The following is a 115,343-nucleotide window of genomic DNA, read 5'->3' as shown; positions in this document are numbered from 1 at the left end:
GTTGCGGTCGTGCGAATTGCTGCTGAGTCTGAACCACAGCCAGGCTCTGTAATTGCCATGGCAGCCCACACCCCATCAAATCGTTTTAGCTGCTCATCATTTGCCACGGCTGCGATTGCAGAATTTCCTAAGCCTTGGCGGGGCATAGAGAGTAATAAGCCTGTATCGCCATAGCACATTTCAACAACACTCAGTGCTGTTGACATATTTACGCCATTTTTATTGCCTGTTTGTGTATCGCCACGTTTATTCACTGCGGCACCAGCGTTCAGTCCATCACCACCTTGGTTCATCCCATCGACCAAAGATGACAACATGTCGAGCTCTTTCGGATAGGCATGTTCTGCTTTATCGTATTTACGTGAAATTGGGCGTAGCACATTTAAAGCAACTTCATGTGCTTGATCAATGAGCATTTTAAATTTTTTAGGATTTTGTAAATTCATAACGGTGTCCTTGTCTTATCTTTTATGCATGTAGGCCAGATTGCATGATGGCTACGGCACGTAAATCACGATACCAACGCTCTACAGGATGCTCTTTGGTAAAACCATGACCCCCTAAAATTTGCACACTATCCGTACCTATTTTCATTGATTTTTCGGCACACAGTAGACGCGCTAAATATGCTTCACGATGGAAAGGCTGCCCTGATTCTGCAAGGCTAGCTGCATTCAGTAACAGCATGCGCATAGCATCAATTTCAATGGCCATATCGGCAATCATAAAAGCGACACTTTGACGATGAGAAATAGGCTCACCAAAAGCCAAGCGGTCATTGGCATATTCAATGCAGTACTCTTTAGCTGCTGTGCATGTACCAATAGCAAGTGCACACCACATTAAATTGCCTAAATCTAAAAAGGCCGTGTAATTAAAGTCATTGTCAGACAGACGCTCAGCAGGACTATTTTCAAAATATAAGGTTACTGTCTCTGCAGGTTTTAGGCCCATTGCAGGTGATTTTTTCATTTGAATTGATGGGTGGCGGGGCACAACAAAAACTTCGGGTTGGCCATTTAACATTGCACTCACAAGCAAAATATCAGCAGATTGCCCTAAGAGAACGGCAGTTTTTTCACCGCTAATACTGTATTGGCCATTCTGATCGGTTGCTTGAGTTTTAAGTTGGAATGGATTAAAGGCGGGGGTATTTTCTTGAACAGCAAAAGTGGCTTTAAGTTCAGAGTCTTCACTAAAAGCGGTGAGATATTTAGCCTGAACTTCAGCAGATCCCCATTGAGTCAGTGCATTTATGACGCTAAAGCTGGAGAGGAGTCCAGCACATAAACTAAAGTCGCCATGTGCGAGGTGCTCTGCAATCAGTAGGTTGGTCACAATATTTTTTTCAGTCGCAACACCACCAAGGCTTTCAGGTAAAGCATAAAAATTTAACCCTAGGTCTGTACTGTGTTGCCAAAGCTGTTGTGGAAAGAGTTCATCATGATTGACTTGTTGAGCGAGTGGGCGTAAGACCTCGCTGGCAAACTGTCTCATAGCATCACTGAGCATTTGTTGTTCTTCACTCAAGCTTAAATCAAACAGCGATTTTTCTTGATTGGGAAGGCGTTGTTTATTGATCTTAGCTTGGGGTTTAAATATTTTTTGTGTTTGGTTGAGGGTTTTGAATCCAGCTTTTGAACCTTGATAGAGTGACTTTTCAAGAAACTTTCGAAGTTTAAGCTGATCTAATACTTCGCTTCCTGCAATTTTTGTAATAAGCGATAACCCAAATCCTTGAGCCTTATTTACCATGTTGGTCATACTGATTATTCCTAAGCGCAAATTTTATGCTTATTTTTATGCTGACATTTGCGTTTTAAAAAAACTATGTCAGTTTTGACATTGTTTATTGACTAAGATAAACGGTCAGTATGGGCTTGAATTGATATTTAATAGATTGATTTTTATTTATTTAAAAATTATTTAGAAAACTTCATTTACTGATAAATTGGCTTGAATGACATTGCATCATTCAAGCCTGAATCATTATTGATACTTTTGGATCATGTTACGTACATTAGTTTTTGCTTCAATAACCGTCATAAAAGTATATGCACCGATAAATTTACGACTGATAAACATAAATTCTTTCGGTGGAATACTGAAGTAACGTGATGCCATAGATTTAGAAGCTCGTTGCATAACACGACTATGCAATTGGCTTTTTTTCCAATCGTAGCGTAAATGCTCATCCATTACACCAGCTGGCAAATCAGGATTGTTTAAGGGACTACTAAATGCTTCTGTTGCCAGCAAAAACACTTTGGCCATATCTGGTTTAATACTCAGAGGCATTGCATCAAAAAACTCATATCCAGTCATCGCTTCAACCATTTCAGCGGCATCATGATGATAACCAGCTTCAATTAAATTACGCGCAACTTTTAATAGATTGGAATCAAATTGGCGGATAGCACCAAAATCAAGTAACACAATTTTATCTTGTACTTGTGCGCCATCACCTAAGCGAACCAAATAGTTACCAAAATTTGGGTCAGTTTGCATTTCACCCCATTCGAATATTTCACGAACGGCAATTTCAAGGGATGCTTCACCTAATGCATTACGACGCTCTTGTGGGAGTGACAGCATGACAGGGCTGTTGATAGGCACGCCACGCTCAAAAGTCATACATAAGACTTGATGTGTGCAGTAGTCATCGACAATCTGAGGAACAATGTAGCGCGGATCGTGATTTAAACGACTTGCAAAACGACGTGTAGTGTCCGCTTCAATTTTATAATTCACTTCACGATGCATCATTTCACGGACTTCTTCGAACCATTGATCGAATTCGCGTGTTTGAGGCACCATACGAGTGAGTTTCAGCATATTTTTAAATAAGTTCATATCTGAATCAATTGCATCTGCAACACCAGGATATTGAACTTTTAACACCAATTCCAAACCATCGGATTTACGGGTTGCACGATGAACTTGTGCCAAAGACGCAGTACCTAATGGTTCATGATCAATGGTCAGATCATTTAATTTTGAACCTAGCTGTGCTTCAAGCTGAGTTTTAATTGCTGGCCATGCCAAAGCCACAGTTTGGTTATTAAGCGTATTTAGAGCTTGAGTAATTTCTTCAGGTAAAAAATGCTCGCCATATAAAGCCATCATTTGGCCAATTTTAACAATAGAGCCTTTAAGTTTGCCAATTTCTGCGACCAGATACTCAGCTTGTTCTTTCATGGCTTTTTTGCGTTTACGTTCTTTTTCTTCTTCACTTGAGAACATTGTGCTTGCACTTGAGGCAGCCCAGCGCGTACCAGCCAGTAAAGAGGCTTTCGCAATCGATAAGCGTCGATCCATGGAGGAGGTTTTCAATTGTTTAAGCTTATCGTTCTGATCTGACATTTAAACTTAATCCTGTTCAACAGTTCGCAGAAAAATTCATTGTAGCGAATCTTACATGGTCTGCACGTATTAAAAAAGTTCAACATGCTGAATTTACAGTGTAGTTATGCAACTGAAAATTCTAAAAATAAGAGAATAAAAGACTTTAGAGCCTAAATTTAATTTTGACATCAAATTTTTGTTGCAGCTCAGTGCGGTGCAATTCGATGTGTTGTTTTATCAGTTGCTGTATAGAAGGCTCCATAAAGCCTTTGGCATAACCTTTTATGAGAATAATACTCGGTAAACTAAAGAATAATGATTTTGCATCTTCAAGATTAGCATTTTCAAAGATACCTAAGTCGTTTAAGAGTTGTTGAAAAAATACTTTTTCAGCATTAACGCGAGGTGTATGTGCGTCATTCCAGTAATTTTGACGCATTGCCATAAGATTGTTGTGCTTGTAGCTCATGTTTCATCTATTGTGGTGACCATAATCTATATAATGAAGTTAAATTTTTAATTTTCAATCATTCTTTATTGAAAGCATTTTAAATATAAATCTAAGATGATATAAAGGCAGAATAATTTTATAACTATTTATTTTTGTATGGGGACGGAGTCATGAAAAAGCGCTTAACACAAGGTTTGTTAATTGCATGTGCTGGTTGGTCCGTGAATGCATTCGCATTAGGTTATACCGGCGATTTTGAGGCATGTATGAGAAAGGCTCAAAGTCAATCCAATCTTATTAATACCTGTCAAATTAAAGAATATAAAGCGCAAAATAAAAGAATGAAAAAGCTTTTAAAAATAACATTAAAAACAACTGCAGATAGCGAGCAAGCGTTGGTAACGCAGTCTCAAGAGGTATGGTTACAGCGTCGCGATAACGCATGTAATATTAAAAATAAAAAAGCGAAAGAGTTTTTGATTTCAAATTCAAGTTGTGCGGTTCAAATGACAATGTCACATGCTGATATGATGGAAGTACGATTGCACAATAAAAATATGAAATGATTTTCCCAAAAAAACCATGAAAACTAAGGTATCATAGGGCGTTTTAAAAATATGACCTTGGAGACGCCTTAAGTGGATCGACCGACTATTAGCCCTGAACATTTGCAGGAAGCTGCTGAAAATTTATCCACCATTCGAGATTACATTCGTTTTGGTGTAACAGCATTACGTCAATACGATGCACATTTAGGTCAAGGTACAGAAGACTATTTTGCTGAAAGTTCTGCACTGGTTTTGCAAACACTGTCATTAGACTGGAATGCGGATGCTGAAATTTTAGATGCGAAAGTTTTGCCAAGCGAAGCCGCTGAGTTTTTAGCTTTACTTGAACGTCGTATTAATGAAAAAGTGCCAACTTCATACTTGTTAAATTTGGCATATTTCTATGGCAAGCCATTCTATGTTGATGAGCGTGTACTTATTCCACGTTCACCTATTGCTGAGCTTATTGAAAACCGTTTTGCGCCATATTGCTTAGGTGAAAATGCTCAAATGGGCGCAGCTGTTAATAATTTACCTGAAAATCCAAATCCAAAAACGCCACAGCGCATTTTAGATATGTGTACGGGTTCTGGCTGTATTGCTATTGCTTTAGCTTATGCTTATCCAGATGCAGAAGTAGATGCTACGGATATTTCTAAAGAAGCTTTAGAAGTAGCATCAATTAATGCAGAGCATCACAACAAGCAATACCAAGTGGCTTTGCTTGAATCTGATTTATTTGCAAAAATTCCTGCAGAAAATCAATATGATTTAATCGTATCAAATCCACCTTATGTGGATGCTGAAGATATGGCTGACTTGCCAGATGAATTCCATCATGAGCCAGAACTTGCATTAGCTGCTGGCCAAGATGGTTTAGACTTGGTACGCAAAATGTTGGCACAGGCAGCAGATTACCTCACGGAAGATGGCTTGATCGTAATTGAAGTAGGTAACTCTGAATGGGCAATGCGCCAAAACTTCAACACAGTTGATTTCTACTGGTTGCAGTTCCAAAAAGGCGGTACGGGTATCTTTGCTTTAACTGCACAGCAATGCCGTACATTCCGAGATTTATTTATTCAATCTATTCAAGCATAAGGAGTCGTTTGACATGGCAGGTAATAGTATAGGGCAACTGTTCCGTGTAACGACTTGTGGTGAATCTCATGGCGTTGGTCTTATGGCCATCGTTGATGGTGTACCACCGGGTATTGAATTAACTGAAGCTGATTTGCAGAAAGATTTAGACCGCCGTAAACCAGGGACATCTAAATTTGCAACACAGCGTAAAGAGCCAGATGAAGTTGAAATTATTTCAGGGGTTTTTGAGGGTAAAACCACTGGCACTTCAATAGGCTTGCTTATTCGCAATACTGATCAAAAATCGAAGGATTATGGCAATATTGCGCAAACTTTCCGCCCAGGTCATGCAGACTATACCTATACTCAAAAGTATGGTTTCCGTGACTACCGCGGCGGTGGCCGTTCAAGTGCACGCGAAACAGCAATGCGAGTTGCTGCTGGTGCAATTGCTAAAAAGTTCTTGCTTGAAAAGTTTGGCATTGAAATTCGTGGCCATGTAACACAAATTGGAACTGAAAAAGCTGAAAAATTGGATTGGAATGAAGTTCCAAATAATCCATTTTTCTGCGGTGACGCTGATGCAGTACCTCGTTTCGAAGCTTTAGTGACATCACTGCGCGAGCAAGGGACTAGCTGTGGCGCAAAGCTTGAGATCATTGCGACTCAAGTGCCAGTGGGCTGGGGTGAACCTGTATTTGACCGCTTAGATGCTGATATTGCCCATGCCATGATGTCTATTAATGCTGTAAAAGGCGTTGAAATTGGCGATGGTTTTGCTGTTGCTGAGCAGTTTGGGCATGAAACACGTGATGAATTAACCACTGAAGGTTTCTTAGCGAACCATGCAGGTGGTATTTTAGGTGGTATTTCAAGTGGTCAAGATATTCGTGTCTCTATTGCTTTAAAACCAACAGCGTCAATTACTACGCCAGGTAAAACCATTACGATCAATCGTGAAGATACAGATGTTCTAACCAAAGGTCGTCATGACCCATGCGTAGGTGTACGTGCAACACCGATTGCAGAAGCTATGCTTGCAATTGTACTTATGGATCATTTCATGCGTAATCGTGCACAGAATGCTGATGTAGTCGCACCATTTGAACCTATTTAAATATGCGCTTCTAAAAAACCAGACTTCGGTCTGGTTTTTTTAATTTAAATATAGATTAAAAATCAATTCACGATATATTGCTACTCAGTCGTATCAATAAAAATACTAAAAATCATTGTCTAATATAATTATATGCAGGCCCATAATGAATACATTTCGTCGTGCAGAATCGAACGATATTCAGAATTTAGTTGTTTTAATTAATCAAGCCTATCGTGAAAATCTTGGGCGGAGTTGGACCAATGAACAGCATATTATTCAAGGTCAGCGTATACAGTCACAACAGTTGGAAAGTTTATTAACTGATCCACATTTTGAACTATGGGTATGTGAAAAATCTTCAGATGATCTTTCGAAACAACACAATGTGCTTTTAGGTTGTATTGGCTTAACACATGATCAAGACGATGTTAGACAGTTAGAAATAGGAACATTTGCGGTGCAACCAGACTATCAAAATCAGGGTTTAGGCCGTCAATTTTTAACGTTTATAGAGCAACATATCCATCAGAGGTATAGTGAAGTTCACACTATAAATATGTATGTATTAAATGTTCGTCACTCTTTGATTGCATTTTATGAACGAGCAGGCTATCAGCAGAGTGGAAATACAGAAGTTTATCCTACGGATCTTGATGTGGGTATTCCTGCTGTAGAGGTTCATTTAATTCATTTACAAAAAAATCTCTCAGAATAAACCAGGTCTGTTTGATTCAATTTTAAAGATGAAATGATGGTATATAAAAATAACAGTGAGCAAAAAAAAGCGTATCCGAAGATACGCAAATGTCTGATTAAAAGACACAAAGTGGAGAGTTTTAAGCCGCTATTGGTTATTAGTAAGCACGACGGAATAAACGGAATGCATCAGATTGTTTATTTGGGCTAAGCATATCGCGTGTGATATCACCTTGGTTGGTACTAATCACTACTTGGATATTCTTGGCTTGATTGATTTGACTAAACAAATTACTCGGAACTTCGGCATTATTTGTAGACTCATAAATGCCTGAATTATTAATATTACGTGTAGTTGTTGCGCCAATGGTGCTAAATGAGCGCGTTTTACCATCTACAATAAAAGTAAATTCTTTTAAATCATACTGCTGTCGATCATATAAATGGAATGAAACATTGTATTGACCTTGATTTTTATTCCAATCAATATCTAGTTCAGGACAAACTTCATTGCTATTACAAGTTAATTGCCCACGAGTATTTACACGAGTAATGTCATTTTTAGAGTTATCAACATTGCTATCACCTTTAATCAGGGAAGCAGGGTTGTTATCTTTAGATTTGCTAGTTGGAATTGCAATACACCCAGAGAGTAAAGCTGTTACAAGTGCTAATCCTAGTAAATTTTTCATTTTGAGTTCCAAAACAATGTAATTTTTATAGAGCGATTATTTGAATCTATAAAAATAATCACATATTTTTTATAAAAAGTAAAATAAATCACACTTTTCAATAATAATTGTATTAATCAAATAACTAAATTGATGATTTATTAAATTTTATTAAATTATATCGTCGTAAATATGTTGATTTTTATGGCACTTTGGAGAGAATTGTGTTCAACATTGCCATATCAAAGCAGTATTTTTTGAGAGTTATTATATTATTTAAACTCTAAGTTTCTTATTTTATTGGATAAATTTATTTTTTCTTGATCTATTTTATATGCATTAGTGGTTTTTGAGAGCTGAGCCGGTGTTTTTTGTCCTAAAAAATATTGGATACGTTCACTATTTGCACCTGAAGGATGAGGGAATCCATCTAAAATTTGCCCTTCATTTAAATAGCCTAAGCTAGAAAGGTAATGTAAAACCTGCGCAACACTTAAACCCATGGGTATATATACAGCACTAGAGGAAAGTTGTTGAATCTCAGGGATCAAAAAACTATGAATATGTTGCTGTAAAAATTCATTTCTTAGCATATTAGGCGTAGAACCATTATAGTTTTGCCCTTTATTTAAAATGCAGTGTCTAAGTGCAGAAGTGCTATGTAGCAAGTGTTGATTTTGTTCAAATAGTTGCTGTGAAGTTTCAATCCCAAGTTTATGTTGTAGCCCTACATAATCTAGCATTTGTACAATATTGCGGCGCATTGGGCCACGAAATGCGCTTTCTGCTTTTATCTTTTGCAACAACGTTGCAGGGGGAATATTGCTTTCTAAACCTGTTTTTGCGACCTCAATTGCATGTTGCCACTGGGCTTTACCTGGGCAAATCCCTACAAAGATCACTTGAGCCATTGAATTGATTGCTTCAAATGGGGCGTAATAGCTACTTAAATGACCTGATTGCCCAATTTTGAGATGATCTTGTAGATAAAGTTGCTCCAATGTATGGCTTCGAATGGTGCTGGCAAAATCAGAAAATTGTTCGTTTGAGATCATCGAGTATAAAAGTATATTAGGTTGAGTCGTTAATTTATCGATTATTTGATTAAATAATCAAGGGCTTAGCATATTAAACTGGCCTTCTATACAAATAGTGAACAAATTATGTGCTTTTAATACTTTTCGTTGGTACATAAATTGCTCATATTAAGATTACAAATTGCTGTAGGAGAGAAACGTAATACAGACGTTCGCCGAAGGAGCAAGGCCTCAGGAAACTCTCAGGCAAAAGGACTGCAGCAATTCAATATCTGGAGAGAAGCGAACAATAAAAAAGCGCTCACCGAAGGAGGAAGGTTTGTATGGCATGTGGCTGTATAAGCTGAAGCTCTCAGGTCGTCATCATCATGACGGAAGACAGATGAGGCACCCAATTTAAAGTGTAGAACATACATTTTAAGGAGGCGTTATGTGTCATATTGCAGTCGTTGGAGCAGGTATTACTGGGGTAACAACAGCCTATGAGTTAGCCTTACTTGGCTATCATGTTACAGTGATAGATAAGCACTTATATCCAGCTATGGAAACTTCTTTTGCGAATGGAGGACAGCTTTCAGCTTGCAATGCAGAGGTTTGGAATCAAAAAGCTACAGTGCTTAAAGGCATAAAATGGATGTCACAAAAGTCTGCACCATTATTGCTTAATCCAAGTTTTAGTATTCATAAATATGCATGGCTGATGGAGTTTTTGGGGAATATTAAACACTATAAAGAAAATACCCAAGAGACGGTAAGGTTGGCACTTTTGGCTCGGCAACGTTTGTTTGAAATTGCAGAAAAAGAAAACATTGATTTCAACTTGGAAAAGCGAGGGATTCTACATTTTTATCATAATCAAGCAGATTATGATGTGGCGATTGGTGTGAATGACATGCTATGCCAAGGTGGTTTAGAACGCTATGCCGTAAGTAATGATGAAATCAAGCAGATTGAGCCAGCCTTAACTGGGGATTATTATGCGGGTTTTTATTGCCCAGGCGATGCCACAGGAGATATTCATAAATTTACCACTGGGCTGGCTGAGGTTACCCGTAAGCATGGTGTGAACTATAAATTTGGTTATGAAGTCACATCTATTCAGCATCATCAAAGTGGTGTGAGTTTAGCTTTAAAGGCGAGTGACGAAAATATGGAAGGCTCAGATGCTGAGCCAACGACATTAGAGTTTGATGCCTTGGTGGTATGTGGTGGTGTTGGAAGCTATCAATTGGCAGAAATGTTGGGTGACCGCGTAAACGTTTATCCAGTAAAGGGTTATTCCATTACCGTTGAACTGAGGGACGAAGCCAGCCAGAAACATGCACCTTGGGTAAGTTTACTTGATGAAAGTGCAAAAATTGTGACTTCTCGATTGGGCGCAGATCGCTTAAGAGTAGCGGGCACAGCAGAATTTAATGGTTATAATCGAGATATACGTTCTGATCGAATTCAGCCTCTGGTCGATTGGGTAAATCGTAATTTTGAACTCTCGACAGAGTTTTCTGTGCCATGGGCGGGGTTAAGACCGATGATGCCCAATATGATGCCAATCGTAAATCGAGGCAAGCGTGAAAGGGTGTTTTATAACACTGGGCATGGGCATTTGGGTTGGACGCTTTCAGCGGCAACGGCAGCCATGATTAGTCAGCAAGTGGCACATAGTCATCCTATTTAAATGCGCGATGAGACCTTTTAATTGAAATGAAGGGGATATAGAGGGATCTTGATTGCAAAACCATCTATATTTTTATAGCGATGGTAATGTGATGAGATCACTTTATATCCTTAATTTTTTCTAGGTGCAGAAGTTGCCTTTACATTAATCATAGAGGCGATAAATCCCTACGAATCGTTCACATCCTTGTTGTTTGCTCTGCACGGAAAGGATTGCTTTGCTGTAGCTGAACTGATATTTACAATCATGTTCATTGTCTAAAATATCGTTTTTTTGATCTGGTGTAGTATAGGCTAGAAAGGGGATGATTTGTGTTTCAGCACGATTATTGGGATTACGATAAGACAAGCCTTCAATTTTAATACGATCTTTACTGAGTTGATGAACTTTAAGCTGGGTGAATGGTTGTGCGAATGTCCCGTGTTCAAACTTTAAATAATGCTGTGTTAGGCTTTGATTGAGTGAAACAAAAATATTGAGATCATCAGCGCGTAGCTCAAATTGTTGCTTATAACAATCGATACTTTTACATTGTTGTAATCGATTTTGCCAAATGTACTGCGTATCTTGAATGATACTTAAAGGCGCATCAGTGACTAAACTGGCCGTTAGATATAAATTGTCAAGTTTTTCACGTTGTGTGCTAAATGCTTCAGAGCACACTTTTTTGAGCGATGTTGTAGCTGGTATGCATTGAATTGCTTCAGCAAATGCCATAGGCGTGCAAAAATAGCCAAGGATGATGGCTAATCTAAAGTTTTTGATGATTTTTTTATCAGTTTTCAACAGCATGATCGCTTATACTTTCATTACGTTGCGCTTGACCTAACTATAGCGAAATAGAAAGCGTGAATACAAGATTCCAATCGTTTATTTCTAAGGAAACATAAGGTGGTTGCACAAATTCGTATCGGTCAGGGCCTAGATGTACATGCCTTTGAAGAAGGTAGCTTTGTTACATTGGCAGGCGTTCAAATTCCACATACACATGGTTTAAAGGCACACTCAGATGGTGATGTTGTGCTTCATGCCTTGTGTGATGCATTGTTAGGTGCATTGGCACTTGGAGATATTGGTCAGCATTTTCCAGACACAGATCCAAACTTTAAAGGTGCGGATAGTCGTGTATTACTGAAACATGTCTATCAATTGATATTAGATCGTGGTTATGTACTGAATAATGCGGATATTACGGTCGCTTGCGAACGCCCAAAATTAGCCAAGCATAATTTGACTATGCGTCAAAGCATTGCAGATGTATTAAATGTAGATGTAACACAAATCAGCGTAAAGGCAACGACCACTGAACAGTTAGGTTTCACTGGTCGTCAAGAAGGGATTTTATCAACCGCAACGGTGTTAATTTCTCACGCAAAATGATCTGGATGGATCATTGAATATTGTAACTCTTGGGTTGATTTTCGACCTTGGAGTTGCACAGTTACAGCATGAATGAGTCCTGTCCACGTTGCATTGGGTTCCCAAATTTGATGCAAATATTCTTGCGCAGTTGGCATATCAATATTCATATAAAATTGGCGATATAAATACATCAGGCAACTGGCGCTAAAATTATCTGTGCAATGTACCCACACCATTTGTTCTTGTACCAAATGATCAATCATATCCAGTACCAATAAACATTGTGCGTCAGAAGGCGTATCTAGTGAAATTGGAATTTGAATGTAGTTGAGTCCCAGATCTAAACACAAATGATCTTCTTGTGGTAGATGGTTTGGCGCATCACTCAGTGCAAGGTTGATTACAGTGGTTACACCATATTCTTTAATGTGTTTGAGTTCTGCTTCTGAAGGTTGTCCTGAGCTAAATAAATGTTCATGAACAAACTGGAAGTGATCAATTTGAGTCAAACTATTTTCAATATCATTCATACGCTGTATTTAAAGTTCTAATCCCTTTTTACTATAGAGTAAAAACGCCATCTTGACGATGGCGTTTTGGATGACTTAGCGGTTTGGGAGCAACTCTTTAAGGGCTGCATCCATTTCCAATAAGACTTTTTCGGTAGTATCCCAATCAATACAACCATCTGTAACGGATTTACCGTACTCAAGATCGCATAAATTAGTTGGAATATCTTGGCGACCACCTTTTAAATGACTTTCAACCATAATACCTACGATTGATTTATTACCGTCTTGAATTTGTTCAGTAATATTTTTAAGTACTAAAGGCTGTAAGTACGGGTCTTTATTTGAGTTGGCATGGCTGGCATCAATCATGATTTTGCCACTTACTTTCGCTTTAGCTAAAGCAGCTTCTGCTTCCGCAACTGAACCTGCATCATAGTTTGGTTTACCATTACCACCACGCAATACTACATGTGCATAAGGGTTACCTTTGGTATTGATGACAGACACTTGACCATCTTCATTTAAGCCAAGGAAACTATGACCATGTTTTACGGATTGCATTGCATTGGTTGCCACAGTGAGGCCACCATCTGTACCGTTTTTAAAGCCTACAGGTGATGAAAGGCCAGATGACATTTCACGGTGAGTTTGGCTCTCAGTGGTACGTGCACCAATTGCAGACCAAGAAATTAAGTCTTGGTAATATTGTGGTGAGTTTGGATCGAGAGCTTCTGTAGCACAAGGTAAACCTTTTTCATTTAATTCGAGAAGTAATTGACGGCCTAAGCGTAAACCTTTCTCAATATTAAATGAGTCATTCATATCTGGATCGTTGATTAAGCCTTTCCAACCGACTGTTGTACGTGGTTTTTCAAAATACACGCGCATCACGATATAAAGCGTATCTTTAACTTTTTCACTTAATACTTTAAGGCGATCTGCATATTCATGTGCCGCTTTAGTATCGTGAATAGAGCAAGGGCCAATCACCACAAATAAGCGTTTGTCTTGACCATCTAAAATATTACGAACAGTTTCACGGCCTTGTAACACGGTCTGATATGCTGTTTCAGTCAGTGGCAGTTCTGATTTTAATTGTGCTGGTGTTACGAGAGTCTGAATGCTTTTTACATTCACGTCATCGATATCGTTTTGGGTAATAGAATTTGACTGTAAAGTATTCATTGCCGTCACTGGTTGTTCATACAAAAAGGTTGTTTCATGAACTGAATATAACATGAATGTACAGCTTCATTGTTATAAAAAAGATCAATAGGTTGGTTAAAAAAAAGTGATGAATCGTATGAGAAATTTAAACATTCACAGTTTTAATTTCTGCATGCGATGTACTTTGAATCATCATCGCTGTTTCAGGTTTTGCTACAGGTTTCGCTTTAACTGGATTGATCATAAAATTTACACCCAGTGCAAACAGGGTAATGCCCAAGATCTTACGAATCAGTTTTTCTGGTAAACGTGAACTAATAAGCGTACCTACTATAATCGCTGGGATTGAGCCACACAGTAACCAACCTAATAGATGGAAATCGACGTTACCTGATGTCATGTGTCCCATACCTGCAACAAAAGTCAGTAAAACTGCATGAACAACGTCTGAGCCAATAATGCGAATCATGGGTAAATTTGGAAACATGAGCACTAAGGCCATAATACCAAATGCACCAGCACCTACAGATGAAAGTGTAACGAAGATACCGAGCACAATCCCCATAATGACAATATAAAGACGCTTATTTTTGGCTTGAAAATTGACATTTTCTAAATCGGAGGTCATATCGTCTTGGGTATTGGCCTGACGGAATTTATTAAAGAAACGTTCAATATGGCCACGAAACATAATAGATAGGCCAGTCAAAGTCAGCATAAAGCCAAGTACTGTTGTGAGTACAGCTTTATAGCTACTTGATTGACTTAAGTAGGTGTCGAGTACCCAGTGTGTTGCAAAAGATGCTGGAATACTACCAACAGCAAGCCAAATGACGATTGGCCATACAATATTAAGTTTTTTGGCATGTACTAAAGAGCCACAAAATTTTGAAATTGCGGCATAAAGTAAGTCTGTACCAATGGCAATGTGAGGTTCTATTCGAAATAGGCTGATTAAAATTGGAGTCATCAGTGAGCCACCGCCTACGCCAGTAATACCGACACAGAAACCAACTAAAACACCAGCCATAATAAATTCTAAAGGACCAAACATGTTTATATGCCATAATCAAAAAACGTGCTTATCTTATGACTTTTAAATATAAGCTGTTGTCTTGATTACTGATTTGCTTATGCAAAAAAAAGATAAAGCTACACGTGTAAAGCAAAAGGTCATTGGTAAAGCATTTATTTTGGAACTGAGTGAGACCGATGTCTTATTTTGAACCAAGAAGCCAGAGCCATATACAGCATATTTATGAGGAGAAGCATGCGGATGATGTGCGTGGATTGATACTGTGCTTGAAGCCACTGTTGCTGCTGTTGCGTTGTAGCATGGATGTGCCGCGCCGTAGCGGTGTGGTCAGTAACTAAACTCATCGCTTGAATAAAGACTTCTTTCTTTGAGCCTTTAGACAGCTGAAATGTTGTGCTGAGATAAATAAATTGCACGGATTGTATGTTGAGTTGCTGATGATGTGCTGCCGATTCACATAGTTGTTTGATTTCTGGTATTTGCCATGTACAACGTGCAAGGTATTTTTTATAGCCTTGTTGCAACACGATATTTTGTGTTTTCCCCAGATTGATGTGATTTTCAGGCTTTTTAAGCGCGAGATGTTCAATTTTTGTAGGCAACCACACGCTTGGTATGATTAAAAACGTGATTGCTTGAAGCAAAGCAGAAGCAATGATGAAGAGCGCAAAATACTTGAGTGTAAGTTGCCAGATATGGCGTGCAGGCTGAATCAGCTCCTGATGTAACCATGTAGTTATTTTAGACAAAAGATTTCCTTTGTGCTCAATTAGATGGCGTATTGCGCTATGCAACTTCATTTATAAAGAAATGTTTATGTTAGAATCAAGCACAATAATGATTTAGATAGACAAAGGATTAAATCTTGCAAAATCGGAAACTTAAAATTGGCATCGTTGTTGGGGAAGTGTCTGGCGATACCTTGGGCGCTAAACTGATCCGCCGTTTTCGTGAGCAAGGGATTGATGCAGAGTTTGAAGGCATTGGTGGTCCGCAAATGATTGCAGAAGGCTTTAAAAGCTATTATCCGATGGATATTTTATCGGTGATGGGGATTGTTGAAGTTTTAAAAGATATTAAAAAGTTATTTGCAGTTCGCGACGGTTTAGTCGAAACATGGAGTAAAAATCCTGTTGATGTTTTTATTGGCATTGACGCACCAGATTTTAATTTACGTTTATCTAAAAGTTTAAAGCAAAAGCAGCTACCGATTAAAACTGTGCAGTACGTTAGCCCTTCAGTGTGGGCATGGCGACAAGGGCGTGTGCATGGTATTAAAGCCAGCATTGATTTGGTGCTGTGCTTATTTCCATTTGAAAAAGCATTTTATAAAAAATGGGATGTGCCAGCCGCATTTGTGGGACATCCACTTGCTAGCCAATTGCCTTTACAAAACCCGATTGCCGAAGCTAAGGCAGAGTTGGGCTTAGCGCAAAATCAAAAGCATATTGCACTTTTGCCTGGGAGTCGTCGTGGTGAAATTGAGCGCTTAGGACCGTTGGTACTTGATGCTGCACAAATTTTAATGCACAAACACCCAGATTATGAGTTTTTAATTCCAGCGATTAATGATGCACGTAAACAGCAAATTGAAGCCTTACTAGAAAAATATCCAGCGCCTCTTAAAGCAAAAATTCATTTGTTGGAAAATACAGATACTGAATCTAAAATTGGTCGTCAGGTGATGAATGCATCAAATATTGTCGCTTTAGCCTCGGGGACAGCGACCTTAGAAGCAATGCTGCTACACCGACCAATGGTCACTTTTTATCAGTTAAATACTCTCACGTATTGGATCGCCAAGCTATTGGTTAAAATACCGTATTATTCACTGCCGAATATTATTGCGGGTAAAAAAGTCATTCAGGAATTGATTCAAAAAGATGCAACAGCAGCAAAACTAGCAACTGAAATTGAACGCTTGATGGATATAGAAACAGCACAAATTCAAGCAATGCAACATATTACGATGCATAAACAGCTTTTGTCTGATAACAGTGAAGACCCTGTTGCTGCAATTTTATCGATGTTAGAAACTGCTTGATTAAGAGTGAGAAACTATACAAATTAGGATAGTCAGAAACATAAGAGTTTATAATGTACCAATTACATCCGAGTCTTAGGCTACAAAAATTATTTAAAGATCAGCCTTATCAAGGCTGTTGTCCTATTGATGCTAAATATTTGTTTATAGGTTTAGATGCAAACTATTCAGCGGATATTGAGAAACAGGATGTATTCCCATTTCTTCTTCAATATCACCAGAATGGAGTCGAGTTTTGGCGAAAATATAATATGCATCATCCATTCTTGCATAAAAATTATAAAGGTGATGGGAAAAAGTATCATCAATCATTTGCCAAAATTGGATTAACATGTGAACTTGCAAATGAAATTTCATTTATTGAATTGTTGCATGTACCGACTGTTGGTAGAAATATGCTAACAATTGATGATTTGAATGAGCAACATTTAGATTATATTAACTGTGCAATATTTTCGAATAAGAAAAAAGCAGTTTTTATTTCTAACTCAGTATTTATGTTAATGAGAAAAAGTAAAAAATTTAATTGGTTAAGTGATCCTAAATCAATCCATAGTCATCATTTGCAAGTCTTTTATGATGAAAATACTGTGGTTTATAAGCATTTACATTTTTCTAATTATGGGAAATTTCAAGCACGAAAAGAAATCGAAGCTAAAGAAATTTATAATATTATTCAGTCAACTAGTTCATTATAACCTTGTGTGCTTTACTCTATACTGACTTGGCGTGAGTTCATAAGAGCGTTTAAAACTTTGGCTAAAAGCAGTTTCGGATGAATAGCCGACACGATGTGCAATTTGTTGAATCGATAAATCCCCATGGCGTAAATGTTGTGATGCCAAGCGGAGTCGATGTTGCTGTAAATAAGCCAAAGGTGTTTCGCCAATAATTTGAGTGAATAAATTGGCAAATTTAGAACGTGACATACAGCATTGCTCAGCCAAACTTTCTACTGTCCAAGCAAATTCAGGTTGCCCATGTATGGCAGCTAAAGCATTAGAAAGTTCAACATGTGTGAGGGCATTTAACCAATTTTGTGAATCACTTAACTGTGCAATATGATCACGTACACATTCAATAAATAAAATACTCACCAAATGATCGAGAATTTTGTCACGACCAGGTCGAATTTGATTGGCCTCAACGGCAAGAAATTGTAAGCCAATCTGCAACCATTCTGGGGCTGTGCTGCTTAAAATATGATGAATATGTAAATAGTGGGGCAGTGCATTAAATAAAGGCTTGGCCATAATACTGTCTACACGACCACGAATGGCTAAAATTAAACTTTCTTCATGTTTAGGGTGTTGTTCAGATTCAAGGTGAATGGTCTTTTGGTGCTTTTCATCAAAAAGTGGATGAATATCGGTAGCATCTTGAAATACTGCATTTTTGGATGCGGTACATAAGTGAGGAATACCTGATGGGACTAAAAGTAAGTCACCTGATTCGAGCATAATTTGCTTGTCTGCAATATGTAATACACATTGGCCGTGCATCATAATATAGGCCACCATTGCGCCATGCTCTTGATGCTGGAAGGCCCAATTATTTTGGGCTTTCAAATAGATATATTCAGAATGATTTAAATGTATATCATCGAAAATTTTACTTAAAGCGTCCATGTGCTTTGTTTTTCTTTCCTATTTCTTTTTGCTTTATCATCCAAACATAACAGAAAGAGTGTCTGTAGGTCATTATTTATCAAATTAAGCCAAAGACTTTGGCATAGGTTTTTTGGACGCTCAAGACTTTTGTTACGGCCTTATTTCTACAAAGATAAAGACAGTAAAAGAAATAAGGAAATTTGCCAGATGAATGCCCCTCTACAACTCACGTCAGAGAACACAATACTTCGTACAGGACGTCAACTCGACAAAAAAAGATTTGGTTGGTTACTTAGCCCAGGTTTACCTGTCATTGGGATGGGGATTGTGGCAGGTTATCATTTTGGTCCTAAAGCAACAAAAAAAGTGTTTGCACTGGGAGGACCTTTATTACTGCATGTGATTATTCCAACGATTGATGCTTTGGTTGGCTCAGATGATAACAATCCAAGTGATGAAGACATTAAGCAGTTGGTGCAAGACCCATATTATGACCGTATTGTAAAAGTATTTATTCCATTACAAATGGCTGCCAATGTATTTGCTGGCTATGTGGTTACACGTAAAAATGTTTCTTTGTTGGATCAAGTTCTACTTGGTATTTCGATGGGAGCAATAAATGGTGTAGCTGTAAATACAGCACATGAACTTTGCCACCGTCCTAATAAAAAAGATCATTACTGGTCACATGCAACATTGATGCCTTTGTCGTATAACCACTTTCGTATTGAACATCCGTATGGGCACCATAAACGTGCCGCGACGCCTGAAGATCCTGCTTCATCTAAAATGGGTGAAACCTTTTATGAATTTTGGCCACGAACTGTTTTTGGTGGCATAAAGTCGGCTGTTGAAATTGAAAGAAATCGTTTAAAACGTAAAGGCTTATCTTTCTTTAGTAAAGAAAATGAGTTATTTCATGGCTGGGCAATGAGTGCTGGCTTTCATGGCACAATGTTATCTTTATTTGGTAAAAAAGTTGCGCCGTATTTGGCTACACAAGCATTTTATGGTGTTAGCCTATTTGAAGTGATTAACTATATTGAACATTATGGTTTGAAACGCACACAAAAAGAAGACGGCTCTTATGCTCGAACTATGCCTGAACATAGTTGGAATAATAATAATATTGTGACGAATTTATTTTTGTACCAATTGCAACGTCATTCAGATCATCATGCTTATCCAACACGACCGTTCCAAGCCTTACGTCATTTTGATGAAGCGCCTGAGCTACCAAGTGGTTATGCAACTATGCTTATACCCGCATTGATTCCTTCTTTGTGGTTTAAGATGATGGATAAACGTGTCTATGATCATTATGAAGGGGATTTGACCAAGGCCAATATTCACCCAAAACGCCGTGATCGAATCTTTAAAAAGTTTGGCTTAAGCCTATCCTAAATAATTAATACGCTCTTAAAACTTCGCTAAAACCCATACACAAGTATGGGTTTTATGTTTTTTGAATAGGTTTAGATTCGGATCAGTCATTGTATGGAAGATGTATCGGCATATAATAAGGGCCTGTTTAAAGCATCAGAATATCTATGACTCCAGCAAGTAAATTACTAAAAGCACAAAAAATTGAATTTTCTATTCATGAATATGAACATGATCCAGATGCGAAAAGCTTTGGTTTAGAAGCTGCAGAAAAGCTCGGTTTACAGGTAGAAGAAGTGTTTAAAACCCTAATGGTTACCGATGAAAAAAACTATTTTGTAGCTGTGTTACCTGTGAATCATCAGCTGAACTTAAAAAAAGTGGCTTCGGCTTTTGGCTGTAAAAAGCTTAAAATGGCGGACCCTAAAGATGCTGAACGGCTCACGGGCTATTTGGTCGGGGGAATTAGTCCGGTTGGGCAAAAGAAAAGACTAAAAACAGTGATTGATGCGAGTGCTGAAACATTAGCTAAAATTTATGTGAGTGGCGGGAAGCGTGGCTTAGATATTGGTCTAAAACCGCAAGATTTAGCCAAAGTATTGGGTGCAACGTTTGTTGATGTTTTGGATCAATAATAAACAGTTTTATTCTTATATTGATTTTATGCAGAGCACAATATGAACAATATTGTGCTTTTTTTACGAGGTTCATTTTTATTGTTATAAAAATATAATTATTACAAATAGATAGATTTTATTTATTTTTTCTTATGGGGAGGGATTACGCTTAGAAAAATGATAAAAACAATCGTAAATGAGAATATTATCATTTAGTCCCATGCCAATATTTTTAATACTTTTCAGCAGAAATATTCATATTAAAAAATAAATAACTAAAAAACAGTTTATTACAGCAAAAAATCGAATTTGTTAGCAAAAAATCACAAAAGTGCAAATGTTAACAATAATGATTATCATTAATATGTTTTTGAGCGTTGGCCAGCGCAGTCACAAAATTTGTGCATTAAAAGAAACATAAATATATGAAAGGCTCAAATTGAGTTTTAAAACAGAGGATATGGTCAGATGAAAGCGCTTGCTAGTCGCTTGGCGATGCAGCATCTTGTCAATGCATACTCACAAGAAACGGGTAAATCAATTTTACTCGAGAAGTATCAACAAAATTCATCTCAACTGACGTTTAGCCAAGGCTTGACGTTATTGGTATTGCCATTAGATGCAATACAGTCTCAGCTGTTGGTGCCACTCTCCTATGTGAGTACGGTAGGACGTCATCGTATAGCTACGTTGCCCAAAGTAAGGAGTAAGGGGCAATTTCAAAATATGAGCTGTGTGGCTATGGTGGCCTTACTTTTAGAAGAGCTTGTAATGACATCACGTGCAGGTGATGCGCAAGAAGAAGTGCAACCCTGTCAAACAACACGTTTAGATCCTGCATCATTGTTGGAGCGTTGGATTGAAAGTCGAGATGCGCTCACGCAGTTTTTAACCCTGCGTCAGCATGAATTTGACGATTTTATTCAGCTCGAACAAAGTTTTATAGAAACTGAGCAAGCCTTAATTTTAGGCCATAGCATGCATCCTGCACCCAAAAGTAGAGTGGGTTTTGTGCATGAAGACTGGACAAATTTCTCACCAGAAGCCAAGTCACAGACCCCAATGCATTATTGGTTGGTCGCACCAGACTATATTGCAGAAGGGAATGCTCTCAATACGTCTATTTCGAGTGAATTGAAACAGCATTTATACAAACATTTAAGTAATACAGATTATGCATGCTTAGAAAAATATCCACATTATAAATTATTGCCATTACATCCTTGGCAAGCACGTTATTTGCAGTGTAAGCCGTGGTTTAAGCAATTAAAGTCGCAAGATCAAATCGTCGATTTAGGTGAGCGTGCTTGGGCATTTTCACCGACAACTTCAGTACGAACTTTGGCAAGTTTTGATGCGCCTTGGATGTTGAAGCCATCGTTATCTGTCATGATTACCAACTCGATCCGCGTGAATTTAGCCAAAGAATGCTACCGGGGCGAAATGACACATCAACTATGGCACAGTACTTTAGGGCAGAAAATATTAGCGCAATGCCCAACTTTAAAAGCATTGAATGATCCAGCTTGGATTGCACTAAAACAGCAAGATGAAATCATCAATGAAACGATCTGCATTTTTAGAGATCAGCCCTTTGATAAGACGCAACAAGTAAGCTGTATTGCATCCTTATGTCAGGATCATCCAAGCCAAGCACAAAATCGTTTTGACACGTTATTTGCCTATTTGCATCAGCAAAATCCAGCACAAGATCGAGGCCAAATTGCGCTGTATTGGTTCCAAAAGTTCCTCGATATTTCTTTAAAGCCGTTGATGCATGTGTATCACCAATATGGCATGGCATTTGAGTCACATCAGCAAAATGTGTTACTTGAACTGGAACATGGCTTACCTAAATATTTGTGGCTTCGCGACAATCAAGGTTTTTATTACATTCAAGAGCGGGCAACGGAAGTACTATCGCTATTTCCAGATTTAGCCGATAAGGCCCACGCTGTAGGCTCGCAAGAATTTGTAGATGAACGTTTTAGTTATTATTTCTTTGGTAATACCTTATTTGGTTTGATTAATGCCATTGGTGCAACGGGGTGGATTAAGGAACAACAGCTATTAGATGAATTACAGCAGCGATTATTGGTTTTATTTGCGCAATATCCTGAAAGTAGCCTATTACATGCTTTGCTCTACCAAGAGACTCTACCGTATAAAGCGAATCTTTTAACGCGATTACATGAGCTTGATGAGCTCATTGCACCTGTAGAACAACAGTCTGTGTATGTTCAATTGAGTAATCCTTTGCAACTTAAACAAAAGGATGCGCGCTATGCTTGATTTTATAGGAATTGGATTAGGGCCCTTTAATTTAAGTTTGGCCAGCTTATTACAAGATAAAACCAATTTGAAATATCGCTTTTTTGAACAAAAAGCGCAGTTTGATTGGCATGCGGGGATGCAGTTACCAGATACCGTTTTGCAAGTGCCATTTATGGCCGATTTGGTGTCGATGGTTGATCCGACCAGTCCTTATAGTTTTTTAAATTATTTAAAAGCACAACAACGTTTATATAAGTTTTATTTTCTTGAACGTTCGCAAATTCCACGACGTGAATATAACCATTATTGCCAATGGGTCGCAGATCAGCTCAGCAATATTCAATATCAATCGATTGTCAAAGCTATTTATGCCAAAGAGCATGGTTTTGAAGTTGTGGTCGAGCAAGATGGTGTATTACAACATTTTCTATGCCGTCATTTGGTGATTGGTTCAGGGAATGTCCCTCATTTACCTGTGTGCTTGCAGAACTTGCAACAACAGTATCCTGAACAATGTTTACACTCAGCTTCTTACCTCAGCCAGAGTGGTCAGCAGCGTAGTGGTAATGTGGTGGTGTTGGGTTCAGGCCAATCTGCTGCCGAAGTCTTTATGGACTTGTTTGATCAGCAGCATGCGCAAGAGCGTCAGCCAAGATCTACTCGTCAAGCATTGCCTTATAAGTTGCACTGGCTTACACGGTCTAATGGGTTTTTCCCAATGGAATATGCACCGCTCGGCTTGGAGCACTTTAGTCCAGATTATACCGAGCATTTTTATCAACTCAGTGCAGCGCAAAAAGCGGATCAATTGAAACAACAAGCATTGTTGTATAAGGGTATTAGTGCACAAACGATTCGTGAAATTTACCAAAAACTGTATCACCGCAGTATTGGTACACGAGAGCAAATGACGTACTTACATGCGCAATCACATTTAAAGTATGCAGAGTATGTGCAAGGCAAAATTCAATTGCATTTCCAACATACCGTCACAGAGCAACAGTTTGTTTTACAGGCTGATTGTGTTGTAGCAGCAACAGGATATGTCAGTCCAGAATTTGAATTTTTAAGATACCTAAAACCCTTAATTCATACCGATGAACAAGGGCGTTGGAAAGTGCATCGTGACTACCGGTTGTCACATGATGCTCTAGGCGAAATTTACGTACAAAACCAAGAGTTGCATACACATGGTGTGGGTACACCCGACTTAGGTTTAGGTGCATGTCGCGCGGCCCATATTGCCAACCAATTAGTAGGATATGAGCTGTATGAAATGAGCGACCAAGCTCAGTGTTTTCAGCACTTTCGGCCTGAAAAAAACCCAGAGTTAAGTCTGGTCTCTACAGCACATCAAACGGTGCCGATGCAGGAGCAATTTTGCATTCAAAAGTTGAACGATCAGACACAAAGCTTTGAATTAAAAGGGCTAAAAACACAGAAAAATAATGTATTTGAGTATATATCATGAAATTTGCAAAGTTACAGATTGGTCAAAAAGAGTGGCGCCGTGCAGGCCAGCAATTAATAGAAATGGCGATTGCTGAATTTTTATATGAAGAAATGATGAGCGTCACGAAAATAGCACCAAGGACCTACCATTTGGTGTTAAACGGACAGGTTTATCAGTTTAAAGGTGAGCAATATTTGCTTGGGCATTGGCAGATTGAAACAGGTTCAGTTCGCGAGTTTTCAATCAATCAACCAGATGATCCTGATTTAAATACTGAGCCAGCATGGAATTTACATGCATTTATACAGGCTTTTGCCATTCAAGCGAATGTAAAGCCGTTTACTCAAGCCTATTTAATGAAAGAGATGAACAATACGTGGTTGGCAGAAGCGCATGTGATGCTTGAGCACCGTCTGCCAAGTACAGCGGTACTCACAGAGCCTCACTATAAAATTGAAGGTATGCTACGCGGTCACCCTTGGTTAATTATGAGTAAGGGGCGTATGGGCTTTGGTTATGATGACTATGTGACCAGTGCCCCCGAGCTTTCACCACAAGTTAAAGTGCTGTGGTTGGCGGTTCACCGTGATTTAGCACAGTTTCGTGCAACAGCAGAATGGCAAGCCAGTCGTTTATATGAATATGAGTTGAGTGCATCTGAACGAAATCATTTTGAAGAGATCTTATTTCAGCGTGGTTTATCGACAGTAGATTATTTCCTCATTCCAGTACATGCATGGCAATGGCACCAATGGTTGGTGGCGACTTATGCTCATGAAATCGTGTCACAGCGCATAATTGAGTTGGATATTGGGCAAGACCAATATGTTCCGATGCAATCCATTCGAACTTTATGCAATATCAGTCAGCCTCAACGTCACTACGTCAAACTCCCTGTCAGTATTTTAAATACGGCGGTTTATCGTGGCTTACCATCGAAACGTAATTTAGCTGCGCCAGCACTCACGGAATGGTTAAAGCAAATTCAGCACCAAGATCCTGATTTAAAAGCTTCTGGTGTAGAGTTCTTGGGTGAAATTGCCACATTGACCATACAGCAGCCTTGCTATGATCAAATTGAAGGTGCGCCATATCAATTTAAAGAGTTATTTGGTTGTTTGTGGCGCGAAAGTGTAGACCCATGCATTGGCGTAGGTCAGTCTGCGCTGTCTCAAGCTGCGCTTTTGCATCGTGATGCCAATGGTGAATCTATTTTAAAAGTGTTAATTGATGCTTCGGGTTTAAGTCCATTGCAATGGTTAAAGCGCTTTGCTGAAGTCAGTGTTCATCCGTTGCTAATTTGTCTTTATAAATATGGTTTGGCTTTTTCACCACATGGTGAAAATACCATGCTGATTCACCGTCAGGGTGTACCTGAAAAAATGGTACTCAAAGACTTTATTGATGATGTGAATCTGGTAGATGAAGATTTTGCCGAGCTGGCCAATTTACCTGCTGAAGCACAAATATTACTGCGCCATAGTGCCTTAGAACTCAGTCATTTTATCTTCACAGGGCTGTTTATGGTGCATTACCGTTATATCTGTAATGTATTTTTGCAAGATTTTCCTTCGCACAGCGAACTTGAGTTTTGGCAAACCATATCTGATGTGATTGCTGCATTTCATCAGGCGCACCCTGAATGGGCTGAACGTATTGAAAAATTTGCAATGTTTAGACCTGAATACGACAAAATTTGCCTCAATCGCGTGCGTTTATTTACCACCAGTTATAACGATGAGGCAGAACGCCCAGTTCCAGTTTTTCTAGACCCAATTGCAAATCCTGTAAGCCCACAAACATTAGCGCAGTGGGCAACACAGATTACATCGAATAAAGCTCAACCATCTGTGTCTGCAAAGCAACAGCCAGCTATTTCATAACATTTAAGACATTTTTTAGGACGAAAATAATGACTACTTTATCGCGTCAACTGCCTGATTTTTATGAATATAATGAGAATGAGACGCAATTCTATTTGCGACAAATGCGATATCCAGAAGATATGGCTTTGGTACATAAATGGATGCATGAGCCGCATGTCATTCCACAGTGGCAACTGAACAAATCTGAACTTGAGCTACAGGTCTATTATGAAAAAGCCTTGGCGGATGATCATCACCGAATATTGATTGTTGGTGTGAATGGGCAGGATGTGGGCTATACCGAAATTTATGAAGGTAAGCGCGACCGCTTAGGGCGCTATTACGACGGGGATGACACAGATTTAGGCTGGCATTTGTTATTTGGTGAAAAGTCTGCATTTGGTCAGGGATATTTAAGACCCGTGATGCGAATGTTGGGTTTTTATATCTTTGAACATGCACCATCCACAAAAATTGTGGGTGAGCCAGACCATACGGTGAAACCTTATGCAGTTGTAGTAGAAGAGCTTTGTTATGAGGCGCAGCGATTAATTCCAATGCCTGAAAAAACCGCCATGCTGTATTACTGCTTCAAAGATAAGTTCTATCAAAAATTTGGCGGTTATTTGACTGTATCTCAGCAAGCTCAAAAGAAGATACAGCCTGTAGCGCAGACTGAGGCCATGTTATGAGCTATGCCTCCACACATATCCAAATTATGGACATGCGCTTTTCAGCGCATGTTTCTACCGAAGAGTTTGAGCTATGGCTGAGTCAGGTAGAGCGCTTTTTTCTAAAGCAACAACATTTTGTTTTGGTCATGCAAACTGAGCCTGTGACTGAGTTTCCAGAGCAATATAGACAGCTACAAGCCACATGGTACAAGCGCTATAAGCAAGATTTTTTCCAATACTGTTTGGGATTGGTACGCATTGCACAAGATCCAGCAGATCAGCAACGTTTAAATGCACCGTCTTTACATGCAGCATGGCGTGTACCGTATTACGTCACTTTAGACCGTACAGATGCGTTGCAATGGGCTGTTCAGAGGTGGCTATGTTAAATGCAAAACAACAAGCAACAGGTCAGGGGCTTACAGCATTGAGCTTGGGTATTGTGATTGTGTTGTATTTGGCTCATGCGCTACCCCTGTATTTTTATAATGTGGCGTTGCCTGCAATCTTGAGGCACCAAGGTGTCGATTTACGTTGGATTGGCATGCTGTCTTTGCTGTATCTGCCGTGGGCCTTTAAGTTTTTTTGGGCGCCATATATAGATCGCTTTTATATTCAAAAATTAGGCAAACGAAAAACATGGTTGTTTGTGACCCAAATTGCCTTAGTTTTGGGTGTATTGGCCTTGGCCATGACGCAATTTTCCTATGGTTTAGGGGTATTTGTCATCGTTGGGCTATGGATCTCCAGCTTTGCTGCTACGCAAGACATTGCCATTGATGGTTATACCGTAGAAAGCTTTAAAGATACCGATTACCGTTTTGGCAGTATGGCACAAAGTATTGGTGTTGCATTGGGGAGCATGATTGGTGGGGCTGCTACGCTTTGGCTGTATCAATACTATGGCTGGCAATATGCATTGACCAGTTTGGCTGTGTTGACGGCACTGACCATGCTAGCGATATTTTTTATACAAGAAAAATCTACAATATCGACAACTGCAGAAGCATTCGTTGACACCCGTCCTAGTTTAAAACGTGCTTTTAAACGCCCAGAAATATTGTGGGCTTTGGCCTTAATCTTGTGTTATCGCGTGGTAGAAGCACCAGCAATGGCCATGCTTAATCCGATGCTCATCGACCAACAATGGTCACTCTCACAAATTGGCGTATTGATGTCTGTGATTGGGGCGGGTGTGGGCTTGTTGGCGGCTGTCAGTGTTGCCTTCCTACTAAAAAAAATCCCCTCAACCCAATTACTCATTTGGGCTGCATGGTGTCGTACGGCGCTTTATGCCGTTATGGGCTTTGCCATTGTTTTAGGTTGGTTCCAGCAGTGGCATTTATTCTTGGCGCTTTGCGTTGTGCTGATGCTGGCCATTCGTTATATCGCCATGACAGCGCTGTATGCCTACTTCATGCAAAGCGCATCTAAAGCCCAAGCAGGCACAGATTTCACCATTTTAGTGTGCTTCGAATTGCTGGTGTATTTCATTGGCGGAGCTTTTTCAGGCTTTTTGGCCAAAGCACTTGGTTATGGTCATTTCTATTTGGTTTTGGCTATTGGATCTGTGCTTAGCGTGTTACTGAGCCAACTCATAATTTCACAAATAAAAAAACACAAACTTCGTCAAAAAAATACTGTGTCACACAGTGAGGAAAACCCATGAAACGCTTTTTTGTTCCAATGCAATTGACCTGCTTGAGTCTTGCTGTATGTACACAGCTATATGCTGCCGACATCAACAGTACGGAAAATACCACAACTGAGCCCTCAACCACTAAAATGGAAACCATCGTGGTAACTGCAACACGTTCAGCCAAAAATATTGCTGATATTGCAGGAACGGTTTATAGCATTCCACGTCAAGAAATTGAAAAACAATCGAATGCGGGTAAAAGCACCTCAGACATCTTGGGCGTATTAATTCCATCTTTAACAGCAGGTTCAGGTACAACATCTAACTATGGCATGACCATGCGTGGCCGTGTCGTGCAATATATGATTGATGGCGTACCACAAACGGGTTATCGAGATTTATCACGTCAGTTAAACAGCATTAGCCCTGCCATGATTGAGCGTATTGAAGTGGTTTCAGGAGCCAGCAGTATTTATGGTTCAGGCGCAACTGGCGGTATTATTAATATTATTACGCGCCGTGGTGGTGATGAACCCTTAAGTTTTGAAACCAAATTAGGTGTGACTTCAGGCAATAATATTAAATCTGATGCCATGGCTTATGAAGTTTCACAAGTGATGAATTTTAATCAGGGCGATGTGAAAGGGACTTTAGGTGCAAGCTATGCCAAGCGTGGTGAATTTCAAGACAGTCATGGTAAGCGAATTGGCCCTGAAGTTGCACAGACCGATCGCCAAGACACAGATACGCTAGATTTAAATGGTCGCGTGTCTTGGAAAATTGCTGATGGGCAAAATTTAAGTTTTGGTGCAAATTATTTTCATGATGAACAAGACAGTGAATATGGGCCAGATTATGGGTCAAATTTAGCCGTTTTATTACAAGGGCAAACACCTTCCTTGCATGCTGTTAAAGGCTTACAGTTGGATGAACAACCTCTAACAGAGCGTTATGGCTTTAATACGCAATACGAAAATCAAGACTTTTTGGGCCACCATCTGAATGTAGAAGCATATTACCGCAATGAAGTTGCACGCTTTTATCCGTCTGTAAATGGTTTTGATCATCCTTCACTCAAAACCTTTTTGGTGAGTCAGTCGGAAAGTGAAATGGAGGTATTGGGGGCACGTGTTGCCTTACAAAAAGACTTTGATGTCGCAAATAAAACATTAGGCCTTACTTATGGTGTGGACTATGAAAATGAAAAAGACAGTGCAACCTTCCGCCGTTATGACCTCAATACCTTTATGCAAAGTAATGGCCTAAACTTTAAAGCACAGGGCAAATATGGTTTTGGGCCAGATGTTGAAACCAGTAAAATTGGTGCTTTCGTACAAGCTCAAATGGATGTAACAGACCGAATTGGTGTGCAAGCAGGCGTGCGTCAAGAATATGTAGAAAGTAAAGTTGCAGCTTCTACGCCGTATTCTGAACAAGTGGTCGCCAATGATGTGCCAGGCTATCAGGCCAAAACCCTCAATGGCGGTAAAATTGACCACGATGCAACCTTATTTAATTTGGGTGCGGTCTATCATTTAACAGACGAGCAACAGCTGTTTGCTAATTTTTCACAAGGGGCTAATTTACCCGATGTACAGCGTATGCTCCGTGATGTGCCTGCTGGTTTTGAGGTAAGCAACAAAAGTATTCAGCCAATTAAAGTCAATAGTTATGAAGTGGGATGGCGTAAACAGTCTGCAACAGGGCTAAATGCAGGGCTGTCGGCTTTTTATAATGACTCTAATAAATCGATTAAATTTGGACAGCCAAATTTTACCATTGATGTCGTTGATACGGATGAGCGCGTTTATGGCCTAGAAGGCAATATGAGTTATCAGTTACAGCCTGATTGGACAGTAGGGGGAACTCTGGCTTATACACGTGGCCAGTTTAAAAATACCACAGGTGCTTGGCAAGAGCTGGACGCTATCCGTGTAGCTCCTTTAAAAGGGACAGTTTTTTCTGAATGGCAATTTGATCATGACATGAGCTTACGTGTGCAAGCACTTGCAGTAGGGGGTACAGATAAAGCGAAAAAAGATGCTGAAAAATATGGTTCACGTGCACCAGCAGAAATTAAAGGTTTTAGCACGATGGATGTGATTTTTAATACCAAAGCTGGGCCAGGTAACTTAGGCTTAGGTGTATATAACGTATGGAACAATGACTATAAATCTGTATATAGTCAGTCTGTATCTACGGTATATGGCCCAATTTCGAGCTTGCCTGCACAAGGGCGAACCTATGGTTTGAGTTATAGTTTGAAATATTAAAACTCACACAATCTTTCCGCTTTATGCAGTGCATCGTAAAAAGGTAGCGCAAGCTGCCTTTTTTGCTTTATAAACATGTCAGCCGTATGAGTTATAAAACAATGAAGCAAAATAATAAGATTTTTATTGCCGCAAGCCTTGCCAATGGCGCAAGTTTTTCCATGATTTTACCCTTACTTGCACCACTGGTTCGTAAGTTACAGCTGTCGGAGCTTCAAGCGGGTGCCATGGTGTCTATAGGTGCGCTCCTCATGGCGTGTGCTGCAATTTATATCAGTAAAAATCAAACAAAGTTTTCAATTTATCAATTGCTGAGCATTGGTTTTATTGGCATGGCAGTCACGTGGGGACTGTTTAGTGGTGTGCTCATGTATGGGCTTACGGCGCAAATATCCGTAATGTTGCTATTTACCTTACTCATGTTGGCGCGCGCCAGTACAGGGGTATTTATGGCAATGCCACAAATTGCGCTACAAACCCATGTTATGACCAGTTATGAAGAAGAACAGCTACGCTCAAAAACTATGTCAAAATTTGGTGCGCTCAATAGCGTAGGTGTGGTATTTGGGCCATTTTTGACCACATTACTGTTGGCATGGGGCATGATGACACCACTTTGGGCTGCTATTGCGATTTTGAGCATTATTAGTGTGGTGATTGTTGTGTTATTTGACCAGCAAAAGCCAAAGGATGCCAGTTCAGAAAACTCAATCAGCCTTGAATCTACAAGTACTTTGGCTCAACAGAGCAAGAGTTTAGATTCAGATGAAGTACTGACAGAGGGGAAAAACTTTAGTTTAAAGCGCTCAATGGCATGGCTGGTACTCGGGTTTAGTTTGTACTTGGCTATCGTTACGGTTAATTTAACCGCTGGCTTTTATATTCAAGACCACTTTAAAACCAGTGTTTTACAAGGTGCGACATATTTTTCTCAATGCTCGTTACTGGTGGGAATTTCGCTGGTGGTGATGCAAGTGCTGATTTCTAAAAAGCTCAAATGGTCTGTATATACCTTACTTTGGGTGGGCTTGGTTGCAATGAGTATCGCACTTTGGATATCTGTCAGCACAGAACATTTGAGAGTATTCCAACTGGCCTATGTGCTTTATGGTGTGTCGGTAGCGTGTTTAATCCCTGCTTTTACTACAGGTGCTGCGCAAACTGCACCTAAACATCAGCAGGCTAAAGTGGCTAGTTGGTGTACGGCTACACAAGCTTTAAGTTTTGTAATCGGGCCAATTCTAAGCACTGGCTTATACCAATGGCATACGTCTTATCCGTATTATTTTTTAATGCTCACGATGTTTGCACTCATGGTGTTTTTTGCATTCAAGCAAATCAGCCCCGAAAAAACAGCTGAATTGGCCCGTTAAATTGACTAGTTAAATTTATCAATTTTTATGCTGGAACTTAAGTCTGCATAGTTACATCAATATTTATGTTTTAAGCCAATCACGATCAAGTAGCAAGCTATTGAGATTTGTCTGATTGGCTGATTCATGTTAAGTGAAGATTTGTTTTAGCCTATTTTTTTCGCGTTGATTCGTTATTTATACTGCTGAATATTGATCTCTTTTTATGTGCTTAAGCTGGAAAAACTGTAGAAGATAGAATTATTTTGACTGTACGGCTCCGATGTTATTTTGTGCTTATTCTCCATTTATCGCTTGTTGAGATTACATAAGCACATTAGAGCGCTAAAGAAAAAACAACAAAAAATAGTAAGCTTTAAATATTTTGGATCAAAAAATAATCAAATTTGTTTCCATATTTATATTTTAGCCTTTCTTGGTGCGAGCTCAGCTAGCATAGGTAGGTGCATTAATTTATAAATTAGGGGAATAAATGTTTAAATTTCATGGAAAAAATATTTTTGCTGCCATTTTTGATATGGATGGAACAATGTTTGATACTGAGCGGCTTCGGTTTCAAACATTGAAACAGGCATCTCAAGAACTGCATGGCGAGGCATTTTCAGATGCTTATTTAATGGCTTGTTTAGGGCTGAGTGCCAAAAGTGCAGAAGAATTGGCTCATCAAGAATATGGGGAATCAATTCCTTATGCAGACATTCGTCAAAGAGCTGATCAATTGGAATTGGAGTATGTTCGTACGAACGGTGTACCCATTAAATTAGGGTTGGTTCAAGTTTTAGAACGCTTACGTAAATCTGGCCTACGTATGGCGGTAGCCACATCTAGTCGCCGTGCAATTGCAGAAGAATATTTGATTAATGCAGGCGTATATAAATTTTTTGATGTGTTGGTTTGTGGAGATGAAGTACAGCAAGGTAAGCCACATCCAGAAATATTTTTGAAGGCGGCTGAGCAGTTAAATGTCGAAGCAAATGCAAGTCTAATGTTTGAAGACTCTGCCAATGGTATTCGTTCAGCGCGTCATGCAAACGGCATTACCATCTTATTAAAAGACATTAAGACACCGAATGCTGAAATGATGCGTAATGCAGATTTTTATTATGATGATATGTATGCGTTTTTTGATGATTTAGACCAATATGTCGATCATTTGTTGATGCCAGAATTACAAACGGCTTTCCCGCAAACCATTAATTTATTAAGCGTAGGCATCCATGGATTTGGGGCGATTGGTGGGGGCTATCTTGCGCAAGTTTTTTCACATTGGGATGGCTATACGCGGCCAAAGCGTATTTATGCGACCACACGTAATCCACTGTATCAATCTGCGGTAAATGCCTTTGGTGCATATAGTATTCGTTATGGTGAAATGTCTTATGATGAGCGAATTGATAATATACAAGTGATTGATGCTGGCAATCTTGAGCAGATGCAAGAGATGTATACGGAATCGACTATGGTGGCAGTATGTTTGCCTGAATCTGCCTTAGCTCAAGAAGCCAAAACCATTGCACAGGGGCTTATGGCGCGTCATGTTGCATTTGAACAACAAGAGCTTCCGCTGACGTTTTTAATTATTTTAAATAAAATTGGTGCGAAAGCGCTGTTCATGCAACTGGTTCATCGGGCGTTGCTAGACATTACCGATGCAGAGATTGCAAATAAGATTATGTGCCAGCATTATTTCTGCGATACGGTGGTGAATCGTATGGTGTCTAAGCTAAGTGATCAAAACCTATATCGCCAGCTTAAAATTAAACATGGCATTTTTCAGCAACAGCAAGTGGACGCTGAGGACGACGCACAACAGCATTGGGATGATGCGACGCAATTAACGCTCGAGCAAGAACAGCAAGCGACGACTTATATAGATCACTTACGCCGTAATTTACAACCCAGCCATGCATTGCAAAATATGGATTTGATTCTATTTCATGCAGAACTCAATATGCCTTTATATGTCGAAAATAACAGTCCTTTGCTACGTAAAATGCGTCAAATGATTTTAGTGGACGACATACAAGACATTCAGCGCATTAAAAATCGTTTATGGAATGGTGTGCATGCGATGACTGCATGGTATGGCAGTGTATTGGGCTATGAAACCATTGGACTTGCGATGGCAGATGAGCGAGTCAGTTTGTTTTGCCAGTCACTGCTTAAAGAAGTGACAGCGGGTCTAAATAGCAGTATGCCAAATTATCATCATGATTTAGCAGAACTGGCTCAGGCATTTTTAAGGTCTTGCCAAAATGCATTTAAAGACCCATGTGCGCGTGTGGCACGAGATCCTTTACGTAAGCTCAGTGCGCAAGAGCGTGTACTCGGTTCATTGCAAACGAATCTTGAGTATGGTTTGCCCACAAGTGCTTTAGAACAAGGTGTTGTATTGGGTGCGATGTATGCCGTACAACAACTGCAATATTCCCAAGAAGATGTGCGGCTATTTTTACAAAAGCAGTTTGCTTTGATCGAGGCAGATCCAAAGCTGGTACAGCAAAGCTTTCATGCGATTGATAGCGTTTTACAGAACCAATTAGCGCAACATGATTTTTAGATTGATCATCTAAATTTACGGCTTTAGGCAAATAGAGTAAAAATGCAGACGATTTATGAACGATTGAGTGTGAGCTGAGAAATATTCAGCTTAAGATGAATATTGCTAATCCAATTGAGTGTGTTTAAGCATGGTTTTCATGCCTAAACATGGTTAAAGTAAGTCACCAATTTTTATTGTGAATTGTCTGTGTTTCTCCAGCCGAATATGCCTGTCATTGCGACGCTACAACAAGATTATCCTGAATGGCATTTAGGGCGCACAGAGTTTTCATTATGGTATCTTGAAATACATGCCCCAGCGCTTTTGGCGTATTTATCACAATTACGTCAGCAATTTGCCGATATATTATTACAACCCAATACGCGCCAATTTCATATTACGCTATATATTTGTGGGTTTTGGAACGCTCAGCACAGTGCGAGTGATAATTTTAGCGTACAACAATTACAAGAACATCAGCACCAATTACAACAATTGAAATTACAGAAATTTCGACTCAAAACTAGCCATATCAACAGCTTTGAAAGCGCATTATTTGTAGAAATTGAAGATCCAGATCAGGTCCTAACACAAATCCGGCAGGCGCTGAATCTCTGCTCTAATGAAATCGCACCTTTAGATTATTGTCCACATATTACTTTAGGTCTGTATGGGCATCAGTTAAATAGCAATGAAGTTTTAGCGCGAGTAGCAGAAGTGCCAAAGCAAAGCTTTGAATTTGAGGTGGATGCCTTAACATTTGGTACCTATCATGCCCAGCAATTACAAGCTGAGTTAATGGCTCAACACTATTTTCACTTAGGTTCTCTATGATTCAATTGATATTGGGTGGTGCACGATCGGGTAAAAGCCGTCTAGCTGAACGTACTGCACAGCAAGCAAATAAAAGTGTGACTTATATAGCGACTGCGCAAGCATGGGATGATGAAATGGCTGAGCGTATTGCACATCATCAAGCACAGCGACCTTCAACTTGGCGGGTAGTTGAAGAGCCTTTGCAGTTGGCGGCCTGTTTGCAAACATTAGATCAAGCTGGACAAGTTATTTTGGTCGATTGTTTGACTTTATGGATGAGTAATTTGCTCATGCAAGATGAGCAAACGCAATGCCAAGTAGTCGAATGTCAAAAGTTATTAGATGTGCTACCGACCTTAAAATCGGACATTATTTTGGTGAGTAATGAAACCGGACTTGGTGTTGTGCCGATGGGGCAAATCAGCCGTAAGTTTGTTGATGAAACAGGGCGTTTGCACCAGCAATTGGGCCAAATTGCAGATAAAGTTGTATTTTGTGTGGCAGGTTTTCCCATGATTTTAAAAGGAGATAAAGAATGAGTTGGTGGTTAAGTGCATGTAAAGTGCCTAGTGAAAATGCAAAACAACAAGCAGAAGCAAGGCAGCTTCAATTAACCAAACCTACAGGTTCTTTATCTGAATTAGAACGCACGGCAGTGTTATTGGCAACGCTTCAAGATACAGCACAACCATCTATAGAACGACCATGGATTTGTATATTTGCAGGTGATCATGGCGTGATGGAAGAAAATATTTCAGCCTATCCACAAGCCGTTACTCGCCAAATGCTACAAAACTTCACATCTGGTGGCGCCTGCATTAGCGTGATTGCTAAAGAATACAATGCCAATTTACAGGTGATTGATTGTGGTTCTGTGGGTGAGGCTTACGACTATGCAGGAGTAGAGCGCCACTGCATTATGCAAGGCACGGCAAATTTTGCACATCAAGCTGCCATGACAGAAGAGCAGTGCGAACAGGCCATGCAATTGGGCTATCTGAGTGCCGAAAAAGCCTTTGCTACGCAGGCGTCTATTTATGTCGCGGGTGAGATGGGTATTGGGAATACGTGTTCTGCATCTGCTGTGGCGTGTTTTTTATTAAATGAATCTGCAGAAAAACTCACAGGTGTAGGCACAGGAATTCGTGCAGAGCAATTGGCGCATAAAAAACACGTGATCGATCAAGCTTTGGCATTACATCAAGAATATGTACAACAGGATGCATTTAAAGCTTTGGCTGCAGTGGGTGGCTTAGAAATTGTTGCGATGACAGGTGCATATATTCGTTGTGCACAATTAGGTCTGCCTATTGTCGTTGATGGCTTTATTAGTACAGTTTCGGCATTGGTTGCAGTACGTTTAAATCCACAAGTGCGTGAATGGATGCTATTTGGCCATCAATCTGCCGAATATGGCCACCGCCGTTTATTAGAGGAATTACAAGCTGAACCGTTATTAAAACTGAATTTACGTTTGGGTGAAGGCAGTGGTGCAGGTGCAGCACTTGGCCTAATTAAGCTGGCGTGCAGTTTGCATAATAACATGGCCACATTTGCAGAAGCTGCTGTCATCGGTGATAAGGTCTAATGTCAAGTCAGTCTGACATTGCAACTGATGTGCTGCATTTAGATGTGATGCGTCATGGTGAAACTGAGTTGAGCCACACTTTACGTGGCTCAACCGATGATGCGTTGACTGAAAATGGCTGGCAGCAGATGCAGCAAACACTACGCAATGCGATTGAGACGGGGCAAAGTTGGGATGTTGTTTTCAGCTCACCGCTACAGCGTTGTCAGCGTTTTGCACAGTCTGTTGCAAGGCAACTCAATTTAGATGTGCATTGCTTAGCACAATTGCAAGAAATGCATTTTGGCGACTGGGAAGGGCAAAGCACGCAGTTTTTATATGAAACTGTGCCTGATCAGCTGGAAAAATTTTGGTTGCAACCGACTGAATTTAGCCCGCCCAATGCAGAAACTTTGGCACAATTTGATGCACGTGTGACTCAAGCAATCGTGCAGATGATGGCTTATATGCAAGAAAACAAGCTCAAAAAGGCCTTGGTGATTAGCCATGGTGGCATCATTAAACTACTCAAATGTAAAGCGCTCAAGCTACCGATGAATGATTTATTGAAGATGACTGCAGACTTAGCACAGCTCAATCATTTTTGTGGTACACGTGCTACAGATTTGATGTATCTGCACATCGAGGAGTAGCCCTTATGATGCCATTTTGGATTGCACTCCAATTTCTGACCACATTTCCCGTACAGCTGAAAGCCATGCCAAGCAAACAGCAAAATGGGCAGTCGGTATTATTTTATCCGCTAATTGGATTCATCATTGGGGTAATTCTCTGTGCTGTAGCCCTATTATTACAGGTTATTCCTGCCATATTATCGGCAAGTCTTATTTTAGTATTGTGGATCTGGCTAACAGGTGGCTTACATTTAGACGGATTGGCCGATACTGCCGATGCATGGGTGGGTGGCTTTGGTGATGCAGAACGTACACTGAAAATTATGAAAGACCCTGCATGCGGGCCGATTGGTGTACTCAGCTTAATCATTATTTGCCTATTAAAATGGTCTGCGCTGTACTTATTAATCCAAAAGCAACTATATAGTGCTTTGCTACTATTTCCAGTTTTAGGCCGTTTGGCGCCGATGTTTTTGTTTTTAAGCACAGACTATGTACGCGAAAAAGGCTTGGGTAGCTCAATGGCTTCATATATCCCTAAAAAGCTAGCCATTACTATTATGGTCTTGCTTGTGCTGTCATCCTTATATTTTTCAGTTTTAGGTCTTGTTGCTGTTTTAGTCACAGCTTTTAGTTTGCTTTATTTGCGTCGTAAATTTAAGCAACGTATTGGTGGCATTACGGGGGATACTGTAGGCGCGAGCATTGAAATCTGTGAATGTGTCAGTCTATTGGCTTTCGTGTTGGGGAGCTATTATCTACTGGCATAACGTTTAAAGCTAAGTAGGGCAAATTTATTCTGCATATATTAAAAAAGCCTCTGATGAACAGAGGCTTTTTTTTGACACAAAACTTAAGCTTGATTAGAAGTTATAGCCAATATTTAGACCATAACCTACAGCATGGTTATTGCTAAAACGGCCAGCTTCAGTATGTGCACCTGTGACCGCATCTGCATCACCTAACCAGAAGTATTTAACACCTGCACCAATAAAGTAATTTTTTGCAGGGTTATAACGTACCCCTGTACCTACAGACCAGTAACCTTCAGTTGGTCCAAGAGTAGTTACAGGATTACCTGCGCCAGAATCCCAACCTACAGAAAGGTTTGCACCCCATTTATCGTTAAACTTACGGCCTACACCTGCATTCACAGAAATTTGATCGTCTTTATAGTCAATAAGATTGTAGCCATTTGGTTTACCAACCAGCGGGCCTGTGGCTTGGCTCACTTGACCTAATTTAAAAGGACGTACAACAAAATTAGACCAGTTCACCCAGCGAATATTTGCAAAGGCAATGGTGTTGGCCATAATCCCTGTTTGCAAGTCTAAGTTAACTGACTGTGGTGTAGAAAAGGTAAAAGTATCAATAGGGTTAGTACTTAAATTGAGTAAACCGGCTGTCTCGTAAGGTTTTAATGCAATACGTGCATAATTAATTTGCTCTTTCGCATCAATTTTATGTTCGACTTCAGAGCGATAGGTTAAAGATGCTTTTAAGGCAATTTCAGGAATTTGATAAGCAACACCTGCTAGCCAGCCCCATGAATAGTCATTTCCTGTTTCTAAGTTATAGCCATCTAAAACAGAAAATAATGAGCCACGTAATTTCACATCACCATTTACAGACTGGTAAACAGGGCCAGCATAGAGGTTCCAGTTTTCATTAGGCTGATAGCCCATAAGCAAAGATAGACTTTGTGTTTTAACGGTAACTTCTGTACCACCAGAAATACCTAATGGTGCAACATTCGCGCCAGAGACAAACGCATTTTCGCCTTCATATTTGGCATCTGCACCATAAGGTTGGTCGTACAACAAACCTAAAGAAATATGATCTGTAGCTTGAACTTTTAAGGCTGCAGTTGGGAAATAATAATCACCCGCCATATCATTGGCAGCCTTCCCATTTTTGTCCTGCCCCGAAACAGAAGGATCAAGCACGGAAATACCAGCTTCAAAGTAATTACCTGGCTGTAAAAAGGCAGAAATAGATTGACCAGAACGGTCTAAACCACCTGCAAAAGCCATAGGGCTAACACATGCACTGAGTAAAATGGCAGATTGAAGCGTTGTAAGTTTCATAGCAGACAGGTCAGGGAGATGACGATGTAGAAAAAAATTGATGGAAAAATAACATAATATTAAAAAAAGTACAGATGTATATAAAATAATAATTAATCAAAATGTGAATAAAAATAAAACTTTTATGTTTATATTTATTTGTTTTATATGTGTTTTTATAAAAACACAGCAGTCCTTCTGTAATAGGCTGTTTGTTCTAAAAATACACATGTATACAAAATAGCTGAATTTCAACCTTATAATGACAAGATGTATTGCCATGCACAATCATGCTATAAAATAACGGTATGCATACCAACAGCATGCATACACGTATAAGACTTAAGTTGCTAAAGGTTCAAATTCATGAAATGGGAAGAAATTGGTAATCAACCTTGTTCCATCGCTAGGGCATTATCAGTTCTGGGCGACCGCTGGACTTTACTGATTATTCGCAATTCATTTTTGGGCATGCATCGATTTGATGATTTTCAAGAAAATCTAGGTTTAACTCGCCATGTACTTTCTGACCGTTTAAAGCGTTTGGTTGAGCATCAAATTTTAGTAAAAACGCCGTATATGGATCGGCAGGAGCGTTTTGAATATCGACTTACTGAAAAAGGCTTAGAGCTTTATCCACTCTTAATGGCCATGAATACGTGGGCTGATAAATGGATGGATGAAGGGTTAGGCTCACCGGTTCAGTACGTCCATAAGCGTTGTGGGCAGGTTTTTAAACCGATGATGGTCTGTTCAGAATGTGGTGAGCTACTACATGCGAAACAGGTCAAAGCAGTATTTACGGAAGCATATTATACAAAGCTGAATCAGCTCAATCAGGTTGTATAAAAGCGCCAATTGGCGCTTTTGGGAAAGGTAAAATTAACGGTACGAGACTATAGGCAATTTGCAGGTTTGGGTACACCCGCTAAACGGCTAAGATGTCGTGCCACTAAGCCAGTATTAAACTTTTCTTGCAAGATTGCATTATTAATGTCTGGACTCACGGTTTTCATCAGAAATTTGATGAGTGGGCGTGTTGCAGGAGAATGCCCAAATTGTTGGTAAAATTGACGCACAGCTTGCAAAACTTCAAAGTGCCAAGCCGTCAATTCTAAATCTAAAGATTTAGCCAGCTCTTGTGCAACCTGTTCATTCCAAATGCTGTAATCGACTAAATGGCCATCTTGGTCCAAGGCTAAATTCATTTTAAATAACCACTTATTTTAAGGTTACCACACGGGTATATTGAAGGCATAGTGTTGCAAATTGAGCGTAGTTCAATACAGCTAAATGCTCCAAAGCGCTATCAGCTGGTATTAATGCTTTCTCGGTGTCTAAAATCGCACATGAAAAATTTGCTAGCGTGGGCTGTGCCACATGCATGACAGCATCACCCATTAGTACCACACGATCTGTTGATGTTGCCATTTGTTGCAATTTTTCTAATACGGAGAGCGTATTCGCGTAGCTGGATTGAACTAAAAATAATGTAGATGTATTCATTGCATTATTCCTTACCAATACAAAACATGGTCAAATTGCTGAATGAGCGTTGCATTGAGTTCAACAAACTCAAGCTCTTGTTCTGTTGTTTGTACCCAACGTTGGCTTTGGTTTTTAGTTTCAACTAAAACTGGTGTTAAGTCATAAAATTCAAAGCTTTCCACCATATTGGATGCAACTTTAAATGCATGCTTTATTTGATTAAATTCTATATCTGAAGCCAGTAAACTTAAGGCAGCATCTTGTAATAGTACTTTGACTTCACAGCCAAAAGTAGCCAAAACCATCGTTGCAGAAAGGCTTTCATGCACCTGCAAACTACTTAAGTTGGCTTGGGTTAATATAACGAGTACTTTTTTCACACGATAAACCTTTTATATACAGCAAATTAAGCCAGTAACATTCATTAAAATTGAATTAAACGCTCTGAAGACTGAACTGCATCTGCGAGTTCACCTAATCCAATCAATTCAAAGCCTTCAGCAAGATTGTAATGCTGAATATGATGACGCTTGGCATTTTCTTCATCACTAATGCCACGTGCAAGTGCTGCACTTACACACACAGGTAAGCGAATTTCGAGCTTTTGCCATTCTTTAGTTAAATTACGTTGGTCATCGGGCACCCATTGCAATGTATTAGCAACAGCGACACCATCTTGATAGAAAAAAACTCGAAAAGCTTCATTTTTCAAATGTAATGCTTGTGCTAAACCTAAAGCATGCCATGCATGTATAGATGTAGGAGAGGAGGTAATTAGTAATAAGGTACTCATACTTTCACTGCAAAAATTAGTTGCAACAGCAACTGAATTTAGACGTTAGAAGAAAAAGGCATTATACAATAATTTCAGGTGCCATAATTTTAATGATCTCGTTATAGGCTAGATTAAATTATCCTGTCTTTTAAGAATGATTATTTTAAATGTTAAGAGATCAACCCAATGATTGGATAATCACTCAAAACACATTACAGACAATTTACTATTGATGCTCCTTAAATCGATTCTCGTATACAACTTTAGTCAATTGTTTTTAGTTGCTCCTAATAGTCAACTTGCTTAATGCTCAATTAAGTAGCTAATAAAATAACGGGTGAAAAAAATAAAATTCTTCATCAAAAATGATGGTTTAGTATGACCTAAGAAATTTGTGCCGAGCTTGATCATGAAAAATTAAACTATTTTATTATTGCTTAAAGGAACCGCAGCTTGAGCATTTCTCAAATGTATTGTGTAGAAGTACAAGGAGCTATTTAAAGTCATGAATCAACTCAATATAAAGATATATTTGACCAGTGTTAAACCATGGAAAAGAACATAAAATCTTCGCTATAAACTGCTGTAGTTTCTAATCAATCTTTAAGGTGTTTTAGTTTGGCTTGCTTATCTTGAAGCAGTTTTTTTAATAAAATATTGTATTTAGAGTAGAGGTAGTGTGCCAATTTATTCAACTGATAGTTAGATGGATTTTATATGAGTAATTACTTAAGAAACCTGAATTATTGTTAAAAATACTTAATAAATAATAGTTTAGATATAATTTTTTGTTGTATTAATATTTGGTTGTGTTAGTTTTTTGTTGAACATAATAAGATGAAACTTCGATGATTTACTCAACCCCCAAGTTAGTAGTTGAAAAATATATAACTTTGTAGCTGAATTTGACGGACTAGATACCAAAAGTCGATTTATGCAACTTTCCATTTTTTTTAAAGCACTTCATGAAGGCGTAGAGTCAGGTTTTCAGGCACATAGATCATTAGAATTTCAAGGTATATTTAACAACATTGAAAAAAGTATTTTTGCAAATGCAGCACCTGAATTTTTTGATAAGAAAAATTTTTTAGAGTGGGTTGTAAGAGAAATAAAAACTGAACCTTAGAAGAAGCAAAAAATTATGTCGTAGTGGCCAAGTGCTATTTTTTGTATTGAATAGGGTTCATTCAAAAGTCAAAAAATGATCATGAGTTGGTACTTAAATGACCAATGAAAGTCCTTTCTCCCTTTGGAATGAAGAGTAAGCTCCGCAAAAGGATGAGGAGGTTTTAAGTATAAAAAACCTCTCCCTTTCGAATCAGTACTTCCAATTTTTTAAAGGAGAGGGAACTTACATCATGAATGTTCATAGTTCAAAAAATGATTTATTAAAGAAGTCTAATGTATTTAAAATAGATAAAGCATACATAGAATTAGAAATTTGGATTACTGATATGGCATGAGTAAAATTTAAAATACTAGTTTAGAGTACGCCATGCACTCCTTAATAGAACTACAATCAATGCAATGAGCATATATAAAAGATATTCCCCAACCCCAGATGCTTGATCAAGTCTGTAATGATAGGCAATAAAGAGTAGAATGATAATTCCAATGATATGAAGCATTGTGATTTATAAAATTTTAATAAGTATCAAAAATATAATAAGTATTGGGTTGAGAAAATGCAAAAATTTGTGGTCATGATCACAGATAAATTTTAAGCATAGTTGAATTTTATTCAAAAGAGACTGAGTTAAAGTTTCTTTCTTAGTGGTATAAGTGAATGATTAAAATAAAAAATGTATGAGAAAGATTGATTGATTTAGTAAAAATTAGACTGCTTTTTTAGGTGTGTTTTTATAATTCTGGCTATATTCAACATACAGTTGGTATTCATAACAACAACAAATGACTTTTTTTTAAACAGTAATATATAACTATAATTTTCTTGAATATTCGCCAGCTCAAGAGAAATTGTGAGCTGGCTTATTTGGTTTAGATATCTGTGGATCTGTTACACAGAGCATCAAAATAATTCAAATAAAACATAGCTTACTGATTCAGAAGTGGAGTTGATAAAGAATGATTTTAGTCACGGGTGGTTTAGGCTTTATAGGCTCACATATTGCTTTAAGTCTTTTAGCGCAAGGACAAGAAGTCATTATTGTTGATAATTTATCGAATGCGAATTTACAAATTTTAGAGCGCTTGGAATTTATTTCTGGCATGTATGTGCCCTTTGTTAAAATTGATATCCGCAATACACCTGCCTTAAATAAAGTGTTTGAGCAGTATTCCGTGAGTGCTGTAGTTCATGCTGCTGGGTTTAAGTCACTCGAAGAATCTGTGCTTAAACCTCTGGAATACTATAACGATAATGTAAGCTGTATTATGAGTTTAATGCGTGCTATGCAACGCACAGGTGTGCGTACTTTAGTACATTTATCAAGCTTAGCTGTATATGGTAAATCGTCTGCGCAATTAAAAGAGGATATGGATTTTCACTATGCGTATCCAAATCCCTATATTAAATCGCAGCAAATGGTTGAAGAAATTATACGTGATACCGCTCGTACAGACAGTGAATGGAAAATTGCGATATTGCGCTTATCGAATATTGCAGGTGCCTTAGAGCAAGGTATTTTAGGTGAGTTTGTAATGCCTTTACCTAAAAATATTGTGCCTTTAGCGATGCAAGCTGGTGCCATGCAACGTGATTTTATTGAGCTACGTAAGCATGCTAACACAGATGATAAAACCAATGAGCGAAGTTTTTTACATGTTTTAGATGCCTGCCATGCGATTAGTAAAAGCTTGGAATGGCTGAGCCAACAGCAACAGGTATGTGAAGCCTTTAATATTGCGGGTGAGTTAATATCTATCCAAAAACTATTAGATGAAATTGCAGAAGTGACACAAACCACCATTCAAACAGTGGAGTCGAGTTACTATCCAAATGAAGAGTTAGACCGTTTAGGTGCAGATATAAGTAAAGCAGAAGCAGTATTAGGCTGGAAACCCGTGCGAAATTTGCAGCAAATGCTTAAAGATGAGTGGAATTTTTATCAGCAAATTCTACGTGGGCAATAACGTTAATTCCCCTACGTTCAAAACATGAAATGAATATGGTGATGTGACATATATTTTTACGATCAAGAGGATTGTAAAAAGCGTGATAATTGATATTGATTCTTATTTACAATTGTTTGGGGATTTCATACACTCAAATCAGCCATAGCAAAGTATTGTTTAATTAGCTAAAGCCAAGGTCTTAAACAAGGAAATAGGGTTGTAACATGCAAACACGTATTGAACATGACACGATGGGTGAGGTTGAAGTACCAAGCGAAGCAATGTGGGGAGCGCAAACACAGCGTAGCCTACAAAATTTTAAAATTGGTGCAGAACGCTTACCTCGACCAATGATTCGTGCGATGGGATTGGTAAAAAAAGCAGCGGCATTAACCAATGCAGAGTTGAATCAAATTCCACAGGACTTGGCACAATATATTGTGGGTGCAGCTGAAGAAGTGATGGCTGGGCAGTGGGATTCACAATTCCCTTTAGTAGTTTGGCAAACAGGTTCTGGCACGCAAAGTAATATGAACTGCAATGAAGTTATTGCGAATATTGCGAATCAAAAGCTGGGGAATCCATTAGGTTCACAAAAGCCAGTTCATCCAAACGATCATGTGAATCGTGCACAATCAACAAATGACTCATTCCCAACCGCCATTCATGTAGCAGCAAGTTTACAAATCAATGAACTCCTTATTCCTGCAGTCACTCAATTACGCAACACCTTGCAGGCAAAATCTGAAGAATTTGCAGATATTGTAAAAATTGGCCGTACACATTTACAAGACGCGACACCACTGACATTGGGTCAAGAGTTTAGTGGCTATGTGTCACAGTTAGACCATGGATTAAAACGTTTACATCAAGCTCTAGAAGGTTTGTACGAATTACCATTAGGTGGCACAGCTGTAGGTACAGGCTTAAATGCGCATCCAGATTATGCCGTGAAAGCTGCAGAGCAATTGGCAAGTTTAACGGGTTTGGCATTTGTGACTGCGCCAAATAAATTTGAGGCATTAGCAGGGCGAGATGCTGCCGTTTTTGCATCAGGTGCCTTAAAAACATTAGCAGCCAGTTTAAATAAAATTGCCAATGATGTTCGTTGGTTAGCAAGTGGCCCTCGCTGTGGTTTTGGTGAGTTGAGAATTCCTGAAAATGAACCTGGTTCAAGCATTATGCCAGGTAAAGTAAACCCAACTCAAAGTGAGGCAATGACTATGGTTGTTGCACAAGTAATGGGGAATGACACCACAATAAATATTGCAGGTGCTTCAGGTAACTTTGAATTAAACGTGTTTATGCCTGTTATTGCATTTAATTTATTACAATCTATTCAGTTGTTGGGTGATGCTTGTAATAGCTTTAATGACCATTGTGCAGTAGGGATTGAGCCAAACCGAGAAAAAATTGATCATTTCTTACATGATTCACTTATGTTAGTCACGGCTTTAAACCCAGTTATTGGTTATGAAAATGCAGCTAAAGTGGCTAAAGCGGCTTATAAAGAAGGTAAAACTTTAAAGCAAGTTGCAGTTGAGTTAGGACTTGTGACTGAACAGCAGTTTGATGAAGTTGTACGACCAGAACAAATGGTTTCACCTAATACTCAATAAGTGCAGAAGGCTTTTAGCCTGTATAAGAAAATCCACGTATAACCACTGATAATTGATCGTTTAGGTCTTTTATTGGTGGTTTTTTTATGCGATGAGTTTTTGATTTAATCACCATCAGCAATTGATCCAGAAAAGGCTGGCAATTGCTTTACAGTTAAATGGATACACTGTTTAATCTGCTGAAATGTTTATTTAAAATTTGATGTAAAAATGCCTAAACAAACTCGATTTCTCTGCATAGGTGGATTTCTGAATGGAACTCAAGTAAAAGACCAAGGTGAAAGCTTTACTTGTGTAGAAAATGGTAAGTCAATTACTTACTTTAAAAAAGAAATTTTTAACCAAGATGCATGGGATCATGACTACTATGTGTGTGAAACCACAACAGATACGCAAGCGCGTAACTGGGTTTTTGATATTCAATAATTCTATATTTGTTAAATTTTAGATACTAAAAAGCCCCTATGGTTAAGGGGCTAGTCGTATCACTCGCGTGATACTCATATAAGGCTCATCTCATACTGCGTATATTAAAGCATATATTTCAAAAAATTACAGCTTATAAAACTACTTTGCTGTGTTGCTCACTCATAACATGCTATATATACTGATATCGCATATTTAATGCATGACATTAATTGAATATAAGATAATATAAAATGAAAGAATATAAAGTTGTTATTTATCAGGAAGGTATGCTGGGCTCTTTGCTTTTAGGCTCTTCAAAGGTTGATCCTGTAAAGTTTACAAATTTTTTAAACCAAAATGCACAACAAGGTTGGGCTGTCATTACTATGGAAAAAGACATCCGTCGCATGTTGCTGTTTTGGAAACGTGAGGCTTATGTTGTCATACTGGAGCGTGAGCGATGAAATATGGTGTTTTTAGTGCATTAATCATTTCTGTCTTGTGGGGCATTTTGGCCATTGCTCAACTGTGGTTTTCGCCATTAAGTTCTGAAATATTTACTAAAGTAACCATTTCAGCGGGTATTTTAGTCGCGATTATTGTACTGAGCACTATTGTGATCCGTGAATTTCTTACAGATCAAAAGCTAAGAAAAGATGGATTTATAGATTAATTTGGTTTGTGCATCTGCTCTACAAAGTCCATTTAAATAATTAAATGGACTTTTTTTGAGTCTTTATATTGTGTATTTCATTTCGACATGAAGGCTCAGGTTTTGCGTTGATGCCTTACGAAGCTATTAATAATTGCTTAGCGATCACAGGCCAAAGGTTTTGATGCGACTTTTTAAACATCAGCATGTGACCAATCATTTTATGATTATAGCTGGCTGGTTTAAGCTCAATCATATCGGTATGGGCATTTGGGTAGAGGCGGAGTAAGTCTCTTACATTGGCTTCCGTGGCAATTTCATCATCAGATGACCAAAGTACTGTAATTGGAGTATGTACTTTTGAGTGAAAGTCTTCATGAATGGTTTTGCCGACAGCATTAAGAATATAACCAGGCTTTGAACAGAATTGTGCCCATTCACGCGCAACATCTTTGGGTAAGTTTTCACCCATGCCAATTGCATTGGTTGGGCCATAGCCTAAGGTTAAACGAGCAAGTGGAAAAATACCTTTAAACATTATTGGTGCAAGTATTTTTGTGCGTCCTTTTAAGCCTTTGATATGACCACTTGAGCCAGACACCGCAACAACTTTGGCCACTTTATGATGGTTGGCATTAACTCCCATAAGCTGACCACCCGCACTATGGCCGAGTAAATAGACCTGTTGAGCATGGGTTTTATTTAACAGCACATCTATCGCGGCAGGAATATCTAATTCACCCCATTGAACAATACTGGCTGTTGAGTCCTTGAGTTGACCGTGTAGTGATTCGCCAATGCCTCTAAAATCGAATACCATGACATCAAAACCTTGTTCGCTCAACCATGTCGCAAAGCTATGATAAAACTGTTTGGTAATACCTGTAGCTGGGCAGATTAAAACTGGTAAATTTTGCTTTTCTTTGTTGGTATGTGCATAAAAACGTGCAGCCAATTGATAGCCATCTTTACATACAATAGGAAGTGCTTCAAATTCAGACATGATGAAGGTATTTATAAAAAAACAAGTCATGATTTAATTTACACGAGTTCTAAAAAGAAACTTGCTAAAAGAGTGACTTTAAAGTCAGTTGGAAGACCATAAAGTAAAATAAGGAAAATTAAATGGATCATTTATTAATATCAGTTTCAGTGCAATGCGCCATTGTATTTAGTGGGCTGTTTTTATGGGTAGGCATGCTTACTGGTGTATGGAAGTATTGGCAAATCCGTCATTCGATACAGGCTAGAGCGCACTATTATGTAGATATCGCGCATCGTAGTAGTTTGTTATATGCACCTGCGTCGCTTATTTTGGCTGTGTTGGCCTATTTTTCGCAGTTCCCTGAGTGGGTGAATTTGCTATGCGTTTGGGTTAATTTAGTTTTTTTTAGTTTCTCTATTTTAAGTTATATCTTACACGGGGTTTTACAGGACACCACAAATCAATTTAAAACGCCTCATCGTTTAGGCTCAAAATGGACTGTGCCGACTTGGTGCATGAGTTTGGCTATGTTATTGCTGGTGATAGGGGAATTGGGGGCAACTTTATTATTAATTTTAGGTACGCTTATGCGCTTTCTCAGCTGAACTTATGTGTTTAAAGGGGATGGTGGGAATGAAATATTTTAGGGAAAGATATTGTTTTTATTATTTGTATATTTTGATTGAAGATGGATGACGGAGTCATCCACCTTTCAATCTTTGAAATATTGAGAAGAAGTATTACGACGGTATTTTTGGTCTACAACAGCCCAAACAAAAAAAGCACACGAGACGATAATTGCATACATGAAATATTCTGGCTTTAAGTTGCCATGAATCATCCCTTGTATTAATAACGTCAACATGAGGGCAAAAGTTGTGCTGACAAACGTCACCATGTTCTTATTTGCCTTTAGAGCGTTAATGAAGAATTGCTTGTTGAAATGTATAGATAACATCTCCATCCCTCCTTTTTTGTTGTTGGTACTAAAACCTTAATGTTTTAGTCTGGATTTCAATTACAGTTTTACTGTGATTTTGAGTGTATTTCAAGCACTAATGTCATTATTTTGTCATATTGACATGTTAAGTCATGAAATTTGTGTATGTGGTGGAATTGTTTAAATATCCAACAGTGTTTAGCACATGCATTTAAAAAAATAAGTACTTTAACGAAGTTGAATATTTCCAAAGACCTGCAGTTTTGCATGGTTTAAAACAGTGCAAAATAGCGGGGTTATAGCTTAATAAAGCAAAATATGGACCAGTTTTGTAGGTCGTAGATTGAATGGATTAAGAGATCGCTTAAACTTGAAATAATATTCAAAATGAAGAAAGTCAGGCAGTGTATCAAAGTTAAAAATAAATAAGTACGTGTTTTTGTTCGGCTTATGTTGTACTAAAGTGTCGTTATTCGTGGTGTTTCGTTATCAATAAGTTTGGTTTGATGCATTAGTCAGTTGGTGCATCACAGCATGAAGCATAGAAATGATGCTAGATAAGCCTGAGTCAAAGATAACATTGCAGAAGTGTATGGGAAGACGAATAAAAGCATATTTGGATAAAATATGACATTTATAGGTCATTGTTAAAATCTAATTTTGGGTAAAAATTTGATTTTATTCCATTAAAGTAAGAAAGCTTAGTTTTTTACTTTATCAATCACAAATGCAATGATAAGAACAATGACTGATGGGATTAGCCATGCAAGATTCTGTTCATTTAAAGGTAGATTTTGTAGAAAAGCAGGTAGTTGTTCTGAGAAGCCAGCAACTTTAATACCATCAACAATACCAAATAAGAATGCTACGCCAGTTACAGGAGCAATAATTCGAGAAGGATTGTTGAAAAATTTACCACAGAAACTTAATAAAATAACGGCAATTGCAGGTGGGTAAATTGCACTTAATACTGGTACAGACACCGCAATTAACTTAGTTAAACCTAAGTTTGAAATGACTAATGAAAAGCCAATCAAAATTAATACAAATACTTTATATGGAATTTTAGTTAATTCTGAAAAGTATTCAGCACATGCACAAGTTAGGCCAATAGCAGTTACCATACATGCAATAAAGATCATTGCAGAAAGGAAATAAGCACCCATATCACCAAAAGCGTGTTGAACGTATGCATGCAGGATCACTGCACCATTTGTTGCATTTGGAGCGATATCATGGCTACTCATGCCTAATTTAAATAAGCTAATGTAGACGAGTGTTAGACCAATACCTGAGATAATGCTAGCAATAACGGCATATTTGGTAATCAGTTTGCTATCCGACACACCGCGTGATGTGATGGCTTTAACAATTACAATACCAAAAACTAAAGCACCTAAAGTGTCCATGGTTAAATAACCATTCACAATCCCTTCAGATACAGGGCTTGCTACATAGTTACCTACCGCAGGCGGGATGATGCCAGCTGGAATAAAGAATGCAGAAACACCTAAAACCACTAAACCTAAAATTTTAAGCGGTGAAAGGAAATAGCCCACAGTGTCCAAAATTTTATTTGGATACAAAGAAACAATGGTCACTAAAGCAAAATAAATGATGCTATAAATCATCAAAGTATTTGAAGAGTTGCCAAAGTAAGCGGAGAAACCAATTTCATAAGAAACAGTTGCAGTACGTGGTGTTGCAAATAAAGGCCCTACTGCTAAGTAACAAACAACAGTCAGTAAAATACTGGCTGCTTTACCTAGGGGAGAACTTAAAATTTGAATCGAACCATTTACACGAGATAAAGCAATAATAGTGATTACAGGTAGGCCAACGGCTGTGATTAAAAAACCAAAAGCGGCTAACCATACATGTTCACCGGCTTGCTGTGCCACAATCGGTGGAAAGATAATGTTACCAGCGCCAATAAATAGGGCAAAGGTCATAAAACCTAAGGCAACAATATCTCTAGTACGGAGATTTGTCATAAGTAAAAGGGAGATGGGCTAGCCAATAGAAGTCGGTAATTTTAAAGCAGGTAAAATTTGATTTGCAAAATATTTTATTTTATTGATGAATATTTTTTATAATATCCAATATTAATATATTGAAAGATCAAATGTTGTTTAATTTATCCGTTTGATTGCGTGAAATATATTTAAAAATAAGAGAAATTAAGCAGACTTGAATATTGTTTAAAAAAAATTAATGCCCTATGTATTTTTTGTTTATAAAACAGGCAATTTTAGCGTTACTTACTATGGATTGACAGTTCAAAACCATGTATTAAAAACAAAATGCTGTAAAAAGGTCTATACTCTATTGTATCGAATTTGAGGATGATGTAATGAAAGCTTCCAGTATCACGATTAAAACCGAGCAGGATTTAGAAAAATTACGTATTTCAGGACGTTTAGCTGCGCAAGTTTTAGCAATGATTGGGGAGCATGTGAAGCCAGGCGTAACAACAGAGTATTTAGATGACCTGTGTAACGATTTCATTGTGAATACTTTAAAGGTTATTCCTGCCAATGTTGGCTATTATGGCTATACCAAAACAACCTGTATTTCTCCAAATGAAATGGTGTGTCATGGTATTCCATCTGCTGAAACGATCTTAAAAGACGGCGATATTATTAATATTGATGTTGCGATTATTAAAGATGGCTATTTTGGTGACACCAGCCGAATGTACTATGTAGGTCAAATTAAACCTGAAGCAAAACGCTTGGTCGAAACGACATACGAAGCGATGGTTGCGGGTATTCATGCTGTTAAAGCTGGTGCAACATTGGGCGACGTAGGTTATGCCATTCAATCTGTTGCACACCGTGAAGGTTATTCTGTTGTGCGTGAGTATTGCGGTCATGGTATTGGTAAGGTTTACCATGAGCAACCAAGTGTGTTGCATTATGGTCAGCAAGGCCAAGGTGTAGTGCTTAAAACAGGCATGGTGTTTACGATTGAACCTATGATTAATGCCGGTAAAGCCAGAACCAAAGAGCTTAAAGATGGCTGGGGTGTGGTGACGGCAGATAAATCATTGTCTGCACAGTGGGAACACATGGTTGCAGTAACTGATGATGGATTTGAATTGTTGTCTCCATGGCCTGAAGGTTATGGAACATATCCAGAAATCTAAGTATCTCATAGGCTTAACAATAGTGGCAGTTATGTATAAATTTTAGACTTTAGTCTAAAATTTATACTGAAATACTACTTTAATAGATATTAGCGATAAATTTTTTTAAAAAATTAATTTAAAAACAAAGAGATCAGTTTCGTTCCAAGTCTTTTTTAGTGTTAAAAAGGATTTATTGTTGTGTGTATTTTGGTCTATTATTGTTTTAAGAAATTAGCTGTAGTTTCTGATTTCAAGCTTACCCTACACATAGGGTAAGCTTTTTTTTGTGCTGAACTTTATCAATGCTTGCTACAAAGTAAATAAAGTACCCGAGTAATTTATTCATATATAGCGATGATTAGTGTTTGCTAAGTTGAGCAACTAAATAATCAATAAATACACGCACAGCTGGTAATAAGCCTCTACGTGAAGGGTAAACTACATGAAATGTACCGTGTGGCGCTTTCCAAGTAGGCAGTACTCGTACCAATGCACCCGAGTTTAAATGTGTTTTTACAACACTGTCAGGCAATAAAGCAATACCACAATCTTGTCGAGCAAGCTCGGCCAACATACTGAGATCTGAGCCTAATACTGTCGGATTAACCCGAATTTTAATTTGTTGGTTTTCTTCATTGTGGAGCACAATATTTTGATCCAAATGCTCATCTGACATACTTAAAATATGATGTTGTGATAATTCGCTTGGGTGTTTTAAGTTGCCGTGTTCATTTAAATAAGCTTGGCTGGCAAAGAGATGTTGCTCAATGGTTTCAAATTTACGTAAGACCAAGTTAGGATCATCGTCTAAGTTATCGCGTACGCGTAAGGCCAAATCAAAACCTTCATTAATAATATCCACCCGACGGTTTGTCACAATCATTTGAACTTTAATTTCAGGATATTTTTTTAAAAATTTGGGTAATATGCGCGCGATTTCATTTTGTGCAATGGAAACAGGGGTACTTAACTTAATGACACCACGTGGTTCTGTACTTAAATGATCAACTAAGTCATGGGCGGCTTGTGCTGCATTCATCATGACTTGGGCATGACGATATATGTTCATGCCAATATCAGTCACTGCAAAATGGCGTGAGCTACGTTGAATCAGTCGAACCCCTAAGCGTTCTTCAAGGTTGTATACACGTCGACTGAGTTTAGATTTTGGAATATCTGTGGCACGTTCTGCTGCACTAAAACCGCCATGTTCGACCACTTGGGCAAAACAATAAAAATCATCCAAATCACTCAGCATTTATATATTTCCATTTATGCAACAATTTAGACTATTAAAAATGATCGTTGCAAAAAAAGTCAATTGCATTTTGGCAAAGTTTACAAAGAGCTTATCTCAGCTTTATTTCTTATGCTGTAAATATGTTGATTAGGTAAATAATGGATTAGGCTAAGCATCATGCGCATGTAAAAACCGCCCAATTTCAGAGGCAAATTTTAGAGGTTCACTTAAGAGCGGTGTATGCCCGGATTTTTTAAAAATGACTTGTTGTGCTTGCGGTATGGTGTTTGCAATTTGCTGTTGACCTTCGGCTGGGTAGAGCTTTGATTCGGCACCAATAAAAAAAGTCACAGGGCACGTGAGTTGTGTCAGTGCTTCTCGGTAATCTTCTTGATGCTCAAGATAATTATGTATATACCAAGACAAATAATCTAAGCGTTGTATGGGTAATACGTGTGCTTGCAAGCGTGGATATTTCAGGGCTTGCTTAATTAAAAAGGGTGCAATTTTGCTACCAGCTTGTAAATCTATAAATGCTAACCAACTGTTTAATAGGCGTTGACGGTCTGCACTCTTTAAATCAGGCATGGCTTTGGCATCTTTGCTACCAGCTTGTAAATCTATAAATGCTAACCAACTGTTTAATAGGCGTTGACGGTCTGCACTCTTTAAATCAGGCATGGCTTTGGCATCAGGGTTTGCTTTAAGCACCTGTGAGATTTGCTGTAAAATTTCGATAAACTGTGTATGTTTTTCGCCAAATAATCCAAAAGGCCAACTTTGATCAGCACTTATTTTGGGTGTTTGATCAATATGTAAATATTGCTGAATAGAGCGGTGGAATTGACCATATTGCATGCCATGCATGGCTGTTGTTGCACCCATAGAATAGGCAATTACTTTAAACTGAGGCAGATTAAGCTGTGGAAGCAATGCTTCAATATCTCGCCAATGACTACTAATGGCATCTAAATGAGGAATTTTGCATTGTTTAGAGCCACCAAAACCACGCCAATCTGGAATAATAAATTCAAATTTCTTGTGGTGTGGATATAAAAAAGGATGCCATTGCCAACTTTGCATGCCTAAGCCTGATAACACCAATACAGGTTCACCTTGGCCATAGCGTCTTACAAACAGCTGTTCTCCATCTGGCATGTGATAATAGGGCATATTTTTTCCTTTTTATTTTATTTATCTTGGCACATTTGAATGGTACAAAGAGATCCTATAAGATTTGCTTAATATTCATCCAACTCAAATCATGTTTTTAGTAGTGGGTACAGTATAGATGCCATGGCAGTCTAAGCCACTTTATTTAAACATCATGTTTTTTTTCTGTATCTGCTGTTGCATCAAAGGCCTTTAAAGCAGGAATTAAATCTTCCAGCCAACGAATCCAGCCTCGCTCTAAATCAATACCAAGCTGTAAAATCATTTTATGAATAAATAATTTACGGTCATGAGGCACTGTGTTTGGAAAATCCTTCGCAAAGATACTTTCGTATAATTTTAAATTTTCTTGATGTAACTGCAAGTGGCGTTCTAATTCGGGCAACATGGTATTGCCACCAAATTGTGCTTCGGCACGTAAGCGTACCATAAGGTCTTCTCGCAATTGGCCTGGTGGGCTTTGTTTGACCATCCAGTCAGCCAACTCAGCACGACCAAGTAGTTCAACTTGATAGGTTTTTTTACGACTGTGGTCATCATCTTCTAAAGTCGAGATCCAGCCTTTTTGCATCATGACATTTAATTCACGATATATCTGCTGATGGGTCGAATTCCAAAAGAATCCCATAGAACGGTCAAAGCGACGTGCCAAATTTATCCCTGTACTTGGTTTTTCAATCAGACTGGTTAGCAAAACATGAGCTAAAGACATAGTTGGGACCGCATTAAAATTTTTAACAACTTTATTATGCAACAAGTTGCATAAAAAACAAATCTCGAATATAAATATATGCAATAAGTTGCATAAACCACAGATTCGGGCAGCTAACTACATGCTCAATCTGGAGTTTGAATAAACATAGCCAGCACAAATAAGCACGCTAAGGAGAGATTATGTCTAACTACCCACATTTATTGGCACCATTGGATTTGGGCTTTACTACATTAAAAAACCGAGTCCTCATGGGATCTATGCATGTTGGTTTGGAGGAAGCCCCAGGTGGCTATGAGCGTATGGCTGCATTTTATGCAGAACGTGCACAAGGTGGTGTTGGGCTGATTGTCACTGGTGGTATTGCACCCAATGAAGCAGGTCTAACTTTTGCTGGTGGAAATAAGCTCGATAGCAAAGAAGAAGCAGATAAACATAAAGTTGTAACTCAAGCCGTTCATGAGGCTGGTGGTAAAATTGCTTTACAAATATTACATACAGGCCGTTATTCATATCAGGCAGACAATGTTGCGCCATCGGCTATTCAAGCCCCAATTAATCCAGTAAAACCACATGCGCTTAGTTCTGCAGAAGTCAGTCAAACGATTGCGGACTTTGTAAACTGCGCTAGCCTTGCACAATATGCTGGCTATGACGGCGTAGAGATTATGGGCTCTGAGGGGTATTTGATTAACGAATTTATTGCTAAACGTACCAACCATCGTGATGATGAATGGGGTGGTAGCTATGAAAATCGTATTCGTTTTCCTTTAGAAATTGTACGCCGTACACGTGAAGCGGTTGGTGAAAACTTTATCATCATCTATCGTTTATCAATGCTTGATTTGGTTGAGGATGGTTCGACATTTGAAGAAGTTGTGCAACTGGCAAAAGCAATCGAGCAAGCTGGCGCGACGATTATTAACACAGGCATTGGTTGGCATGAGGCTCGAATTCCTACAATTGCCACCAAAGTACCACGCGCTGCTTTTACTTGGGTCACTGAAAAATTAAAAGGCCAAGTCAAAGTCCCATTAATAACGTCTAACCGTATTAATACCCCAGAAATGGCTGAGCATGTATTGGCTTCTGGTCATGCAGATATGATTTCTATGGCACGTCCAATGTTGGCAGATGCATTTTTTGTAGAAAAAGCATCTGAGGGTCGTAGTGATGAAATCAATACCTGTATTGGTTGTAACCAAGCCTGCCTAGATCATATTTTCTCAATGAAAATTGCATCGTGTTTAGTGAATCCACGTGCATGCCATGAAACAGAATTGCTGTTTAAGTCGACTTCACAAGTGAAAAAGCTTGCCGTCGTTGGTGCAGGCCCTGCTGGTTTAAGCTTTGCAACCTATGCGGCAGAACGAGGTCATCAAGTAACCGTATTTGAGGCGGCGAATCAAATTGGTGGTCAGTTTAATATTGCTAAAACCATTCCGGGTAAAGAAGAGTTTTACGAAACACTACGTTATTTCAAACGTAAAATTGAACTCGCACCCAACATAGAATTAAAACTTAATCACAAAGCGACATTTGAAGAGCTTGAAGCAGGTGATTTTGATGACATCGTAATTGCTACGGGGGTTACACCACGTGAACTGCAGATTGATGGTATTGAGCATGCAAAAGTACTGAGTTATTTAGATGTATTAAAAGACCGTAAAGCTGTAGGACAACGCGTTGCAATTATTGGTGCAGGTGGTATTGGTTTTGATACGGCTGAATTTTTAAGTCATGAAGGGGAAAGCGGTAGCCTTAACCCAGAAAAATTTTACGATGAGTGGGGTATTGATACGACCTATGCGCATGTAGGTGGTTTAAAAGCACCGCAAGTAGAGCAACCTAAACGTGAAATTTACCTATTACAACGTAAGGCAAGTTCAGTGGGCGGCGGTCTAGGTAAAACGACCGGCTGGATTCATCGTACAGGCTTAAAGCACCGCAATGTAAAAATGATCGGTGGCGCAAGCTATGAAAAAATTGATGATCAAGGATTACATATTGTAGTCAATGATCAGCCTGCTGTACTTGATGTTGACAATGTCATTATTTGTGCAGGTCAAGAGCCTTTTACAGCAATGTATGAGCAATTAAAAACTGCGGGTAAATCTGTACATTTAATTGGTGGTGCGAAAGAAGCAGGAGAGCTAGATGCTAAACGTGCAATTCGTCAAGGTGCTGACTTGGCAGCGGTGATTTAATCAACCTCATACTAAACCATGATGACTATATTCAAGTAGATGTGCAGTTGTGGGACGTCCTCTCCCTTTGGGGGAGGATTGAGGAGAGGGAAATGATTCATCAATAAAAAAAGGACACAAAAATGGCCATTGAAACAACAAAAAAATCTGTTGCACGTTGGCACGAAATGCTCGACACACGGGATATGAATATTTTAAATGAACTCTTGGCAGAGGATGTGGTGTTTCGTTCACCTGTCGCGTTTAACCCATATCCGGGTAAGCCTGTGGTGACTTTTATTTTGACCAATGTGATTCAAATTTTTGAAAATTTTACCTATCACCGTGAGTTTTACTCAGAAGATGGTTTAAATGTGGTGCTTGAGTTTTCTGCTAATGTTGGCGAGAAAAAGTTAAAAGGGATCGACATGATTCAGTTTAATGAACAAGGACAGATGATTGATTTTGAAGTCATGCTCCGTCCGAAAAGTGGATTGGAAGCTTTGGCAGCGCAAATGGGTGAGCGCATTGCGAAATTTCAGCCTTAAATCTGCTGTTTTTTAAATGCCCATCTCAGAATAATAAAAAGCATGATGGATATCGTCATGCTTTTGCTTATGTAGCTTTAGTAAACAAATATTGCTAGCGAGATACGTTTTTTAATGGGCTTTGTTTGTCAAAGTGAAAAGATTGAAATGATTTGCTGTAGTGCGAAGCGAGGTGAAGGTAAGGTCAATGAATAATGTGATTCATAAAGGGCGTCAGGCTCTTTTAAATTTTGTAGATCATGCCATCGGTGCAGAATTACCACAGCTTTATTATCATCCTGAAGGACAAATGAAACATGTGCTACCGAAGTTAAAGCAACTACATGAAAAATATCGTCCTACGCCTTGGCTTTCGAATACCCACGCACATTTACTGTATTTTGATGTCATTAAAAAGCGTCAAGTGAAGCTTAAATATGATGCCATAGAGCAGCTGACCATGGCTGATGGTGGAATCACAGCCATTGCATGGTTGGGCTTAGATTTGCCTGCAAATGTACCAACCGTGGTGCTCATGCATACGATTACGGGAACGCCTGAAAGTATGCGAGAAGTGGTGAGAGATCTTAATCTATATACTGGTTGGCGCATTGCACTGTGTTTAAGGCGCGGTCATGCCAATTTACCTATGCCTGTTGCCAAAATAAACTTATTTGGTTCAACAGATGACTTACGTGAACAGATTGCCTTTATTCAGCAGAAATTTCCAGAATCGAATTTGTTTGGCGTAGGTTCATCTGCAGGAACTGGGTTATTGGTCCGCTATTTAGGCGAACAAGGGGAGGAAACACCATTTAAAGCTGCATTTGCTTTATGTCCGGGCTATGACACTGAGCTTGGCTTTAAAAATGTTCATCCTTTTTACAGTAAAATGATGACCAAGAAGCTCTTTCAGAAGTTTGTAGAACCCTATTCTGCAACATGGTCAGCAACACCATCTTTAATTGATGTATTGAAAAGTAAAAATCTGGCACAGTTTGAACGTGCTTATTTTCAAATGGCAGGTTTTGCCGATTATGAAACTTACGCCAAATCCACCAACCCAATTTATGTATTTGATAATGTCAAAATTCCATTGATGATTTTGAACGCAGAAGACGACCCTGTCTGCCACATTAAGAATTTAGAACCCTATAAGGCAGTGATTGAAAATATGCCGAATGTTGTGGTGGTGACCACCAAAAAAGGCAGTCACTGTGGTTATTATGAAGGTTTAGTCGACACCCATTCGTGGGCAACCAAATTGATGGCTGATTTTTTAAAGTTATATGCGAACTAGAAACAAAATAGCCTATTGTTGATAGGCTATTTTTGTATGTTACTCAGCTTGTGCGCAACATACAGATGTTTGAGGTTTAAGCTTCATTTGAATCAATACTAAAATTAACGCTAGAGCACTCAGTGTAGCGCCCGCATAAGATACTGCAGCATAGCTTAAGTTTAGATTTAGCACTGCGGCACCTGCGACCGCACCCAATGCATTTCCAAGATTAAATGCACCAATATTCACTGAAGAAGCAAGGCCAGGGGCATCGTGAGCGACTGTCATAACACGCATTTGTAAAGGTGGCACGACTGCAAAGGCGGCTGCTCCCCAGATGATTAATGCAATCGCCGCGCCAATGGTGGTTGTAGCTAAAATTGGAAATAACAGCATCATCAGCATCAGTAAGACTAAAAAGCCAATCAAGGTCTTATCTAAGGATTGATCTGCAAACTTACCACCGAAATGGTTGCCGATTGAAAATCCGATCCCGATTAAAACCAACATGAAAGTGATAAGCTCAGGACTTGCATGGGTAAAGACTTTTAAGCTTGGTGCGATATAGGTATAGAGCGCGAACATAGCTCCAGCACTCATGACTGTGGTCAGCAGTGCTAAAACAACAGGCATGCGTGTCAATACTTTCAATTCTGCTCGTACATCAGGTCTTTTGGTCTGTTGCTGATGGGGTAGTGCTTTCCATAATGCCAACATGGTGATGATGCCCAGTAAGGTAATAGCGGCAAAAGACATACGCCAACCGATATTTTGCCCCACCCACGTTGCGAGGGGCACACCGCCAATATTGGCAATGGTCAAGCCCATAAACATCATGGCAACCGCACTGGCTTGTTTGTCTTTGGGTACAACGCTTGCTGCAACCACAGAACCTAAGCCAAAAAATGCACCATGATTTAAGCTGGTGACTAAGCGTGCAGCCATTAAACCGAGATAGTTAGGTGCAATCGTTGCCAAAATATTGCCGACCGTAAAGATTGCCATCAATAAAATAAGGGCAGTACGTTTTGGAAAACGTGCTAACCATAATGTCATTAATGGAGCACCAATCATGACACCAACGGCATAGGCACTAATCAGTAAACCTGCTTGAGGAATAGACACCGATAGATCTGTTGCAATTTCAGGCAGAAAACCCATGGGTGAAAATTCTGTTGTACCTATTGCAAAAGCACCCACGGCTAAGGCAATTAAGGGAAAATTTAATTTCATATTATATATCCCAAACTGGAGCAAGTTCAGGTGGATTCACTTCACGTGCATTTCTGTCAAGTGTTGCAATGGCTTGCATCTGTGCTGGTGTTAAATGAATGTCTTGAGCTTTTAAATTACTGATTAAATGTTCAGGTTTGGTTGATGATGGAATAACGGCATAGCCTTTTTGTAATGCCCAAGCCAGCGCAATTTGAGCTGAAGTAGTTTGGTGTTCTGCTGCAATGTTTAAAAGGATTGGATCTTGCAAAACTTTGCCATAGGCCAAAGTCATATAGGAGGTGACATCTATCTTGTTCGCCTGTAGATAATTAACTAAGTTTTGATTTTGTAAATATGGACTCAGTTCAATTTGATTGGTTGCAATATTTTCCAGTCCGATGTGATCAATGGCTTGTTGAGTGAGCTCAATATTAAAATTGGATATACCAATATGCTCAGTCAATCCTTGTTTTTTCGCCTCAAGTAAATGTTCCATTAATTCAGGAATATCAACGCCTAGCGCGGGTGCTGGCCAATGAATAAGTGTGAGATTGACAGCATCAGTCCTTAATTTGATTAAACTTTCTTTTAAGCTGGGTATCAGTCTATCTGCAGCATAATTTTCAGTCCAAATTTTAGTAGTTAAGAAAATATCCGCGCTATTCACATGACTTTCGTGGATTGCTTGTCCTACTTCAGCTTCATTGCCGTAAATCTGCGCCGTATCAATTGCTCGATATCCTGCATTTAGTGCATTTTTAATCGAGTCTATAACGGTTTGACCGCCTAGGCGGAATGTGCCAACACCCATTTGAGGAACAATCATCAGAAATTCTCTTTTTTTGAATTGATGGTATTGTGTTGCCTATTTTAGTGAAGAAAAATGCATGAGTTTGGAATATATTATTGATTAAAAATCACGAATTCGAATATGCAATGAAATCAACCATTGAAGAGCTACAGGTTTTTACTGTTATTGTAGATAGTGGCTCTATTGTGAAAGCAGCAGAAAGGCTGGATCAAACAGCATCTGGCATAAGCCGTGCATTACAGCGTTTGGAATCTAAATTAAATGTAACACTGTTGGAACGAACAACCCGCAAAATTAAACTGACGCAAGAAGGGCAATTATTTTTAGCTAAAACCCGACGAATACTGAATGATTTGACCGAGGCGGAAGATTCCCTGCTGAAATTAGATGCCGATACTTCTGGTCTTGTACGAGTCGATTCTGCAATTTCTTTTATACTGCATGTCATTGTGCCTTTAATTCCTGAATTTAATGCACGTTATCCGCATATACAGATTGAATTGGTGAATCATGATCAAGTGATTGACTTATTAGAGCATAAAGCGGATGTCGCGATTCGCTTTGGAAAATTAAACGACTCAAGTTTACATGCAAAATTTATATATAAGAGTCGATTGTGTTTGGTGGCGAGTCCTGACTATCTTCAGCAGCATGGGCATCCGAAAAATGCGGAGGAGCTTTCAGCACATGCTTTGCTTGGTTTTAGTCAAATTACACACATGAATACGTGGCCGATCCAAGTCGGTGGAAAACCACTAACGATTCGACCAAACATTAAGGCATCAAACGGTGAAACGATACGCGAGCTTGCAATTCATGGCATGGGCATCGCCTGTCTTTCGATTTTTATGTTAGAAAAAGATATTGCTGAAGGGCGCTTGGTACAACTTTTAGATGATCAAATCGAACCGCATGAACAGCTGATTCATGCCGTATATTATCAACAAGAGCATTTACCCAAACGTGTTCGTTTATTTATTGAGTATTTAGCTGAAAAACTACAAGAGCGATTGTGAGCAAAAGTAAGTCATTTGCTACAGATATATATTTATGTACAAGCAATAAAAAGCCCAGTCAAAACTGGGCTTTTTATTGAATTGTTTAGAGAATAAACAATTAGTTGTCTAAAGCTGGAGTTGCAGCGGCAATTGCAGCAGCGACAGCATCATCTTCAGATTGGCTTGCACTTGTGTTTTTAGGTGCAACAGCTTGTGTTGGCTTGTCTTCTGCACGTGGCGCTTCAGCTTTTTGAACTGGAGCTGGCGCTGGTTTTGGCGCCTCAGCAGCTGGTGCTACTTCACGACGAACTTCAGTAACGGTGTTAGGCGTTTCTTCACGAATAACTTCAGTATGTGGAGGCGTTGGTGGAATTTCTTGTTCGTCAGTTGCGTCTAACTTTTGAAATTCTGCTGGCGCTGCTTCAGATGCTGCAGTTTCAACGTGTTCTTGCTCATCTTCCTTTGGTGCTTCTTTTTTCACACATGCAGTTAAGAGTAGGCCAGCTGCAAGTGCACCACAGATCAAAAATTTTTTATTCATAATGCAAAAAATAGGGTGTGAAAGGGATGTTGTCATTATAACAGCAATTCACAAGATAGAAATCCTATGAACTTACACTAATTTTTTATCGGAAATGCTGATACAATAGCCAATTGTTTATTGTTCTAATAATTGATGCGGATTGACTTTGCTTTATAGGTACAGAGTAAAGTAAAATTGCGCAACATTGCAGGCCGATTTAGGCTCGATTGTACGAGAAACCCAATGACCCATTTTATTTTCGTTACTGGTGGTGTAGTCTCATCACTAGGTAAAGGTATTTCAGCTGCTTCTGTTGCTGCACTTTTAGAAGCTCGTGGTTTAAAAGTGACCATGGTAAAAATGGATCCATACATTAATGTCGATCCAGGGACAATGAGCCCATTCCAACATGGTGAAGTTTTCGTAACTGAAGACGGTGCTGAAACTGACTTAGACTTGGGTTACTACGAACGTTTCCTACGTCGTGCGAAAATGACCAAACTGAATAACTTCACTTCAGGTCGTGTTTACCAAGATGTTCTTAACAAAGAACGCCGTGGTGATTACCTAGGTGGTACAGTTCAAGTTATTCCACACATTACTGATAATATTAAAGAACGTGTACTTCGCGCAGGCGAAGGCTATGACGTTGCGATCGTTGAGATCGGCGGTACAGTAGGTGACATCGAATCTCTCCCATTCATGGAATCTGTACGTCAGTTAATGGTTGAGCTTGGTCATAAACGCACGATGCTTATGCACTTAACGTTACTCCCATACATTAAGTCAGCAGCAGAGTTAAAGACTAAACCGACACAACACTCTGTAAAAGAGTTGTTATCAATTGGTATTCAACCAGACATCTTAATTTGTCGTACTGAACACGATGTTGATGCAGATACAACACGCAAAATTGCACTGTTCACAAACGTAGAAGCACGTGCAGTTGTTGTATGTAAAGATGCACGCAGCATTTACCAAATTCCACGTACGTTCTATGAACAAAATGTTGATGATTTAATCTGTGAACGTTTTGGTTATAACGATCTTCCTGAAGCTGACTTAACAGATTGGGACAATGTGGTAGAAGCATTGCTTAACCCAGAATACACAGTACGTGTTGCTATGGTTGGTAAGTATGTTGAACTTCCAGATGCGTATAAATCTGTAAACGAAGCACTTTTACATGCGGGTATTCAAAACCGTGTGAAAGTTCAGATTGATTATGTCAATGCTGAAGAGCTTGAAAGCCAAGATGTCGCAGAAGTATTAAAAGATGCTGATGCAATCTTAGTACCAGGTGGTTTTGGTGAGCGCGGTACTGAAGGTAAAATGCAAGCGATTAAATTCGCTCGTGAAAATGGCGTGCCATTCCTAGGTATTTGTTTGGGTATGCAGTTGGCTGTAATCGAATATGCGCGCAATGTTGCGGGTATTCCAGATGCAACTTCAACTGAATTTAACCGTTCTACTAAATCACCATTAATTGGTTTGATTACAGAATGGTTAGACGAACGTGGTGAAGTGCAACAGCGTAATGCTGATTCTGATCTTGGTGGCACAATGCGTCTTGGTGCTCAAAAATCAGAGTTAGTTGCAGGTACTAAAACAGCTCAAGTGTACGGTTCTGAAGAAATCATCGAACGTCACCGTCACCGTTATGAAATGAACAACCGTTATATCCCAGTGCTTGAAGAAAAAGGCATGAAGATTTCTGGTTATTCACCAGTACAACGTTTAGTAGAAACTGTTGAAATTCCTGCACATCCTTGGTTTGTTGCGGTACAATTCCACCCAGAATTTACCAGCTCACCACGTGATGGTCACCCATTATTTGCTGGCTTTATTGATGCTGCTAAAAAACAGTATCAAAAAACCAAGTAATGGCATTGTAGGACTAAACTAGGAAGTTTAAATGTCACAATTAAAACCACAAGAAATTGTACGTTTAGGCGATATACAAATGGCAAATCATTTGCCATTTGTACTATTCGGCGGCATGAACGTACTTGAGTCAAAAGACCTTGCTTTTGAAATTGCTGAAACATACGTAGATATCTGTAAGCGTTTAGATATTCCATACGTATTTAAGGCAAGTTTTGATAAAGCAAACCGTTCAAGCTTAAATTCTTTCCGTGGCCCAGGCCTAGAGAAAGGCATCGAGTGGTTGGCTGACATTAAAAAACATTTCAATGTGTCTATCATCACTGATGTGCATGAGCCATACCAAGCAGCACCTGTTGCAGAGGTTGCAGACATTATCCAATTGCCGGCTTTCTTAAGCCGTCAAACGGATCTTGTTGAAGCAATGGCAAAAACAGATGCCATTATCAACATCAAAAAAGCTCAATTCCTTGCACCACATGAAATGCGTCATATCATGAATAAGTGCTTGGAAGCAGGTAACGATAAACTTATTCTATGTGAGCGCGGTTCTGCATTTGGCTACAACAACCTAGTTGTAGATATGCTGGGCTTTGACACGATGAAGCAGATGAACGTTCCAGTGTTCTTTGATGTAACACATGCGTTGCAAACGCCGGGTGGACGTGAAGATTCTGCAGGCGGACGTCGCGCGCAGATTACGACCCTAGCACGTGCGGGTATGGCAACAGGATTGGCAGGCTTGTTCTTAGAAGGTCACCCAGATCCTGATAAAGCCAAATGTGATGGTCCGTGCGCATTGCGTATGTCTCAACTTGAGCCATTCTTAGCACAGTTAAAAGAGCTCGATACCTTGGTAAAAGGTTTTCAGAAGCTTGATACACACTAATAATTTTCAACATTGATGCGTCATTAATTGGCGCATCGTTTTATTAATCAACTGAGGAATTGTTCATGAGTCAAATCGTTGACATTCGTGCACGTGAAATCTTGGACTCTCGTGGTAACCCAACCATCGAAGCAGACGTTATCTTAGCATCTGGCGTAGTTGGCCGTGCATGTGCACCATCTGGTGCTTCAACTGGTTCTCGTGAAGCTTTAGAACTTCGTGACGGCGACAAAGCTCGTTACTTAGGTAAAGGCGTTAAAACTGCGGTTAACAACGTTAACACAGTAATTCGTGATGCATTGTTGGGTAAATCAGTATTCGAACAAAAAGACATTGATAACACAATGATCGCGCTTGACGGTACTGAAAACAAAGAAAAATTAGGCGCTAACGCAACTTTGGCAGTTTCTCTTGCTGCTGCGCGTGCTGCTGCTGACGAAAAGAAAATCCCACTTTTCCAATACATTGCAGACCTTCGTAATAACAGCATTTTAACAATGCCTGTTCCAATGATGAACATCCTAAACGGTGGTTCACATGCAGACAACAACGTAGACATTCAAGAATTTATGATTGAGCCAGTAGGCTTCACTTCATTCTCTGAAGCTTTACGTGCTGGTGCAGAAATTTTCCATTCTTTAAAATCAGTTTTAAAGAAACAAGGTTTAAATACTGCAGTAGGTGATGAAGGCGGTTTCGCACCTAACCTTCGTTCTAACGAAGAAGCGATTACAGTTATTCTTGAAGCAATTGAAAAAACTGGCTACAAAGCTGGTTCTGACATTATGCTTGCGCTTGACTGTGCATCTTCAGAATTCTACAAAGATGGTCAATATATCCTTGCAGGTGAAGGCAATAAAGCATTCACAAGCAACCAATTTGCTGACTACCTTGCAGGTTTTGCTAAACAATACCCAATCATCTCAATTGAAGATGGTTTGGACGAGTCTGATTGGGAAGGTTGGTCTTACCTAACTTCGATCCTTGGCGACAAAATCCAATTGGTTGGTGATGACTTGTTCGTTACGAATCCTAAGATTCTTCAACGTGGTATCAACGAAAAAGTTGGTAACTCAATTCTGATCAAGTACAACCAAATCGGTACATTGACTGAAACTTTAGATGCGATCTATCTTGCTAAAGCAAATGGTTACTCTACTGTAATTTCACACCGTTCTGGTGAAACTGAAGATTCTACAATTGCGGATCTTGCAGTTGGTACAGCAGCGGGCCAAATCAAAACTGGTTCACTTTGCCGTTCTGACCGTGTAGCAAAATATAACCAATTACTTCGTATTGAAGAATTGACTAAAGCTGCATATCGCGGTAAAGCTGAGTTCAAAGGTTTGAACTAAGCGCTCATGCTCTCTATGTTAAATGTATTCGACTCCAAAGCGAGTAAAGTACTATTGGGCCTTGCGATCATTTTGATCGCAGGGTTTCAGTATTTATACTGGTTTGGTGAAGGTGGTTATAAAGACCATCAAGAACTCACCCAAAAAATTCAGCAACAAGTTGAGCTGAATGATGAACTCAAAGAACGCAATCGTGTTTTGGCTGCAGAAGTCTTCGATTTAAAAAATGGTGTTGAAGCCATTGAAGAGCATGCACGCTTAGACTTGGGCTTGGTTAAGCCACACGAAACATTTGTTCAAATGAGTACAATTAGTACTCAATATAAACCGATTTATATCGATCCAAATGAAAAAGTAGATTTACGTACCAATGAATCAGACGTCGCTGAGCTCCCGCCTACAGAACCTTAAGTTGTGGGCCGTTATACCTGCTGCGGGTTCGGGTAGTCGATTTTCTAAAACAGAATTAAAGCAATACCAAGTTATTCAAAATCAAACCGTATTAGAACATACTGTTCAGCGTTTAAATCAACTGCCTTTACAAGGTTATGTGCTGGCTGTAGGTGAGCAAGATGATTTTGTGCAGACACTTTCTTTTTCGCATGCCGAGCGCGCACACTTTTGTTTGGGTGGTGCTGAGCGAGTAAACTCGGTACTGAATGCCTTACAATATTTATCTACAATTGCCTCAGATGAAGACTGGGTGTTTGTACATGATGCAGCGCGTCCGTGTGTATCTGCTGCATGTTTGGAAAAATTAGTGACAACTGCAATTGAGCAAAACAGTAGTGCAATTTTAGCTGTGCCTGTGCGTGATACACTCAAACATGTTGAGCAGGGCGTGCAGATTAATAAAACAGTTGATCGTACAAATTTGTGGCAAGCCCAAACACCGCAAATTGCGCCATTGGGGTTACTAAAAAAAGCCATTGAGCAGGCATTGCAAGATCATGTGCAAATTACAGATGAAGCCAGTGCGCTTGAATATGTTGGTGTGGCAGTGCAAGTTGTACAGGGCCGTGCGGATAACATTAAAATTACCTATCCAGATGATTTAGAGTTGGCGAAGTTAATTTTGGCTTCACAGTCAGCGCTGAATACTTAATATCTTAAAATTATTTTAGCTGCAGCGGTATATTCGCTGTGGCTTTCACTTATAATTTCTGAATTCTACTTAACGCTTAATCTTAAAATGATCCCTTCACAGCAGTATCGTTTTTTGCGTCATTCCGCTCGAGATGGAATGAGCATAAAGCACGATTCTTCGCGTTGGGCTAAATTACATTTAGACCCGTGGTTATTATGTTTTTTAGTTCTAAATGCCATACTTGGATTGATGGTTGTCTATAGTGCAACTGCTGAAAATACTGGCATGGTACTACGTCAAGCAACAAGTTTTGCCGTTGGTTTTACTTTAATGTTTTTGTGTGCACAAGTGCCACCGAAAGTTTATCAAGCCATTAGTCCGTATTTTTATATTTTTGGCATAATTATGCTGATGCTAGTGTTTGTTATAGGTGAAACTCGGCTTGGTGCTAAACGTTGGATTACCATTCCTGGAATAGGTAGTATGCAACCCAGCGAAGTGATGAAATTTGCGATGCCGCTGATGATGGCATGGTATTTTTCCAATCGTGCATTTCCACCTAAATTTGTACATATCATCATCGCGCTGATTATTATGATGGTGCCTTTTGTGCTTGTGGCTTTACAGCCAGACTTAAATATTGGTCTGATTATCCCGGGTATTTTTATTTTATTTTTAAGTGGGATGTCTTGGAAATTAATTGTAGGGGCAATGGGGGCTTTGGCTATTGCCGCACCACTGCTGTGGATGTTTCTGCTACAGGAATATCAAAAGAAACGTATTTTAACGCTTTTTGACCCAGAATCAGATGCTTTAGGTGCGGGTTGGAATATTATCCAGTCTAAAATTGCGATTGGTTCAGGTGGTATGACAGGTAAGGGTTTTACTGAAGGGACGCAGTCACATTTAGGTTATTTGCCTGAACATCATACTGACTTTATTATGTCGACTTATGCAGAAGAGTTTGGCTTTATTGGTGTTTTCTTATTATTTAGTCTGTTTTTTGCCATTATTATTCGTTGCTTAATGATTGGGATGAATAGCTTTCATAATTTTGGGCGTTTATACGCCAGTGCAACAGGACTTACTTTCTTTTTCTTTGTATTTTTAAACTCTGGTATGGTGAGTGGTATTTTGCCTGTTACAGGTGACCCTTTACCACTCATGAGTTATGGTGGTACGGCTGTTATTGCAATGCTTGCGGGAATGGGGATTGTGATGTCGATTCACACGCATCGCTAAGCATTATTGTAAATGGAATGATAAAGCCGGACATTGTGTCCGGTTTTTTTATGTGTTGGAAGTGCTATAGCTGAATGTATGGAGAGATCCGTCAGTCCTTAAATCAAATTTTTCTGTGTAGATGCAAAAGCTAATCTAATGTCTTGGGTGTAGAGATTTAAAACAGCTACTCAGTGGCTATTTCTGCTGTTTAGGCTAAGGGGTATGTCCAGCCAGCGCTTATAAGCGCCAGTAAGATAATCTGTTGGTATCTATGCTGGCACTGGATAAGCGGATGAAACAACCGGCATCATGCTTACTTTGGTGGTTAGTTAAACAGCTGATTGATTTTTCTCGTTATTTCTTTGTTGTATATTCGATAGTCACTGATAGCATAGGGGCTGAACAGGGCATATTTGCAGCTGGTGCTGGAACCATTTTTTGCAGTAGCGGTGCGGCAGTTTAGGATGGAAAAGACCTTTGCGTCAGCAGATTTAAGCTCAAATGAACTTAAGTAAATTTTTTCATTGGCAATATCCTGAGTGGTAATAGTATAGCCATTTTTTACTAGAACATTGCGGAGACTGGAAATCGTACGTTTGCTGCTGACAGTCAGCGCATCTTCATAGCCGAATGTTTTAATTAAGGTTGCAGTGTTCAGTTGCTCGGCATTTTTAAATAATTCTGGTGCTGCATTTTTTATAAAGAAGCCGAAGTCTTCTGTACTGATATCGGCCGTAATAGGCTTGAAAGTCAGGCGCACGCCATCACTCAACTTGTCGTATGCGACGCGCATTTGTATATCTGCACAGGAGCTGGAGTCGTTGGCACTACGCCGATGATCAGCACTAACTGTATTGCAGACTTTAATTTTTACTCGGTCTTGCGCTAGGCGACGGAATTGCGCGTCATAAATATGATGTACACTCCAGTAACGGTCTTGTTTTAACTGGTTAAAGAACGGAGCATTGCTGATTAGCCCTTTGTTTAAATCCAATTCATTATAAGCCGAGAGTGGCACTGTCAGAGAAAAACTGTTCAGTTCTGGATTGAGTTGGATATGCTGAGTTTTAGGCCCGAAGCCACCCAGTACATTTTGGTAGAGGCTGCCGCGTTCCCCTGTAACTTGGCAACCAGATAGTCCGGTTGCCGCGGCAAGAAACAATAATGTTTTTTGCATATTTTGATTTTTTCTATATATAACAATTATTCGAAATTGAAGCTTACGTCAGAAGCAGTGTTTGGCGACGGGTGCTGGAAAATACGTTCGTTCTGATGGTCAAAGTAAACTTTCCAGCTATTTTTGATATTTTTACACTGGAATAAGCCGTAGTATTTTTGCAGATTCGGCGTAGATAGCACCTCAGAGCCTTTATAGGGAATTAGTGGTGATGGATGGCTTTTAATTTGAACAAATTCACCGCCATCACGTGCGCAATAGGTATTTGCGCGTTCCCACATAATAGTGCCTGCACCGTAAGATACGTTATTCATGGTGATGGTGCGCGGATTTTTATACTTGGCTTGGAAAAACTCTTGCACCGTCGGATACTGTTCAAAATCCTTATCTGTTAGTTGCCCCAAGGTATTCCATTTATCAATGGCTTTTGACAGCCATCCTTTTTTTGTTTCTTCAGCAGATGCGCAAGTACTGGCAATAATGCATGCTACGGCTAAAAAGGTTTTAATTTTCATTATATAACTCCAATTCAGGTGCAGAGCATGCTAAAGGCCATGCAGCGGAGATGCAACTTTGCGGGTACTAAAATTTATAATTAAATGTTAGAAAATATTTAATTTTTAATAAAAATTTATAATGCTTTATTTTATTAATCTGAATTTAAAAATCAGAATTTTAAGACAAACATAAAAAAAGCCCTTCAATCAGGGCTTTTTTTAATCAGGCAAGGAACCAGGTATAGTATCCCCAGAGCATTAGTGGCCAAGCAATGTACGGACTAAATAACCATTTCCAAAACCAATGCTTTGGAACAAAGCCTACGCCATGAACAAAACCACCTGAAATGCCAATCATCACCATCATAAGGGCACGATGACTATATCCACCATTGTCATCCAGCATAGCTGCTGGATGAACAAGGAGGACTGCTGCCAAAGGAAAAGCCAAAAGGCAGGAAATTAGCATTGCAAATTTATTCGGCTTTTTTTCTACGACTGGTTTTTCTATAGCAACATCGGTCATGTGTTATTCCTCATCTAAATCTTGATGATGTTCAATGTACAGGGCACTAAGTACACCTGCAAAACATGCCATCAACACACCGAGAATCCAAGCAAAGTACCACATCATTTTTCTCCTATACATAGCTTTTAGTAAAGGCTATGTGAATTCTCTTGAATATGTTTCTTAGTAATCACGCCCCACATTTTGTAGTAACACCAAGTGGTATAACACAAGATGATTGGAACGAAGATGCAGGCAGCAACAGTCATAACAGTTAAAGTATTTTTACTTGATACGGCATCCCACATTGTAAGACTTACTGTTGGGTTGATGCTTGAAGGCATAAGGAACGGGAATAATGCAAATCCAGCAGTTAAGATTGCACCAATCACTGCTAAGCTTGAACCTAGGAAGCTCACACCTGCTTTATTTTTACCTGCTGCTAATACAACAATCAAGCCACCAAGTAGACCCATAATTGGAGCAATCATGGTAATTGGGTAAGTTGAGTAGTTGTTCATCCAACCTGGGTTAGCATTGGTAATCACTTCTTTTGCTAGTGGGTTTGCTACGCCATTAGTGTCAAATGGTTGCGCAAGTGTATAACCTTGAATACCGCCAAAGTATAGCCATGCGCCAGCAGCCAAGAAAGTCACTAAATATACAATACCCATGATTTGAGTTGCTTTAGCAGAGCGTTGACGTAAATCACCATCCGTACGGATCATGAGCCAAGCACCACCGTGCGCTGCCAGCATAGAAAGGCTGACTAAACCACAAACCAATGCAAATGGATTGAGTAGTGCAAAGAAACTACCTGTGTAAGTAGAGCGTACAGTTTCATCTAAAGTAAACGGCACACCTAAGAACATGTTGCCAAAAGCTACACCAAATACTAAAGCAGGTACGGCGCCACCAATACATAAGCCCCAGTCCCAAGATGTACGCCATTTTGTGTTCTCAAGTTTTGAGCGGTAGTCGAAGCCGACAGGTCGCAAAAATAGTGCAAAGAGAACGAGGAGCAGTGCCCAGTACATGCCTGAGAATGCAGTTGCGTATACCATTGGCCAGGCAGCAAATAGTGCACCACCAGCCGTAATAAACCAAACTTGGTTGCCGTCCCAGTGCGGTGCAATCGTATTGATTGCAGCGCGACGTTCGTCATCTGTTTTACCTACAAATGGCATGAGTGCCATGGAACCCATATCGAAGCCATCGGTGAGGGCAAAGCCAATGAGTAGTACGCCTACAAGTACCCACCAAATGATTTTGAGCAGTTCATATTCGATCATGCTTTAGACTCCTCATTTGCTTTATTCGCCGCTTCAAGTTTTTCAAAGTGGTATTTACCAGTATGAAGTGAGCTTGGGCCAAGACGTGAGAATTTGATCATGAGATACATTTCGATAATCAAAAGTACGGTATAGAACGATGCAAGTGCGATGATAGATCCCCATACATCACCTGTACTTAAGCTAGAAGCTGAAAGGTGTGTTGGTAAAACTTCACCGATAGTCCAAGGTTGACGGCCAACTTCGGCAACATACCAACCAGTTTGCGCAGCAATCCAAGGAAGTGGTAAGCCAAACAAGGCAAATTTTAGTAACCAAGGTTTATTTTCTGCATTGCGTTTTGCAACAGCAAAGGCAGCAAGAGCAAACAATAGAAGCATAAGAAAACCAGATGCAACCATTAAACGGAATGCCCAGAATAAGCTTGGTACGTGTGGAATTGTGTCTTTAGCAGCAGCTTTAATTTGTGCTTCAGATGCATCAACTACGTTTGGCGTGTATTTTTTCAAAAGTAAGCCATAGCCCAAATCTTTTTGAGACTCAGCAAAAGCTGCTTTTAATTCTGCAGATTGGTCGCCTGCACGTAGTTTTTCAAGTTGTGAATAAGCCACCATACCATTACGAATACGTTCTTCGTGTTGGATGACTAAATCTTTAATGCCTGTCACTTCTTTGGTGGTTGAGCGTGTTGCGATAATCCCCATTACATACGGAATTTTAATAGCATAGTCCGTAGTCATGGTTTCTTTGTTTGGAATACCAAATAAAGTAAACGGTGCTGGCGCTGGGTGAGTATCCCACTCGGCTTCAATTGCAGCCAATTTAGTTTTTTGCACATCGCCAATTTCGTAACCAGATTCATCACCCAGTAAAATCACTGAAAGTGTAGAAGCTAAACCAAAGATGGCAGCAATGGCAAAAGAACGGCGCGCAAATGGCAAGTCACGTTTTTTCAACATGTAGTAGCTAGAAATAGCCAATACGAAAATTGCACCAGTAACATAGCCTGCAGATACAGTATGTACGAATTTCACCTGTGCAACAGGGTTGAAGATGAGTGCGCCGAAATCGACCATTTCCATACGCATGGTTTCATAGTTAAATGCTGAACCGACTGGGTTTTGCATCCAGCCGTTGGCCACTAAAATCCACAGTGCAGACATATTAGATCCAAGTGCAACTAACCATGTAACAGCTAAGTGCTGTACTTTTGAGAGGCGATCCCAACCAAAGAAGAATAAACCAATAAATGTCGATTCAAGGAAGAACGCCATTAAGCCTTCGATTGCGAGTGGAGCACCAAAGATATCGCCCACGTAGTGTGAGTAATATGCCCAGTTTGTACCAAACTGAAATTCCATGGTTAAACCAGTAGTAACCCCTAGCGCGAAGTTAATACCGAATAATTTGCCCCAGAATTTAGTCATGTCTTTATAAATTTCTTTACCAGAAATCACATACGTGGATTCCATAATGGCAAGAAGGAAAGCCATACCTAAAGTGAGTGGAACAAAAATAAAGTGATACATCGCGGTCATCGCAAATTGGAACCGCGAAAGATCGACCACGCTTTCAGAAATCATCAACGTGTCTCCTTGATTTGGGAAGAACTGCCAGCGATATGCTCGGCAACTTGATTGTCAAAATTTTTAGGAATCGTTGGTGCGTCAAACCAGATATGTTTAATAGTCAATAAAATCACCACTTTAATTATTAATATAATGGCAATTTCGCGACTTACGTTTCGGTTGATATTTTTTGGAACTAAGCTCATGGTTAAGCCTGTTTTTAAAAACTATATTTACATTATTAAACAAAAAAAATATAAAATAAATAGGTGGAACAGTTAAAATAATAATATATTAAAAAAATAATTATAAAACAAATAGTTATTGATATTTTTTTTAAAAATATACTAATTTTATGTTATTTTAAAGTTGATCTATTTACTTGTATTTAAATAAAATAATTCCGACTTTTTTTCTTATAATTATATTTTAAACCCGACTAAAACACTTGTATTTGTTAAATATTGCAAATGATAATTAATACAAATAAAACCAACTAAAATACTTATATTTAAAATGCAAAGTCTACAGCATGCTTATGCTGAGTGGGAAAGCTCAAAAAAATGATGAAAAAAAAGAACATGCAAGCATGTTCTTTTTTTTGCGAGGGGGATGTTAGAAGTCGTAACGTAGACCTAAAGATAGGGCGGTTGAGTTTTCGTCTGCTACACCGCTAATACCATTACCAAAACTGCGACCTTCTTTCCAAGGGTTGAGTTTAGAGTTCTTGTCGTTAATGACTGTTGCGAGGTTGCCATATACGCGAAGTGTACTGTCAAGTTTATGCTCAACACCGACTGCAACTAAGCTTGCATTCGCATCATTTGCATCGACATCACGGTAGAAGTATTCACCGCGTACAGAGGTTTTAGGTGTAAGTTTATATTCACCCGCTAAACCAAACACTTGTACATCTGGATTTACTTTGTCATTGTCATGTTGAGACAATTGATACATTGCACCTAAGTTAAACTCTTCAGTAAGCTTGTATGCACCCGCAAGGCGGAAAGCATCACGGCTTGCGCCATCGCTTACGTTTGCCGCATTTTTTTCATATTTTTCGTATGCAGCTGCAAAATCAATCGGGCCTTCTTTATATGTCAAAGCAAGATCATAAGCTTGGTCTTTCTTTTTGCCTTCGCCATTTGCATCTTTGGTTGACTCTGTGCCTGCATTCATTGATACAGCACCCAGCACATTAAAACCGCCACCAAATTTTGGTGATTTATATTCGATGGTGTTTTCGTTGCGCTCATCAAACTTTAAGTTGCCAACACGTGTGACGTTACGTACATCACCCACCATATCGCCAAAGAAGTTGATTGGGCTACGTGCAACTTTAAATGGGCTATCAAAACGGCCAACACGAACTTGACCATAATTCGCGCTTTTTACACCAACGAATGTGTCACGAGTTGAGAAATTCACGCCATTCGCATCTTTAGAGCCACTTGCAAAGTTAACTTCTTGCTCAATTTGAGCAAAAACATTTAAGTCGTCATTAATTTTTTGATCAACTTTAAAACCTAAGCGAGATGCATTAGAAGACAAGCCTACTTCGTTATAATCTTTACCATCATCAAGGTAGTCTAAAGAAACGTGTGCACGGCCATAGATTTTTACATCTGCTGCAGACGCCATCATAGGTGTTACAACAGTTGCCCCGATTGCTAATGCACATAGTGTTTTTTTCATTTGAAGCTCCAGAAGACTTTTCTAGTCATATCAATACGTTTTATCAGTAGCTTGGCTAAAAATAATTTCGCTATCTAATGGCGCTAAGTATTGATTACAAATAAGACAGTTCTATTAAGGAAATATTGCAAAGATATGAAATATGATTGGTGTATCCCTTGAGAAAAATTGTGTTTTTTATAGTTTAAGTATTTGTATTTATTTTATTAAATATAGTTAATGGGATTGTTGCTGGCTTTTTTATTTTGCATATTGAAAAGCGCCATATATAAAAAATGGAGCCGAAGCTCCATTTTAAGATATTTAAAATATGACATTCATATTTCAAAGTGCTGCTTTAATTTTTTCAGCCAAGGCTCTAATTTTGTCCTGATCACCCATTTGTGCTGCATGTTTCCCTAGCTCATGTACAGAGCTTGGAATAAGGTGGAAGTGCACATGTGGCACTGTTTGACCAGCAGCTACGCCAGAAAGTTGCATTAAAACGATGCCTTCAACTTGAAGAGCTGTTTCAATCGCTTTGGCAACCTTCTGTACAATTTGAATTGTGTAGGCTGCTTCTTCTGGAGCAAGGTCAAGTAGGGTGACAGCAGGTGACTTTGGGATAACCAAAGTATGGCCCTCTGCTTGAGGCATAATATCCATAAATGCAAGAACACGTTCATCTTCATAAACTTTAATCGCAGGTAATTCACCGCGTAAAATTCTTGCAAAAATGTTTTGGTCATCATAAGCCATGACAGATTTCCTTAAGCTGTTTTTCAACTGTAATTATTTACAGTTCAATTCTTTCTGACGATCTTTGATCGCGTCAAGACGTTGTTGCTCTTTTTCTGAAAATTTTGGTTTGGTTGTATAGCAATTGTCATTACCATACTTTGCTTTAGCATCAGGGTCTTTAAAACAAAAGCCTTTTGATGCATAGATGACATCATGATCATTCTTGAGTTTTTGACATTCTTGCTCAGACGCCATAGCTACTGTAGATGCCCCTAATAGCGAAACAAAGCCAACCAATGCCGCAACTTTGAAATTGTTCATACGAGTTTCCTCTGTGTTTGTAACAATGTGTGTGATCACACCATCACAGTATTCGATTTAATTATGTATTTTCAATGGCGAGATCTTACTCAATTGTAATATTACTCCATGATTCGTACATTTTTGCGACAGTTGAAAAGTCACTATTTTCTTCAGCAGTGTCGCTGGCAACTTGAACTAAGTTTTGCGCAAGGGAAATGACAGGTGCAGAAAGTTTGGCTGTGCGAACTAAATCTACAGCAATTCCTGTATCTTTTGCTAATAATGGCAAGGCAAAGGTTAATGGGAAACTACGGTTGAGTACCCGTTGCGGTAAAATGGTTTCTGTCGCATTACTTTTACCGCTTGATGCATTAATACAATCTAAAGCGGCGTGTAAATCTACGCCATGTGCTTTAAGCACAGTCAGGCCTTCAGAAGCGGCACACAAATTGACAGCCATGAGCATATTGTTGACTGCTTTTACAGCAAAACCTGCACCTGATTCACCCACATGTTGAATAAGCTTGCCGAGCACTTGGATAGCAGGCAAGGCTTGCTTAAATGCGTGTTGATCACCCCCAATCATAAAGGTGAGGCTTGCATTTTCTGCGCCTATTGTTTGCCCAGATACTGGAGCATCTAAGTAAAATGCATTTTGCTGTTGAAATAGTGGCGCTAAGTGCTTAGCTGAACTCGGTACGCCACTGGTGCAATCCACCCAAATACTGCCTGCTCGGATATTAATGCCAGCAATTAAAGCTTCAATATCTGCACTGGTCGGTAAGCAGGAAAAAATAATGTCAGCTTGTACTGCTTGTTGTAGATCTACAGCAAGGGTGCCAAACTCATTTGCATGTTGTTTGGCTTTGTCAAAATTACGATTCCATACATAAACGGTATCAAAGTGCTTGGGTAAGTGTGCTGCCATGCGGTAGCCCATTGCGCCTAAACCAATGAATGCAACTGATTGAATCATAATAAAACCCTAATTTAATTTTTAATAACTGTCGATCTTTGTTCAAGCCATGTGGTTAATTTAGGCCAAAATTCATTTGCGCTTTTTTGGCTCGACATGAGGCCTAAGTGCCCACCGGGGATAAGAGTAAACGTGACATCTTGGCTACTTGTCAATTCACCTAAGGGCTGAGCTGCTGCTGCGGTAACAATCTGATCGCTAGAACCCGCGCCAATAAACAGGGGAGCGTGAATATCTTTTAATTTTATAATCTTATCTTTCAACTGAATAACACCGCCTTTTAGGGGGTTTTGTAGCCATAGATGCAAAACCATGTCCTGATTAATACCGCCAGGATAATCAATCATGTGGTTGAGAAAGTTGCCCATAGTGGCATGTTCATACAGTGCTTGAGGGTCTGCTAGATTAAACAAAAATTGTTTTTGACTGTAATACCAGCCCTTAGGATCTAATATTTTAAAGCCGACTGCATTTAGCAAACCAGGTGTATGAATCATTCTTTTAGGAATTTTACCGCTGTAAATCGTATTTTTGAGTGATTGACTACGTGAAATCAATTGATTGATATTTTGAAAGAGTCGACCAACGCGGCCAGAGGCATAGCTATCAATAGGGCTACCCATCACCATGAGGTTTTTGACACGGTTGGATGTGCTTAAGGCAGTGTATAGCGTGACAAAAATACCAGCCATACTCCAACCATGCAAAGAAATTTGTGGGCTGTTGGCATGTGTACAGATTTTGTCGACACAGTGAGGGATGGCATCATCAATAAATGATAAAAAATCGAGGAAACGATCTTGATAACTGAGCTTATTCCATTCAATTAAATAAACTTCAAAACCACTGTGTTGAAAGTGTTTGACTAGTGAACGATAAGGGTAAAGGTCGTAGATTGCCATATTGATGGCTAAGGGTGCGACAAAGACTAAGGGTTCTTGGTATTTACGGTTGGGTGATGCGTAATGACGAACCTGACAAAATTTATATTCTTCAATGACCTCGTAAGGATTGGTTTGTGATAACACCAATGATTTTGCATTAAAAAAACGTGTAGAGAGGTGCTTTAGTTTTTTTTGCTGTGTTAAAAGGCTTTTTTTCAATGAGTTCATGGTGATTGTTGGCCTATATCCTTGTAGGTTTGATCGAAGTCTAAGCGATATTTGCTTATTATACCTTGACCTTAAATAGCTTAGGCGCTCAAAATATTGGCAATAATTAACAAAAGGCAGTCATTGGACTGAGTAATGCTAATGAACCAACAAGACGACATCGAATATCAACTAGATACCTTGGCTATTCGTACAGGTCACAATCGTACTTCTGAGGGAGAGCATAGTGAGCCGATCTTCTTAACTTCGTCTTTTGTGTGTGAAAGTGCAGCCGACGCTGCTGCAAAATTTTCAGGGCAAATTGAAGGCAATACCTATTCACGTTATACCAACCCAACAGTTCAAACATTTGAAAAGCGTCTAGCTGTTTTAGATGGTGCTGAAGCTGCTGTAGCAACGAGTTCTGGTATGGCGGGTGTGCATGCGGTGACATTAGCTTACTTGAAGGCGGGTGACCATGTTGTATGTTCACGTGCTGTGTTTGGTTCGATTATTTCATTGTTTGAAAAATATGTAATCAAGTTTGGTGTAGATGTCACTTTTGTTGATTTAGAAGATATAGATGCATGGAAACAAGCCATTCGTCCAAATACGCGTTTACTTTTCATTGAAACTCCATCTAACCCATTGGCTCAAGTGGGTGATCTGCAGGCAATTGCGGATATTGCACATGCACAAGGCGCTTTATTTGCAGTAGATAATACGTTCTGTACGCCAGTATTACAGCAACCACTTAAGTTTGGTGCAGACCTTGTTATTTATTCATCGACTAAATATATCGATGGTCAAGGTCGTGCTTTAGGTGGTGCGGTGGTCGGTAGTGCTAAACTGATGGAAGAAATTACCGGTGTGATTCGTACATTGGGTAATTCTATGAGTCCATTTAATGCATGGGTGTTCTTAAAAGGGTTAGAAACTTTAAGTTTACGTATGAAAGCACACTGTGCAAGCGCGCAAATTTTAGCTGAATGGTTAGATGCTCATCCAAAAGTTGAAAAAGTTTATTATGCAGGTTTGCCAAATCATGAAGGCCATGAACTTGCGAAGAAACAACAATCAGGTTTTGGTGGTGTAGTATCGTTTGTTGCTAAAGGTGAGCGTGAAGGCGCTTGGACTGTCATTGATAATACGCGTTTCTTATCAATTACCAGTAACTTGGGTGATGTAAAAACGACAATTACACATCCAGCAACTACTTCTCACGGTAGAATGTCGGCAGAAGCTAAACAAGCAGCAGGAATTAGTGAAGGTTTAATTCGAGTTTCTGTTGGTTTGGAAGATATTAATGATATCATTCGCGATATTTCTCGTGGTTTAGATTTAATTTAAGCCAATTAAAAAGTTTATTGTTCGGAGTATTTTATGAACATTAACATGTTGATGCAGCAAGCTCAGCGTATGCAAAAAGATATGGAAAGCAACGTTAAGAAGGCTAAAGAAGAGCTTGCACAAACGGAAGTTCATGCAGAAGCTGGTGGTGGTCTAGTTAAAGTGACTATGACTTGCCGTAATGTTGTTAAACGTATCGAAATTAATCCTGAATTACTTCAAGATGATGCAGATATGATTGAAGACCTTATTGCAGCGGCAATGAATGATGCTGCGCGTCAAGCTGAAGTCATCACTGAAGAAAAAATGAAATCTGCAAATTCAGGTATGGGTTTACCACCTGGTTTGTCTGGATTGTTCTAAGGAAGCGTCTTGCATGTTTAGTGGACGTTTTGATCAACTCGTTCAAGCATTACGCATTTTACCAAGTGTTGGGCCGAAATCGGCTCAACGCATGGCTTTGCATTTAATCATGAAAAATAAAGAAGGTGCTTTAGGTTTGGCGCATGCGTTAAATGAGGCAACCAGTTATATTCATGAGTGTGCAGTGTGTCATTCACTGACAGAAAATGAAGTTTGTGATATTTGTTTATCAAACGACCGTGATGAGCAACTGCTTTGTGTGGTTGAGTCTCCTGCTGACGTGATGGCAATTGAGCAAAGTGGTAGTTTTAAAGGTAAATATCATGTGCTCGGTGGTCATTTGTCGCCATTAGATGGTATCGGCCCTGAAGAAATTGGTATACCTTACTTAATTCAACGTCTATCGGATGGTCTGGTGACGGAGGTTATTTTGGCAACCAATGCGACGGTTGAAGGGCAAGCAACAGCACATTATTTAGTTGAAGCTGCTAAACATTTGCCAGTCAATATGACGCGTATAGCACAAGGTGTACCACAAGGTGGTGAGCTGGAGTATGTAGACAGTCATACACTCAGTCAGGCAGTACACAACCGAATGAGAATGAAATAAGTGGAGTAGATGCTACACTTATTTTAATCTATCTTAATAATACAAAAAAACGATAATAATTTATCTGAAAAAGCAATAAACTACCAATATATTTAAAAAAATATAACCAATATACAAAAATTAGTTATATAAATATTTTATATATCGGTTAAAATAGGCGAAAACAGTTTTTGCTATAGATTCCGCAGTCTTATGTATCAATTTATTCAACAACAGCAAGATTTACAAAAAGTGATTAACTTAATGGATTCGTATCCCATTTATGGATTAGATACTGAATTTATTAAGGTAGATACGCTGTGGCCGAAACTTGGTGTATTTCAAATCAATGTCAATGGTGAAGTGTTCTTATTAGATGGTGCTGCACTGGATTTGAGTGAATTTTGGATAAAGTTGTTTGGTGCAGAGCAAAACGTTTTTCATGCGTGTAGTGAAGATATTGATCTTATTTATCACTATGCCTCACATAAATCTTTAGACAATGTGTTTGATACTCAAGTTGGTATGTCATTTTTAGGTCATGGCTTACAAGTTAGTTATCAAAATGCATTAAAACTCATGTTAGATGTTGATATTGAAAAGGATCAAACCCGTTCAGATTGGCTTGCTCGTCCATTAAGCTTGGATCAATTAAAATATGCAGCCAATGATGTCGAATACATCATGTTGCTTTCTGAAAAAGTAAAAAATGAATTAGAGCAAAAGCAATTATTGGACTGTGTACTTGAAGATTGTCGTAATTTGACCTATGAAATTGGCGTAGAAACCCCTGTACACCAGTTGTACTCAGATGTTGGTAACTTCCGTAATAGTCGTAAACAACTGATGCAGCTACAGCAACTGGCTGTTTGGCGTGAGCAAATGGTGAAGGCCTTAAATCAGCCACGTAGTTTCATTTTAAAATCAGCCACTATGCAAGATTTGGTGGAGAAAAATCCGCGCAATCATTTCCAGCTAAGCAGTATTAAGGGAATCCGTCCAAACATTATACGCGAGCATGGGAAAACAATTTTAGACTTGCTCAAGTATTTGCCAGAGCAAGCGGAATGGCCATTGCGTATGGCACGTCCAATTCGTCATTCATCACAAGACATTAGTCAGCGTGTAGAATTGACAATTCAAAAAGTCGTGGATGAAACCACAGTGCCGAAAGAAGTATTGATGCGTAAAAAATGGCTGAATGCTTTATATCAACACGTGGTATTTCGTAATGATGAGCAAGATTTACCTAATTATTTATTAGGCTGGCGCTATGACATACTCACCAAACCTTTGATTGAAGTATTGCGTGCAGAGATGGATCCGTAAATTTGAACAACTCCTATAAGTGATATTCTGCTCCTCAAATGATGTTATAAACATCAATATATGGAGTATTTTATGGCACGTAGACCAAGAAGAAATCATTCAAATGATTTTAAAGCTAAGGTAGCACTTGCTGCGATTAAAGCAGAAAAAACACTTGCTGAATTGAGTGCTGAGTTTGATGTTCATCAAAACCAAATTATTGACTGGAAAAATCAATTGATCTCAGCTTCCTCGCAAGCTTTCGATCAATCAAAAGCTCCAACAGAACCACCCATCGATCTAAAAAAACTACATGCAAAAATCGGTGAGCAGGCATTAGAAATTGATTTTTTAGAAGGTGTGTTGAAGAAACTGGGCCGCTTCAACCACAAAAGTTAATCGACGACTCACTTCAGATTTCAGTATCTAAGCAAGCTAAGCTGCTGAAAGTCTCCCGTGGTTGTTATTACTATCGCCCAAAACCTGTGAGTGCATCAGATCTGAAGCTGATGCGATGTATTGATGAATTACATATGCAATATCCTTTTGCAGGCAGTCGTATGATGCGTGATTTGTTGAATCGTCAAGGACATCATATAGGACGACGTCATACACGTACTTTAATGAAGAAAATGGGTATTCAGGCGTTATATTGCAAACCAAATTTAAGCCAGGCTAATCAAGCTCACCGTAAATATCCATATCTGCTCAAAGGATTGGCTATTCAGCGCAGTAATCAAGTGTGGTCTACGGATATAACGTATATCCCTATGGCAAAAGGCTTTGTTTATTTATGTGCTGTGATTGATTGGCATAGCCGCAAGGTACTTGCGCATAGAGTATCGATTAGTATGGAGGTGGATTTTTGTATTTCGGCTTTAAATGAAGCGATTGAAAAATATGGTCGACCTGAAATATTTAATACAGACCAAGGCAGCCAGTTTACCAGTGATGCATTTATTGATGTATTGAAATCAAATGGCATTCAAATCAGTATGGATGGTAAAGGTCGATGGGTAGATAATGTGATGGTTGAACGATTATGGCGGAGCGTTAAATATGAAGAGGTGTATCTCAAAGCTTATAGCAGTGTCACAGATGCGAAAAAGCAATTAAGTGCATATTTTGAGTTTTATAATTTGAAACGACCTCATTCGAGTCTAGACAAAATGACACCAAATGAGTTTTACTATGATCAGCTACCCCAACAAAACAAGGTGGCTTAACTAGAGCGGAATATCACTTATAAATACGCTTTTAGTTGTTCAAACAAGTGGGACCACCTCTTGCAGATGAAACTTATTTGTCGACACAAATGAAAGTGAGTGATTAATTGCGCCGAATTGATTAAAGATTTGGCAATTGTACAAATTCACGACTGATGCGTTAATAAACATTAATGTATCAGTCTTTTTTTTGATGTATCCTTTGCCTTGCATTTTAGGAGTGTTGTTTCAAATTATGTTCTGTTCAATTTACAAATCGAGCAAAAAAGACGAAATGTATATTTACATTGCTCGTCAGGAAATCAAAGAAAACCAAGAGCCAGCAAATCCGCTCGAAGTTTTGCCTGAAGCAGTGCGTACCGCATTTGGCCGTGCAACTTTTGTTATGGATTTGGAGTTGAGTGAATCACGTAAATTGGCACGTGTAAATGTGCTTCATGTGATGGATTCAATTGTTACGAAAGGGTTTTTCCTACAAATGCCTCCAGAAGGCTTAATTGACCCTAATGCAGTTGCGCCAGAAGGCCTGCGCGGTGCTTAATTAAAATTCAGGAGTTGTGAAATGGATAGTTTATGGGCTGTATTAGACTCAATTCCTGAAGATAGCATAGCTGTCACGGTATATTTGCTCGGTAGCTTTATTGCGCTACTGTGCTGGTATGGCGTGGCGAAACGCTTGCCGAAGCTCTTGGGTGGCATGACATGGATTATCATGTTTGCCATTCTATTGACGCCAACGGTATCTGAAGGAAACAATGCCTCGATTGCGCCAGCAATTTTTGGTTTGCTTTTTGGTGTGTTAACCAAAGACCAAGCTTTAGTGTGGGCAAATTTATCGCTTATTCTCTTTGTATTGGGTATTTGTATGGTACTTGGCTACTTATGGTCAAAATATACCGCCAACAAAGCCTCAAATGTTGTTCACAATAAAACTTCACCGCTTTAAAGTAAAAAAATAAAGGTTATGACATGTCTGTTGAAAATCAGCAATTTAATGGCACGGCTCAATATATCGCTACGGATAGCTTAAAACTTGCAGTGAAAGCTGCGCGTTCTCTTCAAAAACCATTGCTTGTAAAAGGCGAGCCTGGCACAGGTAAAACGCTACTCGCAGAACAGGTTGCTGAAAGTTTAGGTCTTAAGCTGATCACATGGCATATCAAATCAACCACAAAGGCACAGCAAGGCTTGTATGAGTATGATGCTGTTTCACGTTTACGTGATAGTCAGTTGGGCGATGACCGTGTGTACGATATTAAAAACTATATTAAGCCAGGTAAATTGTGGGAAGCATTTACCAGTGAAGAGCGCTGTGTTTTATTGATTGATGAAATTGATAAAGCAGACATCGAGTTTCCGAATGACTTATTACATGAACTCGATAAAATGTCGTTTTATGTCTATGAAACGGGTGAAACCATTACAGCGACCCAACGTCCGATCGTAATCATTACTTCAAATAATGAAAAAGAACTACCAGATGCATTCTTGCGTCGTTGTTTCTTTCATTATATTGAATTCCCAGATGAAACCACGATGCGTGAAATTATCGATGTACACTTCGAAAATATTTCTGCAACATTGGTCAATGAAGCTTTACAGGTATTCTTTAAATTACGTCAAATTCCGGGCCTAAAGAAACCACCTTCAACCTCTGAATTGATTGATTGGTTGAGCTTGTTGATGGCAGATGATATGCCTGAAGATATTTTGCGCAATACAGATAAATCAAAATCAATACCACCACTTTATGGTGCGCTGATTAAAAATGAGCAAGATGTACAGTTGCTAGAACGTTTGGCATTTATGTCACGTCGTTAAGCGATGAAATAAAAAACAAAAGCTGGAATGTCCAGCTTTTGTTTTTTAATAGATGACTGATGAGAAGCCTGTTGTATTGTTTAAAATATGCTGAATGGTGAGTTACAGCTTGCCACTTTACTTATAAAAGTGATTTTGAATAATATTGAAGAAAAGGCTACCGTTCAAAAGATATGTACTTCACAAAATTGACCCAAAGAGCTTGGGTGTGATTGTATGATCTGTTTAGACTCACTATAAATTTAATGGATTTTATTCGCCTATGTTTGTGCGATTGTTTTATACCCTTCGAAAATACGGCGTTCCTGTTTCTACACGTGAGCTGATTGATCTAAATGAAGCTGTGGCAGCAGGTTTGGTATTTGCAGACCAAGATGAGTTCTATCAGCTTGCAAAAACTGTCATGGTGAAAGACGAACGCTTCTTTGATAAATTTGACCGTGCAATGAAAGACTATTTTGATGGTATATCGACCTTTGATTTAGATGAATTGCTCAATCAGGTGCACAAATTACCCAAAGAATGGTTTGATTTGGAGTTGCTTGAAAAGCACCTCACACCAGAACAACGTGAAGAACTCAAAAAAGCAGGTTCGCTCGAAGAACTGATGAAAATGTTGGAAGAACGCTTGCGTGAACAACATAAAAAGCATCAGGGTGGTAATAAGATGATTGGTACGGGAGGCACATCACCTTTTGGTGCTTTTGGTGATCATCCTGAAGGTGTACGCATTGGTGGTCCTGGGCGAAAACGTTCCGCGGTTAAAGTGTGGGAGCAACGCCAATACCGTAATTTGGATGATGACCAAATTTTAGGTAGCCGTCAGATGCAAATGGCGCTGCGCCGGTTACGTAAATTTGCCCGTCAAGGCGCTGCCGAAGAGCTCGATATTGATGGCACGATTCGTGAAACTGCCAAACAGGGCATTTTAGATGTGCAATTGGTGCCTGAGCGCCGTAACCGTATTAAAGTGCTGATGCTGTTTGATGTGGGTGGCTCGATGGATGCTCACATTGCCCAATGTGAAAAACTCTTTTCAGCAGCCAAAACCGAATTTAAAACCCTTGAATATTTTTATTTCCATAACTGTTTGTATGACTATGTTTGGAAAGACAATATCCGTCGTTCAAATACGCGTATGAATACATGGGATTTGTTTAATACCTATGGGCGTGACTATCGTGTGATTGTGGTTGGTGATGCCAGCATGGCGCCGTATGAGTTGAACTCTGCTGGTGGTTCAGTCGAATATATGAATGATGAAGCTGGTAATGTATGGTTGCACCGCCTGCGTAAGCATTTTGATAAAACGGCTTGGCTAAATCCAGAAGAAGATAATTATTGGCATTACACACAAACCATTGGTCAAATCAAACAAATCTTTGAGGATCACATGTATCCAATGACCTTAAAGGGTGTTGAGGATATGACTAAGTATTTAGCACGCTAGGTATAAGTTGGTCATTTGCTTGTAAGAAGTTGCAAGTTTTGTGAACTACTTTGAATAATATATAGATTTTGACTTGTTGTGTTTGGTCGAAATTCGTTAGTATCAGGTCAGTATTTTTTCGCTCTTTATGCTCAGGGGTTTTTTATGAATCATCTAATTAATGGCATTGCCTTACCAAATGAAGAGGGCTTCTTTGGTAATTATGGTGGTCAGTTTATTCCACCTGATTTAAAGCAAGCGATGGATGATATTAATGTTGCTTATCAGGAGATCCGCCAAACTGCGGAATTTCAAGATGAATTAAAAGAGCTATTCGCTCACTATGTAGGTCGTCCGAGTCCGTTATTTCATGCAAAACGCTTGTCTGAGAAGTTAGGTGGTGCACAAATTTATTTGAAGCGTGAAGACCTCAACCATACAGGTGCACACAAAATTAACCATTGTTTAGGCGAAGCACTGCTTGCTAAATATATGGGTAAAACTAAAGTGATTGCAGAAACAGGCGCTGGCCAGCATGGTGTAGCACTTGCAACTGCATGTGCTCTTGTGGGTATTCCTTGCGAAATTCACATGGGACAAGTAGATATTGAAAAAGAACATCCAAACGTGGTGAAAATGAAAATTTTAGGTGCAAACCTAATTTCAGTCACACGTGGTACAGCAACACTTAAAGATGCAGTGGACAGTGCTTTTGAAGAATATCTAAAAGATCCGAAAAACTTCATTTATGCAATTGGTTCTGTGGTTGGTCCGCATCCATTTCCAATGATGGTACGTGATTTTCAGTCGATTATTGGTGAAGAAATTAAAGTTCAAACCAACGAACGTTTTGGTGCAAACCCTGACTATGTGGTTGCATGTGTGGGTGGTGGTTCAAATGCAGTGGGTGCATTTACGGCATTCTTAAATGAGCCAAATGTAAAATTGGTGGGTGTGGAGCCCGCAGGCCATGGTCTAGATACAGACATGCACTCAGCAACTTTAACCTTGGGTAAGCCAAGTCAAATTCACGGTATGGCATGCTATGTACTAGAAGATGAAAAGGGTGAGCCTTTACCTGTGCATTCGATTGCATCTGGTTTGGATTATCCGGGTGTAGGGCCTCAGCATAGCTTATTAAAAGATTTAGGCCGTGTTGAATATACGACTGCAACAGATCAAGAATGTTTAGATGCATTTATGACACTATCACGTGTTGAAGGTATTGTTCCAGCATTGGAAAGTTCACACGCAGTAGCTTGGGCTTTACGTGAAGCACCAAAACTAGCTAAAGACGTCAAAATCGTTGTAAACGTTTCAGGTCGTGGTGATAAAGATGCTGATTATGTTGCAGCAAAATTAGGCTTAAATTAATCTATATTCCTAAATAGACTTAGCTGAGCATCTTCTTTGGTGGGTGTGTAAAGTTTTAATAGTGTATTTAAATTATCCCAGTTTTTGACTGGGATATTTTTTTGCACATATTTTTTATAAAAATCATGGTTAAAAGTAGAAGGAGCTTCTTGTGGGATCAAATTTGGATATAGCGCAAAAATAACGGCTTTTGTATCTAAGAGTTCGGCAATCGCACTGGCAATTTCTAGATTAATTGTGCGCCTATAAGTATGCAGTAAATCATCATTCTTCATGTCAACCATAAGTTGTTCGAGCTCAGCAATTAAACGATTGAGCTGAGTGACTTTAAGTTGGGTGGTGTTGAGTGTATTCATAATAGGTATATTTCTAGTTATGTTCTTTTAATGTCTATTGAGTGTAATTTATTTGTCATTACAAAAACGGTTCATTTAAATAAAATCTCTGAAAAGTCAGAGATTTTAGGCGAATAGACTTTTTAACCTGAAATATATTGCTGAAGTTGTTCGATCAATTTGTGTTGATCATCCATGGCAGCTTTCACTAAATCTCCAATAGAAATTAGGCCAAGGAGTTGATCATTTTCAACCACTGGTAAGTGACGCAGATGTTTATCTGTCATCAGTTCTAGGCAGTCTTCTACAGTTGCATTTCGAGTTACGGTAAGTACTTTTGCAGTCATAATTTCACTGACGGTGGTATCAAAAGATTTACGGTGCATAAGGGCAATTTTGCGTGTGTAATCACGTTCAGAGAGAATGCCTGCAACTTGGCCATTTGTTTCAGTTACTACAATGGCACCAATGCCTTTTTCGGCCATTAAACTAATGGCATCAAGTACAGTTGCATCTGGATGTATGGTGTAAACAGTTTGAAAAGCTTTCTCTTGAAGTACTTGAGCTACATTCGTCATGATCTTTGTGTTCCATATTTAACGTTATTATTAGTTTTAAAGTATCGTGGATTGCATAAAAATCCAATACCAAGATATGCATAAAATTATTGTGTGATATCTCTATCTTTAAGCTATCACAAATTGGCGTGGCGTAAAGAAAAAATGTCGCATTTGTGCTGTGGTCAGCTTAAATTTTTTATTTGCTGTATACAGTGCTGGTGTGGCATGTATACGCGTGAGTGTAGGGAGTAAAGCCACTTCAAAATCTTGAGGGGTTATTCTTTTAGGTGTGTAATGTGGCCAATGTTTTTTAGCATAGCGATGTGCTTGTAAGCCGTTAAGCCAAAATGGGAAGATATAATCTTCTCCATCATTGCTCATTGCCCATCCGTCTCGATAAAGTCCCCAAAGCACGCCACAATACATCATGGTTTTTAAAATCGTAATTTTAAAAAATAGCTCTTTAGAAATTGGGTGAAAGGTGTGCATCTGAAATCTGTCTAACTGTAGTTGGAACATCGGATTATTTTAATGGTCAGAGATGAAACTAGTGTTTAAGCTTAGCCAAAAAAGCGTAAGTAAATGTGTATTTATGAAATTTCAAGATAAAAAAAACGCCACCTAGGTGACGTTTTATTAAGCCTGCATGGTGGCCATCTTTTCCCAATATTGGGCTTTGTAGGAATCACGTTCTACACGAAAACCTTGATAATAAAGTTCTGCTAAAAACATCGCTGCTTTACCGTGGCCTGCGCGTGCTGCTTGCTCTAGTTCTGTTACCGCGTCAATGAAATTCATTTGTGATTGAATTGTATTTACCGCATTTGCATAAACATGTTCTAGTTCATGTTGAGAGATTTGTTGAATCATATAAAACTCCTTATTGTAATTATGATCACATCTTATATAGGTCGATTGATCCTACTTGATGCATACTCAATATAACTAAGTATTGTTAAACTAATATTACAAAATATGGTAATTGTCAAATAAAAATAAAAACCTATCTTGCTGAGTTTGAGTTTACATGATTAAACAATGATCAGTTTGATTATTTATTAATATAATTAGTGAAAATAATTAAATAACAAGGAGAACAGCACATGAGTCGTACTTTAGACGGTTTAAGTTTTGATATGCCTCCGTCAGCGGAGCAAGTGATCGCACTCGCTCACTTGCATCGTACAAAATTGGATGAAGCAATTTTTCATAATGAAATTCATTTGGGAGAATTTGGGTTAGCACAGCGTAAGCGTGTATATGACTTTACACGTGAACTTGATGTACCTCAACGAGAGGCTTTTTATCAAGTTTACAATGGTGAGTTATTAAGCATTGCAGATGACGATGATCTTCATCCTGCCGAAGCAGAAGGCGGGTTGAGTATATTTGCGATGGTTGTGGTCTTGGTGATCATTGCTGCAATTTTATATTTCGCGGTTATTCGCGCCGTTGTTTAACAAAATAGTGGCTAAATTTAGTCTTGTTGGTGTCAAAGTCTACAGCTTGTACAAGAAAACAGCAGTGTGACTTGAACTTCATCTAACTCCTCCATACACTACTTTTAACTCGAGGTAGTGTATGACTATTGATTTAGAAAAAATTCTTCAATTTAAAACCAATCTATCGAAAATAAAGTTAGAGCAAATTTATAATTATTCGATTGCTACGATTGTTGCGCTCATTTTGTGTGTATCTAGTTTTGCCTTAACTCGTCCCATCTCAGTTCAAAAATTTCATAATGTGGTGTTGTTATCAGAGCAACATAGTTATCCGCTCACTCAGGAAATGGCTGAAAATCTTAAGCAACAGCGCCAAATTAGTATGCGTCAGTACCTTCGCTTAATGCATGCCTATCAACAGGAGTCAGTGCGTGCGCACCAACTCCCTGATGCTTTAGAGGAAAGTCTTTAGGATTTTGGTTTGATGCGAGTATTGTCACTCGCTGTCGATGTAAGGTTTTCGTCTAATATGCCTTGTAACTCATCTTGATCAAGCGTTGGAGAAACAATAACAATTGTCATATTGTCTGCGTGTAAGTGTTTACGTAGTGCGTTTTCAATGTCTTTGACAGTTAAACTGGCCAGTAATTTCGGATATTGACTGAGATAGTCTGCTGGTTGTCCATAAAATCCCAACAAGCCAAGCTGGGCATTAATGGAAGCATTACTGCTGTAGTTGTTGGGATAAGCACGTAACATACCCGCTTTGGTATCTTCTAATTGCTTACGGTCGATAGGCTGTCGAATAAATTCTGCAAAGGCTTTATGGGCAACTTTTATGCTGTCCATGAGTTGATCTTGGCGTGTAGAGTAACTGAAGCTAAATACACCGGGTGCTTGACTGAAACTAAAACTACTATAGGCACCGTATGTATAGCCTCGTTTCACACGAAGTTCTTGCATTAAAATTGAGTTAAAGCCTCCGCCACCAAACATTCGATTGGCAACTTCTAGGGCCAATCGATCTGGATCGTTTCGTGTGGTACCAATATGACCGAAAGTGATGTGGGCTTGAGTTGACTGGAATGGTATATGCTTAATCACAAACTTATCGGTGATTAGTGGCTGTGCTAATTCACCCGCTTTTGTACCTTGTGGTACGTGGCTAGAAATATACTCTGCAAGTTTCTGTGCTTCTTTCGTGTCCAGTTTTCCTGTAATCGCAATATTCATATTCTGTGCGACTAAGAATTTATCGCGGAACTGTTTTAAGCGTTCTGGATTAATACGTTTAATACTACCGTTGGTGCCTGTAATGGGCTCAGCATAGGGGTGAGTTCCATAAACACTTCGATAAAACTGAATGCCCATTAAGCGACTTGGATTTTCTTTAAGTTGTTGCTGGCCAGCTTGATTATTACTTACAGCTAAGCTGAGACTGTTATTTTTAAAGGTCGCATTATTTAAGATTTCAAGCAACATGTTGAGTGCAGGTTCGCGTTTTTTAGAGTCTGAAAGTACACGTAGGTGCACCACGAACATATCTCTATATGCTTGAATGCTGAATCTGGCACCTGTTTGTTCAAATACACTGGCAATTTGAGTCGCATTATATTTCTCAGTGCCTTCACTCATGAGTCTTGCGGTCATACTGGCTAAGCCGCCAAGCCCATTGGCAATTTCCGTATCGCGTGCAGCGCCCGCATTAAAGGTAAGTTGTATGTCCACCATTGGTAGGTCTTGAGACTCTACGAATAAACTGCGTACCCCATAACGATTTTTGAGCTCATGTACATAAGGTGCTTGATATTCAGTTGCGGTATTTAAGTTTTTTAAGCTTTGTAAAAGTGGAATAGACTGTAACTGATTTGGTGAGAGGTCAAGATTCTCTTCGTTATTTAGAAAATCTTCTTCTGAAGAAGCGTATACAGCATGATTGAGTCCTGCGCTAAACACGAGAGCCAATAACAAGCAAGATGTTTTATTGAACATATTGGCATCCATTATTTAGAAGGTTGTTCTGGAGTGAGGTACATGGTGGTTAAGTTGTCACGAACGAAATATGTGTTGGCAACCTTTTGCACATCTTGTGGGCTGACATTTTCGTAGTAGCGAGGTAGCTCATCCATCAAGCGAAAGCTCAAATCATTGACTTCAAGATTACCAATCATTTTGGCTTGACCGACAATATCGTCTTGGTTGTAAATCATATTGGCAATAAATTTGGTACGTATACGATCCATTTCAGTGGCATCAATTAATTCATTTTTGAGTGAATCTATTTCAGCTTGTATGGCTTTTTGTGCATTTTCTAGCGATACCCCTGAGGCAGGCATAGCAGAAATACTAAATAAGCTATCACCGCGGTTATAGGGGTCATAAGAAACACTTAAAGTAGTTAAAACTTTCTTATCACGGATGAGGCGTTCTTGTAGGCGAGATGAAATACCGCTATCAAGTAAATTGCGGATGATGTTGAGCACATAAGCATCTTGTGGATTTTTAGCTGAGCTTAAAGAGTGTACATTCCATGCCATATATAAATTAGGAATTTGCACATTATTGCTTAATTCTAAATGTCGATAACCTGGACGTTCAAATTCTAAGACATCATTTCGGGGTGGTTGCTTTTGTGCAGGAATATCACCAAAGTATTTTTGGACTTGTAGTAATGCCTGTTCTGCATTGACATCCCCAACAATAACTAAAATTGCATTATTAGGCGCATACCAAGTCTTGTACCATTGCTTTAAATCATCCAGTTGGATGTTTTGCAGGTTTTTCATATAGCCAATCACAGGTTGGCGATAGTGACTGGTCGGATAAGCCAACCATTTAAAACGTTCAAAAGCCCATGAACGCGGATTATCATCTGTACGCTGGCGACGTTCTTCCATTACGACCTTAATTTCAGGTTCAAAGTCAGATTGCTTAAGTTTTAAGTTACTCATGCGATCAGCTTCAAGCTCTAAAGCCATTGGAAAATAGGTTTTAGGGTAAAGTTGGTAGTAATTGGTGTAATTGGTAAATGTCGCAGCATTAATACTACCGCCGTATAAACGGCTTAAGCGGGTAAATTCATCATTGGGTACTTTATTTGTACCTTTGAACATCATGTGCTCAAGTACGTGGGAAATTCCTAAAAGATTACCTGATTCATCTGTACTGCCGACTTTGTACCAGATATGCGTCATGACCATAGGAGAGCGATGGTCTTCACGAATAATCACTTTCAAGCCATTTTTGAGCGTTGTTTCAAAAGTTGTGCGGCTGAGCTGACTACGAGAATCAGCATGTGTTATTGAGCACATCAAACCCGTGCCCAATAAACTGGTCAAAAGAAGAGCTCGCGAAGCGCGATTTAAAAAAGATTGAAAATAAAGAGTGCGCACAAGCGATTCCAAATAAGCATGTGTGGTAGAGCACTATTTTTAATAAACCTAAGAAGAAACACAAGGATAGCCCTGTTGTTTTTTAGCATGCAGTGGAATGCAAGCAGACGAATGGCTAAAAAACTGGGAACTTATGTTAGAATCGTTGTTTTTAACGCAGTGCTTTTCAAGGATTCGGCATGCAACAGCAATCTAATGGGCAAAATAAATTTTTGATTGATGCTGATTTTGGGGATGATGATGTCACATTACCGAGCTTAGCATCCGTTAATGTGCCAATTGTAGAAACTCCGAAAGCGCCAGCTCCTGTTTCTGAGCCTGTAGCACCAGAAGTAGCAGAAGTAGAAAAAGAAGCCCCACAAGGTGGATTCTTCAGTCGTATGAAAGAGGGTTTAACCAAAACCCGTAAAAACCTTGCAGATGGAATGGTTAACATTCTGATCGGTGGTAAAGAAATTGACGACGAATTATTGGAAGAGGTTGAAGAACAACTTCTCGTTGCAGATATTGGTGTAGACGCAACAAAAACGATTATTGCAAACCTGACTGAACGTACAGCACGCGGTGATTTGATTTATTCTCATTCATTGTATAAAGCACTTCAGGAAGAGCTAGTTGCATTACTTGCACCACGTGTAAAACCATTACATATAGATCCAAATAAAAATCCGTATGTAATCTTGGTTGTGGGTGTCAATGGTGTAGGTAAAACCACCACAATTGGTAAGTTAGCAAAACGCTTACAGGGCGAAGGTAAAAAAGTCATGTTGGCGGCGGGTGATACCTTCCGTGCAGCGGCAACTGAACAGCTTCAAATTTGGGGTGAGCGCAATAATATTGCAGTCGTTGCGCAAGGCCATGGTGCAGATAGTGCATCGGTGATTTATGATGCTTTTGAAAGTGCTCGTGCTAAAGGTGTAGATGTCTTAATTGCAGATACTGCGGGACGTTTACATAACAAAAGCAACCTCATGCAAGAATTGACTAAAGTTAAGCGTGTAATGCAAAAAATTGATGCAACAGCACCACACGAGGTGATGTTGGTGGTTGATGCGGGTACAGGTCAAAATGCCATTAATCAAGTTGAAATGTTTGATGAAGCTGTAGGTCTTACAGGTTTAACCATTACCAAACTTGATGGTACTGCAAAAGGTGGCGTATTGTTTAATATTGCAAGCCGTACACATGTGCCTATTCGTTTTATTGGTGTTGGTGAAAAAATTGACGATTTACGTCCATTCTCGGCAAAATCATTTGTAGCTGCACTTTTTGAAACTGATAAATAAGCATCAAACATTTGAAACAGGCTTGAAAACCATAAAATTCAAAATGTGTGATATTTCACACAAACTCCGCCTAGTGCGGAGTTTGTTTTTTTTAAGGGTGCTAAGCGATGGAAAAACAAACGGATTAGTAAAAAGCAACTCAGTTCTAAAGGTCAAAATTTATTACACTAAGCTGATCAATACATTGTTGTTGTGATTTTATTTTTGGGGGATTCACTATGGCACTGTTGAGCAAGATTAGTCATGTACTAACAGCAGATATCACAAAAGATTTTAAGCTTAAGAAAAAAGATGTAGAAGTGTCAGAAGAGCAGACATTTGTAGATCAGCTAAAAAAACGTCGTAGTATTTATGATCTAGGTAAACGAGTTCACTTTAGTCAAGCATACATTGCAGAACTTATTCAAGAATCTGTACGCAGTTGCCCATCGGCCTATAATTCGCAAAGTACGCGTATCGTTGTGCTTTTTGGTGAGTCACATCAGCAGTTTTGGGGCATCGTACGAGAAGTTGAGCGCCGTAATGTGCCCATCAGCGTATTTGAGGGTGTTGAAATGAAAATTGCAAAGTGTGCTAATGCTTTTGGTACGGTTTTGTTTTATGAAGATCAAGCAGTAATTCAGCAATTACAGAAAAAAGTTCCATTTAGTGCCAGCGATTTTCCGGTTTGGTCAGAGCAAACATCGGGTATGGCTCAGTTCGCAGTTTGGACTGCATTGGCTGATTTAGGTATAGGTGCATCTTTACAGCACTATAATCCAATGATTGATCAAGCTGTTAATCAGCATTTTGATATTCATTCAGATTGGCTCATGCGGGCGCAACTGGTTTTCGGTTCTATTGAGGGCTCAATTCCAGAAAAAGAAGATCGAGAAGATCACGAAAGTTTCCGTATCTATGCATGAGTTTTTTGTTCGAGCGGTATGTCTATACCGCTTTATCTGTTAAAAATAATTATTAAATAAAAATAAAGCTTTAACCGTGCTTACTTTTACTAAAGTAACTTGGGTGTTCTAAAAATGATACGTAATGTCATAAATTTGGTCATTTCGAATTCATATAAATCCTCTATGATGAGCATATCTAATATTTGCGATACAAAAACAAGAGGGTTCAAAATGTCTTTTCTAGATAAAATTAAACAACGCCGTACTATTTATGCGATTGGTAAAAACCTGTCGGTTGATCAAAAGGCTATTGAAGAGACAATTCAAGAAGCAGTACGCCATAGTCCTTCATCTTTTAACTCACAAACTTCTCGCGTTGTGACCTTATTTGGTGAATCACATACGCAATTTTGGAATATTGTACGCGAGACTTTACGTCAAATCGTTCCAGCTGAAGCATTTGCAGGAACTGATGCAAAAATTAGTAGTTTTGCTGCTGGGTTTGGTACGGCATTATTTTATGAAGACCAAGCGACGGTAAAAGCACTACAAGAGCAATTTGCTTTATATGCCGATAACTTCCCAGTATGGTCAGAGCATTCAACAGCAATTGCACAGTTTGCTGTATGGACAGCATTAGCAGAACAAAACATTGGTGCATCTTTACAACATTACAATCCAATTGTAGATGCAGAGGTTGCTGCTAAATTCAATATTCCTGAATCGTGGAAGCTACGAGCACAATTGGTATTTGGTTCAATTGAAGCACCTGCTGGTGACAAAACATTTATTGATGATTCTGAACGCTTTAAGACATTTAATTAATATTCACAAATCAGATGAATAAAAGTTCAAAGTAGAAAGTTAAATCAATACATTTGCTTTGAATGCTTAACATCATAAAAAGGAGTGCTTATGCACTCTTTTTTATGCGTAGAAAATCATTGTCATAAAGTTGTCATTTATACATTGCATAGTGCATCTAAAATTGAATAGAACAGCAAGAGTATAGACATGGTTTTTAAAATTGTGGCAGGTATTGGCGCATTCGCAATAAGTAGTATCGCTTTTTCAGCAGTCACACTTTCAGTTCCTGAAGAAATTAAGATAGTTGCTATCAATGATCAAGAAATTGGCACTAATTTTTTGCGATCGAATAATAAAATAAAATTAAATGCTGGAACGAATGTAATCGGTGTCCGTTATAGTGGTTACTATCAACATCCAGACAATTCACATGACATTTTAAAATCAGGCGTCGTCACAGTAAAAACACCAGCTTTAACAGATGGTAATAATTACAGCTTGGCATTAATTAATCCTCCACAAGATTTTGACCAAGCAGAAAAATATAAAGATGAACCAATCATTGGTTTATATGACCAAAACAAACAATTATTGGTTCAGCAAGCCGGTGCTAAAGCTAGTAAATCATGGCTGAGTTCGGTATTTTCAGATTCAGATACACTGGATGCAACACAAATACCGCCTCAAGCACATCAACCAGCACCAATTTATACTTCTCAGACTACCCAAGCCACTCTAAATTCAAACGTATCAACACAGACACTTATTCAGAGTTGGCAACATGCAACAAAGCAAGAAAGACAAGCTTTTATGACTTGGCTGGCAGAACAGAGTAATTAAGCGCTATTTCTCGTGGCTTAAAGATAAACAAAGTGATTGAAAGTCGGACTCTTCCGACTTTTTTATTACATGACTGAATAATGAAGATGCCAAGATACAAATAATGTGTTTAATTGTGCTTTAAAAATAGGCATAATTTTTGAAATATACAGTTTTAGGTTGAAAAATAATCGAACAATTCAGTATTTCTAATTAATTTAGAAATAGGGGTTGCGCTTGTTTTAAATCCGTATAGAATACACCACATCAACACGATGAACGAAACGAAATTTTGCGCTAAGTTGTTGAATTTGTTGCTGATGAGGCACAAATAGATCATTAAGAGATTATGAAGAACAACTTGTGTGGATTTTTACTGGTTGATCAATCGAATATATTTTCATTGATAATTGGTAGAAATTTCTCGAAGTTTATTTGAGCAAATATTTGTCAGTAATTGATGAGCCAAGATTGGTACCCTTTAAAGGTACTATTGATTTTAAACTGAAGAGTTTGATCATGGCTCAGATTGAACGCTGGCGGCAGGCTTAACACATGCAAGTCGAGCGGGAATAGGTAGCTTGCTACCGATTTCTAGCGGCGGACGGGTGAGTAATGCTTAGGAATCTGCCTATTAGTGGGGGACAACATTTCGAAAGGGATGCTAATACCGCATACGCCCTACGGGGGAAAGCAGGGGATCTTCGGACCTTGCGCTAATAGATGAGCCTAAGTCAGATTAGCTAGTTGGTGGGGTAAAGGCCTACCAAGGCGACGATCTGTAGCGGGTCTGAGAGGATGATCCGCCACACTGGGACTGAGACACGGCCCAGACTCCTACGGGAGGCAGCAGTGGGGAATATTGGACAATGGGGGGAACCCTGATCCAGCCATGCCGCGTGTGTGAAGAAGGCCTTTTGGTTGTAAAGCACTTTAAGCGAGGAGGAGGCTACTCTAGTTAATACCTAGGGATAGTGGACGTTACTCGCAGAATAAGCACCGGCTAACTCTGTGCCAGCAGCCGCGGTAATACAGAGGGTGCGAGCGTTAATCGGATTTACTGGGCGTAAAGCGTACGTAGGCGGCTTTTTAAGTCGGATGTGAAATCCCTGAGCTTAACTTAGGAATTGCATTCGATACTGGGAAGCTAGAGTATGGGAGAGGATGGTAGAATTCCAGGTGTAGCGGTGAAATGCGTAGAGATCTGGAGGAATACCGATGGCGAAGGCAGCCATCTGGCCTAATACTGACGCTGAGGTACGAAAGCATGGGGAGCAAACAGGATTAGATACCCTGGTAGTCCATGCCGTAAACGATGTCTACTAGCCGTTGGGGCCTTTGAGGCTTTAGTGGCGCAGCTAACGCGATAAGTAGACCGCCTGGGGAGTACGGTCGCAAGACTAAAACTCAAATGAATTGACGGGGGCCCGCACAAGCGGTGGAGCATGTGGTTTAATTCGATGCAACGCGAAGAACCTTACCTGGTCTTGACATAGTAAGAACTTTCCAGAGATGGATTGGTGCCTTCGGGAACTTACATACAGGTGCTGCATGGCTGTCGTCAGCTCGTGTCGTGAGATGTTGGGTTAAGTCCCGCAACGAGCGCAACCCTTTTCCTTATTTGCCAGCGGTTCGGCCGGGAACTTTAAGGATACTGCCAGTGACAAACTGGAGGAAGGCGGGGACGACGTCAAGTCATCATGGCCCTTACGACCAGGGCTACACACGTGCTACAATGGTCGGTACAAAGGGTTGCTACCTCGCGAGAGGATGCTAATCTCAAAAAGCCGATCGTAGTCCGGATTGGAGTCTGCAACTCGACTCCATGAAGTCGGAATCGCTAGTAATCGCGGATCAGAATGCCGCGGTGAATACGTTCCCGGGCCTTGTACACACCGCCCGTCACACCATGGGAGTTTGTTGCACCAGAAGTAGGTAGTCTAACCGTAAGGAGGACGCTTACCACGGTGTGGCCGACGACTGGGGTGAAGTCGTAACAAGGTAGCCGTAGGGGAACCTGCGGCTGGATCACCTCCTTAACGAAAGATTGGCGACTGGTAAGAATCCACAACAAGTTGTTCTTCATGACGATGTATCTGAGGGTCTGTAGCTCAGTTGGTTAGAGCACACGCTTGATAAGCGTGGGGTCACAAGTTCAAGTCTTGTCAGACCCACCAAATCTGACTAACGAAATATTTGAATAAAATATGAGAGCAAACAGAAAACAGAGACATTGACTTAATTGATAAGCTGGGGACTTAGCTTAGTTGGTAGAGCGCCTGCTTTGCACGCAGGAGGTCAGGAGTTCGACTCTCCTAGTCTCCACCATACATCGCAAAGCGATGTATAAAAGACAAGTTAATAAATGAACAGTCAGCTGACTGTTAGTTTAGTCTTTAAGCGATCAAGTGCTTAGGTTATAGAGCTTAGCAACAAACTAGCGTAGAATGCGCTTCATTGTTATTAAGCTCTGTGATTTATCACAGCAACATGACCTGACGAAGGCATGTTAAATCATTAACAGAATATATTTGAGTTGAAATAATTTGTTCATACTCATAACTGACATTAACACTAACAGTGATTTATTACTGTGATGTGAAGATAGAAGCTATGAGTTACTAGCGAAATTAACTGAATCAAGCGTTTTGGTATATGAATCTAATTGAAGCTGTACAGTGCTTAAATGCACAAGACGCCAACTGTATGAGTAAGTCGTAAGACAAACTCTGTTGCTTATCCTACTTGTAAGGATAAACGACTGTTTGGGGTTGTATAGTCAAGTAATTAAGTGCATGTGGTGGATGCCTTGGCAGTCAGAGGCGATGAAAGACGTAATAGCCTGCGATAAGCTTCGGGGAGGCGGCAAATATCCTATGATCCGGAGATTTCTGAATGGGGAAACCCACCTATCGTAAGGTAGGTATCGCAACATGAATACATAGTGTTGCGAGGCAAACGAGGGGAAGTGAAACATCTCAGTACCCTTAGGAAAAGAAATCAATTGAGATTCCCTCAGTAGCGGCGAGCGAACGGGGAACAGCCCATTAAGTCATATAAGTTCTAGTGGAATGCTCTGGGAAGTGCAACCATAGTGGGTGATAGTCCTGTACACGAAAGGGCTTATATGATGATGTCGAGTAGGGCGAGGCACGTGAAACCTTGTCTGAATATGGGGGGACCATCCTCCAAGGCTAAATACTCCTGACTGACCGATAGTGAACCAGTACCGTGAGGGAAAGGCGAAAAGAACCCCTGTGAGGGGAGTGAAATAGATCCTGAAACCGCATGCATACAAGCAGTGGGAGCCGACTTGTTCGGTGACTGCGTACCTTTTGTATAATGGGTCAGCGACTTACATTCAGTAGCAAGGTTAACCGTATAGGGGAGCCGTAGGGAAACCGAGTCTTAATAGGGCGTTTAGTTGCTGGGTGTAGACCCGAAACCAGGTGATCTATCCATGAGCAGGTTGAAGGTTGGGTAACACTAACTGGAGGACCGAACCCACTGTCGTTGAAAAGCCAGGGGATGACTTGTGGATAGGGGTGAAAGGCTAATCAAACTTGGTGATAGCTGGTTCTCCCCGAAAGCTATTTAGGTAGCGCCTCGGACGAATACCATTGGGGGTAGAGCACTGTTTCGGCTAGGGGGTCATCCCGACTTACCAAACCGATGCAAACTCCGAATACCAATGAGTACTATCCGGGAGACAGACTGCGGGTGCTAACGTCCGTAGTCAAGAGGAAAACAATCCAGACCGCCAGCTAAGGCCCCTAAATTATAGTTAAGTGGGAAACGATGTGGGAAGGCATAGACAGCTAGGAGGTTGGCTTAGAAGCAGCCACCCTTTAAAGAAAGCGTAATAGCTCACTAGTCGAGTCGGCCTGCGCGGAAGATGTAACGGGGCTAAAACTATATGCCGAAGCTGCGGATTTGCAATTTATTGCAAGTGGTAGGGGAGCGTTCTGTAAGCCGATGAAGGTGGATTGAGAAGTCTGCTGGAGGTATCAGAAGTGCGAATGCTGACGTGAGTAACGACAAAACGGGTGAAAAACCCGTTCGCTGAAAGACCAAGGGTTCCAGTCCAACGTTAATCGGGGCTGGGTGAGTCGACCCCTAAGGCGAGGCCGAGAGGCGTAGTCGATGGGAAATTGGTTAATATTCCAATACTTCTGTGTAATGCGATGAGAGGACGGAGTAAGTTAAGTCAGCCTGGCGTTGGTTGTCCAGGTGAAAGGATGTAGGCATGTATCTTAGGCAAATCCGGGGTACTCTATGCTGAGATCTGATAGCAAGCTGTACTTGTACAGTGAAGTGGCTGATACTATGCTTCCAGGAAAAGTCTCTAAGCTTCAGTTACACAGGAATCGTACCCGAAACCGACACAGGTGGTCAGGTCGAGTAGACCAAAGCGCTTGAGAGAACTCTGCTGAAGGAACTAGGCAAAATGGTACCGTAACTTCGGGAGAAGGTACGCTGCTGACGGTGATGGAACTTGCTTCCTGAGCTATCGGCAGCCACAGAAACCAGGCCCCTGCAACTGTTTATTAAAAACATAGCACTCTGCAAACACGAAAGTGGACGTATAGGGTGTGATGCCTGCCCGGTGCTGGAAGGTTAATTGATGGGGTTAGCGTAAGCGAAGCTCTTGATCGAAGCCCCAGTAAACGGCGGCCGTAACTATAACGGTCCTAAGGTAGCGAAATTCCTTGTCGGGTAAGTTCCGACCTGCACGAATGGCATAATGATGGGGGCGCTGTCTCCAGCAGAGGCTCAGTGAAATCGAAATCGCCGTGAAGATGCGGTGTACCCGCGGCTAGACGGAAAGACCCCGTGAACCTTTACTGCAGCTTGACATTGAACTTTGATCTTACTTGTGTAGGATAGGTGGGAGGCTTTGAAGCAGCGACGCTAGTTGCTGTGGAGCCAATCTTGAAATACCACCCTGGTAATATTGAGGTTCTAACTCTGCTCCATTATCTGGAGCGAGGACCATGTCTGGTGGGTAGTTTGACTGGGGCGGTCTCCTCCTAAAGAGTAACGGAGGAGTACGAAGGTGCGCTCAGCGTGGTCGGAAATCACGCGTAGAGTATAAAGGCAAAAGCGCGCTTAACTGCGAGACCCACAAGTCGAGCAGGTACGAAAGTAGGTCTTAGTGATCCGGTGGTTCTGTATGGAAGGGCCATCGCTCAACGGATAAAAGGTACTCTGGGGATAACAGGCTGATACCGCCCAAGAGTTCATATCGACGGCGGTGTTTGGCACCTCGATGTCGGCTCATCTCATCCTGGGGCTGAAGCAGGTCCCAAGGGTATGGCTGTTCGCCATTTAAAGAGGTACGCGAGCTGGGTTTAGAACGTCGTGAGACAGTTCGGTCCCTATCTACCGTGGGCGCTGGAAATTTGAGAGGATCTGCTCCTAGTACGAGAGGACCAGAGTGGACGAACCTCTGGTGTACCGGTTGTGACGCCAGTCGCATCGCCGGGTAGCTATGTTCGGAAGGGATAACCGCTGAAAGCATCTAAGCGGGAAGCCTACCTCAAGATAAGATTTCCCTAGGAATTTATTCCTCTAAAGAGCCGTTGAAGACTACGACGTTGATAGGTTGGATGTGGAAGTGCGGTGACGCATGAAGCTGACCAATACTAATTGCTCGTGAGGCTTGACTATACAACACCCAAACAGTTGTTGTACGAACTGCGCAAGCAGTGAGCAGAGATTGATTCATTAAAGACCAAACGGTCTTGAAATACTTGATTCAGCTAACGCTAGAACATACAATTCGACTCAGATATGATCTGTTAATAACTCATTTGACGAAAGTTCGGCATCCAAGTAAGACCAAACGAGTAAGCATCCAAGTTGTGCTGGCGACAATAGCAAGAGTGAACCACCTGATCCCTTCCCGAACTCAGAAGTGAAACCTCTTAGCGCTGATGGTAGTGTGGGGTTACCCATGTGAGAGTAAGTCATCGCCAGCTCATTATTCGAAACACCCCCTGACTAGTGCAGGGGGTGTTTTTTTATGTGTGAAATACTTTAGAAATTAGAAAAATTGGAATTTTATAAATAAAGGATATACAGAAAGAGGGCTTGGAGGATGTGATAAGGCATCACAGAATACCGTTAGGAGATAATGCTGTCATTGTTTACATTACCAACTTTTAAGTCCTGCATTATAGAATGTAGACTCATTATTAAAGCGTGACTATTTAGACTGGTTTTTAAAAAAATAAAATATATCAATAATTAGCTGCAGTGAATTGGTATTCGATGTCATATTATTAAGAGCTTATCTTAGAAGTTAAAATACAACTAAATAAGTACTTGCTGAGCTATTGTCACTATATTATTTTCAATTTAAAGAGTGGTGACATTTATATTTTAATCATTGAAATAAAGAAAATACACCATGAGAGAATCTCTTTTATGATCTTTAATAGGCTATATAAGAGCCTAAACAGCATGAAAAACTATTAATATGGTGAGACGTAAAGTAATTTAAATGGATAAGTAAAAGATTTTTTAATTAACATACTTGGTTACGACCTAAATTTTTTGCTTGATACAACCGATTATCCGCTATTTTAAATATTTCTTGTATGTCTTCATTATCTTCAGGATAGAAAGCAATTCCAATCGATATGGTTACCTTCGGCAGATTGTCGGACTGTAAATTTTCCATTCTTTTACGAAGCCTTTCAGCTGCTTTATAAACAGAGTGAGCTTCAGCACTATGTACCAAAACAACAAACTCCTCACCACCTAAACGACAGCAGACATCATTCTCACGGAAATTTTGCTTAATCTGCTGTGCAAGTGAGATTAAGACAGCATCGCCTTGGTCATGTCCGTATGTATCATTAACCTGTTTAAAATGATCCACATCAATCATTAATAATGCAAACTCGCTATGCATTTTTTTTAATTCATTAATAAATAGATCCATACCACGACGGTTAAATAAACCAGTGAGTGAATCTGTATTGATATGTTGATTCAATTCACTAATCTTATCTTTAAATTTTTTAGAACTAAATAGTAAAGCAGTGCGAAAGCGTAAAACCTCAAAGTACCATGGATTAATTTCGCGAATTTTATCATCCGTTTCTGGCTGATTTAATATACCTGCCATTTGCGCAAGACTATGTAACGGTGAGGAAATATAATAAGTTATCCTCCAAATAATTATAAATATGAGAACATAAAATATAAATATTCCAAATGCGGCTTTGAGTAAAATACTATTGGCTTGTTCTAAAAGCTCTTCTGTAGGTTGCTGTGAAACTACTAGCCAGTTCACACTAGGAATATGAGAAAAACCTGCGAGATTGTCTATACCTTTACTATTTACTAAATGAATTGAGCCATTTTTATACTGTTTCATGTAGTCTAGGCCAGTATTTCCGATAATTTTTTCACCAATTCGTGTAGGATCAGGATGGAAAATAATTCGATTATCTTGATCTACGACATACATATAGCTTCTTTTATAATCATAGGAACCAGATAGAAGCTGATTTATTAAATTTTTGCGTTGTAAATATATTGATCCAGTGATCATACCTTGGTAATTTCGGTTTTGATCAAAAATAGGTTGCGTCATTAAGACAATAAGATTATTGGATATTGCTAGATACGGCGGGGAAATATATGTCTTTTTCAGTTTTAATGATTGTTCTACACCGACAGTTCGGTGACTAACATTCGTATTAAATTTAAAATTATGCGGTTCAAAATGTTTGATGATCGCATTTTGATCTACGACAGAAACGGTATTGAAATTATTGGATTGGTATTTAAGTCGATGTAATTCACTTTTGATAATAGTTTGATTACTAAAGTCATGACGAATAATTTTTGCACTATAATTTAATTCTTGTAGCATGCTTTTTAGGTGTTGATCTGCACTAATTGCAACTTTTGAAGCATATTTTTGATTTGTTAAAAGAGAGTTTTCTATTAATTGTTTTTTAATGACATAGTTGATAATGCAAATTGATGCAATAAATAGACAAGAAACACAGATGATATTTAGGATTAAAATCAGCTTTTGTAAATCTAATTTTAAAAATGCCGCAATCTTCTTTAGCACCCGTCATATCCTATGTTTGAGTTGAGTTATCTTAGTATATTTTTAGTACTTCGGCCAATATTTTATGAAACAGATCACATTTTATTCCATATTCTTTTTGTATTCTGAAGACATAGTGTATTGTAATGTTTTCCACATCAATAGAATCAATACATAGTGTAATGAATTGAGACAATCTATTTAAATGATGAATCATGCCTGCAAAAAAAAATCTAAAAACGATTTATTTGCTTTATTTTGCTAATTAAGTCACATTTAAGATAAATATTGTTTACTGTACATCAATAAGTTGTATGTGCTTTAGATTGATAGAGGTAAATGATATGAATGCTATTATGTGGGATGAAGAAAGTATTTTTCCAGAAAAAATCGAAAATTTTAAGAAATTCTTAAAAAATACCTTAAATTAAATAATTGCACTACTTTACTGGAAAATAAGCCTTTTCATTACGATCCGAACGCGATGAGTTTTTAAATCGAGATATTCAAGAGTATTACCACCTTTGGTCGATGGTCTAACTTATTGAATGACATATTGTAAAATAATGGATTGAAAATATAGCTACTTTACGTCTTAAAATATTAAGTTAAGGTAAATATAAAAAATAGCTAGGATTTGAAAATCAACCGTTTATTATAAAAAGTGGTTACAACTGATGGTGTAAAAATAACAAAACTTTTTGAAGTATTGGGAAGGTTGATGATCCTAATGATTTTGCGGAAATGAAGTTGCTCTTTCTTGCTACAAAAAGTGTGAAAGTTGTATCTTATTTTATAGTAGGTAGAAATAAAATACGGTTACTTGCGGTTGTAATGTATCAAGCAAAGCACGTATACATTCGTTATATCTTTCCCCCATAAAGAATTTGGCAAAGCTAAATTGAATGAGTCTGTATGAATGGGCTTTGTTATATAAAAGTGAAAATAACTAGACCACTTTTATCCAAGTGCTTCAATTTTTTTCAATAACTTATTTGCTCTCGGGACATAACGTGTTGATCTACTAAGGCTTTACATTCTTTATTGCTGGAATGATTAGCTACAAATCTCAATTTAAAAAATTTATCAGCTGTACTTTGTGTGACGGATAAGATTTGTATTGGCTGGATCAAACTGTTCATCAAAGTAAATCTTTGTGCTTGTAACTTGCGGACATTATTTGTGTTGAGCTGTATGCGTATATGAAGGATTTCAGCATCTATGATTGCTCTATGAATATGAATTATCTGGAAGTAGTACAAAAGGTTTACTTGGATAACAATAAATTGTAGGTAGATTTAATTTGTACTGAACATTACTCAGACAAAAAAAATGATAAAAATCACATTTTTCACTTATTATGTTGCTAAGTATAAATACTTTGTTGAGCATAGAAGTGAAAAAATTATTATTAGTTTTGAGCATATTTATGTCCATTCAAGCGTTCGCTGTTAACATGCAGTCGATTCGAGGAAATTTTGGTTTTGTTGAACTTGGTGATAGTTATAGCAAAATGCAAGATGTATTGGGTCATCCTGAATCTTCTTATGAGCATACTATTCGTGATGCGAGAGGACGAGCTCATCCAGCCATCACCTATAAATATAAAGTAGATAATTCTTACTATGCTATTACTGTCGTAGATGGAAATATTTACAAGATTGATTGGGAACGTTAAGACGATTTTTTATTGAAATCCTATTTTAAAAGCAGTCGAATCGATATATTTAAAAATTTTCTATAATTTAGAATCAGTAATTGCATAAAATTGGAACTAAGAGGATAACTTGCAATATGTTGTTGATTAGAATGAAGGGAATCTGCAATTTTTAAATTTAACTCGTACCACACGCTGATAAAGCAAATAACTTCTATCTAGAACTTCCTTATAATGGTTTTTTATACATAAAAACGATAAATTTAGATAAATATAAATACATGATTAATAATGTGTATTTTTCTCTAAAGTATACAAATTTTGAAATAATTTAATTAAAATAAATTTGTATACTGATTTGTATACCTGTTATCTCCTAAAACCGCCTTTTAGATGCAATGCAATACAACTCTAAAAAGTTAATAACTTGTTGTAAATACTAAGGAATATAGCTTAATGCTTAGCATTCCAATCCAGTCCAAACTAGGTGGATTCTACTTTTTCTACTATGCCATTGTTGGTACATTTATGCCATTTTGGAATCTTTATTTAGAAGACCAAGGGTTTAATTATCAACAAATTGGGTTGCTTTCATCCATTGCAATTATTACACGTTTTTTTGCGCCTTTTATTTGGGGGTGGATTGCAGACAAATCAGGAAAGCGTATGTTGCTGGTACGTATAGCAACATGGATGGAGTGTTGTATATGGTTACTGATTTTTATTATTCCTAATAGTTTTCAATCAATTGCATTACTTATGCTGATATTTAGTTTTTTTCAAAATGCGATATTGGCACAATTTGAAGGTGTGACCTTATTTTGGTTAGCAGAAAAAAGAGCACAATTATACGGTAAGGTCCGTAAATGGGGTTCTATAGGATTTATTATTGGGGTGTTTGGCATTGGAGCGTTGCTCGAAATAGTCCCAATATCAATGTTACCGATTATGTTGTTATGTATTGCCTCTTTGGCTTTTCTTTGGTCATTTACAATACGTGAACCAGCTACAGCACCTACATCGCAAAAAATACTAGAACCACTATGGCCCATTTTAAAACGTCCCGTGGTGGCAAGTTTTTTTGTCATAGAACTGATTATGCTATTTTCACATGCACCGTTTTATAGTTTTTATAGTAATTACTTAAAGCAAGCCAATTATAGTACAACAGAAATAGGCTTTTTGTGGTCAGTGGGAGTTATCGCAGAAATAATCATGTTTGCATATGCCAATGTATTTTTTACGCGCTTTTCATGGCGGATGTTGGTGGCAATCTGTTTAATTTTAACCAGCTTACGTTGGATAATGGCTGGACTTTTCCCTGACTTATTTGCAGTACAATTCTTTGCTCAATGCATTCATGCTTTTAGCTTTGGTTTATTTCATCTCATTGCAATGCGGATTATCTTCCAAAATTTTTCGGCGGGACAACAAGGTCGTGGGCAAGCCCTTTATAGTACGATGTGGGGACTTGGCGTGGCTATTGGTAGTATTTTAGCTGGGCATTATTGGGAAATATATACAGGGCAAGTAATGTTTGTTGTGGCAGGTATTGTGGTTCTATGTGGTTTATTCTTTGTAAAAGGCTTACCTAAAGCGGTGAATCTTAGCCATTAAGAAAAAGTTTGAGATCTAAAATGCACGATATTATTGCTTCTTTTAGCAGCTCATTATTACCTTGTTACGACCTTGCTCCTTTGCTTGGTAAAGTGCAAAATCGGCTTTATTAATTAGATTTTGAATTGTTTCGGGTGATGTGGCTGCATATTGCGTCATGCCTATACTCACGGTAATTGGAATATCTGCTTGGCCATGAATTTGTATTGGTGAAGTTTCGATAATATTTCGCAATCTTTCCGAAATACGCAGAGCTTCATTGTGTTGAATGTTTTCTAAAAGAATAACGAATTCTTCACCACCTAGTCGTGCAAACAAATCTTTATCGCGTAAATGTTGACGAATCTGTTCGGAAAACTGCTGTAAAACTTGATCCCCAGCATAATGGCCGTATTGATCATTAATTTTCTTAAAATGATCAATATCTAACATGAGTAGCGTAAAACTACGTTTAGGGTGAAGTGTTAAGAGCTCTTCACTGAGTTGGAAGAAGTAACGGCGGTTCATGGCTTGGGTTAAGCTATCGTAATTTGCAAAATAGAGAACTTTTTTATATAAGTGATGTCTATTTTCACTAATGATACACAGCAGTAAGGGTGCGAGACTGAGCATACACAAACCAATCCGCACTGACATGGACGTACTGAGATAAATCTCAGGGGATACAGCGACATAAAACTGGTTGAGACTGTGGTAGGTTGCAAGTAAGGCTAAAAAGTTAATAACAGTGACAGTAAAGAGTCGATAGCTAAGTGCAACCCAAATTAATGCAGCTAAAGGATAGAGTAAAGCACCAGGTCCAGAAAATAGATAAGTTAGGGCCACACAAAAAATAACAGCAATTGCCGGAAAAGCTTTTTGAATGGGGTAGGTTTTACTACGACGATTATGAATAATTTTTTTGAATTCGTTATAGGTTGGGAATGCCAATACCAAAGGTAAAATTAAAATACAGTTCAACATTTCTCCTGTCCACCACATACTAAAATCGACCAGTAGGCGGTCTGTAGACATGAATGTATTGGGGACAAACGGAACGGTAAAAATAGCAAAGACAGCACTCGCTAAACATCCACCAAAAGTACAAATGCTAAACAAGCCTAAAAAAGTTAGACCTTGATGATATTTTCTATAGTTAATTTGGAAAAATTGTATAAAAAACAATGAAACGGCTGTATTAATTAAATTTGCGAAAGTTAAAATAGTGGTCAGTTGTAGAAAGTTACCCGTGAGTAAGTCTGCAAGCATGTAGCCATAAAAAGCACCTAGCCAGCCACTGCTTGTATTTAAATTTGGATAGCGTAGAAAAATAGCGAGCAAGACAGCATTGGCTGGCCAAAAGAAAGCGAGAAAAGAAAGTGGTCGAGAAGCAATACCAACGAGACAGCTGATCAAGATAATCAGGGCAACGCCCAAAAAAACACTACTTTGTATGATATTCGGTGAGGCTGTACGCATAAATGGATTGACTTCCCTTATATAGCCTAAGTAATACGGTATTTATTGAAGCATTTTACTAAATTAATTATAAATGCACGAGTTGTCTCCGATGAAGCTCATTGTGTGAATACCATAAATATAAGGCATTAAATATGATAACGGGCATTGTTGAATATATTGGTGAAATGATTGTTATAAATTGGTGATTATTGGTGGTTTTTTAAAAAAATGTGTTAATTTAGCACACATGGATAATATGACTGAATAAACGTATGAAAAAGACATCTTTAACCATTTTACTAATGTTATGTGCTGGTGTAGCTTCTGCTTCAGATAATAAAAAAAATGATCAAAATCAAAATGTCACGCCACAGCAAAATGTAGCTAATTCATTTAGGGTGATTACTCGCCCTGAAATTGTGGGTCTATGGGGAATGGAAATTCCAAATAATCGCAAGTGCATCGAATATTATAATTTCAAAAGCGATAATGATGTCATTATTAAAAGCGGTGAGGAGTGGTCATCTGGTATTTACGATTACCAACCTTCAGCACAACCAGACGAACAATTGCCTGCTTTAGTGTTGCAAGTAAAATTTGATAACAACCAAAAAGATTGTTCAGGCCAGCAAGTCGATCAAACTGGAGAAATTTCACAGTATTTTGTGAAATGGAAAAATCCAAGCACAATTAATTTCTGTAGTAATGATCAAGCTGAAAAATGTTTTGCAACTTTATATCGTGTATTGCCATAAGTGATTTAAAGCCAATAAAAAACCGCTCAATTGAGCGGTTTTTTATTTACTGTTGTTTATTCTTTTTCAGAATGACCTTCAACTTGTTTCAACATGTGCTTTTCTAAGTAATGGATGTCCATTGCTTTTTGGCAGAAGTTTTCGTCTTGTAAGATTAAATCTTTATGTAAAGGAATATTGGTTTTAATTCCTGTCAAAATGATTTCGTCCAAAGCTTGCTTCATGCGTGCAATACAAGTTTCACGGTCTTTGCCATGAGCAATCAGTTTTGCAATCATAGAGTCGTAGTAAGGCGGAATACTATAACCTTGATAGATATGAGAATCTAAACGAATGCCTGCACCACCTGGTGCATAGAAATGCTCAATTTTACCCGGTGAAGGCATAAAGGTTGTTGGATCTTCAGCATTAATACGGCATTCCATGGCATGACCCTTGCACTCGACATCTTCTTGTTCGATGTTAAGTCCGAGGCCTGCAGCAATGCGTAATTGTTGCTCAATAATATCGATACCTGTCACCATTTCAGTGACAGGGTGCTCTACCTGTACGCGTGTATTCATTTCAATAAAGAAGAATTCATCTTCTTCAAATAAGAACTCAAACGTACCTGCGCCACGGTATTGCATCATTTTACACGCATTCACACATGCTTCTAAAATTTCTGCGCGTGCTTGTTCTGGTAAGCCCGGTGCTGGTGCTTCTTCAAGTACTTTTTGATGGCGGCGCTGTAAAGAGCAGTCACGGTCATACAGATGAATTGCATGGCCATTACCATCTGCTAACACTTGTACTTCTACATGGCGAGGTTTTTGTAAAAAACGTTCCATATAGACTGTATCATCGCCAAACCACATTTCAGCATCACGTTGTGCAGCTTGTACAGATTCGAGCAGGGTATCTACACGTTCTACAATACGCATACCACGACCACCACCACCAGAGGCAGCTTTTACGATCAATGGGAAGCCAATTTCTTTGGCTTCAGCTAAGGCATTGTTTGGTGTAACTGCATGCGCAGAACCAGGTACAGTAGGCACACCAGCTTTACGCATTGCCATAATGGCAGAAACCTTGTTCCCCATTAGGCGAATATGTTCTGGGCGTGGGCCAATAAAGATAAAACCTGAGCTTTCTACAATTTCTGCGAATTCAGCATTTTCAGATAAAAAACCATATCCAGGGTGGATTGCATCAGCACCTGTAATTTCAGCCGCTGTAATAATGGCTGGAATATTTAGATAGCTTTCACTGCTCGCACCTGGACCAATGCAGACTGCTTCATCACAAAAGCGTAAATGCATGAGGTCTTTATCTGCATCGGAATAAATCCCTACGGTTTTAATTCCTAAAGTTTTGCAGGCCCGTGTAATGCGTAGTGCAATTTCACCACGGTTTGCAATTAAAACTTTTTGCAACATTATTTTTCCCCGAGGTTTTAGGCGCGGTAGCGGAAAAGTGGTTGACCAAATTGAATCACTTCGCCATTTTTCACTAGAATTTCTTCAATCACACCACTTTGAGTTGCCTCAATTGGGTTCATGATTTTCATTGCTTCAATAATACCCAGTGTTTCACCTGCAGACACAGTTTGACCAACTTTTACAAATGGTGCTTCGCCCGGATTTGGTGCTGCATAGAACACACCAACCATTGGTGAAGTTTCAACAGCACCACGAGGTGATTTTGCTGCTGGTGTAGGTGCAGCAGGAGCAGGCATTGCTGGAACAGCTGCTGCTACAACTGGATTTCGACGTGTGAGAGCGATAGATTGATCGCCTTCTTTCACTTCGATTGCCTGTAAGTCAGATTCAATCATCAGGTCGATGAGTTTCTTGATTTTACGGATATCCATGAGACAGTATTCCTAAATTAAGATTGCAAAGTTGGTTGAATTTTGTCGATAGCAAAGTCAAGCGCTGACGCGTAGCCTTTTGCACCTAATCCGCAGATAACACCTACGGCTTTATCAGATAAATATGAATGATGGCGGAAAGCTTCACGTGCATGTACATTAGATAAATGTACTTCGATGAATGGAATTGCTACGCCAAGAAGTGCATCACGCACCGCAACCGATGTATGTGTTAAGGCTGCTGGATTGATAATGATAAATTGAACGCCGTCTTGTTGTGCTTGATGGATTCGGTCCACTACAGCACCTTCCCAATTGCTTTGGAAAGTTTGCAGAGAAATAGAGGCTTTTTGTGCTTGTTCGGTGAGTTGCTGGTTTATATCCTCAAGTGTGAGGTGTCCATAAACTTCTGGTTCGCGCTTTCCTAGCAAATTAAGATTCGGTCCGTGAATGACCAAAATGGTCGAACTCATTCAGCATGCTCCAATTAAAAAATTGCAAAATTACTTTGCAAGATATCTGCAAAGTTTGCGTATTATGGCACATTTTTCCATATTTTATTTATAAATTCTTTGAATTGACATGAATCTAGTGTGCCAGATTTGGGCTATATAATGCGAATTTTGCGGACATTTGGCAATGTTAAAAGATTACAAATTTTATAGTTATGTCTGTTTTTTACATTGTAAGCCGAATTGGCTAAAACTGTTATTATCATTTGTGTAACGGATGTTTTGATGTTGAAAAATGTAAGGAGGAAAATAGTCCTGCTTTAGATCCTATTGAACCTGCGCCGTATAGTGAGTCTATAAGATTGAGTTGAATCGATCGGTTGTTGTACTCACTCTTTCAAAATTTAAATGCATAATTTGATCTATGTGGAATCAAAATTAAACGTTTAAATTTTAGTGTACTTTTATGTTGAGCTTTTCTAAATTCACATTAGATATTAAACATAAATTATGATTAAAAACAGTATTTTGGCTAATTACTCTAATTTAAGTCAGCGTATAAAGAAGAATTTGAATGTTTGGGAAATAAAAAATCTAAATCTGATGTGTTACTTAAAACAATAACTAAGGGCTCATAGTTGATCAATTTTGTACTCACTGTGTGATACAGCACTTTTTAAGAAGTACGAAATTTTGAATAGGTTTGTAGATACATTGCGTATATACAAAATTTAAAAGCCATCGAGTGTACTTCAGAAAAGTTCAAAGCCTTGGATTGACGAATGTGCTCAATATTGTTTATTGAAGTTTCTACTTGTTTGAATGGATTTTAACCACAGGAATGGCAAAAGCACTATTTATGGGATTGGTTTATGTTTCATATATATATTGATGTTATTTCGATGGTATCTGTTTGAGCATTTTTATAGCATTAATGGCAGTCTAGGTTGACGCTATTCATGAGTAAGATAAGGTTTTGAGTGGAAG

General features: G+C 39.1%; 112 protein-coding genes, 2 tRNA genes, 3 rRNA genes and 1 riboswitch (1 of these 118 only partly in view). Of the genes, 68 read left to right on the top strand and 49 right to left on the bottom strand.

The features are described 5' to 3' along the window. From C9E88_RS09325 to C9E88_RS09310, 4 genes are all read right to left on the bottom strand, one after another. Window positions 1-446, bottom strand: the start of a protein-coding gene (locus tag C9E88_RS09325) for an acyl-CoA dehydrogenase family protein (protein WP_106984947.1). 754 nt of this gene lie to the left of the window's left edge; the window shows 446 of its 1,200 coding nt (coding positions 1-446); the start codon lies at window positions 444-446; its stop codon lies beyond the left edge, outside the window. A gap of 22 nt (window positions 447-468) precedes the next feature. Next, a complete protein-coding gene (locus C9E88_RS09320; protein ID WP_106984948.1) occupies window positions 469-1,764 on the bottom strand; it encodes an acyl-CoA dehydrogenase family protein in 1,296 nt (431 codons plus the stop codon). 225 nt (window positions 1,765-1,989) lie between these two features. Continuing rightward, window positions 1,990-3,363: an ABC1 kinase family protein gene (locus C9E88_RS09315; protein ID WP_106984949.1), complete on the bottom strand. Its 1,374-nt coding sequence runs from the start codon at window positions 3,361-3,363 to the stop codon at window positions 1,990-1,992. 145 nt (window positions 3,364-3,508) lie between these two features. After that, on the bottom strand, window positions 3,509-3,814 hold the full coding sequence (locus tag C9E88_RS09310) for a hypothetical protein (RefSeq protein WP_106984950.1): 306 nt from the start codon (window positions 3,812-3,814) through the stop codon (window positions 3,509-3,511). 152 nt (window positions 3,815-3,966) lie between these two features. On the opposite strand from C9E88_RS09310, the gene C9E88_RS09305 reads away from it, so the two are divergent. The 4 genes from C9E88_RS09305 (at window position 3,967) to C9E88_RS09290 (ending at window position 7,241) form a co-directional block, all read left to right on the top strand. Further along, window positions 3,967-4,362, top strand: a complete 396-nt coding sequence (locus C9E88_RS09305) for a lysozyme inhibitor LprI family protein (RefSeq protein ID WP_106984951.1) — start codon at window positions 3,967-3,969, stop codon at window positions 4,360-4,362. A 72-nt stretch (window positions 4,363-4,434) separates the two neighbouring features. Next, window positions 4,435-5,445 carry a 50S ribosomal protein L3 N(5)-glutamine methyltransferase gene (gene prmB, locus C9E88_RS09300; RefSeq protein ID WP_106984952.1) on the top strand — a complete coding sequence of 337 codons (1,011 nt, stop codon included), beginning with the start codon at window positions 4,435-4,437 and terminating at the stop codon, window positions 5,443-5,445. Window positions 5,446-5,458: 13 nt separating this feature from the next. Continuing rightward, window positions 5,459-6,544: a chorismate synthase gene (gene aroC / locus C9E88_RS09295; RefSeq protein WP_106984953.1), complete on the top strand. Its 1,086-nt coding sequence runs from the start codon at window positions 5,459-5,461 to the stop codon at window positions 6,542-6,544. Window positions 6,545-6,689: 145 nt separating this feature from the next. Then, the gene (locus C9E88_RS09290) at window positions 6,690-7,241 is read left to right on the top strand and encodes a GNAT family N-acetyltransferase (RefSeq protein WP_106984954.1); all 552 of its coding nucleotides are present in this window, start codon (window positions 6,690-6,692) and stop codon (window positions 7,239-7,241) included. A gap of 139 nt (window positions 7,242-7,380) precedes the next feature. On the opposite strand, the gene C9E88_RS09285 is transcribed toward C9E88_RS09290, so the two are convergent. Beyond that, window positions 7,381-7,914 carry a hypothetical protein gene (locus tag C9E88_RS09285; protein ID WP_106984955.1) on the bottom strand — a complete coding sequence of 178 codons (534 nt, stop codon included), beginning with the start codon at window positions 7,912-7,914 and terminating at the stop codon, window positions 7,381-7,383. A gap of 251 nt (window positions 7,915-8,165) precedes the next feature. Next, the gene (locus C9E88_RS09280; protein ID WP_106984956.1) at window positions 8,166-8,948 is read right to left on the bottom strand and encodes a hypothetical protein; all 783 of its coding nucleotides are present in this window, start codon (window positions 8,946-8,948) and stop codon (window positions 8,166-8,168) included. A gap of 159 nt (window positions 8,949-9,107) precedes the next feature. Next, window positions 9,108-9,198: riboswitch (glycine riboswitch) on the top strand. A 162-nt stretch (window positions 9,199-9,360) separates the two neighbouring features. On the opposite strand from C9E88_RS09280, the gene C9E88_RS09275 reads away from it, so the two are divergent. Continuing rightward, window positions 9,361-10,605, top strand: a complete 1,245-nt coding sequence (locus tag C9E88_RS09275) for a D-amino acid dehydrogenase (RefSeq protein WP_106984957.1) — start codon at window positions 9,361-9,363, stop codon at window positions 10,603-10,605. A 144-nt stretch (window positions 10,606-10,749) separates the two neighbouring features. Here C9E88_RS09275 and C9E88_RS09270 read toward each other — a convergent pair whose 3' ends face one another. Beyond that, complete coding sequence (locus C9E88_RS09270; RefSeq protein WP_106984958.1) at window positions 10,750-11,397, bottom strand: A1S_1983 family putative colistin resistance protein; 648 nt, start codon at window positions 11,395-11,397, stop codon at window positions 10,750-10,752. Between the two features lie 99 nt (window positions 11,398-11,496). On the opposite strand from C9E88_RS09270, the gene ispF reads away from it, so the two are divergent. Then, window positions 11,497-11,985: a 2-C-methyl-D-erythritol 2,4-cyclodiphosphate synthase gene (gene ispF, locus C9E88_RS09265; protein ID WP_106984959.1), complete on the top strand. Its 489-nt coding sequence runs from the start codon at window positions 11,497-11,499 to the stop codon at window positions 11,983-11,985. On the opposite strand, the gene C9E88_RS09260 is transcribed toward ispF, so the two are convergent. The 4 genes from C9E88_RS09260 to C9E88_RS09245 form a co-directional block, all read right to left on the bottom strand. Next, window positions 11,973-12,497, bottom strand: coding sequence for a protein tyrosine phosphatase family protein (locus C9E88_RS09260; protein WP_106984960.1), 525 nt, complete (start codon window positions 12,495-12,497; stop codon window positions 11,973-11,975). The genes ispF and C9E88_RS09260 overlap by 13 nt on opposite strands. Before the next feature lie 75 nt (window positions 12,498-12,572). After that, the gene (locus tag C9E88_RS09255; protein WP_165382478.1) at window positions 12,573-13,664 is read right to left on the bottom strand and encodes a 3-deoxy-7-phosphoheptulonate synthase; all 1,092 of its coding nucleotides are present in this window, start codon (window positions 13,662-13,664) and stop codon (window positions 12,573-12,575) included. Between the two features lie 127 nt (window positions 13,665-13,791). After that, the gene (locus tag C9E88_RS09250) at window positions 13,792-14,700 is read right to left on the bottom strand and encodes a sulfite exporter TauE/SafE family protein (RefSeq protein ID WP_106984962.1); all 909 of its coding nucleotides are present in this window, start codon (window positions 14,698-14,700) and stop codon (window positions 13,792-13,794) included. A gap of 134 nt (window positions 14,701-14,834) precedes the next feature. After that, window positions 14,835-15,431, bottom strand: a complete 597-nt coding sequence (locus C9E88_RS09245) for a hypothetical protein (RefSeq protein ID WP_137287925.1) — start codon at window positions 15,429-15,431, stop codon at window positions 14,835-14,837. 116 nt (window positions 15,432-15,547) lie between these two features. Between C9E88_RS09245 and lpxB the strand changes: the two genes are divergently transcribed. Then, the gene (gene lpxB / locus C9E88_RS09240) at window positions 15,548-16,726 is read left to right on the top strand and encodes a lipid-A-disaccharide synthase (protein WP_106984964.1); all 1,179 of its coding nucleotides are present in this window, start codon (window positions 15,548-15,550) and stop codon (window positions 16,724-16,726) included. 53 nt (window positions 16,727-16,779) lie between these two features. Further along, window positions 16,780-17,424 carry a hypothetical protein gene (locus tag C9E88_RS09235; protein WP_106984965.1) on the top strand — a complete coding sequence of 215 codons (645 nt, stop codon included), beginning with the start codon at window positions 16,780-16,782 and terminating at the stop codon, window positions 17,422-17,424. On the opposite strand, the gene C9E88_RS09230 is transcribed toward C9E88_RS09235, so the two are convergent. Then, on the bottom strand, window positions 17,419-18,354 hold the full coding sequence (locus C9E88_RS09230; RefSeq protein WP_106984966.1) for an AraC family transcriptional regulator: 936 nt from the start codon (window positions 18,352-18,354) through the stop codon (window positions 17,419-17,421). The genes C9E88_RS09235 and C9E88_RS09230 overlap by 6 nt on opposite strands. Window positions 18,355-18,543: 189 nt before the next feature. Here C9E88_RS09230 and C9E88_RS09225 point away from each other — a divergent pair, with 189 nt between their 5' ends. The 16 genes from C9E88_RS09225 to C9E88_RS09150 all read left to right on the top strand — a co-directional run bounded on the left by C9E88_RS09225 (window position 18,544) and on the right by C9E88_RS09150 (window position 38,217). Further along, the gene (locus C9E88_RS09225) at window positions 18,544-19,740 is read left to right on the top strand and encodes an alkane 1-monooxygenase (protein WP_106984967.1); all 1,197 of its coding nucleotides are present in this window, start codon (window positions 18,544-18,546) and stop codon (window positions 19,738-19,740) included. A 146-nt stretch (window positions 19,741-19,886) separates the two neighbouring features. After that, window positions 19,887-20,354, top strand: coding sequence for a Cys-tRNA(Pro) deacylase (gene ybaK / locus C9E88_RS09220; RefSeq protein ID WP_106984968.1), 468 nt, complete (start codon window positions 19,887-19,889; stop codon window positions 20,352-20,354). 450 nt (window positions 20,355-20,804) lie between these two features. Next, on the top strand, window positions 20,805-22,628 hold the full coding sequence (locus C9E88_RS09215) for an IucA/IucC family protein (RefSeq protein WP_106984969.1): 1,824 nt from the start codon (window positions 20,805-20,807) through the stop codon (window positions 22,626-22,628). Then, a complete protein-coding gene (locus C9E88_RS09210) occupies window positions 22,621-24,081 on the top strand; it encodes a lysine N(6)-hydroxylase/L-ornithine N(5)-oxygenase family protein (RefSeq protein WP_106984970.1) in 1,461 nt (486 codons plus the stop codon). Before C9E88_RS09215 ends, C9E88_RS09210 begins: the two co-directional genes overlap by 8 nt. After that, entirely contained in the window at window positions 24,078-25,946 is a 1,869-nt protein-coding gene (locus C9E88_RS09205) for an IucA/IucC family protein (protein WP_106984971.1), read from the top strand. Before C9E88_RS09210 ends, C9E88_RS09205 begins: the two co-directional genes overlap by 4 nt. 29 nt (window positions 25,947-25,975) lie before the next feature. After that, window positions 25,976-26,620, top strand: coding sequence for a GNAT family N-acetyltransferase (locus tag C9E88_RS09200; RefSeq protein ID WP_106984972.1), 645 nt, complete (start codon window positions 25,976-25,978; stop codon window positions 26,618-26,620). Further along, window positions 26,617-26,991: a hypothetical protein gene (locus C9E88_RS09195; protein WP_106984973.1), complete on the top strand. Its 375-nt coding sequence runs from the start codon at window positions 26,617-26,619 to the stop codon at window positions 26,989-26,991. The genes C9E88_RS09200 and C9E88_RS09195 overlap by 4 nt, the downstream gene beginning before the upstream one ends. After that, window positions 26,964-28,271, top strand: coding sequence for an MFS transporter (locus tag C9E88_RS09190; protein WP_425267142.1), 1,308 nt, complete (start codon window positions 26,964-26,966; stop codon window positions 28,269-28,271). The genes C9E88_RS09195 and C9E88_RS09190 overlap by 28 nt, the downstream gene beginning before the upstream one ends. Beyond that, window positions 28,268-30,514 (top strand): TonB-dependent receptor, encoded by a 2,247-nt coding sequence (locus C9E88_RS09185; RefSeq protein WP_106984975.1) that lies wholly within the window; start codon window positions 28,268-28,270, stop codon window positions 30,512-30,514. The genes C9E88_RS09190 and C9E88_RS09185 overlap by 4 nt, the downstream gene beginning before the upstream one ends. Window positions 30,515-30,615: 101 nt before the next feature. Then, complete coding sequence (locus C9E88_RS09180) at window positions 30,616-31,887, top strand: MFS transporter (protein WP_106984976.1); 1,272 nt, start codon at window positions 30,616-30,618, stop codon at window positions 31,885-31,887. A 472-nt stretch (window positions 31,888-32,359) separates the two neighbouring features. Beyond that, window positions 32,360-34,447 (top strand): bifunctional mannitol-1-phosphate dehydrogenase/phosphatase, encoded by a 2,088-nt coding sequence (mtlD, locus tag C9E88_RS09175; protein WP_106984977.1) that lies wholly within the window; start codon window positions 32,360-32,362, stop codon window positions 34,445-34,447. Window positions 34,448-34,636: 189 nt separating this feature from the next. Next, on the top strand, window positions 34,637-35,263 hold the full coding sequence (locus tag C9E88_RS09170) for a 2'-5' RNA ligase family protein (protein ID WP_227865774.1): 627 nt from the start codon (window positions 34,637-34,639) through the stop codon (window positions 35,261-35,263). After that, a complete protein-coding gene (gene cobU, locus C9E88_RS09165; RefSeq protein ID WP_106984979.1) occupies window positions 35,260-35,784 on the top strand; it encodes a bifunctional adenosylcobinamide kinase/adenosylcobinamide-phosphate guanylyltransferase in 525 nt (174 codons plus the stop codon). The genes C9E88_RS09170 and cobU overlap by 4 nt, the downstream gene beginning before the upstream one ends. Then, window positions 35,781-36,833, top strand: a complete 1,053-nt coding sequence (gene cobT, locus C9E88_RS09160) for a nicotinate-nucleotide--dimethylbenzimidazole phosphoribosyltransferase (protein WP_106984980.1) — start codon at window positions 35,781-35,783, stop codon at window positions 36,831-36,833. The genes cobU and cobT overlap by 4 nt, the downstream gene beginning before the upstream one ends. Then, window positions 36,833-37,465, top strand: a complete 633-nt coding sequence (locus C9E88_RS09155) for a histidine phosphatase family protein (RefSeq protein ID WP_227865772.1) — start codon at window positions 36,833-36,835, stop codon at window positions 37,463-37,465. The genes cobT and C9E88_RS09155 overlap by 1 nt, the downstream gene beginning before the upstream one ends. Before the next feature lie 5 nt (window positions 37,466-37,470). Next, window positions 37,471-38,217 carry an adenosylcobinamide-GDP ribazoletransferase gene (locus C9E88_RS09150; RefSeq protein WP_106984981.1) on the top strand — a complete coding sequence of 249 codons (747 nt, stop codon included), beginning with the start codon at window positions 37,471-37,473 and terminating at the stop codon, window positions 38,215-38,217. A gap of 93 nt (window positions 38,218-38,310) precedes the next feature. Here C9E88_RS09150 and C9E88_RS09145 read toward each other — a convergent pair whose 3' ends face one another. Beyond that, window positions 38,311-39,534: an OmpP1/FadL family transporter gene (locus C9E88_RS09145; RefSeq protein WP_106984982.1), complete on the bottom strand. Its 1,224-nt coding sequence runs from the start codon at window positions 39,532-39,534 to the stop codon at window positions 38,311-38,313. A 345-nt stretch (window positions 39,535-39,879) separates the two neighbouring features. On the opposite strand from C9E88_RS09145, the gene C9E88_RS09140 reads away from it, so the two are divergent. Further along, on the top strand, window positions 39,880-40,362 hold the full coding sequence (locus tag C9E88_RS09140; RefSeq protein WP_106984983.1) for a winged helix-turn-helix transcriptional regulator: 483 nt from the start codon (window positions 39,880-39,882) through the stop codon (window positions 40,360-40,362). Window positions 40,363-40,409: 47 nt separating this feature from the next. Here the strand turns inward: C9E88_RS09140 and C9E88_RS09135 are convergent, their stop codons facing one another. From C9E88_RS09135 to tusD, 4 genes are read right to left on the bottom strand one after another with little or no spacing between them, the layout of a single operon-like run. Then, entirely contained in the window at window positions 40,410-40,721 is a 312-nt protein-coding gene (locus C9E88_RS09135; RefSeq protein ID WP_106984984.1) for a TusE/DsrC/DsvC family sulfur relay protein, read from the bottom strand. Between the two features lie 13 nt (window positions 40,722-40,734). After that, window positions 40,735-41,019, bottom strand: coding sequence for a hypothetical protein (locus C9E88_RS09130; protein WP_106984985.1), 285 nt, complete (start codon window positions 41,017-41,019; stop codon window positions 40,735-40,737). 11 nt (window positions 41,020-41,030) lie between these two features. Beyond that, the gene (locus tag C9E88_RS09125) at window positions 41,031-41,381 is read right to left on the bottom strand and encodes a hypothetical protein (RefSeq protein ID WP_106984986.1); all 351 of its coding nucleotides are present in this window, start codon (window positions 41,379-41,381) and stop codon (window positions 41,031-41,033) included. A 44-nt stretch (window positions 41,382-41,425) separates the two neighbouring features. After that, window positions 41,426-41,794: a sulfurtransferase complex subunit TusD gene (tusD, locus tag C9E88_RS09120; protein ID WP_106984987.1), complete on the bottom strand. Its 369-nt coding sequence runs from the start codon at window positions 41,792-41,794 to the stop codon at window positions 41,426-41,428. Between the two features lie 916 nt (window positions 41,795-42,710). Between tusD and C9E88_RS09115 the strand changes: the two genes are divergently transcribed. The 6 genes from C9E88_RS09115 to C9E88_RS09090 all read left to right on the top strand — a co-directional run bounded on the left by C9E88_RS09115 (window position 42,711) and on the right by C9E88_RS09090 (window position 47,551). After that, window positions 42,711-42,902, top strand: a complete 192-nt coding sequence (locus C9E88_RS09115; protein ID WP_106984988.1) for a hypothetical protein — start codon at window positions 42,711-42,713, stop codon at window positions 42,900-42,902. Between the two features lie 959 nt (window positions 42,903-43,861). Next, window positions 43,862-44,869, top strand: a complete 1,008-nt coding sequence (locus tag C9E88_RS09110) for an NAD-dependent epimerase/dehydratase family protein (RefSeq protein WP_106984989.1) — start codon at window positions 43,862-43,864, stop codon at window positions 44,867-44,869. A gap of 206 nt (window positions 44,870-45,075) precedes the next feature. Then, entirely contained in the window at window positions 45,076-46,470 is a 1,395-nt protein-coding gene (gene fumC / locus C9E88_RS09105; protein ID WP_106984990.1) for a class II fumarate hydratase, read from the top strand. 210 nt (window positions 46,471-46,680) lie between these two features. Continuing rightward, window positions 46,681-46,896 (top strand): hypothetical protein, encoded by a 216-nt coding sequence (locus tag C9E88_RS09100; protein ID WP_106984991.1) that lies wholly within the window; start codon window positions 46,681-46,683, stop codon window positions 46,894-46,896. 233 nt (window positions 46,897-47,129) lie between these two features. Then, the gene (locus tag C9E88_RS09095) at window positions 47,130-47,342 is read left to right on the top strand and encodes a DUF4177 domain-containing protein (protein ID WP_106984992.1); all 213 of its coding nucleotides are present in this window, start codon (window positions 47,130-47,132) and stop codon (window positions 47,340-47,342) included. After that, the gene (locus tag C9E88_RS09090) at window positions 47,339-47,551 is read left to right on the top strand and encodes a hypothetical protein (RefSeq protein WP_106984993.1); all 213 of its coding nucleotides are present in this window, start codon (window positions 47,339-47,341) and stop codon (window positions 47,549-47,551) included. The genes C9E88_RS09095 and C9E88_RS09090 overlap by 4 nt, the downstream gene beginning before the upstream one ends. Before the next feature lie 115 nt (window positions 47,552-47,666). Here the strand turns inward: C9E88_RS09090 and C9E88_RS09085 are convergent, their stop codons facing one another. Beyond that, a complete protein-coding gene (locus tag C9E88_RS09085) occupies window positions 47,667-48,533 on the bottom strand; it encodes an alpha/beta hydrolase family protein (RefSeq protein ID WP_106985031.1) in 867 nt (288 codons plus the stop codon). 122 nt (window positions 48,534-48,655) lie between these two features. Between C9E88_RS09085 and C9E88_RS09080 the strand changes: the two genes are divergently transcribed. Beyond that, the gene (locus tag C9E88_RS09080; protein WP_106984994.1) at window positions 48,656-49,120 is read left to right on the top strand and encodes a hypothetical protein; all 465 of its coding nucleotides are present in this window, start codon (window positions 48,656-48,658) and stop codon (window positions 49,118-49,120) included. A gap of 107 nt (window positions 49,121-49,227) precedes the next feature. Here the strand turns inward: C9E88_RS09080 and C9E88_RS09075 are convergent, their stop codons facing one another. Beyond that, window positions 49,228-49,473 (bottom strand): hypothetical protein, encoded by a 246-nt coding sequence (locus C9E88_RS09075; RefSeq protein ID WP_106984995.1) that lies wholly within the window; start codon window positions 49,471-49,473, stop codon window positions 49,228-49,230. A 683-nt stretch (window positions 49,474-50,156) separates the two neighbouring features. Next, on the bottom strand, window positions 50,157-51,449 hold the full coding sequence (brnQ, locus tag C9E88_RS09070; RefSeq protein WP_106984996.1) for a branched-chain amino acid transport system II carrier protein: 1,293 nt from the start codon (window positions 51,447-51,449) through the stop codon (window positions 50,157-50,159). 359 nt (window positions 51,450-51,808) lie between these two features. Between brnQ and map the strand changes: the two genes are divergently transcribed. After that, window positions 51,809-52,603 (top strand): type I methionyl aminopeptidase, encoded by a 795-nt coding sequence (gene map, locus C9E88_RS09065; RefSeq protein WP_106984997.1) that lies wholly within the window; start codon window positions 51,809-51,811, stop codon window positions 52,601-52,603. Between the two features lie 340 nt (window positions 52,604-52,943). Here the strand turns inward: map and C9E88_RS09060 are convergent, their stop codons facing one another. The 3 genes from C9E88_RS09060 to C9E88_RS09050 form a co-directional block, all read right to left on the bottom strand. Next, a complete protein-coding gene (locus C9E88_RS09060; RefSeq protein WP_106984998.1) occupies window positions 52,944-53,843 on the bottom strand; it encodes a LysR substrate-binding domain-containing protein in 900 nt (299 codons plus the stop codon). A gap of 150 nt (window positions 53,844-53,993) precedes the next feature. Further along, on the bottom strand, window positions 53,994-54,998 hold the full coding sequence (locus C9E88_RS09055) for an alpha/beta fold hydrolase (protein WP_106984999.1): 1,005 nt from the start codon (window positions 54,996-54,998) through the stop codon (window positions 53,994-53,996). Window positions 54,999-55,143: 145 nt separating this feature from the next. Beyond that, a complete protein-coding gene (locus tag C9E88_RS09050; RefSeq protein ID WP_106985000.1) occupies window positions 55,144-55,710 on the bottom strand; it encodes a PadR family transcriptional regulator in 567 nt (188 codons plus the stop codon). Window positions 55,711-55,892: 182 nt separating this feature from the next. On the opposite strand from C9E88_RS09050, the gene C9E88_RS09045 reads away from it, so the two are divergent. The 3 genes from C9E88_RS09045 (at window position 55,893) to C9E88_RS09035 (ending at window position 59,723) form a co-directional block, all read left to right on the top strand. Continuing rightward, window positions 55,893-57,917, top strand: a complete 2,025-nt coding sequence (locus tag C9E88_RS09045; RefSeq protein ID WP_106985001.1) for an NADPH-dependent 2,4-dienoyl-CoA reductase — start codon at window positions 55,893-55,895, stop codon at window positions 57,915-57,917. Between the two features lie 122 nt (window positions 57,918-58,039). Then, window positions 58,040-58,444 carry a nuclear transport factor 2 family protein gene (locus tag C9E88_RS09040; protein ID WP_106985002.1) on the top strand — a complete coding sequence of 135 codons (405 nt, stop codon included), beginning with the start codon at window positions 58,040-58,042 and terminating at the stop codon, window positions 58,442-58,444. Window positions 58,445-58,631: 187 nt separating this feature from the next. Then, window positions 58,632-59,723, top strand: a complete 1,092-nt coding sequence (locus tag C9E88_RS09035; protein WP_106985003.1) for a YheT family hydrolase — start codon at window positions 58,632-58,634, stop codon at window positions 59,721-59,723. A gap of 39 nt (window positions 59,724-59,762) precedes the next feature. Here C9E88_RS09035 and C9E88_RS09030 read toward each other — a convergent pair whose 3' ends face one another. After that, entirely contained in the window at window positions 59,763-60,938 is a 1,176-nt protein-coding gene (locus C9E88_RS09030; protein ID WP_106985004.1) for an MFS transporter, read from the bottom strand. A gap of 1 nt (window position 60,939) precedes the next feature. After that, window positions 60,940-61,746 (bottom strand): 2,5-didehydrogluconate reductase DkgB, encoded by an 807-nt coding sequence (dkgB, locus tag C9E88_RS09025; protein ID WP_202981936.1) that lies wholly within the window; start codon window positions 61,744-61,746, stop codon window positions 60,940-60,942. Between the two features lie 110 nt (window positions 61,747-61,856). Between dkgB and C9E88_RS09020 the strand changes: the two genes are divergently transcribed. Then, complete coding sequence (locus C9E88_RS09020; protein WP_106985032.1) at window positions 61,857-62,747, top strand: LysR family transcriptional regulator; 891 nt, start codon at window positions 61,857-61,859, stop codon at window positions 62,745-62,747. A 100-nt stretch (window positions 62,748-62,847) separates the two neighbouring features. On the opposite strand, the gene C9E88_RS09015 is transcribed toward C9E88_RS09020, so the two are convergent. After that, on the bottom strand, window positions 62,848-63,270 hold the full coding sequence (locus tag C9E88_RS09015) for an internalin (protein ID WP_106985006.1): 423 nt from the start codon (window positions 63,268-63,270) through the stop codon (window positions 62,848-62,850). Window positions 63,271-63,495: 225 nt separating this feature from the next. Between C9E88_RS09015 and C9E88_RS09010 the strand changes: the two genes are divergently transcribed. From C9E88_RS09010 to rodA, 6 genes are all read left to right on the top strand, one after another. Continuing rightward, window positions 63,496-65,136, top strand: coding sequence for a CTP synthase (locus tag C9E88_RS09010; RefSeq protein ID WP_106985007.1), 1,641 nt, complete (start codon window positions 63,496-63,498; stop codon window positions 65,134-65,136). A 31-nt stretch (window positions 65,137-65,167) separates the two neighbouring features. Then, window positions 65,168-66,025: a 3-deoxy-8-phosphooctulonate synthase gene (gene kdsA, locus C9E88_RS09005; protein WP_106985008.1), complete on the top strand. Its 858-nt coding sequence runs from the start codon at window positions 65,168-65,170 to the stop codon at window positions 66,023-66,025. A 65-nt stretch (window positions 66,026-66,090) separates the two neighbouring features. Continuing rightward, window positions 66,091-67,380, top strand: coding sequence for a phosphopyruvate hydratase (gene eno / locus C9E88_RS09000; RefSeq protein WP_106985009.1), 1,290 nt, complete (start codon window positions 66,091-66,093; stop codon window positions 67,378-67,380). A 15-nt stretch (window positions 67,381-67,395) separates the two neighbouring features. Continuing rightward, window positions 67,396-67,791 carry a septum formation initiator family protein gene (locus tag C9E88_RS08995; protein ID WP_106985010.1) on the top strand — a complete coding sequence of 132 codons (396 nt, stop codon included), beginning with the start codon at window positions 67,396-67,398 and terminating at the stop codon, window positions 67,789-67,791. Beyond that, window positions 67,751-68,485 (top strand): 2-C-methyl-D-erythritol 4-phosphate cytidylyltransferase, encoded by a 735-nt coding sequence (ispD, locus tag C9E88_RS08990; protein WP_106985011.1) that lies wholly within the window; start codon window positions 67,751-67,753, stop codon window positions 68,483-68,485. Before C9E88_RS08995 ends, ispD begins: the two co-directional genes overlap by 41 nt. 87 nt (window positions 68,486-68,572) lie before the next feature. Next, a complete protein-coding gene (rodA, locus tag C9E88_RS08985; RefSeq protein ID WP_106985012.1) occupies window positions 68,573-69,709 on the top strand; it encodes a rod shape-determining protein RodA in 1,137 nt (378 codons plus the stop codon). A gap of 307 nt (window positions 69,710-70,016) precedes the next feature. Here rodA and C9E88_RS08980 read toward each other — a convergent pair whose 3' ends face one another. The 12 genes from C9E88_RS08980 to C9E88_RS08925 all read right to left on the bottom strand — a co-directional run bounded on the left by C9E88_RS08980 (window position 70,017) and on the right by C9E88_RS08925 (window position 79,539). Next, complete coding sequence (locus C9E88_RS08980) at window positions 70,017-70,868, bottom strand: hypothetical protein (RefSeq protein WP_106985013.1); 852 nt, start codon at window positions 70,866-70,868, stop codon at window positions 70,017-70,019. A 26-nt stretch (window positions 70,869-70,894) separates the two neighbouring features. After that, window positions 70,895-71,383, bottom strand: a complete 489-nt coding sequence (locus tag C9E88_RS08975) for a hypothetical protein (protein WP_106985014.1) — start codon at window positions 71,381-71,383, stop codon at window positions 70,895-70,897. 205 nt (window positions 71,384-71,588) lie between these two features. Next, window positions 71,589-71,891: a cyd operon YbgE family protein gene (locus tag C9E88_RS08970; RefSeq protein ID WP_106985015.1), complete on the bottom strand. Its 303-nt coding sequence runs from the start codon at window positions 71,889-71,891 to the stop codon at window positions 71,589-71,591. Window positions 71,892-71,894: 3 nt separating this feature from the next. Beyond that, window positions 71,895-71,996, bottom strand: coding sequence for a cytochrome bd-I oxidase subunit CydX (cydX, locus tag C9E88_RS08965; RefSeq protein ID WP_004653762.1), 102 nt, complete (start codon window positions 71,994-71,996; stop codon window positions 71,895-71,897). Between the two features lie 23 nt (window positions 71,997-72,019). Continuing rightward, window positions 72,020-73,165 carry a cytochrome d ubiquinol oxidase subunit II gene (gene cydB / locus C9E88_RS08960; protein ID WP_106985016.1) on the bottom strand — a complete coding sequence of 382 codons (1,146 nt, stop codon included), beginning with the start codon at window positions 73,163-73,165 and terminating at the stop codon, window positions 72,020-72,022. Beyond that, the gene (locus C9E88_RS08955; RefSeq protein ID WP_106985017.1) at window positions 73,162-74,748 is read right to left on the bottom strand and encodes a cytochrome ubiquinol oxidase subunit I; all 1,587 of its coding nucleotides are present in this window, start codon (window positions 74,746-74,748) and stop codon (window positions 73,162-73,164) included. The genes cydB and C9E88_RS08955 overlap by 4 nt, the downstream gene beginning before the upstream one ends. Continuing rightward, entirely contained in the window at window positions 74,748-74,939 is a 192-nt protein-coding gene (cydP, locus tag C9E88_RS08950) for a cytochrome oxidase putative small subunit CydP (RefSeq protein WP_106985018.1), read from the bottom strand. The genes C9E88_RS08955 and cydP overlap by 1 nt, the downstream gene beginning before the upstream one ends. A gap of 409 nt (window positions 74,940-75,348) precedes the next feature. Beyond that, a complete protein-coding gene (locus tag C9E88_RS08945) occupies window positions 75,349-76,428 on the bottom strand; it encodes a porin (RefSeq protein WP_106985019.1) in 1,080 nt (359 codons plus the stop codon). 324 nt (window positions 76,429-76,752) lie between these two features. Next, window positions 76,753-77,166: an HIT family protein gene (locus tag C9E88_RS08940; protein ID WP_106985020.1), complete on the bottom strand. Its 414-nt coding sequence runs from the start codon at window positions 77,164-77,166 to the stop codon at window positions 76,753-76,755. 33 nt (window positions 77,167-77,199) lie between these two features. Then, complete coding sequence (locus C9E88_RS08935; RefSeq protein WP_106985021.1) at window positions 77,200-77,469, bottom strand: YARHG domain-containing protein; 270 nt, start codon at window positions 77,467-77,469, stop codon at window positions 77,200-77,202. Between the two features lie 85 nt (window positions 77,470-77,554). Beyond that, window positions 77,555-78,427 carry an NAD(P)-dependent oxidoreductase gene (locus C9E88_RS08930; protein WP_106985022.1) on the bottom strand — a complete coding sequence of 291 codons (873 nt, stop codon included), beginning with the start codon at window positions 78,425-78,427 and terminating at the stop codon, window positions 77,555-77,557. Window positions 78,428-78,441: 14 nt separating this feature from the next. After that, window positions 78,442-79,539, bottom strand: coding sequence for an alpha/beta fold hydrolase (locus C9E88_RS08925; RefSeq protein WP_106985023.1), 1,098 nt, complete (start codon window positions 79,537-79,539; stop codon window positions 78,442-78,444). A 141-nt stretch (window positions 79,540-79,680) separates the two neighbouring features. On the opposite strand from C9E88_RS08925, the gene C9E88_RS08920 reads away from it, so the two are divergent. The 10 genes from C9E88_RS08920 (at window position 79,681) to trpB (ending at window position 88,978) form a co-directional block, all read left to right on the top strand. Then, window positions 79,681-80,868, top strand: coding sequence for an O-succinylhomoserine sulfhydrylase (locus C9E88_RS08920; RefSeq protein ID WP_106985033.1), 1,188 nt, complete (start codon window positions 79,681-79,683; stop codon window positions 80,866-80,868). A 33-nt stretch (window positions 80,869-80,901) separates the two neighbouring features. Continuing rightward, window positions 80,902-81,231 (top strand): YbaB/EbfC family nucleoid-associated protein, encoded by a 330-nt coding sequence (locus C9E88_RS08915; protein ID WP_106985024.1) that lies wholly within the window; start codon window positions 80,902-80,904, stop codon window positions 81,229-81,231. A gap of 13 nt (window positions 81,232-81,244) precedes the next feature. Beyond that, window positions 81,245-81,841: a recombination mediator RecR gene (recR, locus tag C9E88_RS08910; protein WP_106985025.1), complete on the top strand. Its 597-nt coding sequence runs from the start codon at window positions 81,245-81,247 to the stop codon at window positions 81,839-81,841. 192 nt (window positions 81,842-82,033) lie between these two features. Further along, window positions 82,034-83,149, top strand: coding sequence for a ribonuclease D (locus C9E88_RS08905; RefSeq protein WP_137287926.1), 1,116 nt, complete (start codon window positions 82,034-82,036; stop codon window positions 83,147-83,149). 72 nt (window positions 83,150-83,221) lie between these two features. Beyond that, window positions 83,222-84,354 (top strand): IS3-like element ISAba14 family transposase gene (locus C9E88_RS08900; RefSeq protein WP_223155595.1). Its coding sequence is split into 2 segments (ribosomal slippage): window positions 83,222-83,474 and window positions 83,474-84,354, totalling 1,134 coding nucleotides; the frame shifts between segments, so codons are not numbered across the junction. Window positions 84,355-84,589: 235 nt separating this feature from the next. Next, a complete protein-coding gene (locus C9E88_RS08895; protein ID WP_106986676.1) occupies window positions 84,590-84,895 on the top strand; it encodes a YcgL domain-containing protein in 306 nt (101 codons plus the stop codon). A 21-nt stretch (window positions 84,896-84,916) separates the two neighbouring features. Beyond that, complete coding sequence (locus C9E88_RS08890; protein WP_106986677.1) at window positions 84,917-85,300, top strand: hypothetical protein; 384 nt, start codon at window positions 84,917-84,919, stop codon at window positions 85,298-85,300. 23 nt (window positions 85,301-85,323) lie between these two features. Continuing rightward, window positions 85,324-86,175 carry an AAA family ATPase gene (locus C9E88_RS08885; RefSeq protein WP_106986678.1) on the top strand — a complete coding sequence of 284 codons (852 nt, stop codon included), beginning with the start codon at window positions 85,324-85,326 and terminating at the stop codon, window positions 86,173-86,175. Between the two features lie 262 nt (window positions 86,176-86,437). After that, window positions 86,438-87,625 (top strand): vWA domain-containing protein, encoded by a 1,188-nt coding sequence (locus C9E88_RS08880; protein WP_106986679.1) that lies wholly within the window; start codon window positions 86,438-86,440, stop codon window positions 87,623-87,625. A gap of 144 nt (window positions 87,626-87,769) precedes the next feature. After that, window positions 87,770-88,978, top strand: coding sequence for a tryptophan synthase subunit beta (trpB, locus tag C9E88_RS08875; RefSeq protein ID WP_106986680.1), 1,209 nt, complete (start codon window positions 87,770-87,772; stop codon window positions 88,976-88,978). Here the strand turns inward: trpB and C9E88_RS08870 are convergent. From C9E88_RS08870 to C9E88_RS08855, 4 genes are all read right to left on the bottom strand, one after another. Beyond that, window positions 88,975-89,334 (bottom strand): hypothetical protein, encoded by a 360-nt coding sequence (locus tag C9E88_RS08870; protein ID WP_106986681.1) that lies wholly within the window; start codon window positions 89,332-89,334, stop codon window positions 88,975-88,977. The genes trpB and C9E88_RS08870 overlap by 4 nt on opposite strands. Window positions 89,335-89,456: 122 nt before the next feature. Further along, entirely contained in the window at window positions 89,457-89,891 is a 435-nt protein-coding gene (locus C9E88_RS08865; protein ID WP_106986682.1) for a CBS domain-containing protein, read from the bottom strand. A gap of 108 nt (window positions 89,892-89,999) precedes the next feature. Beyond that, window positions 90,000-90,362: a DUF2750 domain-containing protein gene (locus C9E88_RS08860; protein ID WP_106986683.1), complete on the bottom strand. Its 363-nt coding sequence runs from the start codon at window positions 90,360-90,362 to the stop codon at window positions 90,000-90,002. Window positions 90,363-90,509: 147 nt separating this feature from the next. Continuing rightward, window positions 90,510-90,743 (bottom strand): hypothetical protein, encoded by a 234-nt coding sequence (locus tag C9E88_RS08855; protein WP_106986684.1) that lies wholly within the window; start codon window positions 90,741-90,743, stop codon window positions 90,510-90,512. A gap of 233 nt (window positions 90,744-90,976) precedes the next feature. Here C9E88_RS08855 and C9E88_RS08850 point away from each other — a divergent pair, with 233 nt between their 5' ends. Together C9E88_RS08850 and C9E88_RS08845 are read left to right on the top strand one after the other, a co-directional pair. Further along, a complete protein-coding gene (locus C9E88_RS08850) occupies window positions 90,977-91,333 on the top strand; it encodes a hypothetical protein (RefSeq protein ID WP_106986685.1) in 357 nt (118 codons plus the stop codon). A gap of 121 nt (window positions 91,334-91,454) precedes the next feature. Next, window positions 91,455-91,787, top strand: coding sequence for a hypothetical protein (locus tag C9E88_RS08845; RefSeq protein ID WP_106986686.1), 333 nt, complete (start codon window positions 91,455-91,457; stop codon window positions 91,785-91,787). On the opposite strand, the gene C9E88_RS08840 is transcribed toward C9E88_RS08845, so the two are convergent. Both C9E88_RS08840 and C9E88_RS08835 read right to left on the bottom strand, forming a co-directional pair. Beyond that, entirely contained in the window at window positions 91,784-93,307 is a 1,524-nt protein-coding gene (locus tag C9E88_RS08840; RefSeq protein WP_106986687.1) for a M16 family metallopeptidase, read from the bottom strand. The two genes, C9E88_RS08845 and C9E88_RS08840, sit on opposite strands and share 4 nt — an antisense overlap. Window positions 93,308-93,318: 11 nt before the next feature. Then, window positions 93,319-94,626: a M16 family metallopeptidase gene (locus tag C9E88_RS08835; protein ID WP_106986692.1), complete on the bottom strand. Its 1,308-nt coding sequence runs from the start codon at window positions 94,624-94,626 to the stop codon at window positions 93,319-93,321. Between the two features lie 260 nt (window positions 94,627-94,886). On the opposite strand from C9E88_RS08835, the gene ftsY reads away from it, so the two are divergent. The 9 genes from ftsY to rrf all read left to right on the top strand — a co-directional run bounded on the left by ftsY (window position 94,887) and on the right by rrf (window position 104,487). Next, window positions 94,887-95,993 (top strand): signal recognition particle-docking protein FtsY, encoded by a 1,107-nt coding sequence (gene ftsY / locus C9E88_RS08830; protein WP_106986688.1) that lies wholly within the window; start codon window positions 94,887-94,889, stop codon window positions 95,991-95,993. 218 nt (window positions 95,994-96,211) lie between these two features. Beyond that, window positions 96,212-96,898 carry a nitroreductase family protein gene (locus tag C9E88_RS08825; RefSeq protein ID WP_106986689.1) on the top strand — a complete coding sequence of 229 codons (687 nt, stop codon included), beginning with the start codon at window positions 96,212-96,214 and terminating at the stop codon, window positions 96,896-96,898. Window positions 96,899-97,111: 213 nt separating this feature from the next. Then, a complete protein-coding gene (locus tag C9E88_RS08820; RefSeq protein WP_106986690.1) occupies window positions 97,112-97,705 on the top strand; it encodes a nitroreductase family protein in 594 nt (197 codons plus the stop codon). 189 nt (window positions 97,706-97,894) lie between these two features. Further along, a complete protein-coding gene (locus tag C9E88_RS08815) occupies window positions 97,895-98,527 on the top strand; it encodes a DUF2057 family protein (protein ID WP_106986691.1) in 633 nt (210 codons plus the stop codon). Window positions 98,528-99,007: 480 nt separating this feature from the next. Then, window positions 99,008-100,545: ribosomal RNA gene (locus tag C9E88_RS08810) — 16S ribosomal RNA — on the top strand. Between the two features lie 61 nt (window positions 100,546-100,606). Continuing rightward, a tRNA-Ile gene (locus C9E88_RS08805) sits at window positions 100,607-100,683 on the top strand. A 75-nt stretch (window positions 100,684-100,758) separates the two neighbouring features. Then, window positions 100,759-100,834, top strand: a tRNA-Ala gene (locus C9E88_RS08800). A gap of 449 nt (window positions 100,835-101,283) precedes the next feature. Continuing rightward, a 23S ribosomal RNA gene (locus C9E88_RS08795) occupies window positions 101,284-104,176 on the top strand. Window positions 104,177-104,372: 196 nt separating this feature from the next. Further along, a 5S ribosomal RNA gene (gene rrf, locus C9E88_RS08790) occupies window positions 104,373-104,487 on the top strand. The 16S, 23S and 5S rRNA genes sit together here with 2 tRNA genes alongside, the layout of an rRNA operon. A 548-nt stretch (window positions 104,488-105,035) precedes the next feature. Here the strand turns inward: rrf and C9E88_RS08785 are convergent. Then, window positions 105,036-106,601: a sensor domain-containing diguanylate cyclase gene (locus tag C9E88_RS08785; RefSeq protein ID WP_106986347.1), complete on the bottom strand. Its 1,566-nt coding sequence runs from the start codon at window positions 106,599-106,601 to the stop codon at window positions 105,036-105,038. Window positions 106,602-107,324: 723 nt separating this feature from the next. On the opposite strand from C9E88_RS08785, the gene C9E88_RS17995 reads away from it, so the two are divergent. From C9E88_RS17995 to C9E88_RS08770, 3 genes are all read left to right on the top strand, one after another. After that, window positions 107,325-107,462 (top strand): type II toxin-antitoxin system HigB family toxin, encoded by a 138-nt coding sequence (locus C9E88_RS17995; protein ID WP_106986346.1) that lies wholly within the window; start codon window positions 107,325-107,327, stop codon window positions 107,460-107,462. Window positions 107,463-107,976: 514 nt separating this feature from the next. Continuing rightward, window positions 107,977-108,258 carry a hypothetical protein gene (locus C9E88_RS08775; RefSeq protein WP_106986345.1) on the top strand — a complete coding sequence of 94 codons (282 nt, stop codon included), beginning with the start codon at window positions 107,977-107,979 and terminating at the stop codon, window positions 108,256-108,258. Between the two features lie 435 nt (window positions 108,259-108,693). Next, window positions 108,694-109,854 carry an MFS transporter gene (locus C9E88_RS08770; RefSeq protein WP_106986344.1) on the top strand — a complete coding sequence of 387 codons (1,161 nt, stop codon included), beginning with the start codon at window positions 108,694-108,696 and terminating at the stop codon, window positions 109,852-109,854. 42 nt (window positions 109,855-109,896) lie between these two features. Here C9E88_RS08770 and C9E88_RS08765 read toward each other — a convergent pair whose 3' ends face one another. Next, a complete protein-coding gene (locus C9E88_RS08765; RefSeq protein ID WP_106986343.1) occupies window positions 109,897-111,312 on the bottom strand; it encodes a GGDEF domain-containing protein in 1,416 nt (471 codons plus the stop codon). 254 nt (window positions 111,313-111,566) lie between these two features. On the opposite strand from C9E88_RS08765, the gene C9E88_RS08760 reads away from it, so the two are divergent. After that, the gene (locus C9E88_RS08760; protein ID WP_106986342.1) at window positions 111,567-112,049 is read left to right on the top strand and encodes a hypothetical protein; all 483 of its coding nucleotides are present in this window, start codon (window positions 111,567-111,569) and stop codon (window positions 112,047-112,049) included. Between the two features lie 56 nt (window positions 112,050-112,105). Here C9E88_RS08760 and accC read toward each other — a convergent pair whose 3' ends face one another. Genes accC through aroQ form a run of 3 tightly spaced genes read right to left on the bottom strand, consistent with a single transcriptional unit; the run spans window position 112,106 to window position 114,377 of the window. Further along, on the bottom strand, window positions 112,106-113,470 hold the full coding sequence (gene accC, locus C9E88_RS08755) for an acetyl-CoA carboxylase biotin carboxylase subunit (protein ID WP_106986341.1): 1,365 nt from the start codon (window positions 113,468-113,470) through the stop codon (window positions 112,106-112,108). Between the two features lie 17 nt (window positions 113,471-113,487). Continuing rightward, on the bottom strand, window positions 113,488-113,904 hold the full coding sequence (locus C9E88_RS08750; protein ID WP_106986340.1) for an acetyl-CoA carboxylase biotin carboxyl carrier protein: 417 nt from the start codon (window positions 113,902-113,904) through the stop codon (window positions 113,488-113,490). 17 nt (window positions 113,905-113,921) lie between these two features. Beyond that, the gene (gene aroQ, locus C9E88_RS08745; RefSeq protein WP_106986339.1) at window positions 113,922-114,377 is read right to left on the bottom strand and encodes a type II 3-dehydroquinate dehydratase; all 456 of its coding nucleotides are present in this window, start codon (window positions 114,375-114,377) and stop codon (window positions 113,922-113,924) included. Between the last annotated feature and the right edge of the window lie 966 nt (window positions 114,378-115,343).

Source organism: Acinetobacter cumulans (genome assembly GCF_003024525.3).
GTDB lineage: Bacteria > Pseudomonadota > Gammaproteobacteria > Pseudomonadales > Moraxellaceae > Acinetobacter > Acinetobacter cumulans.
This window is presented reverse-complemented; position numbering and strand designations above follow the sequence as displayed.

Bases quoted from the DNA above. Each gene is read 5' to 3' on its own strand.
- C9E88_RS09320 (WP_106984948.1), bottom strand. From the start codon at position 1,764: ATGACCAACATGGTAAATAAGGCTCAAGGATTTGGGTTATCGCTTATT.
- C9E88_RS09315 (WP_106984949.1), bottom strand. From the start codon at position 3,363: ATGTCAGATCAGAACGATAAGCTTAAACAATTGAAAACCTCCTCCATG.
- C9E88_RS09310 (WP_106984950.1), bottom strand. From the start codon at position 3,814: ATGAGCTACAAGCACAACAATCTTATGGCAATGCGTCAAAATTACTGG.
- C9E88_RS09305 (WP_106984951.1), top strand. From the start codon at position 3,967: ATGAAAAAGCGCTTAACACAAGGTTTGTTAATTGCATGTGCTGGTTGG.
- aroC (WP_106984953.1), top strand. From the start codon at position 5,459: ATGGCAGGTAATAGTATAGGGCAACTGTTCCGTGTAACGACTTGTGGT.
- C9E88_RS09290 (WP_106984954.1), top strand. From the start codon at position 6,690: ATGAATACATTTCGTCGTGCAGAATCGAACGATATTCAGAATTTAGTT.
- C9E88_RS09285 (WP_106984955.1), bottom strand. From the start codon at position 7,914: ATGAAAAATTTACTAGGATTAGCACTTGTAACAGCTTTACTCTCTGGG.
- C9E88_RS09280 (WP_106984956.1), bottom strand. From the start codon at position 8,948: ATGATCTCAAACGAACAATTTTCTGATTTTGCCAGCACCATTCGAAGC.
- C9E88_RS09275 (WP_106984957.1), top strand. From the start codon at position 9,361: ATGTGTCATATTGCAGTCGTTGGAGCAGGTATTACTGGGGTAACAACA.
- C9E88_RS09270 (WP_106984958.1), bottom strand. From the start codon at position 11,397: ATGCTGTTGAAAACTGATAAAAAAATCATCAAAAACTTTAGATTAGCC.
- C9E88_RS09260 (WP_106984960.1), bottom strand. From the start codon at position 12,497: ATGAATGATATTGAAAATAGTTTGACTCAAATTGATCACTTCCAGTTT.
- C9E88_RS09255 (WP_165382478.1), bottom strand. From the start codon at position 13,664: ATGAATACTTTACAGTCAAATTCTATTACCCAAAACGATATCGATGAC.
- C9E88_RS09250 (WP_106984962.1), bottom strand. From the start codon at position 14,700: ATGTTTGGTCCTTTAGAATTTATTATGGCTGGTGTTTTAGTTGGTTTC.
- C9E88_RS09235 (WP_106984965.1), top strand. From the start codon at position 16,780: ATGTACCAATTACATCCGAGTCTTAGGCTACAAAAATTATTTAAAGAT.
- C9E88_RS09230 (WP_106984966.1), bottom strand. From the start codon at position 18,354: ATGGACGCTTTAAGTAAAATTTTCGATGATATACATTTAAATCATTCT.
- C9E88_RS09225 (WP_106984967.1), top strand. From the start codon at position 18,544: ATGAATGCCCCTCTACAACTCACGTCAGAGAACACAATACTTCGTACA.
- ybaK (WP_106984968.1), top strand. From the start codon at position 19,887: ATGACTCCAGCAAGTAAATTACTAAAAGCACAAAAAATTGAATTTTCT.
- C9E88_RS09215 (WP_106984969.1), top strand. From the start codon at position 20,805: ATGAAAGCGCTTGCTAGTCGCTTGGCGATGCAGCATCTTGTCAATGCA.
- C9E88_RS09210 (WP_106984970.1), top strand. From the start codon at position 22,621: ATGCTTGATTTTATAGGAATTGGATTAGGGCCCTTTAATTTAAGTTTG.
- C9E88_RS09205 (WP_106984971.1), top strand. From the start codon at position 24,078: ATGAAATTTGCAAAGTTACAGATTGGTCAAAAAGAGTGGCGCCGTGCA.
- C9E88_RS09200 (WP_106984972.1), top strand. From the start codon at position 25,976: ATGACTACTTTATCGCGTCAACTGCCTGATTTTTATGAATATAATGAG.
- C9E88_RS09195 (WP_106984973.1), top strand. From the start codon at position 26,617: ATGAGCTATGCCTCCACACATATCCAAATTATGGACATGCGCTTTTCA.
- C9E88_RS09190 (WP_425267142.1), top strand. From the start codon at position 26,964: ATGGGCTGTTCAGAGGTGGCTATGTTAAATGCAAAACAACAAGCAACA.
- C9E88_RS09185 (WP_106984975.1), top strand. From the start codon at position 28,268: ATGAAACGCTTTTTTGTTCCAATGCAATTGACCTGCTTGAGTCTTGCT.
- C9E88_RS09180 (WP_106984976.1), top strand. From the start codon at position 30,616: ATGAAGCAAAATAATAAGATTTTTATTGCCGCAAGCCTTGCCAATGGC.
- mtlD (WP_106984977.1), top strand. From the start codon at position 32,360: ATGTTTAAATTTCATGGAAAAAATATTTTTGCTGCCATTTTTGATATG.
- cobU (WP_106984979.1), top strand. From the start codon at position 35,260: ATGATTCAATTGATATTGGGTGGTGCACGATCGGGTAAAAGCCGTCTA.
- cobT (WP_106984980.1), top strand. From the start codon at position 35,781: ATGAGTTGGTGGTTAAGTGCATGTAAAGTGCCTAGTGAAAATGCAAAA.
- C9E88_RS09155 (WP_227865772.1), top strand. From the start codon at position 36,833: ATGTCAAGTCAGTCTGACATTGCAACTGATGTGCTGCATTTAGATGTG.
- C9E88_RS09150 (WP_106984981.1), top strand. From the start codon at position 37,471: ATGATGCCATTTTGGATTGCACTCCAATTTCTGACCACATTTCCCGTA.
- C9E88_RS09145 (WP_106984982.1), bottom strand. From the start codon at position 39,534: ATGAAACTTACAACGCTTCAATCTGCCATTTTACTCAGTGCATGTGTT.
- C9E88_RS09140 (WP_106984983.1), top strand. From the start codon at position 39,880: ATGAAATGGGAAGAAATTGGTAATCAACCTTGTTCCATCGCTAGGGCA.
- C9E88_RS09135 (WP_106984984.1), bottom strand. From the start codon at position 40,721: ATGAATTTAGCCTTGGACCAAGATGGCCATTTAGTCGATTACAGCATT.
- C9E88_RS09130 (WP_106984985.1), bottom strand. From the start codon at position 41,019: ATGAATACATCTACATTATTTTTAGTTCAATCCAGCTACGCGAATACG.
- tusD (WP_106984987.1), bottom strand. From the start codon at position 41,794: ATGAGTACCTTATTACTAATTACCTCCTCTCCTACATCTATACATGCA.
- C9E88_RS09115 (WP_106984988.1), top strand. From the start codon at position 42,711: ATGCAACTTTCCATTTTTTTTAAAGCACTTCATGAAGGCGTAGAGTCA.
- C9E88_RS09110 (WP_106984989.1), top strand. From the start codon at position 43,862: ATGATTTTAGTCACGGGTGGTTTAGGCTTTATAGGCTCACATATTGCT.
- fumC (WP_106984990.1), top strand. From the start codon at position 45,076: ATGCAAACACGTATTGAACATGACACGATGGGTGAGGTTGAAGTACCA.
- C9E88_RS09100 (WP_106984991.1), top strand. From the start codon at position 46,681: ATGCCTAAACAAACTCGATTTCTCTGCATAGGTGGATTTCTGAATGGA.
- C9E88_RS09095 (WP_106984992.1), top strand. From the start codon at position 47,130: ATGAAAGAATATAAAGTTGTTATTTATCAGGAAGGTATGCTGGGCTCT.
- C9E88_RS09090 (WP_106984993.1), top strand. From the start codon at position 47,339: ATGAAATATGGTGTTTTTAGTGCATTAATCATTTCTGTCTTGTGGGGC.
- C9E88_RS09085 (WP_106985031.1), bottom strand. From the start codon at position 48,533: ATGTCTGAATTTGAAGCACTTCCTATTGTATGTAAAGATGGCTATCAA.
- C9E88_RS09080 (WP_106984994.1), top strand. From the start codon at position 48,656: ATGGATCATTTATTAATATCAGTTTCAGTGCAATGCGCCATTGTATTT.
- C9E88_RS09075 (WP_106984995.1), bottom strand. From the start codon at position 49,473: ATGTTATCTATACATTTCAACAAGCAATTCTTCATTAACGCTCTAAAG.
- brnQ (WP_106984996.1), bottom strand. From the start codon at position 51,449: ATGACAAATCTCCGTACTAGAGATATTGTTGCCTTAGGTTTTATGACC.
- map (WP_106984997.1), top strand. From the start codon at position 51,809: ATGAAAGCTTCCAGTATCACGATTAAAACCGAGCAGGATTTAGAAAAA.
- C9E88_RS09060 (WP_106984998.1), bottom strand. From the start codon at position 53,843: ATGCTGAGTGATTTGGATGATTTTTATTGTTTTGCCCAAGTGGTCGAA.
- C9E88_RS09055 (WP_106984999.1), bottom strand. From the start codon at position 54,998: ATGCCCTATTATCACATGCCAGATGGAGAACAGCTGTTTGTAAGACGC.
- C9E88_RS09050 (WP_106985000.1), bottom strand. From the start codon at position 55,710: ATGTCTTTAGCTCATGTTTTGCTAACCAGTCTGATTGAAAAACCAAGT.
- C9E88_RS09045 (WP_106985001.1), top strand. From the start codon at position 55,893: ATGTCTAACTACCCACATTTATTGGCACCATTGGATTTGGGCTTTACT.
- C9E88_RS09040 (WP_106985002.1), top strand. From the start codon at position 58,040: ATGGCCATTGAAACAACAAAAAAATCTGTTGCACGTTGGCACGAAATG.
- C9E88_RS09035 (WP_106985003.1), top strand. From the start codon at position 58,632: ATGAATAATGTGATTCATAAAGGGCGTCAGGCTCTTTTAAATTTTGTA.
- C9E88_RS09030 (WP_106985004.1), bottom strand. From the start codon at position 60,938: ATGAAATTAAATTTTCCCTTAATTGCCTTAGCCGTGGGTGCTTTTGCA.
- dkgB (WP_202981936.1), bottom strand. From the start codon at position 61,746: ATGATTGTTCCTCAAATGGGTGTTGGCACATTCCGCCTAGGCGGTCAA.
- C9E88_RS09020 (WP_106985032.1), top strand. From the start codon at position 61,857: ATGAAATCAACCATTGAAGAGCTACAGGTTTTTACTGTTATTGTAGAT.
- C9E88_RS09015 (WP_106985006.1), bottom strand. From the start codon at position 63,270: ATGAATAAAAAATTTTTGATCTGTGGTGCACTTGCAGCTGGCCTACTC.
- C9E88_RS09010 (WP_106985007.1), top strand. From the start codon at position 63,496: ATGACCCATTTTATTTTCGTTACTGGTGGTGTAGTCTCATCACTAGGT.
- kdsA (WP_106985008.1), top strand. From the start codon at position 65,168: ATGTCACAATTAAAACCACAAGAAATTGTACGTTTAGGCGATATACAA.
- eno (WP_106985009.1), top strand. From the start codon at position 66,091: ATGAGTCAAATCGTTGACATTCGTGCACGTGAAATCTTGGACTCTCGT.
- C9E88_RS08995 (WP_106985010.1), top strand. From the start codon at position 67,396: ATGTTAAATGTATTCGACTCCAAAGCGAGTAAAGTACTATTGGGCCTT.
- ispD (WP_106985011.1), top strand. From the start codon at position 67,751: ATGAATCAGACGTCGCTGAGCTCCCGCCTACAGAACCTTAAGTTGTGG.
- rodA (WP_106985012.1), top strand. From the start codon at position 68,573: ATGATCCCTTCACAGCAGTATCGTTTTTTGCGTCATTCCGCTCGAGAT.
- C9E88_RS08980 (WP_106985013.1), bottom strand. From the start codon at position 70,868: ATGCAAAAAACATTATTGTTTCTTGCCGCGGCAACCGGACTATCTGGT.
- C9E88_RS08975 (WP_106985014.1), bottom strand. From the start codon at position 71,383: ATGAAAATTAAAACCTTTTTAGCCGTAGCATGCATTATTGCCAGTACT.
- C9E88_RS08970 (WP_106985015.1), bottom strand. From the start codon at position 71,891: ATGACCGATGTTGCTATAGAAAAACCAGTCGTAGAAAAAAAGCCGAAT.
- cydX (WP_004653762.1), bottom strand. From the start codon at position 71,996: ATGTGGTACTTTGCTTGGATTCTCGGTGTGTTGATGGCATGTTTTGCA.
- cydB (WP_106985016.1), bottom strand. From the start codon at position 73,165: ATGATCGAATATGAACTGCTCAAAATCATTTGGTGGGTACTTGTAGGC.
- C9E88_RS08955 (WP_106985017.1), bottom strand. From the start codon at position 74,748: ATGATTTCTGAAAGCGTGGTCGATCTTTCGCGGTTCCAATTTGCGATG.
- cydP (WP_106985018.1), bottom strand. From the start codon at position 74,939: ATGAGCTTAGTTCCAAAAAATATCAACCGAAACGTAAGTCGCGAAATT.
- C9E88_RS08945 (WP_106985019.1), bottom strand. From the start codon at position 76,428: ATGAAAAAAACACTATGTGCATTAGCAATCGGGGCAACTGTTGTAACA.
- C9E88_RS08940 (WP_106985020.1), bottom strand. From the start codon at position 77,166: ATGGCTTATGATGACCAAAACATTTTTGCAAGAATTTTACGCGGTGAA.
- C9E88_RS08935 (WP_106985021.1), bottom strand. From the start codon at position 77,469: ATGAACAATTTCAAAGTTGCGGCATTGGTTGGCTTTGTTTCGCTATTA.
- C9E88_RS08930 (WP_106985022.1), bottom strand. From the start codon at position 78,427: ATGATTCAATCAGTTGCATTCATTGGTTTAGGCGCAATGGGCTACCGC.
- C9E88_RS08925 (WP_106985023.1), bottom strand. From the start codon at position 79,539: ATGAACTCATTGAAAAAAAGCCTTTTAACACAGCAAAAAAAACTAAAG.
- C9E88_RS08920 (WP_106985033.1), top strand. From the start codon at position 79,681: ATGAACCAACAAGACGACATCGAATATCAACTAGATACCTTGGCTATT.
- C9E88_RS08915 (WP_106985024.1), top strand. From the start codon at position 80,902: ATGAACATTAACATGTTGATGCAGCAAGCTCAGCGTATGCAAAAAGAT.
- recR (WP_106985025.1), top strand. From the start codon at position 81,245: ATGTTTAGTGGACGTTTTGATCAACTCGTTCAAGCATTACGCATTTTA.
- C9E88_RS08905 (WP_137287926.1), top strand. From the start codon at position 82,034: ATGTATCAATTTATTCAACAACAGCAAGATTTACAAAAAGTGATTAAC.
- C9E88_RS08895 (WP_106986676.1), top strand. From the start codon at position 84,590: ATGTTCTGTTCAATTTACAAATCGAGCAAAAAAGACGAAATGTATATT.
- C9E88_RS08890 (WP_106986677.1), top strand. From the start codon at position 84,917: ATGGATAGTTTATGGGCTGTATTAGACTCAATTCCTGAAGATAGCATA.
- C9E88_RS08885 (WP_106986678.1), top strand. From the start codon at position 85,324: ATGTCTGTTGAAAATCAGCAATTTAATGGCACGGCTCAATATATCGCT.
- C9E88_RS08880 (WP_106986679.1), top strand. From the start codon at position 86,438: ATGTTTGTGCGATTGTTTTATACCCTTCGAAAATACGGCGTTCCTGTT.
- trpB (WP_106986680.1), top strand. From the start codon at position 87,770: ATGAATCATCTAATTAATGGCATTGCCTTACCAAATGAAGAGGGCTTC.
- C9E88_RS08870 (WP_106986681.1), bottom strand. From the start codon at position 89,334: ATGAATACACTCAACACCACCCAACTTAAAGTCACTCAGCTCAATCGT.
- C9E88_RS08865 (WP_106986682.1), bottom strand. From the start codon at position 89,891: ATGACGAATGTAGCTCAAGTACTTCAAGAGAAAGCTTTTCAAACTGTT.
- C9E88_RS08860 (WP_106986683.1), bottom strand. From the start codon at position 90,362: ATGCACACCTTTCACCCAATTTCTAAAGAGCTATTTTTTAAAATTACG.
- C9E88_RS08855 (WP_106986684.1), bottom strand. From the start codon at position 90,743: ATGATTCAACAAATCTCTCAACATGAACTAGAACATGTTTATGCAAAT.
- C9E88_RS08850 (WP_106986685.1), top strand. From the start codon at position 90,977: ATGAGTCGTACTTTAGACGGTTTAAGTTTTGATATGCCTCCGTCAGCG.
- C9E88_RS08845 (WP_106986686.1), top strand. From the start codon at position 91,455: ATGACTATTGATTTAGAAAAAATTCTTCAATTTAAAACCAATCTATCG.
- C9E88_RS08840 (WP_106986687.1), bottom strand. From the start codon at position 93,307: ATGTTCAATAAAACATCTTGCTTGTTATTGGCTCTCGTGTTTAGCGCA.
- C9E88_RS08835 (WP_106986692.1), bottom strand. From the start codon at position 94,626: ATGTGCTCAATAACACATGCTGATTCTCGTAGTCAGCTCAGCCGCACA.
- ftsY (WP_106986688.1), top strand. From the start codon at position 94,887: ATGCAACAGCAATCTAATGGGCAAAATAAATTTTTGATTGATGCTGAT.
- C9E88_RS08825 (WP_106986689.1), top strand. From the start codon at position 96,212: ATGGCACTGTTGAGCAAGATTAGTCATGTACTAACAGCAGATATCACA.
- C9E88_RS08820 (WP_106986690.1), top strand. From the start codon at position 97,112: ATGTCTTTTCTAGATAAAATTAAACAACGCCGTACTATTTATGCGATT.
- C9E88_RS08815 (WP_106986691.1), top strand. From the start codon at position 97,895: ATGGTTTTTAAAATTGTGGCAGGTATTGGCGCATTCGCAATAAGTAGT.
- C9E88_RS17995 (WP_106986346.1), top strand. From the start codon at position 107,325: ATGAAGTTGCTCTTTCTTGCTACAAAAAGTGTGAAAGTTGTATCTTAT.
- C9E88_RS08770 (WP_106986344.1), top strand. From the start codon at position 108,694: ATGCTTAGCATTCCAATCCAGTCCAAACTAGGTGGATTCTACTTTTTC.
- C9E88_RS08765 (WP_106986343.1), bottom strand. From the start codon at position 111,312: ATGCGTACAGCCTCACCGAATATCATACAAAGTAGTGTTTTTTTGGGC.
- C9E88_RS08760 (WP_106986342.1), top strand. From the start codon at position 111,567: ATGAAAAAGACATCTTTAACCATTTTACTAATGTTATGTGCTGGTGTA.
- accC (WP_106986341.1), bottom strand. From the start codon at position 113,470: ATGTTGCAAAAAGTTTTAATTGCAAACCGTGGTGAAATTGCACTACGC.
- C9E88_RS08750 (WP_106986340.1), bottom strand. From the start codon at position 113,904: ATGGATATCCGTAAAATCAAGAAACTCATCGACCTGATGATTGAATCT.
- aroQ (WP_106986339.1), bottom strand. From the start codon at position 114,377: ATGAGTTCGACCATTTTGGTCATTCACGGACCGAATCTTAATTTGCTA.